The following is a 115,343-nucleotide window of genomic DNA, read 5'->3' as shown; positions in this document are numbered from 1 at the left end:
CGACCATTGATGAATTTGCCTGCCGGCTATCTTTATCTCACCGGCCAGTGGTTGCAGCAAGCCAAGCAGCGTTTTCAATAAGCTGGTCTTGCCGCTGCCATTACATCCGAGCAAACAGACGATTTCAGCTTCCGGCAAGCAAAGCTCTACATTCGCCAGCAAAGGCTTACCGGCATAGCCCACTGTGACACCTTGCATGCTGGCTATCATTGGCCCCGGCCTCCGCCTCTTAACAGTAAAAACATAAAGAAGGGCGCGCCGATACACGCGGTCAAAATCCCCAGCGGCAACTCGATTGGCGCCAGAGTGCGCGCCAGGGTGTCGGTCAGCAGCAACATAAAGGCGCCCAGCAGCATGGACATGGGCAACAGCCTTCTGAAATCGGCGCCCACCAGCAGGCGGGCGATATGCGGCACCACCAGCCCGAGCCAACCTATGATCCCGGCAATGGATACCGCCGCCGCAGTCAGCAGTGTGGCCGCCAGAATAAATATCAGCCGGGTTTTTGCTATGTTGAGCCCGAGACTGCTGGCCTCATCGTCGGCCAGACTTAACAGATTCATACGCCAGCGCAGCAGCATTAACGGCACCAAGCCCAGTATCATGGGCAGCAGGCTAGACTTGAGATCTTCCAGAGTAATATCCGACAACCCGCCCATCAGCCAAAAAGTAATGGAAGGTAACTGACTGTAGGGATCGGCCAACAATTTCATCAATGAAATACCGGCGCCGCACAAGGCGCCAATAGCTATGCCCACCAGAACCAAAGACAATACTGGATCGCCCTGACGACTAAGCCGCGCCAGCAGACAAACCAGAGCCACCACCAGCAAACCGCCGAGAAAGGCGAATAGCTGGATGTTGTAAACCGGTAAATCCAGGTAGATGCCCAGAACAGCCCCCAGGCCGGCCCCGGCGGAAACGCCCAGAATATCAGGCGACACCAAAGGGTTACGGAACATCCCCTGATAGGCGGCGCCGCTGGCGGCCAGACCGGCTCCAATCATAAGCGCCGCCAAAATTCTGGGCAGCCGCAAATGCCAAAAGACACTGATGCTCTTGCTGTCCAGGGCGGCCACATCGCCACCGATGGCATGCCAAAGCGCCTGCCCCTGCTGTACCAGGCTAAGAGGATACTGGCCACTGGCCGCAGCAAAACAGAGAATGCTGAGACAAATTCCGGCTGCCAGTGGGTATTTGATTCTGTCGTTCATGCGGGGTGCAGCAGATTGGCAGCCTGCTCTCCACTAAGCTCACTGTGGTAAAAATCGCGGTAGAAATCCTTCACCAATGCTTGCTTGGCCTGCTCATCAGCGCCGGACAACAGCAACCTAAGGTAACTCATCCCCAGCAGCCGGTTTATTCCCGGCGGCGAGTCAATCCAACCAAAGGGCTTGTTCGGCAACCAATAGACCCGCTTGTTGCGTACAGCCGCCAGCGTGCCCCAGACAGGGTCTTGGCGAATATAGTGGATAAAGGCGGGATCCTGGCTGATGATTAGCTCAGGCTCCCAGGCCATCAATTGCTCCAAAGAGACTTTGGCCAAGCCGCGATAGTCACCGGCCTTGGCGACATTCTTAAGTCCAAGCTGCTCTATGGCTTCGGTATGAATGGAACCTGTAACCCCGGTTTCAAGCCCAGTGGCCCCGCGGCCAAAGTAAAAAGAGAGCGGCTCCGCCAAACTGCGGCCAAACTCTCTGGCATCACTGAGGATTTCGGCGGTGCGCTTGGCAACAAAATCGGCCCGCTCGTTGACTCCCAGTACCTGCCCCAGTTTTCTCAGTTGTGCCGCAGTACCTGCGAGTGAGCCATCAAGCAGCAAAAACGGCACACCGCTGATGCGTTCCACCTTTTGTGCCATCGACTGGTAGTTTTGGCTGAGGTTGCCATAGTCGACGACAAGATCGGCATCCAGAGTCATCAGCTTTTCCAGTGAAAGGCTGGCATTGCGCCCCACCAAACGGCCCAGTCTGGGCTTTTGCCACAGACTCGGAGCAAAGCCATGTTGTTGTAACAAGGCCGGCTTGAGGTGGGCATAGCCGAGCAGTTTTTCCGGACTCAAGGCCAGCAACAGCAGGTCCGCCGGCCCGCCGGCACTGACCACCCGCTTGATATCTTTAGCCTGTGGCAGTGACAATTGCCCGTTTGAGGTCAGCTCAGTTCCATTGGCCAGCATCGGCAAAAAGGCCAGCAAGCCCAGACTTAAGCCGCCCTTAATAACACTCCTTCTATCCAATCTTGTTATCCTCACCGCCAATCGATATATACAAAAATATATAGCGCTGAAAATTACCTTTATCCACCCACTTTGGCAATGGATGGAGATCACAATTAAAAGATTTACAACAGCAAACCCTTAAAAACGCTATACAAGCGCGTGGAAGAAATGCTTTAAAAGGCAGAGAGTTATTTGGCAAACATAGGCAAGCGTATCCGCACCGGCTCCTTTCTCGAACCGAGCAATCACACAATCAAAGTATGTTTTTTGCAGCTCACGGATTATAAAGGCAGAACCGTGGCTTCAGCCTATGTTCCCATAGATGCATTCGGGGCTGGTTGAGCATTATTGGTCGGGATAGTTCGGACCTCAGTCGCCGCACAGGCACAGTATATGATTTATATCGGCACCATGGCGTACATGGGCGAAATAGTCCGTCACTGCCGGCCTGCGCGAAGCAGTTCAAAGTTTACAGAATCAAGAGGGATTCCGGGGATACGTCCTACACCTGCCAGTCTATTTCCGCTTGCTGCCACTGCTTGAGTTGCTGATTGATGGCCGAGAAATGGCCACAACCAAAGAAACCCCGGTAGGCTGATAGAGGCGAAGGATGCGGGCCGCTTAAGATCTTGTGCTGCGGCGCCTTGATAAGCTTGCCTTTCTTAATGGCATGACTGCCCCAGAGCACAAAAATAATCGGCTCGTCACGCTGATCCAGCAGTTGCAGAGCCCTGTCGGTGAAGGTTTCCCAGCCCGCTTTGGCATGGGAGTGCGCCTTGCCCTGCTCCACCGTCAGCACAGTATTGAGCATCAAGACCCCTTGCTTGGCCCAGTTCACAAGATGGCCGTGATCCGGGATTACGAATCCTGGGATGTCAGTCGCCAATTCCTTGTACATATTGACCAGCGAAGGCGGTGTCTTCACCCCGGGTTTGACCGAGAAACACAGGCCATGGGCTTGCCCTGGACCATGGTAAGGGTCCTGACCGATAAGCACCACTCTCACCTTATCCAGCGGTGTCAGCTCAAAGGCGCTGAACACCTCTTTCTCGGATGGAAAGATGGCCTTGCCGGCGGCGCGCTCTGCGGCGACAAACTCACTGAGTTGCTGAAAATAAGGGGCCTGTTGTTCAGCGGCGATAAATGCCTGCCAGTCAGTGGAAAGCGCCATGGTGATAATCCTCTGTGTAAAAGAGGCCATAGCTTAAGAGCGCCGACTGCGGGATACAAGCGCCGAGCATAGACTCTGAGGCCTGTATTCGAAGGAACCTGAGTTAATTTTGCAAGCCAACCTCTTGAGGAGTAAGCCAAGATAACCCACGAACACAGACTTCAGTGACAACAACTGCAGCCACTATTGAAGCAACTTTTTGCCCAAATGCCAGGATCTTGGCAAGCAGGCGCGGGGATTCAGATCCCAATCGCCAATATTTTTCCTTGGCACAGCGCCTTTTTAGGTTAGAATCGGCCCTCAATCTTTGGCTTAGCAAGAGCGAATATAGTATGTCAGATGCCAGCAACCAAACCACCATATTCCAGTTAGCAGATCAGTTTATCGCCCTCGCCAATGAACTGACCCAGCAAGAAGGCGACGTCGGCAAGGTTGGCACCGCCCTGAGATTTGCCGCCGCCCGCTTCAACGCCTTTGAAGCCTCGATCAAGTCTGCCGATCTGGGCGCCGAAAAAGCCAATGCCCTGGAGTGGTTTACCGCCGAATATCGCGACATGTTGGATGACAACCTGGAAGATCACATTGCCAATCCTCCTGTGGTCAACAGCGAAGAAGCTGCCGAACCGGCCGATAATGCCGTGCAGCAATTCAAAGTCTGAGTTCCGTTTATTGCCGCTGCGGGGCCTGTGTCCCCGCACTATTACACCATTCCGGCTCTGTCCTTCTCGATCCCGTCAGCCGCATCACTGTCTCTGTTTCTTCCGCGACACTTTCAAAATTTATTTGAATATCTGCCAATTACAGGCATAAATACCAGAGTCATCAACAGGACTATTCTCGGTAAGCGCGCATGATACGAGCATTGCAGGACTTGAAAATATTCAGCGAAACCGCCAGACAGGGCAACCTGTCGCGGGTGGCACAACAGCTTGATCTGACTCCGGCCGCTACCAGCGCCGCCATCAAGCGCCTCGAAGCCCAACTCAACACCGTACTCTTTGTTCGCTCTACCCGCAGCCTGCGTCTGACACAGGAAGGTGAAATCTTTCTGCAGCACTGCAATGAAGCCCTGAATATTCTCGACGACGGCTTTCAAGCGATCCAACGAGGTCAGAGCCTGCTCAAGGGCAAGTTACAGTTGTCATTGCCATCGGATCTCGGCCGCAACCGTTTGTTGCCGATATTGGATGAATTTATGGAACGCCACCCGCAGGTGAGTATCAGGGTGCAGATAAGCGATCGCCTGACGGATATCTACCGCCAACCCGTCGACATAGCGTTCCGCTACGGCCTGCCGGCCGACTCGGCGCTTATCGCCCTGCCGCTTTGCCGCCAAAATGACAGGGTGTTGTGCGCTTCTCCCGACTATATTGCCAGGTTCGGTGCGCCGGGCAGCCCAGAGGAACTGGCACAGCACAACTGCCTGTGCTTTATGCTGGCCGATGCGACTCACAGCAGATGGCATTTTCAGTCAACGTCGGGCCAAATCACTGTGCAGGTCAAAGGCGATAGAGTCGCCGATGATGGCGAGTTGGTGCGGCGCTGGGCCGTGGCCGGCAAAGGCATAGCCTACAAGTCGCGGCTCGATATCAGCGAAGAGCTGAAAAATGGTCAACTGCTGCAACTCTGCCCCGAGTGGCGCGGTGAAGAAGCACCGCTCAATATGCTCTGTGCCGACAGACGTCAGCTCAGTCCTTTGGTTATCGCCCTCAGGGAACATCTCGAGCAGGCATTGCAATCACAGCAGTGAATAGATCACCCGCCCGGCCAACAGGATAAGCACCAGGCCGCTGAGGCGGTCAATCAACTGCGCCTTTTCTCTCAGCTTGGGCAGTACCCTTGGTTGAGACAACAGGAAGGCTATCAGGGTGTACCAGAGGCCATCTACCAGCATAGGGGTCAAGACTATGATGCCTCGCCCCAGCAGGCTGTCTGCGGCGGCAACAAACTGGCTGAACAAGGCCAGGAAAAACAGCAAAATTTTCGGGTTAAACAGCGAAATGGCAATGCCATCGCGGGCGGCTGTCAGCATGCTCGTCGGCTTGCCGGCACTGAGTTTTTGCTGCATGCCGCCCTTGGATTGCAGTGCCTGAATCCCAAGCCAGGCAAGATAAAGCGCCCCCAATATGGCGATGCCGTTAAACAGCAGAGGGGTGTGTTTCAGTACCACTGCCAAACCCAAAAGGGTGATAAAGGCGTAAACACCTATCCCCAAAGAATGCGCCCAGGCGCAGGTAATGCCGCGACTGCGACCGCCACCCAAGGTGTGACGCACCACCATGGCCAGACTCGGCCCGGGTGACATGGCCCCCAAACACGAGATAGCCACCAGTCCCAACCAATCACTCCAATTCATTGTTCCCCCTCAATGAAACACACCATTTTGCCCTGTCTTGTGCAAACACCGGTCTCATATAGAACAAGCACCTTTCGCAACAGGTTGGTCAATATACTCTATGAAGCCAGCGCTTTCGAGCCGCCAATTTTCAATTAGTTTTAAGGCTTGCTGACTATACTGAGCGCCCATATAGCTCCCTAAACCCATTGAGGCCCGGATGATACTTACTCTCAGCATATTGGCTCTGCTCAGCCTGATAGCGGTGATTGTGCTGCTGCTAATCAAAAAACGCCGCGGCGCCAAGATCCCCATGGCGGTGATCCTGGTATTGGGGGGAATGGCTTTTTGTGTCGCCGCCGTGGTCAGTTTTGTGTATCGCGGCGAAGATTATGAAGCTTACCGGGAGCTGCGCTGGCAAGTCCTAGACAGCCAGGCAATCCCGGCTCTGGTGGCCAAAGGTAAGACAGTCGTCGTCGATGTGAGTGCCGATTGGTGCCTGATTTGCCAGGCCAACAAGGCCAATGTGCTCCATAGGGAGCAGATAGTCAGGGCGCTGGCCGAGCCGAATATTGTATTGATGCGTGGCGACCTCAGTAAGCCCAACCCGGCGGTATCCAACTATCTCAGCTCCCAGGGCGTTGCCGGGGTGCCTTATAACCGCATCCATGGCCCGGCCGTGCCCGAAGGGGTCGTAATGCCCAGCGTCCTGACGGTCAACGATCTGCTCAAGGTGCTGGCTCATGTTCAAATCAGCCAGTAAGGCACGATATATCGTGCCTTTGTACTTGCAAGCCCGGTAAGCGGCTCTATACTGGCGCAGACCTCAGTGCCGAAGGAGCCGCCCTTGTCTGACTCAAACAGCTTTTTGCCCGAAAACCGCCTCTTGCTCAATGCCGTCAGTGAAGGCATTTATGGTTTTGATCTTAAAGGTAATGCCGTCTTTATTAACCCGGCGGCCGAGAAGATGACCGGCTGGAGCGCCGCCGAACTCTTGGGGCGCAAGATCCACGACTTTCACCATCACAGCCACGCCGATGGCAGTGTCTATCCCCACGAAGATTGCCCCATCTATCAGACACTCAAAGATGGCAAAGCCAGAGAAATAACCACGGAAGTCTTCTGGCGCAAGGACGGCAGCTGCTTTCCCGTACACTATAGTTCCACCCCAGTTTGGCAGGACGGTAAGCTCAAGGGCGTAGTAGCGATATTTCGCGACATTAGTCTGCAAAAGCAGACTGAGTTGTCGCTGCGTCAGGCGCTGGAACAGGTACAGGCGCTATCGGAACAACTGGCCTCGGAAAACTCCTGGCTGCAGGCCGAGCTGGAAGACAAGACGGGCACCCAGGAGATTGCCGGTAACAGCCCGATGATCCAAACCCTGCTCAAACAGTTGCGCCTGGTGGCTAATACCGACAGTACCGTGTTGATCCAGGGGGAAAATGGCACAGGCAAGGAGCTGGTCGCCCGCCAGTTGCACAGACTCAGCAGCCGCAAAGACAAGCCGATGATCTCAGTCAACTGCGCCGCCTTCTCTGCCGGACTCTTGGAGAGCGAACTATTCGGCCATGAGAAAGGCGCCTTTACCGGTGCCAGTCAGCGGCGTAAGGGGCGCTTCGAACTGGCCCATAGAGGCACCCTGTTCCTCGATGAAGTGGCCGAACTCAGCCTCGAGGCCCAATCCAAGCTGCTGCGGGTCATTCAGGAGCAGGAGTTTGAACGCGTCGGCGGCAGCGACAGTATCAAGGTGGATATTCGACTGATCGCCGCCACTCATCACGATCTGCAGCAGCGGGTGGAGCAAGGGCTGTTCCGGATGGATCTCTTCTACCGACTCAATGTCTTTCCGCTCAAGGTCCCGGCACTGAGACAGCGGCGGGAAGATATCCCTGAGCTGGTGCAACAACTGCTCAAGAGCCTGTCATTGAAACTGGGTAAACCCCTGGCGGGCGTTGATGGCGATAGTCTGCGGCGGATGATGCAATATCAATGGCCGGGAAATGTGCGTGAATTGCAAAACCTGCTGGAACGGGAAGCCATCCTTGCCCGCGAGCCGATACTGCATCTCGCTCCCTTGCCCAGCGATACGCCGCTGCCAACTGTGGGTCAGACTCTGGCCGAAGTGGAAGCAGCTCATATCAAAGCGACACTGGACGCCTGCCACTGGCGAATATCCGGCCCAAGGGGCGCGGCCAGCAGTCTGGGGCTGCCCCCCAGCACCTTGAGATCGCGGATGCAGAAGCTGGGGATCTGCCGCCAGGGCAGTTGAAGCCGAGGCTGAAAACCAAAAACCACAAAAGTCACGATATATCGCCAACTCACGCTATGTCGTGAGCTTTTATTTATCCCAATGAAATAATATTAGATATAAATCAATAAGTTAAACATGCATTTTAACTGGCACGTCTCTTGCGATTGCCTAGCCGTATGTCAGTCGTCATTCAGGAAATAGCATGGTTCAACAGGCAAGACAGTCATCGGAAGCGATTCCGGTCACTTTTATCCCCTCCCCCCAAGATAAAAAGAGCAGCCACCAAGGCGGTAAAATCCACTTTCGTAGCCAACGCGGTTATTTTCAGCGTTGGCGCAGCGGCCTCAACGCCCTGTTGATAGCCCTGTTTCTGTTACTGCCCTTTATCGACTGGCAGGGGCGACAGGCGATCTGGTTCGATCTGGCCAATCAACAGTTTTACTTTTTTGGTGCTAGCCTCTGGCCCCAGGATTTTACCCTGTTGGCCTGGTTCTTTATCGCCGCGGCCTTTGCCCTGTTTTTTGTGACCCTGTTTTGGGGCCGCGTCTGGTGTGGTTATCTCTGCCCGCAAACCGCCTGGACTTTCGGCTTCGCCTGGGTAGAAGAGAAGCTGGAAGGCAGCCGTAACCAGAGGATCAAGCTGGACGCTTCGCCCATGAGCCTCAGCAAGGCCAGCAAACGCGGCGGCAAACACCTGCTGTGGATATTGATTTCACTGCTCACCGGCTGTGGCTTTATCGCCTACTTTGTACCGGCCAAGCAGTTGTATCCGGAGATTTTTACCTTCTCCGCCGGTTTTTGGGATAGCGCCTGGGTGTACTTTTTTGCCCTGTGTACCTATCTCAATGCCGGTTGGATGCGTGAGCAGATGTGCCTGCATTGCTGCCCCTACTCAAGGTTCCAATCAGCCATGTTCGATTCCTTCACCAAGACAGTGACCTATGATACCCAGCGCGGTGAAAGCCGTGGCCCAAGAAAACGCAAGCAAGCCACAGAGCTTGGCGACTGTGTCGACTGTAATCTCTGCGTCGAGGTGTGCCCAACCGGGATAGATATTCGTAACGGCCTGCAATATGAGTGCATCAACTGTGGCGCCTGCGTCGATGCCTGCGATCAGACCATGAGCAAGTTTGGCTATCGCCCCGGGCTCATCTCCTATACCAGTGAAGAGTCACTGACCAGGCAAACTCCGCCACTATGGCAGCGCAAACGCTTTATTGGCTATGGCGCCGCCTTGCTGGCGATACTCTGCACCATGGGGCTGGATATCTACTCGCGGGATCCCATCACGCTCAATGTGATCCGCGACCGCCAGAGCCTGTACCGGGAAACCCTGGATGACGGCATAGAAAACAGCTATCTGCTGAAAATACGCAATAAGACCCAGCAGGATAAGCAATACCGGATAGAGATCAGCGGCGCCCTGCCCTATCAGTTGTCAACCAATCGCGTTCACATCGCCGCCGGCGAGCAGTATGAATTGCCGCTGACCTTGACTGTGCCTGTGGCGCAAATCGACAACAACCGCAGCAATCTGCTGTTTAAAGTGCTTGAGGCCGATGCGCCAGATAATAGCGTCAGCCAGAAGTCGGTATTTTTTGCCCCGTGAGTTGCCTCAGGGCGGCGAAGTGTTTCACCCGGCTTCGCCGCCCGCTTTTTTATCCTTTTCTCTGCTGGGCAATCAGCCCCTGCAGTATGCTTTTCACCTTGCTCTGCTGGTCATCTCCCAGCAGAGAACCATCTTCGGTAAAGGCTTCGTGAGCCTTGGCAAGCGCCAACTGCTCGGGCAATACCAGCGCCCCCAGGTTAAACATCAGCTCACGGACCGGGGTCAAACCTCTGAGCCCCCCGAGTGCCCCCGGGCTTGCCGCCATCAAGGCCACCCATTTACCGGCAAATACATTACCCGCAGGTTGAGTTGCCGGACGGGACAGCCAATCGATGGCATTTTTCAGTGCCGCGGTAATGGATCCATTGTACTCAGGACATACCAGCACCAGACAATCGCTCTGCAACAGCTTGCTCTTGAGTGCCACGGCAGCCTCGGGGGCGCCAAATTCGGCCTCGTCATCCTGATTGAGCAGGGGCATGGGAAACGCATTCAGTGTCAGCACCTCAGACTCCAGCCCCAGCTCGGCGGCCACGGCGGCGGCATAATGGGCTAGACGGGTGTTGAACGAGCCTTTTCTCAGGCTACCGGAAATAAACTTTATCCGCAGTTGCTGCATGTTTTTATCCTTAATTACAGTCAATTAACCCATTTATTGCAGAGGATTTTTCATCTGGCACCATTGCCTTGGCCGCGCTTTGCCTCTAACCTGAACTCTGATCATTACTAAGCACCCCAAAAGGTGCAGAAAGTGTCGGGGGAAGCACGGGCCAAAGTTAACATCATGGCTGGATAAGCATTCAAAACCCAATAACAATAATAAATTCCAAAGGAAAAGGTGATGACAAGAGTGATACAGAATCAGGTATACGATAGCCAGACTCAGTTGGATTTTTCCCGCTATGACTCTCTTGCGGATATGATAGTCAGCAGCTGTGAGCGTTACGGCGACAAGAGCGCCTTTGCCTGCCTCGGCAAGGCCATCAGCTTTCGGGAACTGGAGAGGGATTCACGCGCCTTTGCCGCTTTCCTGCAGCACAACACCCAGCTGCAAGTCGGCGATCGTATCGCCATTCAACTGCCCAATATCAGCCAATTCGTTATTGCCGCCTATGGCGCGATTCGCGCAGGCCTGGTGCTGGTAAATACCAACCCCTTGTATACCGAACGGGAATTGATCCATCAGTTCAAGGATTCCGGCGCCAAGGCGCTGGTGGTGTTGTCAGATCTCTTGCCGATTCTGGCCAAAGTCGTTGCCAGCACCCCGATTGAAACTGTGATATCCACTCATCCGCTGGATCTTATCGAGCCGCAAATTCAGCCCAAAACCGGCCTGAAAAACCTCGAATTTACCAAGGTTCTTGAACAGGGACGTCAGCTGGAGTTCACCGAAGTAAAGCTGAAGCTGGACGATCTGGTGGCGCTGCAATACACGGGCGGTACCACAGGCCTTTCCAAGGGAGCCATGCTCAGCCACAAAAACCTGATTGCCAATGCCATGCAATGTGAATCCCGTATCGGCGCCAACCTGGTACAGGGGGAAGAGATCTTCGTCGCCCCACTGCCCATCTACCATATTTACGCCTTTTTGGTGAATCTGGTGCTCTATTTTGAGCGCGGCGCCCTGACAGTGCTCATTCCCAACCCGAGGGACATCGCCTCGCTGATCAAGACCTTGGCCAAATATCCCTTTACCGGATTTGCCGGGCTTAACACCCTTTTTGTTGGCCTGTGCCATCAGCAAGCCTTCCGTGAACTGGACTTTTCCCATCTGAAGATCACCATTTCAGGCGGTACCGCCCTCACCGAAGCCGCAGCCAAACTCTGGCAACAAACCACAGGCTGCACCATATCTGAAGGTTATGGTCTGAGTGAGACCTCACCGGTTATCTCCCTCAACGCGCCGGGGCTTGAACGTCTGGGCAGCATAGGCAAGCCGGTTATCGAAACTCAAGTGCAAATTCTCGATGGCAATGACCAGCCCCTGCCGCCAGGTCAAGCCGGTGAACTCGCGGTGCGCGGCCCTCAGGTGATGAGTGGTTACTGGCAAAAGCCCGATGAAACTGCGGCTGTGATGACAGAAGATGGCTTCTTCAAGACAGGAGATATCGCCATTGAGAGTGAAGATGGCTATCACAGCATAGTGGATCGCAAGAAAGATCTGATTATCGTTTCCGGCTTCAATGTTTACCCCAACGAAGTCGAAAACGTGCTGGCTCGCTGTGAGTTGGTACTTGAATGCGCGGTTATCGGTGTTGAAGATGAGCGCAGCGGTGAAGCCGTCAAGGCGGTAATAGTACTCAAACCTGAGGTCGATGCCGCCAAGGCTCAAGCAGCCATTGAGGCCCACTGCCGGGCAGAACTCGCGGCCTACAAGGTGCCCAAAATGATAGAGTTTGTCGCCCAGTTGCCCAAGAGCACGGTCGGCAAAATACTCAGGCGTGAACTGCGCAAATAAGCCAAATAAAAATGCCGCTTAAAAGCGGCATTTTTATTATAAGAACTCTTTTACTTTCAGCGTTCTACTACTGACGAAAGAAGTCCAGCAGATGGCTGAGGGCACAGATGGCGTGCACTATCAGAAAACCGATAAAACCGTGGGCCAGATGCTTATGCCAACCACGCCAGAGCAACGCATCACTGGAGCCTTGGGTCAAATACCAGAGTAAGCCTGTCAGAGCCACCCCAAGCAGCAACAACATCCCCAGCCCTTCTATCAGGCTGAACAGCCCCTTGCCGCCAGCAACCGGTAACTTGCCTTTGAACAAGCCGCCGATATCGGCACCTATCTGGCGCCAATCGCCGATAAACAGACTAAAGTACTGACGCCAGCGGCCGGAGGTGCAGTTACTCACAAGAAACGTCAGCGACAGCGGCACACACAGGAGCCCAAGATAGACATGGCTCAGATCCCAGAAACCGGCACCGGCCCTGATGCTGCGGATCATCATCAAACTGCTGCTACCCAGCACCAGAAACAAACACAAGAGAATTAACAACAAGTGTTGATGGGCACTATAGAAGCGCCAAAGACGTTGCAACAGATCCATTTCAGCCTCGCTTTAACCCGCCCTGGAGATCAGAGCCTGCGCCGCCAATTGCTCGGCAAATTCCTGCACCTTGTCCCAATTAGTGTATTCAATACAGGTATTGGGATCGGTCGGTCCCTTGGTGATCCACATGATGAAACGTATGATATTTCTGTCCATGGCTCCATAGCCCTGATAGTCAAGGTTGCCGCCAAATACGGCCAACTGCTTGGGCTTCCACTCTGTCTTCGCCAGGAATGCCTGCATGTAGGGATTGGTTTCCGGGGTGTTTTTTTCCGGCTTGCGCGCCACCAGACTCACGGAAAAGAAACCATTGGCCTTGCTTTCCAGTTGCTGCTGATGTTGACGGATATAGTCGAACACGGCAGGATTGTGCTTGCCGTGACGAATACTGGCTCCAATGGCGACCCGATCAAAATCGGCCAGATCCGGCGCATCATCTATCGCCGCCATGGTCACTTGCTGCCCCAAAGCGCCAAGTTGCTTTGCCATAACGTCACAGATCTTGCGGGTCTGACCATGCACGCTGGAATACAGCAGAAGAGTCTTGCTCACCTTAACCCCTAGTAGTTCAATCTCTTAGTACTGATGCCATCTTAGGTGATCCATTAGCTCATTTACATGAAACAGATCACGGGCAAAGGGCGAAACGCTATCCAAGCCGCGGAAATACCGAGTAGTTCACAAAAAATAACCGCTGTGGGAACCTAAGGATCACCGCCACCCAAGAAGCCGTTATGGCAGTGGAACCTTGGCGCTACAGCAGCTTTACAGCCGGATAATATTTTTCAACAAAGTTTTCTGGTTATCTCCAGGTTCTGGTATTAGCATAAGCTGATACTCTGCAGCCATTTTCGAAACAAGATGCAGCAACCAACCCGCAATCCCGAGGCCTTGCTACTGTGGATGACCTTTGTCATGTCCTTGGTATTTGCCGTCTGGCAGGCCCTGCTGAACAACTTTGTTATTGAAAGAGCACTATTCACCGGCGCCGAAATAGGCATGCTGCAAAGCCTCAGGGAGGTTCCCGGGTTTCTGGCTTTTAGCGCCATTTTTGTGCTGCTGTTGATTAAAGAACAGGCCTTCGCCCTGTTGTCGCTGGCGCTGCTGTGCATCGGGGTGGGCATTACCGGTTTCTTTCCCCAGGTATTGGGGCTCTATCTGACGACCATTTTAATGTCGGTCGGCTTTCACTACTTTGAAACCATCAATCAATCGCTGACCCTGCAGTGGGTCGACAAGTCCCAGACAGCAGGTTTCATGGGAAAGGCCATGTCATGGCGCGCCGCGGCCGCCTTGGGCGGCTACGGCAGCATCTGGTTGGTGATGACAGTCTTCAAGCTGGACTATGTCTGGATGTACAGCCTTATAGGGGCCTTGGGGCTTTTGATGGTAATCACTCTCTACTGCTATTTCCCCAAGTTCGATACCGGCGAAGTCCAGCACAAGAAAATCATCCTCAGAAAACGCTACTGGCTCTATTACCTGTTGACCTTTTTCTCGGGAGCCAGAAGGCAAATCTTCATGGTGTTCGCCGGCTTTATGATGGTGGAGAAGTTCGGTTACAGCGTCAGTGAGATCACGGCTCTGTTTCTGATCAACTATGTAGTCAACCTGCTGTTTGCCCCGGCCATAGGTCGCTTTATCGGCCGCATAGGAGAAAGGCACGCCCTGACCCTGGAATATATAGGCCTGGTGCTGCTGTTTATCAGTTATGCCCTGGTGGAGGACGGCCACATGGCAGCGGCGCTCTATGTGATAGATCACCTGCTGTTTGCCATGGCGATTGCCATCAAGACCTATTTCCAAAAAATTGCCGATCCCAAAGACATTGCCGCCACCATGTCGGTCAGCTTTACCATCAATCATATCGCGGCCGTGGTGATCCCGGTATTGCTCGGAGTGCTCTGGCTCAGTTCACCTGCGGCAGTGTTTTATATCGGTGCCGGACTCGCCGCCTGTTCGCTGTTGCTGGCACGCCTGGTGCCCAAGGCCCCGGCCCCCGGACGAGAACTCAGTTGGCACAAGGCCCTCGTTGCAGAAACCCAACAGCAGGAAGCCGGCTGAACTGCTGGACAACTAACTGAAAATTATGCATAAAGAAGCATAGTTTTCGCGAGAAGATAATCAGAATGGCAGAGGAAAAACTCCCCAGAGAAATAGAAGAGCCAGGTCAGGCATCGGCCCGCAAGAAGGCACTGCGCCTCGGGCGCCTGCTGGGGCTCGCCTCTGAACAGGACTATAAACCTGCCAACGCCAGCGTTGCCGAACGGGCGGCCTTTCGCATCGACAAACAACAAGCCCAGTACCAACGCAACCTGGAAAACATCTACGCCATGGCACTGAGCTATACCCCGTCCGATGTGACCGGGGTGGAGCTGGATCCCGACTGGGTACATCAGTTCTTCCAAATGGCCGAGCAGATCCACAATCGCAAGATGCAGGATCTGTGGGCTCGGATACTCTCAAGTGAAATCATCAATCCAGGTAATTTCAGCCTGCGTACCCTGGCAACCCTGAAACAGTTGACCTTGAGAGAGGCACACATACTGGAAAAAGCGCTGGGGATGGCGGTCAAGGTCAACAATGAGAGCCGACTCAAGCTTATCAGTGGTTACAGAGTCAGCGGCGGCATAGGCCAGTATTTTCGTAAACACAGCGCGGTCAACCTGGGGTTGTCGCAATTCGGCATGCCCTACTCAAGCATACTCACCCTGGTGGATGGCGGCATACTGCACAGGGGCGAGTTCGAAACCGGCATATTGGACAGCAAGAGCCCGCTGCAACTGCAGATCCAGCAGCAACACCTTAAGCTAACCCCAAAATCAGGCCACCTGCTGTTCAGCTACTACCGCTTTACCCCAGTGGGCGATGAACTGGCACTCTTGGTGCGTCCAAGGGAAGACGAAGCCTATATCAATGCGCTGAAGGCCTTGTTTACCAAAGACTTCAGCATTAGCTAGGCATCTACTAAGCCTCAGGCGCTGGCCTGTAATCGCGTCGACGGGATCACTTCCAAGGCTGAGAGGTAATCCAGCAATGCCTGCACCTGGGTATTGAGATCGCCCTTGCTGGTATCTATGGTCAACTCGGCAGCCAGCGGCTCTTCGTAGGGCGCCGAAATCCCGGTAAAGTCACGGATCTCCCCCTTACGCGCCTTCTGATACAAGCCCTTGGGATCGCGGGCCTCACACACAGCCAGCGGCGTGGAAACATGCACTTCGATAAAACGTCCCGCGGCAAACCGGCAGCGAATGGCATCGCGCTCGGCCCGGGTCGGCGAGATAAAGGCCGACAGTACCAGCAAACCGGCATCCACCATCAGGTGCGCAACTTCGCCCACTCTTCGCAGGTTTTCATCCCTATCGGCGGCGCTGAAACCAAGATCTTTGCAAAGACCATGACGCACATTGTCGCCATCGAGCAGATAGGTGTGAAACCCCGCCTCGAACAGTGCCCGCTCCAGGGCGCCTGCCAAGGTCGACTTGCCAGCGCCGGACAACCCGGTGAACCAAAGCAGCACAGGTTGTTGGCCCTTCTGGGCTGCCCTTGCCGCCTGATCGACAGCATGCTGATGCCAAACGATATCGGCATTGGGCTGGGTAGAATTCTTCATCGTCACTCCTTAAAGACCCGCATCAAAGGGGAACAGCATGGGCACCAGAAACAAAACTATCGCCGAGTAAAGCAACGACAGCGGCAGCCCCAAGCGCACAAAATCAATAAAGCGGTAATTACCGGCGTTGAACACCATCAGATTGGTTTGGTAGCCATAGGGCGAAATAAAGCTGGCGCTGGCACCAAACACCACTGCCAGAATAAAGGGCCGACTGTCGACCCCGAAGCTGGTCGCAATCGCATAGGCCACGGGAAAAGCCAGGGCCGCCGCCGCGTTGTTGGTGATGAGTTCGGTCAACAGCAAGGTCAGCAAATAAACCCCGACAAAGGCGCCAAAGACCCCAAAGCCGGAAAAGGCGCCGAGCAGAGTATCGGCCATCCCTTTGGCCAAGCCGGTATCCAACATCAGCTTGGCCAGACTTAGGGCGCTGCCGACAATCAACACCAGCTCCAGCGGGAACCGCCGTTTGAGCTCGCCCAGGGTCACGGCACCTATCGCCAGATAACTGAGCAACAAGAGCACCAGCCCCTTGGCCAGCGGCAGCCAGCCCAGCAGACTGGCAGCTATGGTGAGCACAAAGCCCGCCAGCACCCACTGACTGCGGCGACTGTCCAGCCTGACACTCAGGTCCAGGCCGCTGACAGCGGCAAAGTCGGTACTGAGACGCGGATTACGACCAAAGCCATCGCCCGGGGTCAACAGCAACACATCTCCGGCCTGCAGCACTATGTCGCCCAAGCCGCCCTTGAGTGGATGATGGCCGCGGCGAATCGCCATTACGGCGGCATCAAACTGCTCCCGAAATCGCGAGGCCTTGAGTGAAGAGCCCACCAAAGCCGAAGACGGCGCCAGCACGGCTTCCACCAGATTCTGGCCCCTGGCCTGCTGCTTGCCGAACCACTCCAAACCATCGAATTGATGCAGCAACTCCACCGACTCCACCGCGCCGCTGAAGCGCAGCACATCCCCCGCGGCCAGCACGAGTTGCGGCGGCACAGGGCAGATGCGAATGCCGCTGCGCTCGAGCTCAGCCAGATAGAGCTTTTTCAGGGCCCTGAGTCTATTGTCCTGCACGCTGCGGCCCACCAGGGTTGAGCCGGGCAGCACCTTGGCTTCCAACAGATAGGGCAGACTTTCATCACCATGTTGCTCATCGCCATCGGGCAACAGGTGTGACAGCAACACCAAGAGCGCGATACCGGCCACCACCACGGCCAGGCCAATCAAGGAAAACTCAAAAAAGCCCAGGGGTTTCAGCCCGGCATTTTCAACAAAGGAGTTCACTATCAGGTTGGTCGAGGTGCCAATCAGGGTCAGGGTGCCGCCCAAAATCGCCGCGTAGGATAAGGGCAGCAATAACTTGGCCGGTGCGTGCTGCTGATTGCGACGCACCACGCCAATCAGCGAGGCCACCACTGCGGTATTGTTGGTAAAAGACGACAGCAGCGCGGTGGAAAACCCCAGCTTGGCCATGGTCAGCCCCAAGGAGCCGGAGCCTATGACCTGACTGAGCCTACCGAGCAAGGGCGTCTTCTCCAGTGCCGTGGTTGCCAGCACCAGAAGCACCAGAGTCACCAGACTGGCGTTGGTAAAACTGCCCAGCAGCGACTCAAGCTCCAGCATACCCAAGAGGTAACTGAGCAGCGCCGCTATGGTAAACAGCATGGCCGGTGATGCCAGACCACTGACAAGTCCGGCCACCAGCGCGAGCAGTATTAACCCCAGGATCCAGGTTTCAGACAATTCAGTCTCCCTGAGCGCGGATATCCAGCGCCTGCCAATGGGGGAAATGCTTGCGGATCAAGGCATTGAGTTCCAATTCAAACTCACTGAAATGGGTCGTTTTTTCAGTTTCCCCAAGCGCCTGCTGCACCATACCGGCACCGACTGTGACATTGCTGATACGATCGATAAAGATAAAACCGCCGGTATCGCGATTGTCACTATAGGCATCGAACACCAGGGCCTCACTCAGCTCAAGTTCAACCAGGGCTATGGTGTTGAGGCTCAGCTCGGCAACACTATCCTGTGCCAGGGTATTCACATCTATGCTGTGCAGTATGCGGCTGACACTGGCGGGCACCTTTTTGGTTCCCAGCTTGATGTTGTATTGCTTGCCGGGTGTCAGCGGCTGCTCGTGCATCCACACCACCTTAGCCAGCAGCCGGTTGGAAACGCCCACAGGGCTCGCCGCCGGTACTATCACATCGCCGCGGCTGATATCTATCTCATCATTCAGGGTCAGGGTCAGTGCCTGGCCGGCATAGCCCTGCTGCCGATCACCATCGAAGGTGACTATCGAGGCGATAGTCGACTCTTTCCCCGAAGGCAGCACCTTGATCCTCTGGCCAACTTGCAGACTGCCGGAGGCCAAAGTACCGGCAAAACCGCGGAAATCCAGGTTAGGACGGCTGACATACTGCACCGGGAAGCGGGCATCGAAGGCGTGGTTAAAGCCGGTCACAGGCGCACTCTCCAGCATGGCAAGCAGGGTTTCGCCCTGATACCAAGGGGTGCGCGCCGAGCGGTTCACCAGGTTGTCGCCATCGAGTGCCGACAGCGGTACAAAGCGGAGCTCTTCCAACTGTAACTGGCCGGCAAACGCCAGATAGTCGGCCTTGATCGCCTCGAAACGCTCCTCACTGAAATCCAGCAGATCCATCTTGTTGACGGCCACGATGAACTGCTTGATCCCCAAAAGAGAGCAGATAAAGCTGTGTCTGCGGGTCTGGGTCTGCACCCCGTAGCGACCGTCGATCAGGATAATCGCCAGATCGCAGTTGGAAGCGCCGGTCGCCATATTGCGGGTGTACTGCTCATGCCCGGGAGTGTCGGCAATGATGAATTTGCGCTTCTCGGTAGAGAAATAACGATAAGCCACATCTATGGTGATCCCCTGCTCGCGCTCGGCCTGCAGGCCATCCACCAGCAAGGCCAGATCCACGGCTTCGCCCGTGGTGCCATGGTTCTTGGAATCCTTATGCAGTGCCGCCAGTTGATCTTCATAGATCTGGGCGCTGTCGTGCAGCAAACGGCCTATCAGGGTTGACTTGCCGTCATCCACGGAACCACAGGTCAGAAACTTCAAAAGCGATTTATGCTGCTGATTTTCAAGATATTGCTCTATACCCAGCTCATTGACTTGTTGTGCAACCGACATTAGAAATACCCCTCACGCTTTTTCTTTTCCATCGACCCGGACGAATCCCTGTCGATGACCCGTCCCTGACGCTCACTGGAGCGGGACAGCAACATCTCTTCGATAATCTCTGCCAGTGTCGCGGCACTGGACTCTATGGCGCCGGTCAGGGGATAACACCCCAAAGTGCGAAAACGCACCCGGCGATACTCGGGCACTTCGCCTTCATTGAGCGGCATCCGCTCGTCATCGACCATGATCAGGCTGCCATCGCGCTCCACCACAGGGCGCTGCTCGGCAAAATAGAGCGGCACTATGTCGATGTTTTCCTGATAGATGTATTGCCAGATATCCAACTCGGTCCAGTTGGAAAGCGGGAAGACCCTGATACTCTCCCCCTTGTTGACCTGGCCGTTATAGGTGTGCCACAGCTCGGGGCGCTGATTTTTGGGATCCCAGCGGTGATGGCGATCGCGAAAGGAATAGACACGTTCCTTGGCGCGGGACTTCTCCTCGTCGCGGCGGGCGCCGCCAAAAGCGGCATCGAAACCGTATTTATCCAGGGCCTGTTTCAGGCCTTCGGTCTTCATCACGTCTGTGTGCTTGGCCGAGCCGAAGGTAAAGGGATTCATGCCCATCGCCAGGCCTTGCGGGTTCTTGTGCACCAGAAGCTCGAAGCCGTACTTCTTGGCCGCCTGATCGCGAAAACGTATCATCTCGCGAAACTTCCAGTCGGTATCCACATGCAGCAAGGGGAAAGGGATCTTGCCCGGATAAAAAGCCTTGCGCGCCAGATGCAACAGCACGGAAGAATCCTTGCCGATGGAATACAACATCACCGGGTTGTCAAATTCGGCGGCAACTTCGCGAAAGATCTGGATGCTCTCGGCTTCCAACTGTTCAAGGTGACTCAACACTGGCCCTGACATCTTATTTCTCCAATTGATTCAAAGTGCTGTAACAGCATCATGTTGTAGTTGCAGGCCATTGTTCGCCGCCTCGGGTTCAAACCAGCTGAGGCTGTCCGCCAGAGCGACGACTTCGCCTATGATCATCAGCGCCGGCATCACTACCCGCGAGTCCTGAGCCAGGGTTTGCAACTGCTCCAGAGTGCCGATAACACGCTGCTGCTGCCTGGTCGTGGCCTTGGAAACTATGGCCACCGGCGTCTGTGGGCTACGACCATGGGCAATCAGTTGTTGCTGAATAAGCCCGGCATTGAGGATCCCCATGTACACCACCAGGGTGTTGGCCGGGTTGGCGTAGCCTTGCCAATCCATGGGGCGGTTTTGCAGCTGGCAATGACCGGTAATAAAGCTGACCCCCTGGGCAAAATCCCTGTGGGTCAAGGGAATCCCCGCATAGGCGGCGGTACCGCTGGCGGCCGTGATGCCCGGCACCACTTCAAAGGCAACGCCGGCCTGCGCCAGAGTCTGCAACTCCTCGCCGCCGCGACCGAAGATAAAGGGATCGCCCCCCTTGAGTCTGACCACGGTTTGGCGGGTGAAGGCCTTGGTCAGCAACAAACGATTGATTTCACTCTGAGAAGCGCTGTGCTCACCGGCCCGTTTACCCACGGCAATGCGCTCGGCACCTTCGGGGATCAGCGCCAGGATCTCGGGACTGACCAAGGTATCGAACAGCACCACATCGGCGCGCTTAAGCAGGTGCCACGCCTTGACGGTCAATAGTTCTGGATCGCCGGGACCGGCTCCAAGCAGATAAACTTTGCCCTTGGCCCGCTTACCGGGCAGTGTCAGTAATTCCATGCGCTATTCCCCATCTTGCTGATGCAAGCAATATAGCGGCTACACATATTCCACTATAAATAGAGAATCATTAGTTGTTATTACTTTTAGATATATAAGAGGGAATCGCGGTAACGGGAAAAATATCTGGGACTGAGAAATCTGTTAATAAAAAACATTACTTTTTATTTTCAATGGATTACAAAATAATAGCCGAACTGGGTTAATGAATTTTTTTATTGTTTACTACCGCTTTTAGCACTAACTTATGGCAAAAAATTATAGTTTTATCTCGGTGACAGCAGCTTGGGATGGCAATGTGCAGGCTAAAGCCAGGATGTTACACTCTCAAGCCGAAACAACAGCCGGGCACTCCATCAAGCCTCAGAGACAACAGGGAAGAATATGTATACCAAAATCCGTTCCAGCCTCAGCGGCCTGACATTGGCCCTGGTAATATTACCGTCCAGCCAACTCTCTGCCGCCGAAGACAATGGCCCTTCGCTGGTCGATCAAAGGGTGCAAGAGGAGCTGGAAACCTCAGAGCGGCCCTTTGTAATCACCCCGCACAAGGTCAATTACATACTACCGGTCACCTATAATCCTTCGCCCAATATGGCCCCTTTTGAATCGAAAACGACTTCAGAAGATGAAACTTTGGATAAATATGAAGCCAAATTCCAAATAAGTTTCAAATTCCCACTGATGTACAACGTGTTTGGCGACAATGGTCACCTGTTTTTCGCCTATACCAATCAATCTTGGTGGCAGGTGTACAACAAGGACATCTCCTCGCCGTTTCGTGAAACCAACCACGAGCCCGAACTCTTTATGCTATTCAACAACGACTGGAAAATAGCCGGTTTCACCAACTCCTTCTGGGGCTTTGGTGCCGTACATCAGTCCAATGGCAAGTCGGGCGACCTGTCCCGCAGTTGGAACCGTATTTATGGCACCATGGTGTTCGACAAGGGCCCTATAGCGCTGGCGGCCAAGGTGTGGTGGCGGATCCCGGAAAACGAGAAGGACTATGAGGGAGATCCCCGCGGAGACGATAACCCGGATATCACAGATTACCTCGGCCACTTCGAGCTGACCGGCGTCTACGGCATAGACGATCACAGATTCAGCCTGATGTTGCGTAACAATCTTCAGAGTTCCAACCGCGGCGCAGTGGAGTTTACCTGGAGTTACCCCATACTCGGCAACCTGCGCCTATATGCACAATACTTCAATGGCTACGGCGAAAGCCTTATTGACTATAACGATCACAATCAGCGTATAGGTATAGGGGTCGCCATCAACGATATCCTGTAAGCTATCAAGGGCGAGCTTAATGATTGCCTCTGTGCCATTTATAGGCCCTGAGGCTGGTATCAGGGAGAGATATGAAGCCGGGATTCCGTGAAATAGTTAGCTGCTTTATCCTGCTGTTGTTGATCTCCTGTCTGCAGTTGGGACGATTCCTGCTGCCTGAGCCTGCGAAAAAAGAGCTGTTGAGCCAAAGGCAGATGAAGACCGATCTGACTGTGCTGCTCAAACAACTACAGCAGCATTCAGCCTTTCTGGTACTGGATCCGGACATTGAATCCCGACTCGAGAAAAGACTGCAACGGCTGAAACAGGAATACCGAGACAGCATAGCTATCAATCGTTTCACCGCCGAAGTCAATAAGTTGCTGGGAGAACTTAAAGACCCCGGGGTCAGGGTCAGTCAAACGGCGCTGCCCTCCGGCGTCTTGCCCCTCAGGCTCAAGCCCATGGAAGACAAATGGCTGGCGCTCAATGACAAAGACGAGCCCCTTCAAAATGATACACCTTTTATCAGCCATATCGATGGCCTGCCCATCAGCCATTGGCAGAAGATTGCCAATCACTTTTTGCCGCCGGAGCAGCGAAATAGCGTACCTATGCAGATGCCTTGGCTGCAACAGCTGGATCTGCTAAGGCGGGAGATGGGGCTTAGAGTAAAAGATGAGGTGCTGCTGACGCTATATGGGGCTGACCTCCAGCCGCAAAACATAGAGGTGAAAGTACCGCAGCAGTTTCTCAGTGCCCCTCTATCTATTCTGGCCAGTTGGCAGCAACTGGCGCCTGAGATTGCACTGTTTACCTTGACAGATCTCAATGCGATAGAGACTGACCCTCAGCTGCAACAAGATTTGCTGCGCGCGATGAGTCATCACATCCTGGTGCTGGATCTGCGCCATGCCCACGGCTTCAGCGACAGCCTGTTGCAGTTTCTCGGCAACTATCAGGATGGACTCAGCAGCCAACCACTGGGCTATGGCCGCTACCGCCGTTCACCACAGCTACGGCGCGACTTTCTGCGGCCGCTGCACTTTGAGCCGCTCACTCAATTCGCACCATTTCCGCCGGTACAGGCCGCACTGGACAATCAGCCACAGCCCAACCTGAGTCACTGGTATGCCCGCCCGATCCCCAAACTGGTTGCAGCGACCGTCCCTGACTCGGGACGCCTGGTACTACTTATCGGCCCGGACTGCCGCCAGGAGTGTGAATGGATTGCCTATGCAGCCAAACGTTGGCGCAGAGCGCTGTTGGTGGGCGAACCGACCCGCGGCGATCTGGGGCGTTTACATCATTTTACCCTGCCGGCCAGTGGCCTTAAACTGAGTATCAGCGCTTCGCTTGGCTATGATGGCTATGGCCAATTACTTTCAGGAATCGGCACAGAACCGGATCTGCAGCTCCCCACAGATGCCCCCTTGCAATGGCAGGGATTGCTGTCTCTCATCTCCCCGGAGCAGCGTCTGCGAAAGCCTACGGATGCTCAATCAGAACTAGCATTACCCAATACTCAATTAAGCTCGGCTACGCCCAGTTCAGCTGCCCGGCAGCACTGAACTGACGTATTGTTAACATTAGTTGACTCATTCAAAAAGTTGCTCGGCGAAAAACTGGGGGAGTGGAGACACAGATGAAGTTGAAGTTTGGAACAAACAATTCCCGGATAGCCCCATGAAAGGGTGATCGGGCTATCCGGGACACGGAGAGTGCTTTGAAGCTGCGCCAGCAAGCCAATCAAAGCTCGGGGTCACTCGCGACCGACTGCTGAAAAAACGGGGCAACCGATGCCATAAGGGCGAGCCGTCTTGATGTGTATTGCCGACTGCACTGCCTGCCGCTAAGCCGATGTTCCATAAAAACACCCGATACAGAATGGCATATCACACTTCCCCTGCGGGAACTTTGGATTATAAACCAGAAAACCAACCTGTGCATAACTCTGTGAACAAATATGTACTAAAGTATGAGTCCAGATTATCTAAAGGCACTAACAATCGACATTGCCAAAACTAACGCCCCAAGATGACCACAAGATGACAAGCCGGGCAACTTGTCCACAGGCAGAAAAAAGCCGCTGATGACAGCGGCCACAAATCAGATCTCGTAGTGCAATCCGCACTCACGTTTTAACCCGTTGAAACGTGTCTCTTCCTCTGTCATCCCCAGCTCCAGGGGTTTGCTCGAATGGGTATCCCCCACAGAGACATAACCCTGCTCCCAGAGGGGGTGATAGGGCAAGTCATAGCGCTTGAGATACTCATGCACCTGTTTATTGCTCCACTCGATAATCGGCAGCATCTTATAGCGCTTGCCGTGGATAGCCAAAATCGGCAACGCCTCCCGGGTCGATGCCTGGGAGCGGCGCAACCCGGCAAACCAGGTGCCAACATCCAGCTCAGCCAGTGCCCGCTGCATCGGCTCTACCTTGTTGATGCGGTTGTATTGCTCCAGCCCCTCAAGCCCCTGCTGCCAAAGCTTGCCGAATCTGGCCTCCTGCCAAGCGGCGCTCGTCTCGGCCCGATAGACCTTAAGATTGAGTCCGAGCCGCTCTGTCAGTTGATCGATAAATCGATAGGTCTCGGGAAACAGGTAGCCGGTGTCGGTCAAAATCACTTGTGTACCTTGCTGCACCGAGTTCACCAGATGCAGCATCACCGCCGCCTGAATGCCAAAACTGGACGACAAGGCATGGCTCCCCGGCAGATAGGCCAAGGCCCATTGGATCCGCTCCTCAGCACTTAATCCGCCAAGATAGCCATTGATGGCAGCCAGAGCGCTTTGCTGCTCAGAGGCCGGCGCATCCAGCAAGGCCAGCAGCGCTTCGGCGCTGTGCAATAAACTTGTGGTATCAGCCATGAAAGTCCCTCGCCGCGTCCAATACAGGTTTCACTATCCCGGCGCGCACCGTGAAATCACCGAAGCTCTCGCCGGTTTTGCGCTCGGCGGCATAGCGACCAAACAGGTTATCCAGCTCGCTGAGGATTTCGGCTTCCTGAATATTTTCACGGTACATCTTGTTCAATCGGGTGCCTTCGAAGCTGGCGCCCAGATACATGTTGTAGCGCCCAGGGGCCTTGCCCACAAAACCGATTTCGGCGGCAAAAGGGCGGGCACAGCCGTTGGGACAGCCCGTCATGCGCACGACTATCGCCTGCTCACCTATGGAGTGCTTGGCCTGCAGCGCATCCACATGGTCGATAAACTCGGGGAAATAACGCTCGGCTTCGGCCATGGCCAGGGCGCAGGTCGGCAGCGCCACACAGGCGATAGAATGACCACGGGTTGCGGTGATTACCTGCCCCATCAGGCCATGCTTACGTGCCAGTGCTTCGATTTCAGCCCTATCCTCATCCGCCACTTTGGCGATGATGATGTTCTGGTTGGAAGTCATCCGAAAGTCGCCCTTATGTATCTTGGCGATTTCCCGAAGCCCGGTCTGCAACAACTTACCCTGGGTATCCTTCACCCGGCCACCTTCGATAAACAGGGTCAGATGCCAGTGGTTGTCTATGCCTTTAACCCAGCCATATCTGTCGCCGCGATCCCCAATGACAACCTCACGCTTGGGGGCGAACTTAACCCCGGCGCGCTTTTCAACCTCGGCCTTAAAGGCCTCAAAGCCGTGATCCACTATGGTGTATTTGAGACGGGAGCGTTTACGATTGCTGCGGTTACCCCAATCGCGCTGCACTGTCATCACGGCCTCGGCAAACTTAATGGTGTCTTCGGCCTTGATAAAACCAAAGTCATCAGCCAGCCGCGGGAAGGTTTCCACTTCGCCATGGGTCGAGCCCATACCGCCACCAGCCACCAGATTGAAGCCCACCAACTCGCCCTCTTGCGCCACGGCAATAAAACCCAAGTCATTGGTGTAAACATCCACGTCGTTGTCCGGTGGCACAGCTACTGCCATCTTGAACTTACGCGGCAGATAGGTCTTGCCGTACACAGGCTCAACCGCGGCCGGCTGCTCGTCCTCTGTGCTGAGCAGCTTCTCCTCATCGAGCCAAATTTCGGCATAGGCACGGGTGTGCGGCAGCAGATGATCCGACAGCTTCTTGGCCCAGAAATAAGCCTGCTGATGCAGCTTGGACTCTACCGGGTTGGGGTTACACATGACGTTGCGGTTCACATCACCACAGGCGGCAATCGAGTCCAGCGCTTCCCTGTCCAGCCCCTGAATAATGGTTTTCAGGTTGCGCTTGGGGATACCGTGGTACTGGAATGTCTGCCGGGTCGTCAAACGTATGCTGTTGGAGCTGGTAAGCTCCGAGGCTATCTTGTCCACCCCCAGCCACTGCTCTGGAGTACAGACACCACCCGGCACCCGGGCTCGCAGCATAAAGCTGTACAGCGGCTCGAGTTTTTGCTCCTTACGTTCGTTGCGCAGATCCCTGTCGTCCTGCTGATAGAAACCGTGAAACTTGATCAGCTGCTGATCGTCGTCGCTGAAGGCGCCTGTCACGTCTGTGCCCAGGCCCTCGCGTATGGTGCCGCGCAGATAGTCACTGTCGGTCTTGATATGCTCGTTGGCGGATAATTTCTGCTCACTCATGGCCTTATCTCTTTATTCCTAGGTTCTTCAGCTCAGTAGACGTCTTTCTGGTAACGCTTGGCGCTGCGCAGTTCATCGAGAAACGCTTCAGCAGCCTCGCTCGTCAACCCCCCTTGCTCCATGGCCACTTCAAGCAGTGCCTGGTGCACATCTTTGGCCATTCGCTCGGCATCGCCGCACAGGTAGATATGAGCCCCGCGCTCAAGCCACTGCCACAGCTCTTTGGCCTGTTGTTTAATCTTGTGCTGAACATAGACTTTCTCCGCTTGATCCCGGGAGAAGGCCAGCGAGATCCGGCTCAGGGCGCCACTCTTGAGGTACTGTTGCCACTCGGTCTGATAGAGAAAATCCTGCTCGAAATGGGGATTACCGAAGAACAGCCAGCTGTCGCCGGCTACGCCCTCGGCCACTCTTTGCTGCATAAAGGCCCGAAATGGCGCGACACCGGTTCCCGGCCCTATCATGATCACTGGCGTCTGGGGATCTTCGGGCAAGCGGAAGTGCTTGTTGGGTTCCACATACACCCGCACCTGGGCGCCCTCCTCGGCCCGAGCCAGGAAGTGAGAAGCGGCGCCGAAACGGCGTTGGCCATCACGCTCCTCTTCCACCAGCGCCACGGTAAGATGCACTTCAGACTCCACTTCACTCTGACTCGAGGCGATGGAGTATAGCCTTGGGGTAATGGGGCGCAGCTTGTCCAACAGAGCCTGGGCCGAATCCAGCTTGGCGCCATTGAGAGGGTAACGTTTCACCAGGTCCACCAGTTGGTGGCTGAGAATAAACCGCCGGGTCTGCTCCTTGTCTTGGCTAATAGTAAGCAGCTCGCCGCTCTCTACTGTTTCGGCCCAAAACTGCACCAGACCGGGATAGAGTTGAGTCAGCTCTTTGTGTTCAATCAGGGCATCACGCAACTCCAAAGACTCGGCGCCAAGCTGAACCCGGGTATCCGGCGCCAGCGCCAGCACTTCGAGAATTTCAGCCACCAGAGCCTCATCGTTATGGAAATAGACCCCCAGCGCATCACCCGCCTGATAGCTGATGGCCGACTCGCCCAAATCGATTTCCAGATGACGGATATCCTTGAGTGAATCCCGGCCCGTCAGTTTCTGGCTGACTATCACTTCGGCGCTGTAAGGGTTTTGCTTGTCATATTCCTGACCGGTATTGCTATTGATACCAAGATTGGCGGCATTGATAGACACTACATTGGTCGCAGCGCCATCGGCCACCTGCAGCAGAGGCTTAACCCGCTCAAGCAGCTCGGTTTGCCAGCTGTCGCTCTGTGATTGATAGTCCACATCACAGTCCACTCTCGGCAGTAAAGGCTTGGCCCCGAGGGCACTCAGGCGGGCATCGAAGTCTTTGCCTGTCTGGCAGAAAAACTCATAGGAGGAATCCCCCAGAGAGAGAACCGCATACTGAAGCTTATCCAGCTTGGGGGCGCGTTTGGAGCCGAGAAACTTGTGCAGCTCAATGGCATCATCGGGGGCTTCACCTTCACCATGGGTACTCACTACGGCCACCAGCAGGGTTTCCTGCTTGAGGTTACGGACATTGTATTCGCCCATAGATGCCAGATTGACCCCATAGCCCAGACTCTGGGCCTTGGCGGCCAACGCCTTGGCGACACCCCGGCCATTGCCCGTCTGGCTGCCATAGAGTATGGTCAGAGTTTGCCCGCTCTGGTTTTTGGGGGGAGCACCCTCCTGCCCCTGAGCGCTGGCGGCCAGATAACCACTGACCCATGCCAGCTGCAGCGGGCTGAGCTCGGCGGTGAGTTGTTTAAGCTTATCCACTTGTGGCGCTGAGAGTGGCGAAGCCAGTGAAGTGAGTTCTTTCAGTAACATTGAGACGGCCCGGTGACAGAGTAATGTCAGCAAGCTTAGCCCCACCATCGAAAAGCAAAAAAGAATAATATTTAATTTTTTATATCAATAAGGAATATGCATGGTATAAAAATTAAGCTACAAAAGTGTGGCCTGGCGCAAAGAATTTGCTCTGACCAGTGGAGAAACACACCACATGAAGAATATGAGCTTGTTTCCATTGAAAGACTTGCGACAATGCCAAAAGCACGCTAGGTGCCATGAAGGGAATATCTGTACCCCACACCCAGGATTTCATTCATGAGCGGGCTTGGTTCCTGAAATTATTTCAGGAAGTCCCCAATGGAAAGGGAAAGACCAGTCCCCCGAGTCCAGGTCAACAGACTTGCATTCTTTCACTCTGCCAGCGGAGTTTTGGCGGGGTGAATTTTGTTTATCAACCATCAGGGAATAGTCATGCAGATTGGAATACCGAGAGAGAGTCTCGCCGGTGAAACCCGGGTCGCTGCGACCCCGGCAACGGTAGAGCAACTTAAAAAACTCGGCTTTGAAGTGGCGGTGGAAGCAGGCGCGGGTGCGCTGTCCAGCTTCAGTGATGCCGCCTTCGAAGCCGCCGGTGCCAGTGTGGTACCGAATGTATGGCAGGCCGACTTGATCTTTAAGGTCAACGCGCCAACCGAAGATGAAATCAGCCAAATCAAAGATGGTGCCACCCTGATAAGTTTTATCTGGCCGGCCCAGAATCCTGAGTTGGTGGAAAAGCTGTCACAACGCAACATCAACGTGATGGCAATGGACATGGTGCCGCGGATCTCCCGTGCCCAGTCCCTTGACGCCCTCTCCTCCATGGCCAATATCGGCGGTTATCGCGCCGTAGTGGAAGCTGCCCACGAGTTTGGCCGCTTCTTTACCGGCCAAATCACTGCCGCGGGTAAAGTCCCACCGGCCAAGGTGTTAGTGATAGGTGCCGGGGTTGCCGGTCTTGCCGCCATTGGTGCCGCCGGTTCATTGGGCGCCATAGTACGCGCCTTCGATACCCGTCTGGAAGTGGCCGAGCAGATCGAGTCCATGGGCGGTGAGTTCCTTAAGCTGGACTTCGGCGGGGAAGACGGCTCTTCCAGCGATGGCTATGCCAAAGTGATGTCTGATGAATTCATCAAGGCTGAAATGGCGCTGTTCGCCGAGCAAGCCAAGGAAGTGGATATCATCATCACCACAGCACTGATTCCAGGCAAGCCTGCGCCCAAGCTCATCACCAAAGAGATGGTCGACTCCATGAAGCCGGGCTCAGTGATAGTGGACCTGGCGGCCGCCACCGGTGGCAACTGCGAATACACCAAAAGCGGCGAACTCTTTGTGACCGACAATGGCGTTAAAGTCATAGGTTACACAGATCTGCCAGGGCGTTTACCGGCACAGTCATCCCAGCTTTACGGCACCAACCTGGTGAACCTGATGAAGCTGATGTGCAAGGAGAAAGACGGCAACGCCAACATAGACTTCGAAGACGTGGTGATGCGCAACATGACGGTCGTCAAGGCCGGTGAAGTCACCTTCCCGCCACCACAGATCTCTGTGACCGCGGCGCCCAAGAAACCGGCAGCCAAAGTTGAGCCGAAAAAAGCAGAAGAGAAAGTGCCATCCAAGCTCAAGTATATTTTGGGCGCTCTGGGTGTGGCCGCCTTCGGTGCCGTAGCCTCGGTGGCTCCGGCTGAGTTCCTGTCGCACTTTACTGTATTCGTGCTCGCCTGTGTGGTGGGTTACTACGTGGTTTGGAACGTGACTCATGCGCTGCATACGCCATTGATGTCAGTCACCAACGCTATTTCCGGCATTATTGTGGTAGGTGCACTGCTGCAGGTTGGCCAGGGCTCAGCTCTGATGACCGCACTGGCATTTATCGCCGTGCTGATTGCCAGTATCAACATCTTCGGTGGCTTTACCGTCACCCAGCGCATGCTGAAGATGTTCCGTAAGGATTAAGGGGGTATATCGTGTCTCAAGGACTGGTAACAGCAGCCTATATCATAGCGGCCCTGTTCTTCATCTTAAGCCTCGCCGGCTTATCGAAGCAGGAGTCTGCAAAAAATGGAAACCTGTTTGGGGTTATAGGGATGGCGATCGCTTTGATCGCTACCATACTGAATCCTGAAACCAATGGGGTTCACTGGATCATTCTCGCCATGGTGATAGGCGGTGCCATAGGTATTCGTCTGGCGCTCAAGGTTGAGATGACAGAAATGCCTGAGCTGGTGGCCATTCTCCACAGCTTTGTGGGTATGGCCGCCGTATTGGTGGGTTTCAACTCTTTCCTCGGCCTGCATCCACAGGCGATGAATGAAGTGATAGTCACTGTCGGTAATGACCTCAATGCCACGCTGGAAGCCGCCAGGGCAGCCATAGAGCAGGCCGCCGCCTCGGCAGCCCATGAGCCCATGACAGGCGCCATGCTCAACATCCACCTGGTGGAAGTCTTCCTGGGGATCTTCATTGGTGCCGTGACCTTCACCGGCTCTGTGGTGGCATTCGGCAAGCTCAGAGGCATTATCTCCTCCAAGCCGATGATGTTGCCTCATCGCCACAAGCTCAATCTGTTGGCGGTAGTGGTATCCCTGCTGCTGATGATTTACTTCGTCAACGTAGGCGGCAGCATCTGGCCTCTGCTTATCATGACGCTGATAGCCTTTGCCTTTGGCTGGCATCTGGTGGCCAGCATAGGCGGCGCCGACATGCCGGTTGTGGTATCCATGCTCAACTCCTACTCTGGCTGGGCGGCTGCAGCGGCGGGCTTTATGTTGTCCAACGACCTGCTGATCGTTACAGGTGCCCTGGTAGGTTCTTCCGGTGCCATCCTGTCTTACATCATGTGTAAGGCGATGAACCGTTCCTTTATCTCTGTGATTGCCGGTGGTTTCGGTACCGATGGCGCCGTTTCCAGCGGTGATGAAGAGATGGGCGAATACCGTGAAACCACGGCCGAGGATGTGGCCGAGCTGCTGAAAAACTCCAGCTCAGTGATCATCACCCCCGGATACGGCATGGCAGTAGCCCAGGCACAATATCCCGTGGCCGAGATCACCCAGAAACTGCGTAATCTGGGGGTTAAGGTGCGCTTCGGTATCCACCCGGTTGCCGGACGTCTGCCGGGCCATATGAACGTGCTGTTGGCCGAGGCCAAAGTGCCTTATGACATAGTGCTGGAGATGGATGAGATCAATGATGATTTCGAAGACACAGATACAGTACTGGTGATAGGTGCCAACGATACGGTTAACCCGGCGGCCACTGAAGATCCTTCCAGCCCAATCGCCGGCATGCCGGTACTGGAAGTGTGGAAGGCCCGCAATGTCATCGGCTTCAAACGCTCGATGAATACAGGTTATGCCGGGGTGCAGAACCCGCTGTTCTTCAAAGACAACACCCAGATGTTGTTCGGCGATGCCAAGGCCAGCGTAGAAGCGATTTTGAAATCGCTCTAAATAGCCAGCTAAACCCATAGTCAAAGAGGGAGCCCGATGGCTCCCTCTTCTTTTGCCGGCTCTACAGATTTGAGCACTCAGGCCGTTATCTACTGCCACCAAGCTGTCTGTCTTTAGGGAAGGTGCGAATAAGTCCTCGTGACACTGAGGGGAGATTCACAAGGATAAGCTCAGCGTTGAGAATGGCAATAAACGCAATCTGGCAATGTGGCATCACTATACCTAAACAACCACTATGCCCACCTGCACCTCTTTCTTGCCAAGCTCCTTCAGGCTTCGCTCAACGGCGTTTTCGGCGGCTTCCTGCGCCATAGGATCCAGGAAGTGCATACCTGCTGCTAAGACAGGTTATAATGGTCTCAAGCCCACCGAATCCCCGCCCGTTTGCTGTTTAATTTATAAACAACTCAATCATTGACCCTGCATGTAACGTCTGTTAGATCTACTCAGATTAGAAAAACGTAAAGGAGATGTGAAATGAGTATACGGATCTTACTTGCAATTCTGTTATTGGGGTGTTGGTCTCAAAACGCGATTGCGAAACCAGAAAGCGATGTGCAAAAAAAAATACAAGCTCACGCTCAGTACTTTGGTTTTCAAAGTCCAGAGGCTTATCTGCACTTTTCGGCTGAATTAAATCAGCTGATGTCCGGGAAGAAAACCCTAGGAGAACCTCTTTTAAAAACGACTACTTACATCAACTCTTTGGGGGCTGGAACTACTTATTCCACACTTTCTGTTGAGCAAAAGAGTGAACTCTTTGCTTTGATAAAAGCACGTAGGCTAAACATGGCTCAAAGTCTTGGTATTCCTGAGTCTTCAATGGATAGACTTATCACTCAATATGCAACCTACTCTAGGCTGAATGCAAAGTTGCATAACATTTCTTTGGATAAGGTATTTCAAACCACATCAGGTGAAGATGATGAAATTGAGCGGATAGAAGTCGAGGGACGTCTACTACAAAGTTGGGGAGGTTATGGCTCACTCATGATGTACGTAGGAATCACCGAGATGGCAATGCAATCGGGTATTTCTCAATACACTCCTTTCGTTGTTCGTTTTACCTCAAGAGAGTCTGAACAAACTTTTATGTATAACAATTATTCTGGTTCATGGAGTATCTCAAACGAAACTCCATGTATACAAGATAGTTGTCAAGGGTATCCTGTTCTAAATCCTTAACTAAAAGGATTGCAAAAAAGCCCCAGTAGAATTAATTACAGGGGCTTTTTTGTACTTAGAATTTCACCTGGAGGAACCAGTCAGAAGTTGTCTTAATTACTCTAGTGCGAGCCTTCGGCTCTCCCTCCGCTGCAATAACTTTACCTTGCACTTGGCACTGAGGGGAGATTCACAAGGACAAGCTCAGCGTTAAGAATGGCATTAAATGCAATCTAGCAAGGTGGCATCACTATGTCGAAACAGCCACTATGCCGAAATAGCCACTATGCCAAAACAACCACTATGCCAATTTTGCTCTGGGACTGACAAATCTTGGTTTCCATTCAGGCATGGAACAACCGGTTGTTGATCCATTTATCCCCCAAGGGTTGGTGTGGAAGAATCCCCAATCAGGGCTCACGCACACTCAGTAGTCCCAGCTTGGCCTGCTCACCAAGCAGGGCCGCAAATATAGCTGCCCTACTTAGTTTCAGCCGTTAACCACCGAGGATCCGTTTCCACCAAGGCAAAGGTTCACCACAGTTGGGTGCCGGGTGATAACTGTCAGCCAGCGCAGGCACCGCCACCACATTACGGCAATCGGCTTGTTTCGCCGCACCTGTATCCCGGTCGAAATAGCCCTGCACCACGCCGTTGACCGGCGGCAATCTCAGCCCCAGCGGCGGCCGCTCGGCGAGGAAACGTTGATAAACCGTCATGGCACCACTGCTGCCATAGAACTGGGTCTTGCCGTTGTCATCACGGCCAACCCAAACGGCGGCAACGTTACGCTCGTCAAATCCGGCAAACCAAGAATCGCGGCGGTCGTTGCTGGTGCCCGTCTTGCCCGCCAGCATCACTCCGGGGAAGGCCGCCCCCAGGCGCGAAGCCGTACCGGACTCCACCACCTTGGTCATGGCGTACTGCACCAGATAGTTAGCCGCCGGCGTTATCGCCTCATGGCGTGGCATACTGGCCACAGGCAGAGGCTGGTTGTCGCTGTCCAGCACGGCAGTCACCGCATTGAGCTGACGATAACGGCCGCCGTCTGCCAGGGTCTGATATACCTGTGCCACCATCAAGGGGGAACCGTTTACGGCGCCGAGCAACATGGAAGGATAAGCCGGTACAGCCTCATTCCAACCAGCCTCCTTCAGCGTTGCGGCCACGGCATCGACGCCAACCATCATACCCAGATTTACGGTCGGCACATTCATCGACTTCTTGAACGCCGTCAACAGTGGTACCTGGCCGCGGAACTTGCGATCCACATTCTGGGGCGACCAGGTCTTGCCCTGCTCATTCTTGAGGGTAATAGCCTCATCTTTGAGTGGGCTGGCGAGATTAAACTTGTTGCCCTGAGCCAGCGCAGTGGCATAAACAAAGGGCTTGACCAGTGAACCTATGGGACGGCGAATTTCCACCGCCCGGTTGAACCCCTCGTAGCCCGGCACCTTGTCGCCCACCATGGCGGCGATCCCGGCGCTGTACTTGTCGGTCACCACCATGCCCACCTGCACCTCTTTATCTTTCTTGCCAAGCTCCTTCAGGGTTCGCTCAACGGCGTTTTCGGCGGCTTCCTGCGCCATGGGATCCAAGGTGGTATAGACCTTGACGCCGGACTGCTTCAGCAGCATTGCACCATAGCGGTTCTTGAGTTCCTGTTTGACCACGGCAAAGAAGGCCGGCAGTTTCTGATGCACAGGTTTGTCCGAGCGCCTTAATCCCAGCGGCGACTCTGCTGCCGCCTTGTATTGATCGACAGAAATTTTGCTGCCTTCCATCAAGAGCCTGAGCACCAGATCGCGCCGCTCCTGAGCCCTGTCAGGATAGCGCCAGGGGTTGTAGTAAGATGGCCCCTTGATGGCGGCGACCAGGAAGGCTTGCTGCGCCAGGGTCAGCTCTCCGACCGGGCGGCCAAAATAGAATTGCGACGCCAGCCCCATGCCATGCACGGCTCTGGATTTGTCCTGTCCCATGTAGACCTCATTGAGATAGGCCTCGAGGATTTCATCCTTGCTGTAACGAAAATCGATAATCAGCGCCATCAAGGCCTCTCTGGCCTTACGGATTAAGGAGCGCTCGCTGGAGAGGAAGAAGTTCTTCGCCAACTGCTGGGTCAGGGTCGAGCCGCCCTGTACCGTGCGACCGGCGCTGATATTGACCAGCAGGGCACGAGCGATGGCAAAGGGGTTCACTCCGTGGTGCTCATAGAAGCTGCGGTCTTCCACCAGAATAAGCGCTTCGACTATGTGCTCGGGGATCTGTTCGGTTGGTACAAATAGCCTGTCCTCACCATCGCCGGCGATGATCCTGTCCAGCAGTACAGGTTCAAGATGAAACACCGCCAGTTGTCGTTTGTCGCTCATGCGCGCCACCGAAGTAACGCCGTTGGAGTCAAAACTTATCATCACCCGCTGCTCTGCCTGGCTTCCCTCAGGATGCAGGAAGGGGCGGCGCCACAGCTCGATTCGGGTACTGGAGGCAGAAAACTCCCCCACCTGGCGCGGATTGGCCACCTTGCGATAGCCCAGCAGCTTAAGTTCGGCCATCAGTTGGGCGTGGCTCACCGCCGCCCCGGGATAGAGTGCCATGGAGCGACTGAACACCTGCGCCGGCAGGTGCCACTTCTGCCCTTCAAACTTGCGGGCGATGATCTGATCCAGGTAGATACAATAGATAGTCAACGCCGCTACCAGAATAAGGGTCAGCTTCCAGGTTATCGACCATAACCTGCGCCACAACCCGGGGCTTTGCTGCGCCGGCTTGCTCTTGCTGCTGGTTTTTCTGGTACTTTTTTTCGTGGTACTTTTCTTGGTGGTCATGCTTATCCCAAAATTTACTGCTGGATATTCAAGGTCTTTTTCTTGGTGAACTTGGTCGGCAAAGTATTGGCCGGATCGTCGGGCCACAGGTGTTTAGGGTAGCGCCCACGCATCTCTTTTTTCACTTCGACATAGGGCCCTTGCCAAAAACTGGCCAGATCGGCCGTCAGCGCCAAAGGGCGCTGCGCCGGAGACAAGAGTTCCATGGTTACGATCAGTTCCCCTTGCAGCAGCGGCGGGCTTTCGGCCATGCCCAGCGCTTCCTGCAAGCGAACACTCAGCAGCGCCCGCCCGCCGGCATCATAGCGGATCGGTGCCCGGGTGCCCGTGGCCATTTTCCAATGGCTCGGCAGCCATTCATTCAGTGTCTGCTGCGCCTGCCACTCGAGGCGATTGAGCAGCAGCTGCTTGATATCCAATGCCATTAGTCCCTTTAGCTGCTTGATATCACTCAAAAACGGCTCCAACCACTCCTCAAGAGAATCCAGCAGCGCCGGATCGCTGCTGTCCGGAAATAGGCTCGGATCTTTGGATCTTGCCAGTGCCAGCCTGAACTGGAGCTGCCTGACATCCTCATCCATATTGAGCAGCGCCAAGCCTTTACTGCGCAGCAGCACCATAATCACCTGAGCCCTCAGCTTGGGATCCGCCTCTTCCTCGGCCTCCCGTTTGAGCACTATCTCCCCCAGACGCAGTTGGCGCTCGGCAAAGAAACGTCCCTTGGACTCATCCCAGCCCGCCTGCTGTTGCCAGGTACAGAGAAAGGCCAGCTCATTTTCCAGCAACCCCGCCGGTAACTCGGCCGCCAGGTAGATACGGCCGGCGCTGCGGCCCTCGGTTTCCTGGTAGTCGGCCACCACCAGAAACGCGCAGCCGCTGAGGCTGTCACCGGCATCGAGCACCACGCCGCTGCCATTGGCCAGTTGATAGCCCTCAACGCCTCTTGCCTTGGCTATCCTGTCAGGAAATGCCAACGCCAACAACAGGGCGCAATCGGCACGATTCGCCAATTTCAGAAAATCCGCCGCCTTGCCGTTAAGCCCCAAGTGTCTGAGCCAGTTGCCGACTTGTCTGGCCTCAAGGCCTTGAGTGGCCTGAGAAAGTTTATCCATGATATCGGCGTTGTTGCCCGCAAGGCTTCTGGCCTCCAATAAGGCAGCCAGCAGACAAGCCAGACCGGCGAGTTCGGGTTCGCCGCGCGCCTGCCCCAAACTCTGCGCCCGAAGCAGCATGTGCGCCAGCCGCGGCGCCGCCCCCAGTGCATAGGCCGCGCGGCCATGGGCGGTAAGCTTACGTTGCGGGTCTACCAATTGCAGCGACTGCAACAGCTGCCAGGCCACCGCCTCATTGGCTCTGGCCGGTGGTGTCAGTAAAGGCAAATCACTGAGGCTGCGCACGCCCCAACAGGCCGCATCCAGGGCCATGGAGAGCAAGTCGGCATGCAAGATTTCCGGCTCATCTGCCTGCGGCAAGCGGCCGTGCTCCTCCTGGCCCCAAAGCCTTAAGCAGAAACCCGCACTGGTGCGCCCCGCCCGCCCGGCTCTTTGAGTGGCCGATGCCTGGCTGATGCGCTTGAGTCCCAAACGGGTCACGCCGCTGCGGGGATTGAAACTGGCCTGGCGCTTGTAACCACTGTCCACCACCAGAGTAATCCCCTCTATGGTCAGACTGGATTCCGCCAGGTTGGTGGACAGCACCAGTTTACGCTCACCGGCATTGGCTGGGGCAATCGCCGCATCCTGCTCTTTGGCACTCAATGAACCATAAAGAGGACAAATGCGCACATTGGCCGCAACCCTGGATTGCAGATAGTGCTTGAGGCGCTGAATTTCCCCCTGTCCCGGCAGGAAGGCGAGTATCGAGCCCTGTTGCTGCGCTTCGCTAACCCCCAAAGCGCAGGCCTGCTGAGGGTCCAGCAGCGCCAGCAACTGCCGCCCCATGTGTTCAAGCCAAGGCGCCATGCCTGTGCCGGCCCCCGAACCGCTGCGCCTCTGCGCCGAAGCGGCGCTGTAGGCGATAGTCACAGGGTAGCTGCGGCCCTCACTGGCAAGCAGCTTGGCATCCGGCATCAAGGTTTGTAACGGCAAGCCTTCGAGCGTTGCCGACATGGCCAGCAAGTGCAAATCGTCCCGCAATGAGGCCTGCACTTCCAGTGCCAGCGCCAGACCGAGATCTGTGCTCAGATGGCGCTCATGGATCTCATCGAAAATGATCATGGCAACACCCTTGAGCTCAGGGTCCTGCTGGATCATGCGGGTCAGCACCCCCTCGGTGATGATCTCGAGTCGGGTGTTGCCACTGACCTGACTCTCACCGCGAACCCTGAACCCCACCTCTTGTCCCAGCGCCTGCCCTCTTTGGCGCGCCAAAAAGCCGGCGATGGCCCGCGCCGCCACCCGTCTGGGCTCAAGCATAAGGATCTTGCCGTCGATTTCCGGCCAGTCGAGCAGTGCCAAGGGCAACGCGGTGGATTTACCGGCTCCGGTAGGCGCTTCGAGGATAACTTGCCGACAACTGGCCAAGATTTGGCGCAGTTGAGGCAACAGGGATTGAATGGGTAAGTCGTTCAAGATTCAGGGCATGGCTTACAAAAACAGGCGCTCAGTGTAACCAGTTTCTGCCGCCGTGGCTAACCTAACGGGGGTGACTCGCTCAGCGCCAATAAGGGCCTGGGCTTGCCTATGGCGTAACCTTGAGCATAATCCACCCCCAGCTCCCGCAGTTTCGCCACTATGGCCTCGGTTTCCACAAACTCGGCAATAGTTTGAAACGCCATCTGCCTCCCCAACTGGCACATGGCGGCAATAATCGCCTGATCTGCCTTGTCTTCACAGAGATTGACCACAAACTGGCCATCAATCTTCACATAATCCACCGCCAACTGTTTCAGGTAAGCAAAAGAGGAAAAACCGGCGCCAAAGTCATCCATAGCCAGCTTACAACCCAAAGGTTTAAGCAGTTCAATCAACCTGTGGGCCTGCTCGAGCTGGCTGAGTACCGATGTTTCGGTGATTTCGATACACAGCTTATCGACCAACTCCGGCTCGGCCAGCAGACGCATCTCAAGCCAGTCCATAAACTCCTCATCCTCAAGCGAGGACGCCGAAAGATTCAGCGACACCAAAGACAGGGATTGCCACAACTCAAGATGCCGATTGCCCCAAAGCAGCAGATGATCTATCACCCAGCGATCCACTCTGGACGCCAGGTTATAGCGCTCGGCCGCCGGCAAAAATATTGCCGGTGACAACATCTCTCCCTCCTCCTGATACATACGCAGCAAGATCTCCAGGTGCATACCACTATCTGTGGCTTCCAGCGGGCGGATCTCCTGGAAGTAAAGCTCAAATTTGTCGTTGGCCAGGGCACCTAGGACATCGACCGAGGCGGTCATTTCGCTGTAGAGCCGCTTGAGGCGGGGATCGCTGCTGTCGTAGAGTAACCAGCCGTTGCGCCCCTGCTCCTTGGCCAGTCGGCAGGCGGCATCGGCCTGGCCCATGACGGTATAGATGTCCTGCGCCAATGGTTCCAACTGGGCTATGCCTATGCTGGCCGAGACCCCGTGTTTGCGGTTTTCCCAGTTGAATTCATGATTAAACAGCTGCTGACAGATACGCTCGGCGATATGTTTGGCCGACTCTGGGTTACAAAAATGCATCAGGATCCCGAACTCATCGCCGCCGAGTCTGGCCACCACATCCCCCTTGCGCACCAGCTGCTTGAGCCGCTGCGCCACCTGACACAAGAGCCTGTCACCCGCGATATGCCCGCTGACATTGTTGATCACCCGAAACTGATCCAGATCCACAAAGGCAATACACACAGGAGGAGCCTGTTCCTCGCCGAGCACTTTGGCCAGCAGAGCTTCGAAATGCACCCGATTGGGCAGGCCGGTCAGCGCATCATAATTGGCATGGAATGACAGCTCGCTGGCCAGCCTGTGACGTTCACTGACATCTTCGGCCATCAACACCAGGGTACGCTTATCAGCCTTGCTACGACTGATACTGAGCTTTTGCCAGGAGAGCTCCTGTCCATGCTGAAAACCAACCTCACACCAGGCCTGATTCAATACCCCATCGCGCACCACGGCCAGGGTATCGAGCAAAATGCCCTTGTCATCCTCACGCACCAAGGTCAGCAGATCCTGGCTATCAGCGGCTACCAGTGTCTGTTTGGCTATCCGGTTCATCATGGTCAGTTGGTTGCTGCTGTCCAACTGACCACAAGCCAGGGGTAACTGTTGGAACAGCTCCTGATACTTGCACTCACTGGCCAGCAGCGCCAAGGCGATACGGGTCAGTTCCATCGCCGAGCCTATCATGGCGGCCGCATGGCTAAGCTCATTGACAAAGTCCTCCTGCCAGCGCTTTTCACCACCGCATTGCAAGGCGCCTACGGCGATATGGGTATCCCCCAGATGCAGTGGCGGCAGAACCAGCAGGCTACGTACCTGCCACTGGCGTAAGAAACGTTTCTCTTCCTGAGCTTCCTTGGGAAGCTCCTCAATACTGTCCAGGGTCAGGAGTTTGGGATGGCGTAACAGATTGCGAAAAAAAGGCATGTTCCCTAATCCCCACTCACGGGTGCCTTGCAGAGTATTGAATTGGGGTTTGAGGTAGAGATTACGGGTCTTGAGCCGCCCTGGCGCCTTTCCGGCCGCCAGCACAAACACCCCGTCACAATCCAGTTGCCGGGTAATGATCTCCAGGGCACGATCAACATTCTGCTCCAGGGTGATCAACGGAGAATCGCTGAAGACATCCACCAGGGCATGTTGCAATTGATTGGCTAGACTCACGGGCATAGTGGGGTCATTTCCTTACGACTGTTCCTGAACTGAAGAATCCATCTGATACCATTATGCTTCCATTTTAACGCAGTGAGTCAACTCTAATGCAAAATGGTATAAGCCACAGTATAGGTCAAGCACCTAACCGGAAACGAAAAATGAGCCCAATTACGCCTAAAAGACTATTTCTCGGATTTGCGCCAACCGCGGCAGAAAAAACCAGCCTACTGAAGTTGCAGCAAGCTTGTGAACAAGCTGATGAGCAGTCAGGCCCCGGTCTAAAAAAAGTGACTGCGGCCAATCTGCATTTAACCCTGGCGTTTCTCGGCCAGGTGACGGCAAAACAGCAGAGGGATTTACTCGCCGCCATTCCCGGCTTGCCCCTGAAACACTTTCGGGTGCGGCTCGAGCATCTCTGTTTCTGGCCCGGGCCGAAAATACTCTGCCTGACCGGCACAGCCGAAGATCCGGTACTGATGGCGCTCGCCAAGGCGGCGCAACAACTGGCGGACGACCTTGGGCTGCATAGCAGCGAATATGATTATCGCCCCCACATCACCTTGATGCGAAGGGCCGGCAACCTACCGAAACTCGAACATATTCCAACGCTCGATTTAACGCCAAGCGAGCTGCAACTCTACGAGTCTTTGAGTACTCCAACCGGCGTCGAGTACCGGATATTGGCCAGCTGGCCTTTAAGCGACTGAATCACTTAAGCGCCTTGTGCATCACCACGCAGTCAAGCACTATGCCTCTTGGGGAGTGGTATTGGCTTATCCCCTCACCGCAAAAGCCACTGCTACGATAGAAGTCGGCGGCATTGAGGGTAGACTCCAGCGTCAGCGCTGTCACGCCTCTTTCACGCGCCAAAGACTCGAGATGAGCGAGTAAGTCGCGCCCGAGCCCTTGCCCCATGGCTTGTGGATGCACGAACAGGGCTTCAATTCGGTCGTTATCCAGCATGCCGGTCGCCAGTATTTTTCCCTGATGTTCGAGCAGATAAAAGTCTCTCTCCACCATAGTGAGAAAGGCTTGGGGCATCTCACCCTGGGTCCAAATTCTGAGCTCTGCCTTTGTGTAAAACCCCTGACAACCGGCCTGAATCGCCAGATTGCGGATATCCCAGGCAACTTGCGCGTCTTCCTTTCTCGCCTTGCGTAACTTCATCCTGCACTTCCCTTTGTTGAAAAAATAGCGATACACCTGCATTAAAAAGCCGCCCAGTGGGCGGCTTGGTTAGGACGTTAATTCCCTAAGGCTCAGTCCACCAACAGTTCGGCTATGGTCAACATACCGTGAGTCGTGGCCCCAGCAGCCCAGAGGGCCGAAGCGTTGTCTTCAAATGCGGCGGCCAGATCGATATGCAGCCAATCAACCCCTTCATTGACAAAACGCCACAGGAAACCGGCGGCATTGGAAGCGCCACCGGCGCCGCCACCTTTTACAGGGCGGCTGTTGGCGGTATCGGCATAAGCTGATGGGCACATCTCTTTATGCCAAGGCTCCAGCGGCAAAGGCCAAACATTTTCAGCCACTAGAGCCGCCTTTTGCTGCGTCAACGCCAGCAATGGCTGGCTGGGGGAGAAGATGGCGTTGTAGTTGCGGCCAACGGCCATCACAGCGGCGCCGGTCAGGGTGGCGGCATCAATAACCCGAGTCGCACCGCTGGCGCAGGCGGCCTGCAGACCATCGGCCAGCACCAAGCGTCCCTCGGCATCGGTATTGACCACTTCAACCGTGGTGCCATTCTTGTAAGTCAGAATATCGCCCAGCTTATAGGCACGACCACTTATGAGGTTCTCGGCGCAGCAAAGGTAGAGTTTGACCCGCTTGTCGAGACCATTCTGAATCGCCAGCCCCAGCGCCGCAGTAACAGTTGCCGCGCCGCCCATATCTGCCTTCATGCCCAGCATGCCTTCGGAAGCCTTGATGCTGTATCCACCTGAGTCAAAGGTGATCCCCTTACCTACCAGCGCCACAGACACGGGAGCATCTTCCCCCAGAGGGTTGAAGTCCAGTTCCAGCAACGCAGGTGGCCTTTCGCTGCCGCGGCCAACCGCATGAATGCCTATCCACTGCTCCTGCAGCAAGGCTTCTCCTTCAACTATCCGGTAGCTGACCTTGTCACCACCGAGCTCGGCCAGCCAATTGGCCGCCTGCTGCGCCAGTTTCAGTGGTGGCAGGTTTTCCGGGGTTTCATTGATAAGGCTGCGGGCAAACGATGCACTGTAAGCCCTGCTGGTCAGCGCGCCCTTGAGCGCCTCATCACCGGCCCACTGGATCTCATGGCCGCCTTTGGCAGTGACAAAGCCCTGGGCAAAGGCCCACTGACTGTTGAGGTCCCAACCCTCTCCCGCCAAAGACACCTGATTGATCCCCTGGTTACGCAGCTTGCGGGCGGCCATCTGAATTTGTCGCAGGACATCGTTTCCCTGCAGGTGGATCTGAGCCTGCTCAGCATTGTAGGTTACATCGGCCTTGCCCCAATGGGCCGCTGGGGCCTCATGGGTCAGCACTATCTTCATGGATTGACTCATTTCGATTCCTTCTTCTTTTATATGTAGTGAACGCAAGGCGTCACAATTGCGTCCAGTGTACTGCATTCCTGCCCGGCACTTGAAGCCCCGCGCCGAGTGAGAATTGTTGCCAACTGTAAAGCCTGCTAGGCTTGGGAGTTTTCAATCACTTCAGGGAGATGGGGATGGAGTTTATCCCGCCACTGCAATCCGGCATTTTGATCCAAAGGTATAAACGCTTTCTGGCCGATGTCAGGCTGGATGATGGCACTGAAATTACCCTGCACTGCCCCAATACGGGTTCGATGAAGAACTGCCAGTTCCCCGGCGAGCGGGTTTGGTTCTCCTTTTCTGACAATCCCAAGCGTAAATACGCCCACACCTGGGAGCTGATGCAAACCCCTGACGGCGACCTGATTGGAATCAATACAGGCCGGGCCAATGCCCTGGTAGAGGAAGGGATCCAAACGGGTGTCATCAAGGAACTACAGGGATACAAGGGCCTCAAACGGGAAGTGAAATACGGTGATGAAAACAGCCGTATCGATATCTTTCTCAGCGAAGGGGCTGAGGCTGATTGCTATATCGAAGTGAAGAACACCACTCTTTTGGAAGAGGGACACGGTTACTTCCCCGATGCCGTCACCAGCCGAGGGCAAAAACACTTACGGGAACTGATGTCCGTGGTCAAAAGTGGCCAACGAGGGGTATTGGTGTTTTTAGTGCAACATACCGGCATAAAAACCGTATCAGCAGCCCGCCATATAGATTCAAAATATGCTGAATTATTGAACGAAGCCATAGATACCGGGGTAGAAGTGCTGGCCTATGCCACAAGCCTTGCCCCAGAAGGCTTCAGGGTGGAATCCAGGCTCGAATTTATCCGCTGAACCAGCTGTAAAAAGTGATAAAAAGTTGATTTAATCGGGTTTAGCAGACATATTCAAATAATTAGCAATAAGTAAATCGAAATATTTGCCTAGGTAGAGAGATTCTGATATAGATAGCGGCCGTTCATAAGAACGCCCTACGACGCAAATGGAAACAGGAGATGCGTTATGCCTGAAGGCACTAAAAAACTTGGTGTACTCGCTATCGCTGGTGTAGACCCTTACCAGGAAAAACCCGGTGAGGAGTACATGAACTCGGAACAACTGAGTCACTTCAAAACCATTCTTGAAGCATGGAGGAATCAGTTGCGTCAAGAGGTGGATCGCACTCTCACCCATATGCAGGATGAAGCTGCAAACTTCCCGGATCCGGTTGACCGTGCCGCCCAGGAAGAAGAGTTCAGCCTCGAACTGCGCGCCCGCGACCGCGAACGTAAGCTGATCAAGAAGATCGAAAAGACACTGCAGAAAATTGAAGAAGATGACTTCGGTTTCTGCGAATCCTGCGGCGTCGAAATCGGCATCCGTCGTCTGGAAGCCAGACCGACAGCCGATCTGTGTATCGACTGCAAAACGCTGGCAGAGATCAAAGAAAAACAGATGGCAGGTTAATCTCATCTGCCACAGCGCGGGGCCAAGTGTTACACTGGCCCCGCGATTTTTTTTGTCACTCAGCCCTTGATGAACAACACTTCCTACATAGGCCGTTTCGCCCCCTCGCCTTCAGGCTCTTTGCATTTTGGCTCTCTTGTTGCCGCCCTCGGCAGTTATCTGCGCGCCCGCTCAAAGCAAGGGCAGTGGTTGCTGAGAATAGAAGATATCGACCCCCCGAGAGAAGTCAGCGGCGCCGCCGATGACATAATGTATACTCTGGAAGCCTTCGGCTTGCACTGGGATGGCAAAGTGCTGTACCAGAGCCAGCGTTTGCAAGACTATCAACAACATATAGATGCCTTGCTGAAATCCAATCAAGCCTACTATTGTCAGTGCACCCGCAAACAGATCCAGCAAAGAGGCGGCGTTTATGATGGCCGCTGCCGGGAATTGCAACTCAAACAAGGCGCCATTCGCATTCACAACCAAATGGCGGTCGCCCGGTTTATCGATGACCATCTGGGTGAAGTTTGTGTCGACCCGGCCTTCGCCGCAGAAGACTTTATTATCAAGCGCAGCGATGGCCTGTACGCCTATCAACTGGCAGTGGTACTGGACGACGCCTTTCAAGGCATCACAGAAATCGTCCGCGGCGCCGATCTCTTGGAGGCCAGTTGCCGACAGATAAGCCTGTATCGACAATTCGGGTTTCAGGAACCGAGCTTTTTTCATCTGCCACTGGCCAGCACCCAGGCAGGACTCAAGCTCTCCAAGCAAAACCATGCCACGCCGGTGGATAAACGCCATCCACAGCCGGCGCTGCTGGCGGCACTCGAGTTTCTCGGCCAGGCTGCTGTCACGCCCGAAGCCGATGTGACTCAGATGTTGGCTCAGGCGGTGGCTCAGTTTGATCCAGACTGCATTCCCAAACAGACAGAGATCCTCATCGGCCGCTGATATACTCATCGTCCGCTATTTGGTATATCATAGCCGCCAGTTTTTAACCCTTATTTTGCGTTAACGTTCCGAGGTGTCCCATTTTTCGCCGTATCAGTCAGTTTTGTAAGCAGTTGTTTGACGATAGTCAGACAGCCAAGGCTCAACAAGAAGACAACACAGACACAGGTTTAAGCCTGGAGGTTATTCCGCGCGATGGCCACAGCATTTCCCGCAGACAGATTAGCGAGAATGCGCTCAAGGTTTTGTACCGCCTGCATAAGTCTGGCTTTAACGCCTATCTGGTTGGTGGCGGCGTACGCGATCTGCTACTGGGACTGGAGCCGAAAGACTTTGACGTGGTCACCAATGCCACTCCGGAAGAGATCAAGAAGCTGTTTCGCAACTGCCGCCTGGTTGGCCGTCGTTTCCGCCTGGCCCATATCGTCTTTGGTCGGGATGTTATTGAAGTGGCTACCTTCCGCGGCCACCACGGCAACAGCGAAGAGAAGATTTCCAAGGTCAATTCGGCCGGACGACTGCTGCGCGACAATGTTTATGGCGACATAGATGAGGACGCCGAGCGCCGGGACTTTACCGTCAACGCCCTCTATTACAATATTGCCGACTACTCCATTCGCAGCTATGGCGGCGGTATTCATGATCTTAAGGCCAGAAGCCTGCGACTGATTGGCGATCCCGAAACCCGTTACCGAGAAGACCCGGTACGTATGCTGCGGGCCGTGCGCTTTGCCACCAAGCTTGGGATGTCCATCGACAAGCGCACCGCGGCCCCCATCAAGAGCCTGGCTCCGCTGCTGAAAGATATTCCGGCGGCGCGTATGTATGAAGAAGTGCTCAAGCTGTTCTTCGCCGGTAAGGCGCTGAACAACTATCAGATGATGCGCGAATACCAACTGTTTGCGCCAATATTCCCTCTGGTGGAAAGCCTGCTGCGGGACGATCCCAAGGGCCCGGCCGCCAGACTGTTGAGCGAAATGATGCACAACACAGATGTGCGCGTCGGTGAAGACAAGCCTGTGACTCCTGCCTTCTTCTATGCCGCGCTTCTTTGGTATCCGCTGCAAAACCGCGCCCAGGATATCGCTCTGGAAAGCGGTCTCAGCCCCTATGATGCCTTCTTTGCTGCCATGGGCGATGTGCTTGAGCAGCAGTGTCGCTCGGTAAGTATCCCCCGCCGCTTCAGCACTCCGGCGCGGGATATTTGGCAGTTACAGATGCGCTTTGAACGCTCTCAAGGGGGCCGCGCCTTTAAACTGATGGAGCATCCCAAGTTCCGCGCCGCCTATGACCTCTTGCTGCTCAGAGCCAATGCCGAAGGCGGCAATCTGGCCAAGCAAGCCAGTTGGTGGCAACAGTTTGTCGAGTCTGATGATGATAAAAGGCAACAGCTGATACGTAGCGGCAACAAAACCGGCGGCAGCCGCAACCGTAACGCCAATCAACGCCGGCGCCGTAAGCCTCGTCGCCCAAGCGAAAAACCACAGGCGGCCGAGTAAGATGACCGGAGTCTATGTGGCGCTGGGCGCCAACCTGGACTCTCCCGAGCGCCAGCTTGATAGTGCTTGCATGGCGCTGCAACAACTGCCGCGGCAAAACAGCTTTCGCGTTTCATCCTACTATCGTTCGGTTCCCATGGGCGATGTTCCCCAGCCTGACTATGTCAATGCGGTGGCCTATTTCGAAACCGAACTGGCGCCACTGGAACTCCTTGACGCCTTGCAGGCAATCGAACTGCAACAGGGGCGACAACGCCTGGTGCGCTGGGGCCCCAGAACCCTGGATCTGGACTTGCTGCTCTACGGCGATGAGCAGATACAGACCCCAAGGCTCACAGTGCCCCACTACGGCATCAAGAGCCGCGAGTTTGTCCTCATTCCACTGGAAGAGCTCAATCCTTCACTGGTGCTGCCTTGCGGCACCGGCATAGCCACACTGATCACCGATGCCATGCGCCAATCGCTGCAACTGATCCATCCCTCAGGCTGAGAACCTGAGCCGGATCGTTGCAGTTCAAAGCCTCATGGCATATAACACCACTTCACTCGGTTAATAAGAAGAGCATTATGTCTAAAATCACCACAGCTACCCTGCGTAAATTCAAGCAGGAAGGTAGAAAGTTTACCGCTCTGACCGCTTATGACGCCAGTTTTGCCGCCGCTTTTGACAGCGAAGGTGTAGACGTCCTGCTGGTAGGAGACTCACTGGGAATGGTTCTGCAAGGGCACGATGATACCTTGCCGGTCAGTGTCGAGGAGATGGCCTATCACACCCGTTGTGTTCGCCGTGGCATCAGCCGCAGTTTGTTGATGGCCGATCTGCCCTTCATGAGTTATGCCACTCCCGAACAGGCGATGACCAATGCCACCAAACTGATGCAGGCCGGTGCCAACATGGTCAAGATTGAAGGTGGCCAATGGTTGCTGGAAACGGTTTCCATGTTGACCGAGCGCGGTATTCCCGTCTGTGCTCATATAGGACTGACACCACAATCGGTGCACGTATTCGGTGGTTTCAAGGTGCAGGGCCGCGATGCCGATAACGCCCAGCGGATCCTGGATGAAGCCAAGGCGCTGGAAGCGGCCGGGGCCCAACTCTTGGTACTCGAATGTATCCCGGCAGCATTGGCAAAACAGATAACCGAAGCGCTGCAAATTCCGGTAATCGGCATAGGTGCCGGCAAGGATACCGATGGCCAAATCCTGGTAATGCACGATGTACTCGGGATCTCCAGCGGCTATATCCCACGCTTTTCCAAGAACTACCTCAAGCAGACAGGTGAAATCCGTGAGGCCGTAAAGGCCTATATCGATGAAGTTCAGCAGGGACAATTCCCCGCAGAAGAGCACACCTTTAACTAAACCGGGGAGTTTCGCCAGATTATGCTGACCACAGCCAAGATAGATGAGATCCGCACCCGGGTGCGGGAGTGGCGCCAAAAGGGGGAAACCGTAGCCTTTGTCCCTACCATGGGCAATCTGCACCAGGGGCATGTGAGTTTAATCCTCGAAGCCGCGCGCCGCGCCGATCACGTGGTGGCCTCGATTTTTGTCAACCCATTGCAGTTTGGCAAGAATGAGGATCTCGATGCTTATCCCCGTACTCTGGGTGCCGATCAGCAAAAACTGACCGAAGCCGGCTGCGAGCTACTGTTTACCCCAACCCCTGAGCTTATCTACCCCAAAGGACTGGACGCCCAGACCTTTGTGGAAGTTCCAGGGATCTCCGATGAGCTTTGCGGCGCCAGCCGTCCAGGGCATTTTCGCGGGGTCGCGACCATAGTCTGTAAGCTATTCAATATAGTGCAGCCGGATATCGCCCTGTTTGGTCGTAAGGATTACCAGCAGCTTTTGGTGATCAAGACCATGGTGAGCGACCTGTCGCTGCCCATCGAGGTCATAGGGGTAGAAACCGTTCGCGAGGATTCCGGCCTGGCGCTGAGTTCGCGCAACGGCTATCTCACAGAAGCCGAAAAGGCGCTGGCGCCCAAGCTCAAGGCCGCCATGGATAAACTGGCCGAGGCAATTGTACTGGGGCAGGATATCGACCAGGCCATCAGCGATACCAAAGAGTTCCTGCGCGCCGCCGGGCTTGAGCCCGACTATCTGGAAGTGCGTGAGGCTTCAAGCCTCAAACCTGTAAGCAGCGATGACAAGTCGCTGGTGATCCTGGCCGCCGCTTATCTTGGCAAGGCTCGCCTCATAGACAATATGACGCTGTCACGCTGATATCTTTTCTTTAGGGAGGGGAAATCTTCCCCTCTTTCTTCCGAAGACCTTTTCCAGGTCGCCAAAAAAATTTCCTTAGTCAAAAACTGGTCTTCAATAAAGGTTTGAGTCATATTGGTTACACTTGTTTTTGATATGTGACGAAAGGATTCCCACCCCAATGTTGCCCGGACAGCCCAGACTCTGGCTCTTTGCTGCGTTGCTGCTCGCTTGGCAAGTTCAGGCAGGTACCGTCTATAAATGTATCAAAGAGGACAAGGTGGTATTCAGCCAGCAACCCTGCCCGCAAGCCTTCAAACAGCACAGAATTGAATACCAGTATGGCGTGACCACGGAAACGGCCGAGGGAGAAAGCCTTGATCCGCTGCAATCCCTTTTAGAGAACGACAGCCTGCCCGAAGACAAGCTATTACAGCGACTGGAAGCCGAAGTCTATCGGCTACAGCAGGAAAACAGCTATCTGGAAATACTGCGAACCAGCGAGCTACAAAAGCAGGAGCGGCAACGCTATTGGCAGAAGCGGGAGCGGGAAGATCCCGCATTTGTTGAGCAACGCAGCAAAATAAACGCCCACTTTGATGAGCTCAAACGCGCCAATGATGACAAGATAGCCAAGCTGCAGCAACACAGACAGTTGCTGCAGCAAAAAAACTAGGCTCAGCCCTGAGTCAGCTGCGCAGTCCTATCCCACGAGAGATCAGATAATAGGCCAGCAACCACAGACCCGCACAAAACCCCAGCATCACCCCAATCGACAGCGGCACGCTCATATCGGCAAATCCCAGGAAACCATAGCGAAACACGTTGATCATATACACCACAGGGTTCAGCGCCGATACGCCACGCCAAAAGTCAGGCAGCAGCGACAGCGAGTAAAACACCCCACCAAGATAGGTCAGCGGCGTCAACACAAAGGTGGGGATGATGCTGATGTCGTCGAAGCTCTTGGCAAACACGGCATTGATAAGGCCGCCAAGGGCAAACAGCACTGAGGTCAGAAACACTGTGACTATCACCAATCCCAAGTGCTGCACACTGAGATCGACAAAGAACATGGCTACCAGGGTTACTATCAGGCCTACCAGCAAGCCACGGGCGACACCGCCACCGACATAGCCGGCTATCATCACATAATGAGGCACAGGCGCCACTATCAGCTCTTCCAGGTTACGTTGGAACTTGGCACTGAAAAAAGAAGACGCCACATTGGAATAGGAGTTGGTGATCACCGACATCATGATAAGACCCGGGGCGATAAACTCCATGTAGGACACACCGCCCATCTCACCGATGCGACTGCCCACCAGATTACCGAAGATCAGAAAATACAGTGTCATGGTGATCGCCGGCGGTACCAGCGTCTGTATCCAAATGCGGGTAAAGCGGGTAATTTCCTTGATTAAAATACTCTTGAAGGCAACCAGATACAGACCTCTCATACCTGGCCTCCTTGGGCATTTTCAACCAGTTTCACAAACAACTCCTCCAATCGATTGGCCTTGTTACGCATGGATAGCACCTCAACCTCCTGCTCAGTCAGTAAACCGAAGACGGCGTTCAGGCTATGGGACTTCAGCAAATCTACTTCCAGGGTCGCCGGATCGGTAAGCCTGACTGTAATATCGCCAAGCTTGGGCACCTCAACAAGCGGCTGCTTGATATCCAACACAAAGGTTTCCATATCCAGTTTCGACAACAGGGATTTCATACTGGTGCACTCCACCAGCACGCCCTTATCGATAATGCCTATGTTGCGGCAGAGCATTTCCGCTTCTTCCAGATAGTGGGTCGTCAGTATGATGGTGACGCCCTCAGCGTTGATTTTTTTGAGAAACTCCCACATGGAGCGCCGCAGCTCTATATCCACCCCGGCGGTGGGCTCATCGAGGATCAAAAGTTTGGGCTCGTGCATCAAGGCCCTGGCTATCATCAAACGCCGCTTCATGCCGCCGGAAAGCTGCCGGGATTGGCTGTTGCGCTTGTCCCAGAGATCCAGTTGCCTGAGGTATTTCTCAGCCCGCTTGTGGGCTTCGGCTCTGGGCACACCGTAATAACCGGCCTGGTTAACCACGATTTGCAGCACAGTCTCAAACTGGTTGAAGTTGAATTCCTGCGGCACCAGGCCGATACACAACTTGGCCTGCTCCAGCTCTTTATCCAGATCATGGCCAAAGACCCGCACACTGCCGCCACTCTTGTGCACCAGCGAGCTTATGATGCCGATAGTGGTGGACTTACCGGCACCGTTGGGGCCGAGCAAGGCAAAAAAGTCGCCCTGAGCCACATTCAGGCTAATCCCTTTGACGGCTTCGACACCGCCCTTATAGGTCTTCTTAAGATTGTCCAGCTCCAACGCCAGAGCTTTGGTCGTCATAGATGTTTCTCCTAAAGAGCCTCCAATACCTGAGGTATCGGCAGCGGCCCGGGACGCAAAAAGCAAGACTCCCGCCGTGGCGGGAGTCTGTCTTACTATACAAACAAAGCCGAAATCACAGCTTGCTTACTCCTGCGGGATCACCTTGGCGATATAAGGCAGGTTGCGGTACTGCTCGGCGTAGTCGATACCATAACCGACCACGAATTCATCAGGAATAGTAAAACCGACAAAGTCTACCGGTACGTCGACTTCGCGGCGGTCCGGCTTGTCCAGCAGAGTACAGAGAGTCAGGCTCTTTGGCTCACGCAGCAGCAGCATTTCGCGTACCTTGTTGAGCGTGTTGCCCGAGTCAATCAGATCTTCGACGATCAACACATCACGATCGGCGATTTCCGACTGAACATCTTTGAGTATCTTCACGTCTCTGGAGCTGGTCATGGCATTGCCATAGCTGGAAACAGACATAAAGTCGATCTCTACATGGCCCTTAATCCGACGGCAGAGATCGGCCATAAAGACCACTGAGCCCTTGAGCAGGCCGACCATCAGCAACTTGTCGGCATTGGCATAATGCGCATTGATGCGCTCGGCTAATTCATCCAGTTTCTGGTTGATCTCTTCTGCCGAGATCATCACTTCGGTGGTGTGTTTCATATCACTCTCAATTGTCGATCTCACTGTCTTTGGGTTTGTCATAACCCCAGCGATCCGTTAATGCATGTTCGACACCCAGATGATCAAGGATCCGGGCGACCATGAAGTCTATCAGATCTTCAATGGATTTGGGATGGTGATAAAAGCCGGGTGCGGCCGGCATTATGATGGCGCCCAGTTGGCTGAGTTTCAACATATGTTCAAGATGAATGGCGTTGAAAGGTGTCTCTCTGGGCACCAACAACAACTGACCGCGCTCCTTGAGCACCACATCGGCGGCCCGCTCCAGCAGGCTGTTACTCATGCCGGTGGCCACCGCAGCCAGGGTGCCGGTTGAGCAGGGACAGATCACCATCTGCTTAGGCGCCGCCGAGCCGGATGCCGGCGGAGAGAACCATTCATCCTTACCCAGTACCCTCAGCTCACCGCCTTCGGGAAACAGTTTTCTGAGCTGCTCGGTGGCCTTGTCCGGCGCGCTGCTGAGTTTGAGCCCATGTTCCGTTGCCAGCACCACCCGAGCGGCGCTGGACACCATCAGAAAAACCCGAAACTCGGCCTTGAGCAAGCACTCCAGCAGCCTCAGCCCATAGGGCGCCCCAGAGGCGCCGGTCCAGGCGAGGCTGATACTCTTAATCTGCTGATATTTCACGCTTTGACCTCGCCACTTCTGGCTTTAAGGGCCTGGAGCAACTTTTGATGCAGGCCGCCAAAGCCGCCATTGCTCATGATCAGCACGGTATCGCCGGGCTTGGCTTCACCACTGACCTTGGCCACTATCTCATCTATGTCGTGCAAAACCTGCACCGGCAGCGGCGCCGCCTGCATGGCCGCGGCAATATCCCAATCGATATTATCCGCCTGATACAACACAGCCTCATCGGCCAGGGCCATGGAGTTGGCCAGTGTGTCTTTATGCACCCCTTGCTTCATGGTGTTGGAGCGGGGCTCGAGCACGACGGTGATTTTGCCCTGGCCCACCTTGGCGCGCATTCCCTGAAGAGTTGTGGCGATTGCCGTTGGGTGATGGGCAAAGTCGTCATAAACGCTGACACCCTCTACGCTGCCCAGCAACTCGAGACGGCGCTTGGGCGGGGTAAAGTCTGCCAGCGCCTTGAGTGCATCTACCGGCAAGACCCCGACATGACGCGCCGCGGCTATCGCCATAGTGGCGTTGTCTATGTTGTGACGCCCAATCAGGCCCCAGCTCAAAACGCCCTGGGATTCACCGCGGAAAAACAGTTCAAACTCGTGACCATCGTCTGCCAGCATCCTGGCACTCCAGTCACCCAGGCCCGCTTCATGGCTCAAGGTTTCCTGCTCACTCCAGCAGCCCTTGGCTATCACGCCGGCAACCGCCTGGCTATCTTGCGGCCAGATCACCCGGCCATCCCCCGGCACGATTCTGAGCAGATGGTGAAACTGCTTCTGTATCGCCTTGAGATCGTCGAAGATGTCGGCATGGTCGAACTCCAGGTTGTTGATCACCAGGGTTCTTGGCTGATAATGCACAAACTTGGAGCGCTTGTCGAAGAAGGCGCTGTCATATTCGTCGGCCTCGACCACAAAGAAGGGTGACTCGCCCAACCTGGCCGAAATGCCGAAATTCTGCGGCACCCCACCAATCAAAAAGCCAGGTTGATAGCCGCAGGCTTCGAGGATCCAGGCCAACATGCTGGCGGTTGAGGTTTTGCCATGGGTACCGGAAACGGCCAATACCCAGCGTTCGGGCAATATATGGTCATGCAGAAACTGCGGGCCCGAGGTGTATTTCAGGCCGCGGTTGAGTACGGCTTCCACACAGGGGTTGCCGCGGCTCATGGCATTGCCTATCACCACGAGATCCGGCTCGGGATCCAGCTGTGACGGGTCAAACCCTTGAATAAGGTCTATCCCCTGCTGCTCAAGCTGGGTACTCATGGGTGGGTAAACATTGGCATCGGAGCCGGTGACCTTATGTCCCATGGCGCGGGCCAGCAGCGCCAAGCCCCCCATAAAAGTGCCACAGATCCCCAGAATATGTACGTGCATTAAGGCCATCCTTCTGCAGTGAGTCCGCTCACCCACGTTGGGCGAGTTTGCATGCCGCTCATTGTACCTATGCCACCGGCAAGACGCGAGAGGCCTCTGCCTGCTGTTCAGCTTTCTCTCATCTCCGCTAAGCAATGTGATTAATAGATAAAGGAATTTTCCAAAATCTGAACCGGTCACTGGTCAGGACAAGTCTGCGCGTTTAAAATGCCCACAGCCTACGCAAATGCGATTAGCATCAGGAAAGCAGCATGCAGTTAACGGAAGAACTCCAACATCTCAGGCGCGAGCTTGAAGATCTCAAACTCAAAGAGACGAACCTGGAAATCAGGACAGATATCCGCCTCGACGCGATAGAGCAAAGAATCGAAGCTTTGTTTATGGCGCTCAATCAGCTTGCCGAAGAGCAAGCTCAGCCTTTGACGCATGAAGTTGCCGAGCCATCAGCAATGCCTGGGCCCAATGAGCCTCAGGCCGAGCCCAAAGCTGCTAACTTCTCCTCGGAGTCACAGACCCAGCGCCAAGATGCCTGGCAGCGCAGGGCCGATATTCAGCCTATCGAGCACCCCAAGCCGGCACCAGCTGATACGGCAGCAACGCCAGTTGCAACCAAAGCGCAAACCGCATCAAAACAAACCTCCGCCCAAAGAGTACCGCCCCAAACACAAGAGGGTCGAGAGCAGCAGACTCCCAACTGGGGGCGCAAGTTTGATCAGGCTGTGGCCGCTTTTTTTGCCGCTATGCTGAGCCCGCTGCTGGGGCTCTTCGCACAAGCCAAAGATTTTTATCAGCACTATCAAGCCAAAGGTCAGGGCCCGGTGTTTATGATGACCCTGGCCGGGATCATCGCCATGACCCTGGGCTTTGGTTATCTGCTGCAGTATTCCATGAACCACTGGCTGTCGGACACAGGAAAGGCCTTGACCGGCTTTGTCTGCGCCAATGGCATTCTGGCCTTGGGGGCCTTTATCCGCAAACGGCAAAGAACAATGGCCGATTTCGGCTCGGGTCTGGTGGGCCTTGGGCTGATTATCAACTATCTGTGTGCCTATTTTGTCGGTCCCTACTTCGAGCTGGTACCGGATGGCGTCAGCTATCTGCTGCTGTTGCTTATCACTGTGGCCGGTTACAGTCTGGCGCTGAAACTGGAAGCCAGAGTCATCAGCATAGTCGCCTTGCTGGGTGGATCCCTGGCACCACTGATGCTGCTTTCCGGCAGTCAGGCGCCTTTGATGTATCTGCCCTTCCTGCTGCTGATTGGTGGCTGCTCTTTACTCTTGAGTCACAAGATACGCTGGCCTGTGCTGCTGGAAACGACAGCCATACTGCACATAGCCTGTATCGAGAGTCTGAGTTTCTTTGTCGAGCTGCCGCTGCAAGGGCAAGGGATATTGGGAGTTCTGGCGCTCATCTCCCTGCATGGCCTCTTCTATGGTTATGGCCTTGGCAGCCTTTGGCTGTTTGGCCGGGAAGGCCTCAGCCACAGACTGCTGGCTCTGCCGGCGGCCTTGCTGGCCTTTTTGGTCTATAGCCTGAGTCAGTTCAGCCCCCATGCCGGCGAGCTGCTGCTGGCCAACGCCGCCGTGCTTATCGGACTGTCGCTCTGGCTTAAACAAGACAAACAGCTGCAGACGCTATTGTGGTTGGCGACCGGTGCCTGTCTCGGTTTTGCCGCACTCAGCCTGCTCAGTGGTGAGCTGCTGGGGCTGGTGTTACTGCTCGAAGCCTTGCTGTTGATGTGGCTAGGTTGCCGAGAGCAGCAAGCCTCGCTGCGAATCGAGGCCATCACCCTGCTGGTTCTGGGACTGGTCATCAACCTATTGGCCCTTGGCGATATGATCAATGAAGCGCCGGCGCTCTTGTCACTGCCGCTGCTGGCTTGGGGGCTAAGCACGCTTACCTTGTTTGGCTTTAACCAACTGCTGGGCAAACAGCCCGAGCTCAGCCGCTGGGAGCAACAACTGCTGCAGCTGGGACGCGAGCTGGCCAACGTGCTGCTGGTGTCTTTAGCCCTGGTTAGCACCTGGCTGATGAGTGAACACTACTTCCTGGTGATAATTCCCGGATTGAGTCTGACCTTGCTGCTACTCGCGCGCAGGCAACAACTCAGGGTCAGCGAGGCCTTGGCCTGGGCCTTGTTGTTACCGCTGGCGGCTCAGGTCATCTTCGCCGTTGTGGATGTGCATAGCCTGAGTTTCCGGGCTCAGCCGCTGTATGCGCAAATCGCCAGGGTAGAGCTGTTCCTCTGTCTGTTACTGGCCTGGTATGCATACCGGCGCTTCCATCCCAAGGGCGAGCTTAAGCGTTTGGCCTGGTACACTCGCCTGGCCTGCCTGGTGCTCTTGCCACTGCTGTGGCTGCCCAAAATCGCCCTTCGTTTTGAAGATTGGCTGGCCCCGGCCTTGTGGTTATCCTGCTTTGTCAGCTTGGTATTGGCCCGCAAGTTCAGGCAGCCGATACTGAAACGCGAAGCGGATGTGCTGCTGGTGCTGGCTATAGCCCAAACTGCTGTTGCCTGCCTGGCAGGACAATGGCCCGGGCTTATCGCACTGCTGCTGGGCAGTCTCTATTCTGGTCTGCTGCTGTGGCGCTATCCATCCTTGCCAAGGCTCTGGCAAGGCCCCTGCCGACTCGGCTGGCAGTTGTCACCCTTCTATGGCGCGCTGCTGCTGGCGGTGGTCAGCCACAGCCTGGAGGTCTTGTTCAGCCACACGTTGGCACTGAGCAGTGTGGTGCTGAGCGGCTACTTCTTTATCCTGCTCAGCCGCAAACCGCTCAAAGCTCTGCGCCCGGGTTACCTCTTTGCCTTTGCCAGCTTCTTTATCGCCTTGCTGCTGCCCTGGCTCAGTTGGCTCGACAGCCTGCAGTCGTTGCAGCTCGATGCCCTGACCCGGCCCTCTGAACCTTGGCTGATGGCGCTGGCACAAGCTTGCAACCTGGCCTTGCTGGCGCTGTTTATCCGTAAACGACCATTGGCCATGAGACGCTATCGTCAGCAATTGCCGACCAATATGGTGTTTATCGCCTGGCATGCCCTGTTGCTGCTGGCCTATCTGCCTCTGGCCTACCAGATGCCAACCGGATTCGATGCCACCTTAAGCACAGTGCTCATGGTGTCCCACGGCTGCTGGCTGATGTTCCTCAGCCTGCGTCCCGGCTGCCAGATTATGCTCAAACTGGCCGCGGGTCTGTTTGCCATCAGTTGCCTCAAGGTATTGCTGCTGGATATGGCCGCCGCCGATCTGCTGCAAAAGATCATCGTCTTTATGCTGATTGGTGCCTTGCTGCTCGGGGTGGCTTACTTCTACCAGAAGTCCAGAGCCCGGTTGCTGTCACAATAATGGCTTATATGACGGCTCGCGCGACAGCCACAAAGGCGCAAAGCCATTAACAAAAACCATTAAGAAAAAGCCATTAAACAAAAGCCCCCGTATTGGCGGCGGGGGCTTTTCAGACAGTTAGTCTGTGCTTACAACAGATCGGCTTGCAACAGATGTGTTTAGCGACCGACTCCCCCCTGGGAAGCTTCCAGCGCCTGGGCCACATCGCTGATGATGTCGTCTATATGCTCAATTCCCACAGAGATCCGGAGCAGATCTTCACTCACCCCGGCGCGAGCCAACTCCTCGGCGTTGAGCTGCCTGTGGGTCGTGGTGGCAGGGTGACAGGCCAGTGACTTGGCATCGCCTATATTCACCAGACGCAAGATCATCTGCAGCGCATCGATAAAGCGCCCGCCGGCCTCTTTGCCCCCCTTGATACCAAAGCTGATAATGCCGGACGCCTTACCTGAGGTGATTTTGTCGCAATTGGCCTTATAAGGGCTGTCTGCCAGGGCGCCATAATTGACCCAGCTCACCAGCGGATGGGACTGCAGGTAACTTGCCAGCGCTTCGGCATTACTGCAGTGGCGCTCCATCCGCAGGCTCAAGGTCTCCAGCCCCTGCAGCAGTAAAAAGGCGCTGTGTGGTGATAGAGCCGCGCCGGTATTACGCAGCGGCACCACCCGGCAACGGCCGATATAAGCCGCCGCGCCGAAGGCTTCGGTATACACCACCCCATGGTAGGAAGGGTCCGGCTGATTGAGTACTGTAAATCTGTGTTTATTGGCGACCCAGTCAAACTTGCCCGAATCGATGATCACCCCGCCCACTGTGGTGCCGTGACCACCGACATACTTGGTGAGCGAGTGGACAACGATATCGGCGCCATGTTCGAAGGGGCGGCACAACACAGGGGTCGCCACTGTGTTATCCACCACCAAGGGCACACCATGTTTATGGGCAATTTCTGCCAAACGTGCAATATCGACAATATTACCGGCGGGGTTGCCTATGGATTCACAAAACACCGCCTTGGTGCGTTCATCGATAAGCGACTCCAGGGTATCGAAGTCATCAAACGACGCCATGCGCACCTCAACCCCCTGGCGCGGCAGAGTATGGGCGAACAGGTTATAGGTGCCGCCGTAGAGCTGGCTGCTGCTGACTATGTTGTCGCCCACTTCCGTCAGCGCCTGCAGCGCATAGGTGATGGCCGCCATTCCCGAGGCCAGTGCCAGCGCGCCAATGCCGCCTTCGATGGCCGCCATTCTGGCTTCGAGCACGGCGTTGGTGGGGTTCATGATGCGACTGTAAATATTGCCGGGCACCTTGAGGTCAAACAGATCGGCGCCGTGTTGGGTATCGTCGAAGGTATAGGACGTCGTCTGATAGATGGGCACCGCCGCCGACTTGGTGGTGGCTTCCGATTCATAACCATGGTGCAACGCCAGGGATTCCAGTTTCATCTCGCGCTCCTTGATGACAGATAATGCTGACTGAATGAGTGAGCAATCAAATTAACAGACAGACATCCAGATGTCCAAACAAAAAAACCACCCCTGAGGGTGGTTCTTGCCAGGCGCGATTAGCTGTCTTTTATGGCTTGGCCTTGAAGCTCGCCAGCCAACCCACTATCGCGCCGCCCAGACCGATGGCAAACACTGAATAGGCTATGATGCAATAGTGCGCCATATTCATGCCAAACAGTGACCAGTCATCTTCACCGCAGCCGCCGGTAGGCGCGAACTCAAATGGCAGCCACTTATCCAGCGGCAAGCCCAGAGGGAAGTGTGGCTCGGTGGAGCAGGCAGAGCCTGCCGCCGAACCCGCCTCGGCAAAGAAGTCCATCGACTCATTCACTACCAGGTGCGCGGCGTCGTGGATATTCATCAGTTGAATCGACCAGGCCATTCCCTGGATCACACCGTAGAGTGCCAGGGCAACCCCCAAGGCCTTGAGTAAATGATTCTTCGGATTGATCAAAATGATGGCACCGGCCAGCACTATGCAACATTGGCTGAAGCGTATGTAAACGCACAGTTCGCAGGGATCCATCTCCAGAAATACCTGAAAATAGCCCATGGCGGAAGCGAGCAAAAAAACCGCCGCGCCCAGCATTATGCTCCAGAGTATTCGCCCCTGTTGCCAGCGGGCCAGTGTGGGAACGGGAGCCTGGGTAAACTCCCGAAACAGCATACTCAATTTATTCATCAGTAACTCCTTACTTGGCGGCCAGTTCAGCCACCAATTCATCGAGCATCTGCATGCTGCGAATAGACTTGGTGTTGATCAAGTACTTGCCATTGACCACCAGTGCCGGGATCCCCTGGATCTTGGCGACGTCCACACCTCTGTCCCATTTGCTCAAAAGTTGTTGCACCTCAGGGCTATTCTTGGCCGCATCAAAACCGGCGCGATCCAGGCCGGCAGCTTTGAGGCCAAAGTCGATGACTTCATCGGCAGAGGCAAAGCGGGCCTTGTCGTCATGATACTTCTTGTACAGTGCCATCTTGACTGTCTTGAAAGCCTGCTCGGATTGGGTTTGGGCATAAGCCAGCACCAAGGCTTTTTCCATGCCGAATGGCGGCTTTGTGGTGATGTGATAATCATCGAAGGTCACTCCCTTGGGCAGATTTTTCACCATGCCGGGGATCACTGCCTTGTCGTACTTGTAGCAGAAGGGGCAGTTGACCGAATACACCTTCACCACTTGATTGGGGGCATCAAAGCTGGCGGCCCCCAGCAGTTGATAGTGTTCGCCTTCATTATATTTGGCGGCAGAAACAGAGCAGGACAATAACAGGGCACTCAGTGCCAACAGACTTTTCTTCATCATGATACGGACTCCAAACAGGCGGCAGCCCGGCTGCCGCCACAACAATAATTAACGATTAAACATGCTTTCAGGGTGAACCACAGTAGAGCGATAGCCAGGCTCGTGTTTCATCAAAGTCTTAACCTTGATTTCAACCTTGACCTCATTGCTCTTGGGATCCACTTCGGTGATCCAATGCTCAGGAGCCTTATCCCCTTCCAGCAGTCCGGCAGAAGCCGAGGCCATAAACATGGTCTTGTGATCTGCTTGCCACTCTGTGATGGAGGTGATTGGGCTATACCACTCGTACCCCCGCTCTTTGCCGTACTCCCAGGTCTGCTGCACTGTCATCTTGCCCATGTCGACCTTGTACTCGACGCCACGGGAATACTTCATGGTCGGCAGCGCAGGTTGTTCCAGACCGCGGCCATCACCGTTGTCAAACACTGTGACTGTGCCCCTGTCCGGTACCGGCCAGGCGGTGTGCTGAGTCCAGGTCCAGTCAAAGTTGCCTTCGCAGCCCTTGGCGTCACACTTGAGTGCCCGACCTTTGGGATCAACGGGTTTCAGTACCTTGGCGGCAAGTTCTCCTTTCCAGCCTTCGGGGGTGCCGAGGATCCACTTGACCTTATTATCACGGCCAACCTTAATCACTGCAGACTGGTGGCGTGAGCTGACAATAATGCTGTCATCGGCCGGGTCATAACCTATGGAGTTGATATGCAGCCAGTTGCGGCCGGTTCCGACCCCGGCAACATCGCCGTAGGGTTCGCTGGCCAGCTCTTCGGCGGTCTTGGTTTCACCGGCCTTGGAGACATCCACGTTCAGGCAAACCGCCCCCATATCCAATGACTTGAGCACAGTGTCACGCATAGGGTCGAGTATCTTGTTGAAGTCCCAAACCTTAACAACATCACCGTTCTGATCCACTTCAATCACATGGTCGCGCACTGTGTCGACCTTGAGGCCATCCGGCGTGACATAATCACGCTTACCCACCCTCAGCAGCAGGTGACCATTGGGCATTTCGGTGATCTCATGAGAGAAACCGTTGAAGCCCCGCGGGAGTTCGCGCTTGAAGATAGGCTTGCCGATAAAGTCATACTTGGCGTAGTAAGGCACCTGGAACCCTTGATGCAATTCAAACATCAGCCCCTGACCAAAGATCAGCTTGCCATCACGGGTCTGCTTGAAGGACATGGAGCCGCCCGGACGGTCATAGATAACATCGCTGTTCAGATGCCAACGCACATCGCCGTTGGTATCTATGATGTTCTGGGTCGGGATCCAGTCCCAGTGGTCACGGATATTGGGTGGGATCACCTGACCATCAACCAGATAGAATCTGTCTTCAAAACCTTTGGCGACTTTGACCGGCTCATACTCATACTGGGTGCGGGCATTGCCGTCGATATGCAGGTGAGGCAGTGCGCTGGTGCGGATCTTGTATTCCTCGGTCACTGACTTACCGGCCAGTTTGTAGCTGACCTCAACCCGGTTCAGATAATCGGGATAGAGGCCAAATACCGGAATACCGCTGTGGGTGTTGAGTTGAGTCAATCCCACAGGGTACTGAATATCAATCCCTTTCTTTCCCTTACCTTTTACTGTGACCTTGACGTCACTGATGGACTTGCCACCGAGATCGATCACCGCCACCAAAGGGCTGAACTTGTAAGGATCCACATAGACATATCCCAACTGTCCCTGAGGTATGGCACTGGAACTGGTACCCGGCAGATCGCCGCCGGCAATCACCTGGGTTGAGAAACCCGTCAATGTCAGACTGGATGCCGCCAACATTAAATAACACAGTCTCTTCATTTTCATCTTGTCACCTTCCAATTAGAGTTGATATTGCAGGGAATAAAAAATAGCGTCGTGATATCCTTGTTTTCCTAAGTTATTTTCTGCATACCGATAACTCAGGATAAAACTCAGATTTTTGGTAAAAGACCAATTAACAGATAAAGCTCCATTAAAACCAAAATCCTTTCCATCACCAGATAACACCAAATAATCATCTTCGCGATTAAAAAAGTGCTCTTACCACCAGGTTAATTTAAAGTCTTGCTTAAATAGATTTAGCTTATGGCTTGCCAGAAAATAAACATAGCCACCGTTGAAACCACCTTCAAAGTCGGCATCAAAGCTTTTATAAGTGGCATCGACAAAATGTCCGGCCAGAGCAACTTGTAGATAGGTGTCGCCATAACTCTTGTCCCAGCTCAGTCCCAACATGGTGTTGGTTTCGCCCCAACTGGGTTTACTCTTATCAAACACTTGGCCGTAGAGGTTCCAATCTGTTTCCCCTAAGTTAATCTGACCTATCACATTGATCTCTGTGCCGTAGTAAGCTCCATCGTCCGGATCTTCCCACTTTACATGGCCATAAATATCACCATACTCGTTGCCAACGGCACCTTTCAGAGTGATAAAAGGATTATTGTCTTTGGCCTCGCCAAAATAATCCGATGCTTTGGATTGCCAATCCATCATCCCGGCTTCGACCGCCAACATAGCCGCCTGACAGTTGCCACCAAGACAGACAGAAATAATTAATGGGCATAACAATTTATTGTTCATATTCAATCCTTCCTTCCCGACTCAAGTTAATTATTTACAGAAGCAGAAATGAATAGGTGAACTGAATCACATGAAAATGTGTATTTTATTTTTTTGTTAAAGGATTTAATAAGGATCATCAAAAAATAAAATTTTATTTTTTGATGAGCGGGATCACAAAGAGCCAATTAACACACAAAAACTTTTATTCTCCAACTTATAATAAACCAACACTTTCTTGAGTATTGTAAAATGGATAAGCCCGAGCATAACCGTATACGGGAAGCTATTTTGGATTTGGCAGAGTCTGTTATTGCCAAAGAAGGATTATTGTCACTAAAAGTATCAGACATCACCAAGGGATTGGGCATATCCACAACTCTGTTCTACAGCATCTTCAAGACCAAGGAAGATATTCTGGTAGCTCTCACCTGTCGCGCCTTTGACCAGGTACTTGGGCTTCGCTGGTGGCTCAATCTGGAGGGTTACTCAGGATTGGAGAAATTTATCGCCTATATTCTCAATGAGATCCAATTTACCGAGACCTACTGCCTGCGCAGCTCCATCTCCACCATCTCCTGCAACAGGTTGATCTTCAACAAGGCCAGTGCCACTTATCTTCGTAACCTGAATCGACTGGCCATGGATTATTGGGAAACTCCGCTCCAACTTCTGGCTCAAGCAAAAGAACAGCAGGAGATCTTGGCCAGTGATGTGCAGATCCAGCAGTTTTGCCATCTGTTATGCACCTATCTGAGAGGCCGAGAGTTAGTGGGAAACACCTACGCCGGTAAAGAATACAGCCAGGATGTCAGGTTTGATAATGCTCGGCTGCTCACTCAACTACTTAAAGAGTTGTGCCCTGGCAAAAGGCTAAATCCCCAAACCCTTGCCAGGGCGCAGCAGTTGCGTCGCGAATTACCCCAGCACAGAGCTCAACGCCAACAGCAGCTGAACACTTGAGCTAAACCAAAGTTCTTCGGTAATAGCATCGCAACCGAGATTTAAGCCGCACAGTGCACAAAATCAACATAGAAGTAAAAACATCTAGACGTCTAAATTGACAGGCGACTGGCTATCCCCTATTCTTTCGCCTAATTTGTCAGGAGATGATGCCGTTAAGACAATGCAATTCAGCGAGTTTGGCTGCTGCGGAGGGAATCCCCGGCCGAACGTGATTTACAGAGAGTAGATTTTGACCCAGAACAACACTTCTCCAGCCGTTAAAGCTCCGGCCTCATTTGTGGCGCTGCTGCCACTATTTCTGTTTCTGGCGCTGTTTATCGGTGCCGGGGTCTATTTCCAAAGCCAAGGGGTAGATTTTGCCTTTTATCAGTTGCCAAGTCCGATAGCGATATTACCGGCAATTGTACTGGCCATTTTACTGTCCAAACAAAAGCTCAACCAGACCATGAATACCTTTATGGCGGGGATAGGCCACAACAACATCATCGCCATGTGCCTCATCTACCTGCTGGCAGGTGCTTTTGCCGCAGTGGCCAGTGCCACTGGCGGGGTTGATGCCACAGTTGCCCTGGGGCTTAAGCTGATCCCGGCTAATCTGTTGTTGCCCGGCTTTTTCATTATCGCCGCCTTTATCGCCACCGCCATGGGCACCTCCATGGGCACGATCGCCGCCGTGGCTCCTATCGCCCTTGGGGTTGCCGATCAGGCAGGGATTGAGCTGCCACTGATGGCCGGCTCTGTAATGTCCGGCGCCCTGTTTGGTGACAACCTGTCTATTATCTCGGATACCACTATTGCCGCCACCCGCACCCAGGGCTGCGAAATGAGAGACAAGTTCCGCGAAAACCTGATCTTTGCCATTCCGGCAGCCATTGTGACCCTGCTGCTGTTCGGTTTCCTCTCTTCCGGTCAAGCCGAACTGCCACCGCAGGAGGTCGACTTTGTTAAGGTGTTGCCTTACTTGAGTATTCTGGTGCTGGCCGTCGCCGGGTTAAACGTATTTGTGGTACTGGCCATAGGTATTTTGCTGGCCGGAACCACGGGGTTTCTCACTCAGGACTATTCGTTGCTGACCTTCGGCCAAGACATCTATAAAGGCTTTGGCAATATGCAGGAGATCTTTATCCTCTCCATGCTGGTTGGTGGTTTGGCGGCCCTGATGCAGCAGCAAGGTGGTCTGAGCTTTGTCAGCCAACAGATTGAAAAACTGATCGCCCGTTTCTCCCGCGCCAAAGGCGAAGCCTCCTGTCGTGCCGCCGAACTGGGTATGGCCGGGATTGTCGCCCTGACCAACTCCTGTGTGGCCAACAATACCGTCTCTATTGTGGTCAGCGGTGATATCGCCAAAGATCTGGCCGCCAAACATGGCGTGGCCCCCAAACGCGCCGCCAGTGTTCTGGATATTTTCGCCTGTATTATTCAGGGACTTATTCCCTACGGTGCCCAGGCCTTGCTGATAGCTTCCCACTTCAAGATCTCTCCGCTGGAAGCGGTTGCCAACACTTGGTACTGTATGATCCTGGCATTGGTCGCTGTAGTGATTGTGATACTGCGCCCCCGCAGTTAAACTAACAAATACAAAAACCAAACCGGTCCCTGCGACCGGTTTTTTGTCGCTGCCGTTTGGCAAGCATTATTGAATACTGATATTCAAACGAGCCACTGCATGCCCCCTTACGAGCAATATCACAAACAAGATCCGCAGCGCCTGGCATTTATGATGTCTCTGGTGGGCGTCAGTATAGCGGCACTGGGTATGGCCTCCTCCTTTTGGGCCGCTTATGACAGTATGGGCAGCGCTATTTTCAGCATGCGTATGGACAGACTGGGTGATTACTTGAGCTCGCCGCTGGCCTATGTCTACAACATCTCGCTGCTGCTGGGCGGTGCCTGCTTCATCTTGGCCATGGGTGGCCTCTGGTGGCAAAAACACAGCGCGGCGGCCGGCTTGTTGTCAAGGTCAGGGATAGCGGTTGGCTTAGGGATAACAGCGCTTGGTGTGTTTCCCTACAATGAACTCTTTGCTCACCAGTTGGCGGCCATCTTCTTTATTGCCAATACCTTGGTGATGTTTACTCTTTGCTGCTACTGCTTTGTTTCCCATCGAGCACTGTGTAACCTGCCGCTGTGCCTGTTTAGCCTGCTGGGAATAGTATCCGGTATTGGCTTGTTATCTCAGTTGCAATGGCCATCGATGAATTATGCCTCTTGCCCGGCGCAAACCCTCTGCCTTTCGGTATGGTTTATGTGGTTGCACTCCATTGCCACTGTGTTTGCCGGCCTCAGCCTATCGGCCACGGTTTATCGGCTGTGGCACTGGTCGCAGCCGACAAACGACTGATGTAACCCTGGCAATAAAGGCCTGCAATGACCCACGCAAGAGCATCTCAACAAGCCACAATCCGCCTCGCCCACTATCTGGCGCAATCCGGCCTATGTTCAAGGCGCGAAGCCGCCAGGCGCATCGAAGCCGGAGAGATTTTTCTGGGTGACAAACTCGCCAAACACACAGACAGAGTCACCCTCGCCGCCGGGCAGCGCCATTGCCTCGAAAAACTGTTTTACCAAGGTGAACCCATATCGCCCCCTGAGCCGCACTCGTACCTCCTATTCAATAAACCCGTCGGCATAGATTGCCGCCTACTCAAAGATGACCCGAGCAGTCTATTGCATCTACTGCCCCAGGATAAACGCCTGTATCCGGCCGGAAGACTGGATAAAGATTCCCGCGGTCTGCTGCTGCTCAGTAACGATGGCGAGCTGACCCATAAACTGATGCACCCGGATTTCTGTCACAGCAAGTGTTATCGGGTTACTGTGGAGCGGGCATTTACTGACGAGTTTATCCATGCCTTGAGAGCGCCTATGGATTACGGTCATGGCCAGGTGCGGGCATCACAAGTCACGCCAGTTTCAGCAAACAGTTTTGAAATTATTCTGACTCAGGGCAAGAAGCGGCAAATTCGCCGTATGTGTCGGCATTTGGGCTACAAAGTCACAGATCTCTGCCGTACCCGGATAATGGAGTTAACACTTGATAGGCTTGCTGAAGGGGAGTTTAGGGAGCTCAGCCGCGCACAAATCGCTGCGCTCAAAGACGCAGTACAACTTTGACTAAACAGCAGTATATCTTTTTACGACTCTAGATTATTGGCAAAACTAAGCGCCTGGTTAACTGTATCAGCTCAAAACAACAGTGTTTGTGGCAGCATACCCTCCCCAGACTCACTCCAACAAACCAGCACTCTCTGCCGAGTCGATAAAGCGCATTTATAGCAACCCATGGCACCACTTAGTTGAACGTGCCACAGGCGGCTTACTGGTCAGTCTGGGGTTAGCATTTTCCTCTGAGGGATCTTCCTTAGCAGCTTCACAACGAAGGCTGTCAGGGCTGACTGCCTTCGCCATTTTTAGGCTCGCTTGCCCGGGAGGTGACGGCTTTATCTTCCTTCTCACCGCCGGGTTGCAACTCGGACAGAAGATCGGCGGCCTGCGTCACGGCCGCCAGATTCGCCTGATGTTCTTCTTCCTCCACAGTCTTGGATTCGACGCGCTCTTCCTTACTGCGCCTGGACTCGCCATTGGCCTTGACCTCGGAATCATAGGGCAGATCCTCAATTCCCGGCAGTGAATCAGGAATATCGCTGGGGCTGACATCCACTATCTGTGAGCGGTTCATGGTGATCTTGTATCTGGCATAGCGCGGCGCCTGCTTGCCCTCTTTGAGTACGGCGACCAGATTTATCTGATAACGCCGCTCCACCGACTCGTTAGTGATCCTGCCATCAGTTTCGCTGTAAATTTTGGCCTTACCCCGTTCCAAATAACGGGCAAAGGGCACTAAACTGAACACCACCTGCTCCTGCAATGTGTTGTAACCGGCAAGAAATTCGGTATCTGCCACCTTGGTTTGAATGCCGTAGTGAAGAATTTCAGCGTCGACCTTATTTTGGCTATGGCGCCGCCGGAGGATCTCTTTGACATCATCAGGGAGATCCCGGCTGCGCATAAACTCAAGCCAAACCAGCTGCTTGGCAATAAACTTCTGGTTGGTTGTATCCCTCAATATCCGGCTCCAACGGGGGCGTCCCCGTTGGATATAACGCCACAACGCATTACGGACATCATCTTTAAAGATCTCGCGCGCGCCGTAAATCAGCGCCAACACCAACACCAACACCAGGGTCACGCCACTAAATATCCCCTGCGCCTTAATAATCAAGGCAGATACCACCAACATCACCAGGGCGGTAGCCAATCCTGTGGTCAGCTTTTTAAGCCCTGTATTCAGGGGCTTAATCTCCTCTTTGAGCACCACCCCTTGCTGGATAAGCCGCCTGAGCAACAACATCTTGTTGGCAATACGATTGGGATCTTGCAGGGTTTGCGCCGAGTTATAGAGTCGCTCTGCCCGATAGTTATTCTCGACCCGGCAGAGGGTGATCACCTTATCCGACACATGGCTGAAGTCACTGTTTCTGGGACCATGGGCCAACAACTTCAACAACTGCTGTTCACAAAACCAGGACAGGTAGTTATCGGCATTCTCAAAATAGTGTTTCCATCTGGCATCGGCCGGTTCGTTGCGGCGAAACTTCTTCAGCAAAATCGCTGTCTGCTCGGTTAACTCCTCCAGCAAGGGATAAAAGTTTTCCGGTTCGGATTGCCGTGAAATCTCCTTGGCATCATTCTCCATCGCCACAACAAACTGGTAGGCAAACAGATTCAGATAAAGACGAAACTCTTCGACGGTACGCTTCTTCTGGCTTACAAACCTGGATTGTACCAGAGGCAGATGCAGACCATCCGAGTAGTAAGAACGCCGTCCGAGAATGGCGCTGAAGTAGTATTCCTCTTCATTCAGACTCTGCGGCCCTATGCCCATCTCCTTAGGCAGGGAAAAGTAGAGATCCAGCTTGCGCTGCTCCCCAACACCCATCAGATGACTGAATTTGATGGATAGATTTTCTTCCTGCTTGATACGTAGTTTGGACACAATAATGGAACACTATCAATGAATTGATGAAAGAACCTGACTATAGCCCAAGCAACACGGGAATGGGATAGCGTACAGGCGTTAACTGAAAGGAAACGGTGAAATCGTCAGCAAAAATTCAGCCGTCAATGGATCAAGCGGCAGCCACATACTGTGTTACTCGGTTGGAACAACACAATAGCATAGTCTTTGGCTTCATCGGCATCGAGAATTTCCAGTGCCAAATGATGCAGACCTTCATTACTGAGGTTGAAGCTGGAAACATAGGAAAGGTATTGCATATGGGCGGGCCTTGCGCCCTTGCCGGAGAGTTCCTGTTTATCTGTGACCAGGATTTGATAACGCCCTGCCTCTTCCGAAGCCAGTTGCCCCTGCATCAAAATACTACCGGCAGGAGTGCCATCCATATTGAAGTAGCGATAGTTAACCAGGGCTCGCTTGCCTTTGGTCTGCAGATCCAGCAGCAGGTAGTGCTGCGCATCTTCACCTTCGTTCAACTGCCGGTCGTAGAGTTCGGAGCTGCAATTAAGCGCCAAAGCGGGCGCGGTTTGGCTGAAACGATAGATCACCAACAAACAGCCGAGCAAAAAGATCAGGATCAGCAGATTTATCACCCAAAGCCAACGTCTAGCCACAGAGATCAACCTCCTTAAGCCAAGGTACACTGACAAATTCCTTGACCTGACGTCCATCGCTTATTTTGAGATTGCGTACTACAGACTGCCCCAGATACTCGCCTCTCAGTGTGAGGTTAAGGACTTGTTTGTCATGGGAAAGAGACACATATAATTTACGCCAAGGGCTGCTCTTGCACTGAGCCAATGCCGAGGTCAGCACCTTGCCCTGTTCGGTCAGCAACTGATTGTTGGTACGGGAATTGGAGTAGAAAAACAGCTCCATTCTCTGACCAGATAGCAGTGTCAATTCCTGCTTGTTCAGTGGGATTGTGGGTACCACTCTGGGTAAACGATACAGATAGAAGACACTGAGACCAAGCATGAGTATCAGTACCAAGCCCACCAGCAGTTGCTTGGGACCGGCGTTTAACCTGGACTCCAGCACTCCTGGGGGTTTACGGGCCACAGATGAGCGCAGCAGGTACCCCTGCCCCTTGACCGTTTCAATCAAAGACTCATATTCTGGCCCCAAAAAGGCACGCAACATACAGACAGCACGGGCTACAGACGAATCACTCAAAGGGGGATGATTGTCATCACCGGCGCGCAACTCAATACGGGAGACCAAACGTCCCTGATTAGCAAGCAGGAGTTTCAGCACCTGCAGCTCCGCCCGAGGAAGATGCCAACTGTCTCCCCTGCCTTTGTGTTGTAACTCACCGCTGGCTTCATCAAACCAGCAGTCGCCTATCTGCATCATCTTCCTCCTGTTTTATATGAACATGAGTGTATGCAAGAAATCTAATCACTACTGTGATCCTCATAACCCTGACACAGGAAAAAGTTTAAAAAGTGATCCTCCTCAGACAAGGAGGCAAGCAAGAGGGAAGCAAGTAGCGTTTTGTGAACCAGTTCCCATGGTTGAAGGCTTCGAAAACAGGCTTGAAGGTTGATAAACCAGCCGTTAATTAACATGAATAAAACAAATAAAGTGACCTTGCTCAACCACTAACCCCCAAAAAGGATTAAAAACATCAATGCTAATCATCTAAAGGAGTTCAAACCCCAGTCTTTGACAACTCAATATTCATGCGCGCTAAATCACAACCTTCATATCTTATCCCCCTAATCTGAATGCAACCGACCCGGTCGGGAAAAACAAAGACAACAAAGGGTGATAAATATGAGCATTAACAGACGTCAGGCCCTGGGCCAGATTATCGGAATTAGCGCCGCAGCAGCCGGAGCCAGCCTTACGGCCACTTGCGCCTTTGCTGCCACGGATGAGTCAGGAAACTATCGCCTGGAGCTGGGTGAAAAACTCAAATATGCTCCATTGGATCCTATGGAGACAGCCAAACTGGCTTATGAAACCGGCGGTGGCTGTATGCATCAGGTATTTCACGCCACTGTAACCATGCTGGCTCGGTCTGCCAGTGTCGATGCCGACAAGTTTGCCACTATTCCAACAGCGCTGGCCGGCTACGGTTTTGCCGGTGTTACCGGCCAAGGCACGCTTTGCGGTAACCTCAATGCGGTAGGTATGTTGGTTAATATTCTCGATGACATCAATGGCCAAAATGCCGCCGTCATAGGTTCCCTGTTCCGCTACTACGAGAATACCGAGCTGCCGCTGTCCAGCGATGAGTTCGTTGCCGGTATCGGCTCCACCGCCGAAAAGACTGCTCTGGTGGTCAAATCCTCGGTTGCCAACAGCGTACTGTGTCACTCCTCTATCAGTAACTGGTCCAAGGCCTCAGGCAAGACCTTCTCTGAAAAAGGTGAACGTTGCTATCGTTTGTCGGCCTCTATTGCCTATCACTTAGTGGAACTCTTGAACCGAGCCCACAAGGGTGAAGACTTGGGCGCCCTGCCTGAGAGTAAACCCAGCTCAGAAGCCCAGAGCTGTCAGAGCTGTCATGGCTCCACAAGTACCATGGGACCTGCCGCCAGTGTCAAGACAGACATGGAATGTACCACCTGTCATACCGGGCACTTTAACTGAGGATTATCCAATGAAAATCAGCTATCTGAGCCTGCTGCTCGGCTCGGCCCTGCTCTTGGGAGGCTGTGGCAGCGATGATGACAATAATGGTGGCGGAGAGATCACGCCACCGCCACCACCACCTCCGGTTGAGACCCCAAGCTTGGATATCGGCGAGGCCAGCAGTATTGAGTTGACCCTCAACAGCTTCGATCCCGACTCGGGAGAAGTTATCTTTGCCCTGCAAAACGCCGAAGGCAAGGCGCTCACCAATGCCGCTAAGTACCAAATCACCTACTTTGGTTATCCGGCAGAAGAGCAAGCTTCCACCAAGCCCAAGGCCTGGAAACGCTGGCATGTGACCTATGGTTACAGCTGCGATCCGGCAACCGAGTGCGCCGAGCCGCTGCAAGCTCTGGACAGTGCCGGCAGCTACAGCTTCAGTCCATCAGGGCTGGATTGGGATGCCAATGCTGCCACTGGCGCGGTTACCCGTTACAAGGTAGCCATAGAGGTGTTCGGGGCTGAGATCAGCAATGAAGTGACGCTCTATTCTCCCACTACAGACATAAACTAAACTTCACTAATCCCAAATGCTGCTGATCAATGAGAGCAACGGCATTTGGGACTCATCCTCTTCAAACTCAGTCATACGACAGGCCCAAAGGTGATTGCCTGGGCTCAGTTGAATAAGTGAATAGTCAGCCAAAATATCCATCTCAAGAACATGCAACCTGAGCTCCAATTTGCCCGACTGAGCCAAGGCCTTATTGATAGTCTCCCGCATTGCCATCAAGTACGGAGGGAGTTCTTCTTCAACTAATAGCAGTTTATCCTGATAGGGCTCAAGACTCATCAGATAGCTTAGTGAACCAAGCTCAACCTCTTCTATAGTGCCGGCCAGCTCGATAGCCGCCCACGGCTCATTATCATAGCGATAACTGACCTTCAGTCTGGTCTGCCCATTTTCTGTGGTTATCCCAAGCCTAAGTTTCTCTCCTCCCCCCGGTTCTTCGGCTTTGCCGGGGCTAATTAAACTCGCTTCACAATTGAAGTTTGGGTTTAGATATTTGGAAATCAAGGTGTCGACAGCCAGGATACCTGCAATAAATAACAGCAGTAACAACAGCAATATCCAGCTCCGATTTTGGCGTAAGCGCCGCGGTAGAGGCGACTCAGTCACAGCGCAGTGCCTCCTTCAACCAAGTATGCTCGGGGGCACAATCATTCATCTGGGACATGGTCAGCTTGTAAGCTTTAAAGTACTCCCCTTGGTCACTTTCTCCCTTGAGCACCATACTCAATACCTTACTGTCATCACTGAGGGAAATAGAAATTGTATGCCAGCTATCGGGGCAAGGCGCCAGCCAGCCTTCAATGCTCTGAGTCAGTTCTTTCAATGCCGCCAATGCCTTGGGTTCGCCATAGAGACGCAAAAAGGTAGTACTGCCCGAAGGATGCACGAGTTTAATCACCTCATCCGGCGTTTCCAGATAGCGCAGCGGTCCGACTCTGGACGATAGAAAAAACAATACCAACCCACTCAGCAGTAACATCCAAAAAAAATGATACCAGGGTGCCTTTCCCTTTAAAAACAGAGAGATTGGTTTACTTTTTCGATTTTTGCTGTGCAACAAAAAACCTTGCCTGTCTATGGGCTCCAACAGGCGACAGTGCTCAGGTCCCAGGTATTGGCGGATACGGGCCACAGCTTGTTCCAATAAATGCTCTTGGTTGACGGGAATGCCCGCCTCCTGCAGCAATTGCATTCTGGAAACCACCTTGCCCTGATGGCTCAACAAAACACTCAACACACATTGCTCTATTTCAGACAAGACCCAAATCTTACCGGACCCAGTATGTTTGAGCGTGCCGGTATCGGCATCAAACCAACAGCAACCTATCTGCATGGCATTGCTCAGCAGCAAATGAATGGCGGCAGTATAAGGGAAAAAAACACCCATCCAGAGTGATCTGCATGGGTGTTTTTAGGCTTTTAAGAAAAGCGTGAACCGTCTCTCAGACTTTTCTCACGATTAAAACTTTGTTAATTAACAATATGATACATGCTTTTCTAGAATGTAGAACTGTTAAGCCAGAGATGTATCAGAATACTGGCGATATAACCCAGGGCGATAACAGGCGTCCACTTGAGATGAGCCCCAAAAGTATAAATGCCCCTAGCTTGCCCCATCAGAGCGACCCCGGCAGCACTGCCGATAGACAGCAAACTGCCCCCGACTCCGGCAGTCAGGGTTACCAGCAGCCATTGGCCAAGAGCCATATCCGGATTCATGGTCAATACGGCAAACATCACAGGAATGTTGTCTATGATAGAAGACAACACCCCGATGGCGATATTGGCATAAGTGGGATCCCACTGGGTGTACATGGCGTGAGACACCATATTCAGATAGCCCATAAAGCCCAAGCCGCCAACACAGAGCACCACGCCATAGAAGAACAGCAAAGTATCCCATTCGGCTCTGGCAATACGACTGAAGACATCGAAAGGCACAACGTTACCCAGTTGTTCCAAACGCTTTTCATCCTGCATCAGGCGCGCCTTCTCCTGCGCCCTTGCCAATGCTTTAGGGAAATTCTTCCTCAGGAAGAAGCCAAAGAACTGCAGCAGTCCAAGACCTGTCATCATGCCAAGCACAGGTGGCAGCCCCAACAATGAATGAGCACATACAGCCATAGTAATAGTAAACAGGAACAGCAGCACTATCCGCTTGGCGCCTGTCTTGGTATAAACTTTTTCAACCAAGGCATCGGATTTTTCCCTGGAAATAAACAGGCTCATAATCAGCGCCGGCACCAGGAAATTCACCAGTGATGGCAGGAACAGCTTAAAGAACTCGGAAAAGTGCACCATACCCTTTTGCCACACCATCAGAGTGGTGATATCCCCAAAGGGACTGAAGGCGCCACCGGCGTTGGCGGCCACCACTATGTTGATACAGGACAGGGTGATAAAATGGCGATTATCGGCGCCCATTTTCATCACCACGGCACACATCAATAATGCCGTGGTCAGGTTGTCGGCGATAGGTGATATAAAGAAGGCCAATAAGCCGGTAAGCCAGAATATCTGATACAAACTGAAGCCCTTGCCGACCATCCAACAACGTAAAGCATCAAACAACCTGCGCTCTTCCATCGCATTGATATAGGTCATGGCTACCAGTAAAAACAGCAACAGTTCGGCATATTCAAGCAAGTTATGCTTGAAAGCTGCCTCGGCCACTTCCGACATACCGTTTTGAGTATAGACATAACCTATCATGCCCCAGATGAGACCGGCGGCAACCAATACAGGTTTGGACTTCCTCAGGTGCAACTTCTCCTCTCCCATCACCAGCAAATAGGCGATGGCAAATAGGGTCAGTGCCAAATACCCCACGGTTGAGTCCGTCAGGTTCAGATTATTTACGGCTTCCGTGCTAGCCAGGACCGCAGGCGAAAACAGTCCGGACAAAATTCCTCCTAAGGCTGCGCAGCCCCCATGCAAACGCATCAACTTCATTTCAATGATCTCTCGGTAGGAAATTAACTAAAACCTAGCACAGAGACAAGAAAGCAAATCTTGATAAAACGCAAATTTCTGTAATTTAAGTGAGCAAGCCCAAGCCTTAAGCGGCAGATAACCGGAGAAAGATTGCCAAGGACTGGTAAAAAAACACCATAGATCACAAAAGCGCCCGTAGGCGCTTTTATCTGGTTCACACTTTTTTATCTCACGACTTTTTAGAAGGAGTACAGCAGTGTCATGTTGGTTTCAGTGTCAGTGCTCTTTTTATCGTCCAGCGGATCGCTGTTATAACGCACAATCACAGCAAACTTCATTGCCAGGGCGCCAATGATGTTGGCGGTCAGCGAAGTCTCGGAGCGGGCGTCTAGCTTGTCACCATAGTCGGCAATAAACATTTGACGGAATTTGGAGGTCTTGCTGATCTCCAGCTCATAGTTAATCACCCCGTGAGCCACCCAGCTGGCATCTGAGTTGTAACCCAAAATAGCCCGCTGCTCGCTGTCCAGGCGCTGATACTGGTAACCAGGACCTATCTCGGCATCCAGGAAGCTCTTGCTGCCCTGGAATACACGGTAGCCGTAACCGGCTGCGCTGTTAAATTTATAATCATAACCAGTAAAGGGATCGGCTTCGTAACTGGTGTTGGCAAACAGATAACTGCGCTCATCCAGACGGTAGTTGCCCTGAACGCCACCAAAATAACGCTTGGCAGTAACTTCTTCAGAATCTTCCTTATACAGACCTTCGAGCAGATACTGGTTTTCCCAGTTGCCCAGTTCATGTTTCATCGCCAGGCGGGCCTTCACCGAAGAGGTATCAGTGTTACCTGTGGTCAGGGTGGCCCCCAACTCCGCCTCACCGGCAAATGTTTTATCACCTTCGACAAAGTCGGCCCCTGCGTGAGCAAATGGTGCGACCAGCAGAATGGCTGCAGCGCTAAGCAGTTTTTTCATTCTTGTGCATCTCCGTTCAAAGCAATCCCTAAAAAAACGGGCGCCATCTTAACATCTACAGCGAAAAATACGAAACAGCTCGCATTTTTCAGCCGAAAAACCTGATTGCGTACACCATATTGATAACAATGGCCCCCAATCAGGCCTTCAACCCGGCCGCAGACATCAGTAGTCGCAACAGCGAAGAGACGCTCAGCAAAGAAAGCACACTCAAGCACCAGAGCAGCAGCATCCAGCAGCCTGGACGGCTATCGAGCCAAGCCTTAGCGGGGGCCAACAGCCGGATGGCCCGGCCCCTCAAAGCATTAATGATAGGCATCATCGGCGCTCACCTTGCCGCGGAACACATAATAGGTCCAGCAGGTATAAACCAGAATAATCGGGATAATAAACAACGCCCCCACCAGCATGAAGCCTTGGCTCTGGGGCGGCGCCGAAGCCTGCCAGATGCTGATGCCCGGTGGAATAATATAGGGCCAGATGCTGATCCCAAGACCGCAAAACCCCAGTAACACCAAGAGCAGCGTCATCACAAAGGGTTGGTAAGTATCTTGCCTTTGCAGGCCCAGGTACAGATTCCATCCCAGCAGCGCCGTCAATAAAGGCACGGGTGACAGGAAAATAAGGTTCGGCAGCGAAAACCAACGCTCGGCGATTTGGGGATGTGCCAAAGGCGTCCAGATACTGACCAGCACTATGGCCACCAGTAAGCCTATGAGCAAAGAGCGGCTCAGCAGAAACATCTGTTGCTGCAGATGCCCCTGGGTCTTCATGATCAGCCAGCTGCTGCCAAGGAGTCCGTAAGCGACCACCAGCCCGACACCGCATAAAAGCGGGAAAGGCGCCAACCAATCGAGCTGCGAGCCGGCAAAGCTGCGGTCTATGACAGGGAAACCGGATATCACAGCCCCCAGCACCACCCCCTGGAAGAAGGTCGCTGCCACAGAGCCGATGGCAAATGCCCTGTCCCAGGCTTTTCTATGGCCTTCAAACGCCTTGAAGCGAAACTCAAACGCCAAGCCTCGAAAGATAAGTGCCACCAGCATAAAGGTCAGCGGAATCGCCAAGGCATCGATAATCACCGCATAAGCCAGCGGAAAGGCGCCGAACAGTGCAGCCCCGCCCAGTACCAGCCAGGTTTCATTGCCGTCCCACACAGGTGCCACCGAGTTCACCATGATATCTTTGTCATGCCTGTCTTCAACCAAGGGCAACAGTATCCCCACGCCCAGGTCGAAACCATCCATGACTATGTACATCAAGGTGGCGAAAATAATAATCACAAACCAGATAACAGCCAGATCGATACCCATACTCAGCTCTCCTTATGCAGCTCGTCGCTGTGAAACTGTGAAATTCGCCCGACCAACGCCGGACTTTCGGATAAGTCTTCCTCGACCTTCGGCCCCTGACGGATAAGATTGAGCAGATAGAGATACCCCAAACCAAACACCAGGCTGTAGACCACAAAGAACCCCAGCAGGCTCAGGCTCATATGCAGCTCGCCATGGGCGGAGACCGCATCCTGGGTGCGCATTACCCCATGAATGATCCAGGGTTGCCGCCCCACTTCCGTGGTTATCCAACCGGCCAACAGCGCTATGAGTCCCGATGGTCCCATGAACAGACTGAAGCGCAGAAACCAGCGGCTCTGGTACAGGCCACCACTGCGTCTGAGCCAAAGGCTGACGACACCGAGCAGCAGCATCAACATGCCCAGTCCGACCATGACCCGAAATGACCAGAAGACGATAGGGACATTGGGCCTGTCTTCCACGGCAAACTCCTTCAGCGCCGGCACCTGGGCTTGGCTATCGTGCATCAGGATCAAACTGGCCAGCGCCGGGATCTTGAGAGCATAGTCAGTGGTTTCTGTCTCCATATTGGGCCAGCCAAACAGGATAAGCGGTGTCGGCTCCCCTGAGCTGTTGTCCCAGTGCCCTTCCATGGCGGCGACTTTGGCCGGCTGATGCTCCAGGGTATTGAGCCCGTGAATATCCCCAAGCAAGGCCTGCAAAGGTGCACAGGCGAGGATCATCCACAGCGCCATGGAGAACATCTTGCGCACCGCCGGGTTGTCGTTGCCTTTAAGCAAATGCCAGGCGCCCGATGCCGCCACCATCAAGGCGCAGCAGATAAAGGCGGCCACCGCCATATGCGAAAGACGCGGTATAAAGGAAGGGTTGAAGATGACCGCCAGCCAGTCTGTAGGTACCACTTGGCCGGCTTCAATGACAAAGCCCTGGGGCGTGTGCATCCAGCTGTTGGAGGCCAAGATCCAGAACATGGACATTAGGGTGCCGAGGGCGACCATGCAGGTGGAGAAGAAGTGCAGCTGATCGCCGACTTTTTTCCAGCCAAACAGCATCACCCCCAGAAATCCGGCTTCGAGGAAGAAGGCGGTCAGCACTTCATAGGTCAGCAAAGGGCCGGTAATACTGCCGGCAAACTCGGAAAAGCCGCTCCAGTTGGTGCCGAACTGGTAAGCCATCACCAAGCCGGAAACCACCCCCATACCAAAGTTGACCGCAAATACCTTGGACCAAAAATGATACAGCTGCTTGTATACCGGATTACGCTTTTTGAGCCAAAGCCCTTCCAGTACCGCGAGATAACTTGCCAGGCCAATGGTGATGGCCGGGAAGATAATGTGAAAAGAAACCGTGAAGGCAAACTGTATGCGTGCCATTTCGAGTGCATCCAGTCCAAACATGAACCACCTCAAAGGGTCAATAAACCTGGCTGGCATCTTAAGGACAGAGACAAAACTATAATAGATACAGAAAATATGATTTTATATATAACAGATTGAATAATTGTTATGCTGGGCACGGGCAATAAAGCAGAGTAAACCATGGCCAAATATGAAACCCTGATCCAGCAATTGAGGCAGCAGATACAGAGCGGTGTCTGGCAGGTGGGTGACCGCTTACCTTCACTCAGGGAGCAAACTCAGCAGAGCCAGATGAGTTTGATGACAGTGATGCATGCCTATCAGGTATTGGAGAGCCAGGGCTGGATAATCTCCCGCCCCCGCTCAGGTTACTTTGTCGCCCCTAAAGTGGCGGCCCCCAAGCCTCAAGGCCTGCACCAGTCCAGTGCTGTGACCCGCGCCGAGTCGGTGGATATCAACGCCTTTATCTTTGAAGTGTTGCAGGCCAGTCGCGATCCGGGGATCACAGGGTTTGGCTCTGCCTACCCGGATCCCGGGCTGTCGCCCCACAAACAGTTGAACCGGGCCTTGATTTCAAGCGCCAAGACCCTGGATTCCGCCAGCGCTCTGGACAATCTGCCACCCGGGAACCCGGCGCTCAGGCATATCATAGCCCAGCGCTACGCGGCGCAGGGAATGAGCATCTCGCCGGATGAAATAGTGATCACCGCAGGGGCTCTGGAGGCATTGAACCTGAGCCTGCAAGCGGTCACCCGTCCCGGGGATTGGGTGGTGATAGAAAACCCCGCCTTCTACGGCGCCCTGCAGTCGCTGGAGCGCCTCGGCCTCAAGGCGCTCGCCATTCGCACCCATCCCCAGGAAGGGATAGATCTACAGTCTCTGGCCCAGGCGCTGCAAACTCACAGGGTCAAGGCCTGCTGGTTAATGACCAACTTTCAAAATCCCTTGGGCTGCAGTATGAGCGATGACAAGAAGCGTCGTTTGCTGAAACTCCTGCAGGAACACGACTGCTTTTTGATTGAAGACGATGTCTACAGTGAACTCTATTTCGGCAAGGAGAAGCCCCTGCCGGCCAAGGCCTTCGATCCGGACGACAGAACTCTGCACTGCGGCTCCTTCTCCAAATCTCTGGTGGGCGGTTTTCGCGTCGGTTGGGTGGCCGCCGGCAAGATGGCGCTCAGTATTCAAAAACTGCAACTGATGAGCACCCTGGCCACCAGCACCCCGGTGCAATTGGCGCTGGCCCACTACCTGTCGACCCGCAGCTATGAGACCCACCTGCGGCAATTGAGACGCACTTTGGAACAACGAAAATTCGCCACCTGGCAGGCATTGAAGAGCCGCTTACCCGACAGTGTCAGAGTGCATTATGGCGATGGCGGCTATTTTCTCTGGGTAGAGTTACCCGAGGGGCGGGACACCACAGAGCTCTATCGCCAGGCACTCTCACAAGGAATAAGCCTGGCGCCGGGGCAGATGTTCTCGGCGCACCGGGAGTTCAGCCACTGTTTTCGCATCAATGCCTCACTGCCTGGCGGACCAAAGTTGGAGCAATCAATCGCCAACTTGGCCAAGCTTATCAAAAAGGCGTTGTGATGACTCAAGAGCCATCCGGATAACACTCCGCCAACCTCAGCCCTATCATCCGAGTGTATCGTGGCCGCCAAAGATCAACACCAAGCATCCACCTCAGGTTTACACTCTGGAAACTAAAAGTAAAAAAGCCCGCGAAAGCGGGCTTCAATACAGAGAACGGAATTACAGGTTGATCTGTGGATCCAGTTCGCCGGTCTGATAACGCTTGTACATGGCCTGCAGTGACAGCGGCTTGATCTTGGAACCCATACCGGCACAACCGAAGGCTTCGTAGCGCACGGTACAGATGTCGGCCATGGCTTCCATGGAAGCCTTGAGGAATTTGCGTGGATCAAACTCAGTTGGGTTTTCGGCCAGGAACTTACGTACCGCACCGGTAGATGCCAGACGCAAATCTGTGTCGATGTTAACCTTACGCACACCGTGCTTGATGCCTTCAACAATCTCTTCCAGCGGCACGCCGTAAGTTTCAGGGATCGCGCCACCATACTGGTTGATGATCTGCAGCCACTCCTGAGGTACAGAAGAAGATCCGTGCATAACCAGGTGAGTGTTGGGGATACGGGCGTGGATCTCTTTAATACGGTCGATACGCAGCACATCGCCGGTAGGCTTGCGGCTGAACTTGTAAGCACCGTGACTGGTACCTATGGCGATGGCCAGGGCATCCACATGAGTGTCGGCCACGAAGCGGGCGGCTTCTTCCGGGCTGGTCAGCATCTGCTCATGGCTCAGAGTGCCTTCGGCGCCGATACCGTCTTCTTCACCGGCCATACCGGTTTCCAGGCTACCCAGACAACCGATTTCACCTTCAACAGAAACACCACAGGCGTGGGCAAACGCCACTGTCTTGCGGGTGACATCGACGTTGTACTCATAAGAGGCAGGAGTCTTGCCGTCAGACATCAAGGAACCGTCCATCATCACAGAGCTCATGCCGAGCTGGATGGAACGCTGACACACGTCAGGGTGGGTACCGTGATCCTGGTGAATACACACAGGGATATCCGGATACTGCTCGAGGGCAGCAGCCATCAGATACTTGAGGAACTGAGGACGGGCATACTTACGGGCACCGGCAGAAGCCTGCACAATCACAGGGCTGTCAGTGGCTTCGGCGGCCTGCATGATGGCACGCATCTGCTCCAGGTTGTTGACGTTGAACGCGGGGACACCGTATCCATGTTCGGCGGCGTGGTCCAGTAGTTGGCGTAGGGAAATAAGGGCCATTTTTTACTCCAGTAATAGGGTGAATTGCTTCACCGAGGTCGCTATCGCTTGGATTTAACTTGATGCTCCCGGCAAAGCCGGGAGCGGTTTCTTTATAATTCTTTTGCTGTTGCTCAGTTACCGCGGGCCTTGAGCATGGCCACCGCCGGTAACTCTTTACCTTCGAGGAACTCGAGGAAGGCGCCACCGCCGGTAGAGATGTATGACACCTTGTCGGCAATACCGTATTTATCCACGGCGGCCAGAGTATCACCGCCACCTGCGATGGAGAAGGCCGGTGACTCGGCGATCGCCTGGGCGATACGCTTGGTACCTTCGCCGAACTGGTCGAACTCGAACACCCCAACCGGGCCATTCCAGACTATGGTACCGGCTTGTTGCAGGATAGCTGCCAGGGCTTCGGCGCTGTCCGGGCCTATGTCGAAGATCATCTCATCGTCGGCAACCTCGGCCACTGGTTTCAAGGTAGCCACGGCTGCTGGGCTGAACTCCTTGCCAACCACCACATCGGTAGGCACGGGGATATCGCCGCCACGGCTCTGGGCATTGGCCACCAAGCGCTTGGCTTCATCGATAAGGTCGGCTTCATAGAGCGACTTGCCCACAGGATGGCCGGCGGCGGCAATAAAGGTGTTGGCGATACCACCACCCACCACCAGTTGATCTACTATGCCGGAAAGAGATTCAAGTACTGTCAGCTTGGTCGACACCTTGGAGCCACCGACAATCGCCACCAAGGGACGCGCCGGGTTATCCATCGCCTTACCCAGGGCATCCAGCTCAGCCGCCAGCAATGGGCCGGCGCAGGCTATCGGGGCAAACATGCCGACACCATGAGTCGAGGCCTGGGCGCGGTGAGCGGTACCGAAGGCATCCATCACATAAACATCACACAGGGCCGCCAGCTGCTTGGAAAGCGCCTCGTCGTTTTTCTTCTCACCCTTGTTAAAGCGGACGTTTTCAAACACCACCACTTCGCCTTGGGCAACTTCAACGCCTTCCAGATAGTCTTTTTCCAGACGCACAGGGCAGTCCAGCGCCTTAGCCAGATAATCCACCACAGGCTTGAGGGAAAACTCCTCATTATATTCGCCTTCGGTTGGTCGTCCCAGGTGGGACATCACCATCACGGCAGCCCCTTTTTCCAGTGCCAACTTGATGGTGGGCAGTGACGCCCGCAGACGCGCGTCGCTGGTGACTACACCATCGGCCACAGGCACGTTGAGATCTTCACGGATAAGCACACGCTTGCCCTGAAGATCCAGCTCTGACATCTTGATAATTGCCATTTTTACGCTTCCTTCTTAATCAAAAACAAATCTGTTTCACTAAGGGCGGCAGCTTCCCTGCCCCCTGAAATAATCTGTTGCAGCCTCTCAGGCGCTGCGGGCCTTGATCATCGCCAGTGCCGTATCCAACATACGGTTGGCAAAGCCCCATTCGTTGTCGCACCAAAGCAACAGCTTCACCAGTTGGCCATCACTGACCCGGGTCTGGGTGCCATCGACCACGCTGGAGCGCGGATCATGATTAAAATCGCATGATACCAGAGGCTCATCAGTATAGCCCAGAATGCCCTCAAGCCTGCCATGGGTCGCCTGTTCCAGCACCTGGTTTACCTTGGCAATATCCACTCTGTCGTTGAGGGTCACAGACACATCTATGGCGGTGACATTAATAGTGGGCACCCGCACTGAAATGGCCTCGAACTTATCCTTCATCTGCGGCAGGATACGCTCTATGCCGCGGGCCAGCTTGGTGTCGACCGGAATGATCGATTGCCCGGCGGCGCGGGTGCGGCGCAGATCGTCGTGATAGGCATCTATAACCTGCTGATCATTCATCGCCGAGTGGATAGTGGTAATAGCACCGCTCTTGACTCCGAAGTGCCGGTCCAGCACATCGATGACAGGGACAATACAGTTGGTGGTACAGGATGCATTGGACACCACAGTGTGCTCGGCGGCCAACAGTTCCTGGTTGACGCCATAGACTATGGTGGCATCAACATCCGCCGAAGAGGGGTGGCTTATCAATACCTGGCGGGCACCGGCCTGGATATGAGCCTCGCAGCTCTGCCTATCAGACAGGGCGCCAGTGGCTTCAAACACCAAGTCGATATCCAGCTCGCCCCAGGGCAGTTTGTTTGCCTCCGGCTCGGCCAACAGTCTGATACTGTCATCCCCCAGTTGCATCATGCCGTCTGCAAGACTCGCGCGGCTATGGAAGCGACCATGGGTGGTATCATAGTTGGTGAGGTGAACTATGGCCTCGGGCTTAGCCAGTTCATTGATAGCAACGATCTGAATTTGCTGCCTTTTACCCGACTCGTATAAGGCACGGAGAATTGAACGGCCGATGCGGCCATAACCATTGATTGCGACTCTGATCATGGAGATCCTGTTCCTCTAATGAGGGATGCTGATTGGGTAACGGCCTGTCTTCCTGACAGGCCGTTGCACTTCCTGTGCGGCATTCCATTGCCTGGTTGCCGCACAGTCATTTCCAATCAGGCAGGCGCGGCTCAGGCGAGCAGAGCCTTACCGGCTTCAACCACTTTATCGACAGTGAAACCGAACATCTCAAACAACTGATTGGCAGGCGCTGACTCACCGAAAGTCGTCATGCCAATAATGCGGCCATTCAGGCCGACATACTTATACCAGTAATCGGCAATGCCCGCTTCCACTGCCAATCGTTTTGTGACATTGGCTGGCAGTACGGCTTCTTTGTAAGCCGCTTCCTGCTGGTCAAATACGTCGGTAGATGGCATGGAAACCACGCGCACCTTGGCGCCAGTAGCGGCCAGCTCAGCCTGGGCCTTAACTGCCAACTCGACTTCGCTGCCGGTGGCAATGATGATCAGCTCAGGCGTGCCTTCACAATCCACCAGCACATAACCGCCCTTGGCCACATCGCTCAGCTGCTCGGCGCTACGTGGCATCTGGGTCAGGTTCTGACGCGAGAAGATCAGTGAAGTTGGGCCGTCTTTGCGCTCAATGGCGTACTTCCAGGCGATGGCAGATTCTACCTGGTCACATGGACGCCAGGTGCTCATGTTGGGAGTCATACGCAAAGAGGCAATCTGCTCAACCGGCTGGTGAGTCGGGCCATCTTCACCCAGACCAATGGAGTCGTGGGTATAGACTTGAATATTCTGCACCTTCATCAGCGCAGCCATCCGCATGGCGTTACGGGCGTATTCCATAAACATCAGGAAGGTGGCGCCGTAAGGAACAAACCCGCCGTGCAGGGCAATACCGTTGATGATGGCGGTCATACCAAACTCACGCACACCATAGTGCAGGTAGTTGCCGCTGGCATCTTCGGCCGAAATAGGTTTGGAACCTGAGTACATGGTCAGGTTGGAAGGCGCCAGGTCAGCACTGCCCCCTAAGAATTCCGGTAGCATTTTACCGAAAGCTTCCAGCGCATTTTGCGAGGCCTTACGGGAAGCAATATTGGCAGGATTGGCCTGCAACTGCTCTATATAGGCGTTGGCATCGGCGTCAAAGTTGGCTGGCAGTTCACCGTTAAGGCGACGCTTGAGCTCGGCGGCCAGCGCAGGGTGAGCGGCTTCATAGGCGGCGAACTTGTCGTTCCAGCTACTTTCGGCGGCCTTACCGGCTTCCTTGGCATCCCAGGCGGCATAGATTTCAGATGGGATCACAAATGGGTCGTGCTTCCAGCCCAGGAATTCACGGGTGGCGGCGATTTCAGCATCACCCAGTGGCGCACCGTGGCAATCATGAGAACCGGACTTGTTGGGAGAACCGTAACCTATTACGGTCTTGCAGCAAATCAGCGATGGACGCGGATCAGCCTTGGCGGCTTCAATGGCGGCGTTAATAGCTTGTGGGTCGTGACCATCGACACCGGCAACCACGTGCCAGCCATAGGCTTCAAAGCGCTTGGGAGTATCATCGCTGAACCAACCTTCAACATGACCATCGATGGAGATACCGTTGTCATCCCAGAAGGCGATCAGTTTGCCAAGACCCAGGGTACCGGCCAGTGAGCAGGCCTCATGGGAGATACCTTCCATCAGGCAACCGTCACCCATGAAGACATAAGTGTGATGATCGACAATATCGTGACCGTCACGGTTAAACTGAGCCGCCAGAGCCTTTTCCGCAATCGCCATACCTACGGCATTGGTGATGCCTTGCCCCAGAGGCCCTGTGGTGGTTTCGATGCCGGGAGCATAACCATATTCAGGATGGCCCGGAGTGCGTGAGTGCAGTTGACGGAACTGCTTGAGATCTTCAATGCCCAGATCATAACCCGCCAGATGCAGCAGTGAGTAATGCAGCATGGAACCATGGCCGTTTGACAGCACAAAGCGGTCGCGGTCGGCCCATTGAGGGTTCACAGGGTTGTGCTTGAGGTGATCCCGCCACAGGACTTCGGCGATATCTGCCATCCCCATGGGAGCACCGGGGTGGCCGGAATTGGCCTTTTGGACAGCGTCCATACTTAAAACACGGATAGCGTTAGCGAGTTCTTTACGGGAAGACATGCTCTCTCCTGCTTGATCTTAGAGGTCTTGGGCAAAATGGAGTCATATTTTCCCCTACCGGGCAGAAGGACGCAAATAAAATTCACCCTCTCACGACGGCAAAAGCAGCCCAGGCTTTGCTTTGTGTTTACATTTGCACCTCATTTACGAAGCTTACCGCTCACAAAGCTGTCAACTTGCCTGTCCGCTGATCGCTTTCAATGCGGCTGCCTGGGTTAAAGCGCCATAGGAAAAACCCCATCCAGATACAGATGAACCTGATACATTTCAGCAAAATAGCTGAAAACAGTGGAAAAAGCTCTTAGTCATTTGGGCCGATTCCTGCGCCATGGCGCACAAATATTTGCGACAAGGGGTGTCATCCCAGTCGAATTCCACTAAAATGGCCGTCTAGATGTAGATGCTTCTACACGTTTGAATTCCACAGACGAGATTTTCCGAATTATGGCAAAACACTTGTTTACCTCTGAGTCAGTCTCAGAAGGACATCCAGATAAAATCGCCGATCAGATTTCTGATGCGGTACTCGACGCGATTCTGGCTCAGGATCCCAAGGCCCGCGTAGCCTGTGAAACCTTGGTCAAGACAGGTATGGTACTGGTAGCCGGTGAAGTCACCACCTCTGCCTGGGTCGATATTGAAGAACTGACCCGTAAAACCGTTCGCGAAATAGGTTATACCCACTCGGATATGGGTTTTGATGCCGACAGCTGTGCGGTACTGAACGCCATCGGCAAGCAGTCCCCCGATATCAACCAGGGTGTAGACCGTGCCGATCCCAAAGAACAGGGTGCCGGTGACCAGGGTCTGATGTTTGGTTACGCCAGCAATGAGACCGACGTGCTGATGCCGGCTCCTATCACCTACGCTCACCAGTTGGTTAAGCGCCAGTCAGAAGTCCGCAAGAGCGGCGCTCTGCCTTGGCTGCGCCCCGATGCCAAGTCTCAGGTGACTTTCGCCTACGAAGACAACAAGATTGTCGGTATCGATGCCGTGGTACTTTCTACCCAGCATTGCGAAAGCGTCAGCCAAGCGGATCTGGTGGAAGGCGTGATGGAAACCATCATCAAGCCGGTATTGCCTGCCCAGTGGCTGAACAAGGACACCAAGTACTTCATCAACCCAACCGGCCGTTTCGTTATCGGTGGCCCTATGGGTGACTGTGGTTTGACCGGTCGCAAGATCATTGTTGATACCTACGGCGGCATGGCCCGTCACGGTGGTGGCGCCTTCTCAGGTAAAGACCCATCCAAGGTTGACCGTAGCGCCGCTTACGCTGCCCGTTACGTTGCCAAGAACATAGTGGCTGCAGGTCTGGCGGATCGCTGTGAAATCCAGGTGTCTTACGCCATTGGTGTGGCCGAACCGACCTCCATCAGTGTGGAAACCTTCGGTACAGGCAAAGTCTCGCAAGAATTGCTTATCCAGTTGGTACGTCAGCACTTCGATCTGCGTCCATACGGCCTGACCGAGATGCTGGATCTGGCGCGTCCCATCTATCAAGGCACCGCCGCTTACGGTCACTTCGGCCGTGACGAGTTCCCATGGGAGCAAACCAACAAGGCTGAAGCCCTGCGCGCCGACGCAGGTCTGTAATAGACTCAGCTTGTAAAAACCGCCTCAGGGCGGTTTTTTTATATCTGCCGGGCTGACACTCAGTAACAGTGATCGAAATGGGCCGTTTCCATACAGAGGTAACCCAACTGCTCGGCCGATAGCGGCGTGATATCCAACACTTTCATTGGAGTGAATTCGGTGTCGGTCAATAGACGGATCTGCACCTGATAACTGTTGCTGCGCCCACAGTCAAAACAAACGCCCAAGGCTTGCAGCAGATAATGCGGCTTGCCATCGATTTGGGCTTCAAAAGCCTTTGCCTGCTCGCCCTGCAGCGCTAAAACAGACACCAGGTATCTGACATTATCCCAGGCAGAGAGCCTTAGCGACTCACAGGCTTGCAGTAGGGTTTCTGGCGTGTTTTGCATCTTACTCTCCCGCGTAAAAGCAACTGTTACCCCAGCAGCAGATAAAAATCCCTGCCACAAAGGGTGACAAAGTCCAGGGTGCGCATGCGGCCATCCCGGCTATGGGCACGTATAGACGCCTCGTTGTCCTCGGCGATCAGTGCCAGCCAAGGCGCACTGATGTTGGCTCTGGCGGCGCCGTAAAGCTTATCAAACACGCCCTTGCCACGATAATCAGGATGCACCCAAACCGGGCCGTAATTCAGAGTCTGCTGCCAGTTCAGCCCCAGGTCAAAGCGATTCTGGGCCAGTTGCCGACAGAGGGCCTGACACAAAGGCGAATGCTTGAGTTTATCCCAACTGCCGCTTATCAGATAACCGACTACCTTAGTCGCGTCCAACGCCAGCCATACATGACCGGAAGCCACCAGAGGTTCAAGCTCCTTGGCCGAAAAACCCTGCCCTTGCATGCCCTGTGTACGCTCTCTGGCACTCAATTCATCCTGGCCGAAGCGCTGCTCCAGACAAGCTATCGTCTCAACATCGGCCGCCTCGGCCTGGCGGTATTGCATGGTTTTCGGCATTAAAAAGACTCAGCAATAAAAGAAGCCGCATTATAGCCAAAGCAGGTTTGAGCCGCACTCGATTTGCGAAATTCCCATACTGCTTCCACACTTAAAGTTGAACTTAAGCCACTTCACTCAGGAAGAGACATGCTCCCGGATACCATAGACCCAGGCAAGAGCCTATTGGAAAATGAAAGCCACAGACTCAACCTTATTCGCTGGATGCATCAATGTGAGCTAATGAAACGTTACTACCAGGCCGACAAAGTCTTTGTGCTGCAAAAGACAGATCAGGGATTCGAAGTCATTGTCAGCGCCGCCGATGCCAGCCACAGGTTCCCGCCCGGCAAGGTATTCTCTGCAGATGAAAGTGTATTCCAGCGTATGGTCGATAGCCCACCCGAGGGCGTCAATCTGGATCTCACCCGCTCCACCAATGATGACAACCCAAAAGAGTTCAGCAATGTCCTGGGAATTCTATCCCGGCCAGTGCTCTGGCCCGACGGTTCAGTATTCGGTTGCCTGTGTGTCATCAATGCCCATGCCAGCGAGCAGCAGCACATAAGCCCTTATATGCTGGAACCGTTTCAAATTCTGCTACAGCAAGACTTGGCGCTCCTATGCCAAAGCCATAGAATCGAATCGCTATCCATGCGTGACCGGGATACCGGCATACTCAACCGTTATGGTTTCATTATGATGGCGCCCAGACAGCTCAATCTCGGTCGCCGCTTCGGTGCTCATTCAGGCATTATTTTTTTTGAGTTGGTACCTGGTGTGAATATGGATGCCGAAACGCTGGCACGTCATCATAAGGAACTCGGCAACCTGATCCTCAGTACCATAAGAACCGCGGATATTGCCGCCCACTACAACGACAGCCAATACGTCTTGCTGGTGTTTGTCGACCTGGAACGGGATCTGGAACACATTATCAAACGCCTTGAACGGCAGATGAACCAGTTTTCGGCACCATTGCAGTTGGACTCCAGCAGTTGCTTTTTCAGCCCGGATTCAGCAGCCAAGCTGGCACCCATGCTGGAAAGTGCCAGAGCAGGACTCAAGTCATCCAAACAAAAGAAAGAAACAGAAAAGCCTTGATTCAAAGCACAGAACAAGCATTAAAAAGACTTAGATCCAATAACCGATTCTTTGCATTTCATTAACGAGAACGGTTAGGTATCCTGAGGCAATCCCAGCCATCAAAAATACGATAACTATATGCATGCGCCACTGACGGAGAAAACCACTGGCTTAAGAGACCACCCCAACGACCCTTTAAAGCTCAGCCATTGGCAAAACCGCTTAACCACTGTCAGAGAAATATTTCATGCACAAACCGTATTACTGCTGCAGTATATGCCTGATACTCAAGTTCAGGTATTGAGCTACAGTTCGGCGGCTGAAATCCCAACTGAATTTGAAGATATTGCCTCTATGCTGCAACACTTTGCTGCTAACCCGGCCAAGACCATCAATTACCCACTTCATTGGTCCGATGGCAAGCTGTTTGGTGAATTACTGATCCTCAATGGCAAACCCAAGGTGGCGATAGAGCAGTTGCAGTCTTTGCTCGAGCCTATGTTGGCGCTGCTCAAAAGTGAGCTTGGACAGTTGCAATTGATGGAGCAGATGGAGTCTCTGTCTTTGCAAGATGAACTCACAGGTATGCTCAATCCCAGGGGCTTTAATCTACTGGCACCAAGGCAGTTGAGTCTTAGTCGCCGTTTGGGCTCCCATGCCGGACTTTTACTGTTGGAAGGCAAGGAACTTAACTCAAACCGTATTGCCGGACTACAACAAGATAAGGCCCTGAAAATACTGGCAAGGGTGATACTGGAAAACATGCGTGAAGCCGATATCTGCACCAGGTTGAATAAAAGCCAATTCATTATCCTGGCATTTGTAGACAACCAAGCGCATTTGGATATTCTCACCAGCCGCCTAAAAAAGCAGGTCAGTCGCAGCGATTGCGGCCTACAACTGCTGGTTGGGAAAAGCTTCTTTGCACCTGACTCCCACTTCAAACTTTCACCTATGTTGGAACAGGCAGAGCAAGATCTACTGCAATATAAAACTTAACGCCAATCCGGCATAAGCCGCTTATGTTGAGTAAACCAAGCTACGAACTTGGGCGATTATTGCGGTTTTTGATCCTGTGCCTTGGCCCATTGGATAAAGATAACCACAGGATATGGCGACATAAATACCAAGCCCAAGCCTATCAGCGAGGCAATAGTCAACATTCCGCTGACCTCTAGCGCCATAGTGGTCAACATATAAAGCCCAATACCGCCAAGCAGCATTAACACTCCCATCCAATGTAACAACTTTAGAAGGCCTATCACTGAGTTAGCATTGGATATCACCCTTCTCCCCCTTTTTAATCCGCGTTATTCTTGTCACACTATAAAGGCTTTATAGACTAATGGAAAAATGACCATGATTAAGAAAACTCTCGTAGCTGCTGCGCTGCTATTTGGTCTGGCTGCCTGCCAAACCACCCCGGATACCCAAGGTCAGTTTCTGCCACTGGAAGGCAGCTGGCAAGTAGAAAGCATTATGGGACAACCGACAATAGATTACAGTCCCGCCCAGCTGGTTTTTACCAAGGATGGCAAATTGTCAGGTAACAACAGCTGCAATAACTTCTTCGGCACCTATTCCCAGGAAGGCTTGAAGTTAAAGCTCTCCCCCGCCGGCAGCACAATGAAAGCCTGTGTCGATGCACTGATGGCCCAAGAACAACTGGTGATGCAGGCCCTACCTCAGGTGACCCAAGGTGAAATCAGCAATGGCAAACTCTTGCTCAAGGGGGTTGACGGCCAGGTTCTGCTGCAACTCAGCAGCCTCTGATTTTTCCCTTCAGTCATAAAAAAACCGCCTTCAGGCGGTTTTTTCATTTATGTAACTCATATCAATTACGACCATGCTCTATAGTGTCAACGGCATTCTGTTCAGCTATCAGAGCACTCTGCTGCATATCGGCATTATAGTGTTCAATATCCAATTCATTTTCCGACTTGGCAATCACAGTAGTTGCCACCAAGTCGCCGGAGACGTTAACCACAGTGCGGGCCATATCCAGAATACGGTCGATACCGGCAATAATCGCCACCCCTTCCAGCGGCAAACCTACTGTGGTCAGCACCAGCGTCAACATCACCAAACCGGCGCCGGGCACACCTGCAGTACCTATAGAAGCCAGCGTCGCTGTCAGAATAATAGTGATGTAGTCCACCCAGGTGAGGTCTATGCCAAAGGCCTGAGCCACAAACAGCGCAGTCACCCCTTGGTAGAGTGCGGTGCCATCCATATTGATAGTGGTACCCAGCGGTAGCACAAAACTGGAGATCTTCTTGTTCACCCCCAAGTACTCACTGGCACACTTCATACTGGCCGGCAAGCTCCCCGCCGAGCTTGACGTGGTGAAGGCGACAGCCATGGCATTGCTTATACCCTTAAAGAAATGCAATGGATTGAGACGGGCAAAGACACTCAAGACCAAGCTGTAGAAGCCGACAATATGCAGGAAACAACCGATATAAACGGCAACAATCACCTTAATGAGCGGCAACAACATCTCCATGCCATACTCACCGGCGACCCAAGCCATCAAGCCAAACACCCCGTAGGGCGCCAGACTCATCACCATATCGGTCAGTTTATACATAGCTTCTGCCAGGCTCTCGAATACCCGAATCGCAGGCTTGCCATGTTCCCCTATCAACACCAGGGCAATCCCCAGCGCTACCGCAAACACTATCACTTGCAGTATCTGCCCTTCGGCCAAAGCCGATACTGGATTGGTAGGCACTATGTTGATCAGGGTTTCCATCAAAGAGGGGGCCTGGGCAACCTTTTCGGTACCGATTTCAGGTGTCATGCTCAAGCCGGATCCCGGACGTATGACAGAACCGACAATCAACCCCAGGCTGATGGCAATGGAAGTGGTACCCAGGTAGAAAGCAAAGGATTTAAAACCTATCCGCCCCATCTTGGCGGTATCCTGCATTGAGGTCACCCCCACTATCAGCGAGCAGAACACCAAAGGCACTATCAGCATCTTGATAGTGTTGACGAACAGAGTCCCTATCGGCTTGAGATAGATGGCATCTTTACCCAGCATCAGTCCTGTGCTCATCCCCAGAACCATACCTATCAGTATCTTCAGCCACAAAGGCAGCCCCGACCAGCGTGACCACAGACGGCCGATGCGTGAAGGTTCGTGTTTTGACATGTGTAAACCTTGATATTTGAAAAAGAGAGGGGCCATTTCCTTGGCAGATGGCCGAGATCAGACATCAAGGCCGGTGCGCGAGTTTAGCACAGAGCACCTTCCGCAAGGATGATCTGTATCACGCTGCCCGGTTCCTGAGGGAGTAACCATGAGTTGGCACTTGATAATCCGAGCAAAGCCGGAAGTGACACTTTGATCCAGTCCCCTTTGCGCCTACACCTGACTGCTGATAAATTGTGCCCCGCCCCACAAACACTCCGAAGCAAACAGAACTCAAAGGAATAATTATGCTGCTAAGAAAAGGTACCCCAAAAGACACCGAGGCCCTGGTGGCCTTCAACCAGGCGATGGCACAGGAAACCGAAGGATTGGCACTGGATAGCGACACCCTGAGCCGTGGCGTCAGCACTCTATTGGAAAACCCCGCCAAAGGTTTTTATCTGGTGGCGGAGATCGATGGAGAGATTGCAGGCTCCTTGATGGTTACCTATGAATGGAGTGACTGGCGCGCCGCCGACTACTTCTGGATCCAGAGTGTCTATATCAAACCCGAGCACAGACGCAAGGGGATCTACCGCGCCCTGTATCAGGAGGTCAAAGCGCTGGCAGAGCGCCAGGGGGGCGCCGCCAGCTTCAGGCTCTATGTCGAGCAGGAAAACTCTCGTGCCCAGCAAACTTACCAGTCACTGGGCATGAGTCAGAGCCACTACTTGATGTATGAAGAAAATCCCGCCTGAGTTCAGGCGCAGATACTGGTAACCTTAATGGCCAGGCCACCCTGACTGGTTTCCCGGTACTTGGCGCTCATGTCCTTGCCGGTTTCATACATGGTGGCTATCACCTTATCCAGGCTGACTCTGGGCTCACAGTTACGCCGCAGCGCCATTCGGGCCGAGTTAACCGCCTTCACGGCGGCAATGGCGTTACGCTCAATACAGGGCACTTGAACCTGCCCGGCGACAGGATCGCAAGTAAGCCCCAGATTGTGCTCCATGCCGATTTCGGCCGCCATACACACCTGGGCTGGGCTGGCTCCCATCAGCTCGGCCAAACCGGCCGCCGCCATGGAGCAGGCAACCCCGACCTCACCCTGACACCCTACTTCGGCACCCGAGATAGAGGCATTACGCTTGTAAAGCCCACCTATGGCCGCGGCGGTCAGCAAAAAGCGACTGTACTCCTTCTGCCCCAAAGGACGAATGAACTTGTCAAAATAGGCCATCACGGCCGGAATAATCCCGGCCGCTCCATTGGTCGGCGAAGTCACTACCCGACCACCGGCCGCATTTTCCTCACTGACCGCCAGGGCAAACAGGTTCACCCAATCGACTATGACCATAGGATCGCTGGAAAGACGCTCCCCGGTTTGCAATTGCCGCAACAGTGCCGGTGCCCGCCTTGGCACTCTCAATGGCCCGGCCAGAATCCCTTCGGTATGACATCCCTTGTCGATGGCTTGCTTCATTGTGTGCCAGATATTGCCAAGACCGCGGTAGATGCGCTCCTCTGGAGCCAACGCCTTTTCATTGGCCAGCATCAGCGCACTGATACTCATGCCGTGTTCGCGGCACAGTGCCAGCAACTCTTCGGCATTGGTAAAGGGGTAAGGTAAGCTCTGCTCACTCGCAACTTGTTTACCAAAGTCGGCCTCTTCCACCACAAAACCACCGCCGATGGAATAGTAGGTCTTGCTGGTCAATACCAGCTCACCGGCCCAGGCGGTGAGCCGCATGGCATTTTCATGCAGCGGCAGGGTCTCACTATGAAACTGCACGGCATCGGCCGGAAAGGCCACCTTGTGCCCGTGTCCGAGCACGAGTTCACCACAGGCCTGCACCTGCTGGATAAATGCCGGGATCGCATCTATATCCACAGCCTCCGGACTATTGCCCGCCAACCCCATAATGATGGCGATATCTGTATGGTGGCCCTTGCCGGTCAGCGACAGTGAACCATAAACATCGACACTTACCCGGGTTAGCCGACTCAAACGTCCTTCAAGATGCAGCTGCTCGACAAAATCCCGCGCCGCCTTCATAGGGCCTACAGTATGAGAGCTGGAAGGGCCCACACCTATCTTGAAAATATCAAAGGTACTGAACATGCTCACCTCAGTAACTTATCCTTGGAAGAAGGAGTAAAAAATGGCGGTCATGGACATCAAACCCGCCACTATCACAAAGATGTTGCTCAAACGACCGCGATAGGCTTTGAGTGCCGGTACTTTGTAAACAGCATACATAGGCATCAGGTAGAGAATGGCCGCGATCACTGGGCCGCCCAGAGCTTCAATCATAGTCAGGATACTGGGGTTGGCGATTGCCGCGCCCCAAACAGTCAGAAACATAAACAGCTGAATACCGCGATTCAGCCCCTTGTCGCTGCAACGCTCTCGAACGAATGGCAACTGTTTGGAGGCAATTCCCTTCAACCCTTCAGTGGCTCCCAGATAGTGGCCAAAGAAAGAGGAAACTATGGCCACAAACGCAACAACCGGCCCCACATAGCTGATAAACGCACTGTCATGGATATTGGCCAGGTAAGACAAAATCGGTAGGTTGGATGCCTTGGCTTGTGCCAGTTGTGCCGGACTCATGGCCAGTACACAGGAAAACACAAACAGCATCACAAACCCCAGCAACATCATGGCAGTATTACGCAAGATCATATCGGCCTTCTTGGCCGCATTGGCGCCATGTTCCCGCTTCAGTGATACCGCAAACTGGGAAATTGCCGGAGAATGGTTAAAGGAGAAGATCAACACAGGGATGGTGACCCAAACAATACCGAGAAACTCTCCGGCCGAAGGAACCTGCATCAAGGCATCCAGCTTCCAATCGGGAATGAGATAGAGCGACATAAACAGCAAGATGCCAACCAGAGGATAAACCAGGAATTGAGTCACTTTGAGCATCAGCCGCTCACCGGCCACCATCACGGCCATCATACCGGCAATCAAAGCACCGGACAGTAACCAACGCGGCAAAGATGCCATCCCCAATTGATGCACCATAAAACTGTCAACCGTATTGGTAATACTCACGCCATAAATCAACACAATGGGGTAGATGGCCAAAAAATAGAGCCAGGTAATGGCGCGACCTGCGCCAACACCGAAGTACTCCTCGACCACTTGAGTGATATCACTGCCTTCAATCTTCGAGGCACAAACAAAGCGAGACAAGCCCCGGTGAGAAAGATAGGTCATGGGACCTATCAAAATGGTCAGCAACAACAGCGGCCAAAAACCACCGAGACCGGCATTCATAGGTAAAAACAGGATCCCGGCGCCCACGGCAGTGCCAAACAGACTCAGCATCCAGGTGGTATCCTGGGCCGTCCAGGCCAGTGAGCCTGACACTTGTCCCTTTCCCGGTGTGGTGGGGGTCAGTACTGCGTCTTGAACCTGCGTACCTGTGATCTCTTGTTGCATAAGGATTACCTTAACTTCGGCTTTAATTGGCGGCAAGCATAGCCAATCGCCCACCAAAGAAATTGATCTGAACCGCCATTCACGACACTGAACTTGAGCTCTACGTCATAACTGGGATCCAGATCGGCCTTTGGCTGTAATAAAATTTCAATTAAGCAACAAGTTGATTCCACCCCGCAAAGCCGTGGAAACACAGACGCTACCTTGAATGTCAGCCGGTAAAGCATCAGGTTTGCAGAGAAAAACAGCAACAGAGATCACCGGCACGTTCGAGATAAAAATATGACATGACTCAACAAGGCTGAATTAAAACCCGACAGTGGTCACGGTCCAAGTTGTAATTTTATTAACAAACCGGCAGCAGGCAAAAAAAATGCCGCTCATCGAGATGAACGGCATTGAAGCTGAAAGAATAGCGCTTAACGCTCGAGCGTCAGTTCCATCTTGGATACGGTTGCCGCATCAATATCCGCTTCTTTGAACAGCAAGGGGCGGAAACGTTTCTCACTGGAGTAGAGCGCGGTCTGATCGGCAAACTCGGGACGCAGAATATTGCTGGTCTCTGAGTAGGTCAGTATCCCTCTCGCCTCCGGGCCCTCATCGGTAAAGCTCACCGCCATCATCCAGCTGGAGCCATAACGAACCTGATAGCCCTTGGCGCTCAGACCGGAATCCAGCGCTTTGCCGCTCAGAATATCGGTTGCCGGAGCGTAAGAGTGCTGCGGGATAAGCGTGTCGTCACCACTGGTCTTGGTGGAAAATACGTTGAAACCACCCTCGGCATGATGACTGCCGGGCCAGGGCAAACGCACGCCACTGGCACTGCCATCCGGCAATGAACGCTCGACAAACTGCACACTGCCAAGGGGCGCATCAACGGCAAAACCGGCCGCTTCCAGGTTGAGCGCGGCATGTGCCAGCGCAGTGAGCGCCGAACCGTCAGGACTCAGCCCTGTGGGAGTGGTCGCCGGCTGCAAATAATCAAAGCCTTGGGTCAACATGGTTTTGTCATTGAACAGGTGGGCGAATTCCCGAAGCAAGGCGCCGCCTTTACTGTCGTTGTCCTGATGACCATTCCAGGCCTTGAGCGCCGCGCAGGCAGCGCTGATATCCTTGGCAAGGGTACCGACCATTACAGGTTCACTGCCCTTGGCCTCGCACTGGGCAATCAGATCATCCAAAACCATTTCGGCCAGATAGCTGCGGTTGTTGAGCACTGCCGCCTCCAGTTCATCCAGGTTGAACTTGCCATCACTACCGGCGGCATCACCAAGCAGCTTGAGCCCCATGCGGGTTCTCATGCTCAGTTGGCCACGCTCCGGGCCATACATGGGGGAGAAATACTCCAGCGGCTCGGCCGGGTTGGTAGACCAGAAGGAGTTGTTGGAGTTTTGTACAAAGTCTGTGCGTTCCAACTTGGGCGCCCGCTCGAAAGGCGTGGGGCCATCGAAAGCGAACAATGAGGTATTGCCCGGCAATATGGTAAAGCCTGCCTGCGCCTTGGCCGCCTTGATCTCAGGGGAAGTCTTCAGCAATACCACAGCCGCCTCGGATAATCCAGGCACGGTAGAGTCATCGATATAGAAGGCGTTGCCTTCCCTGTCGGCATACATGGTGTTGTTGAAGATCATGCCGTCATAGTCTTTAAATGCCTGCACAAACTCCTGCTTGTTGGCGGCCATGTTCATCGCCAGCCAGTGATCCACGGGATCCATGGTCGCCATGTTGGCATCCTGCAACATAAAGGCCTGGCCATCATCCCAGCCAAAAGGTGCCTGGGTGGCAGGCGCTTCGACTATAGGTCCCTTGGGAGTGGTATAGATATCTTTTTCGGCTACCAGCATACCCGCCGGACCGGCATTGACCAGCACCTGCACGGTTTCCTTGCTGATAGGCATAGGCTCACCGTCAAACAGATACTGCATTCGGTCGCCGGAAACCAGCTCCAGATTATAGACCACAAAATGTTCGGCGGTGGAGAAGGTATGGGTCCAGGCGAGATCTTTGTTGAAACCAATATTGATTGGGCCCGGCATGCCTACCAGAGAGCCGCCCATCACATCCAGGTGACCGGGAATGGTGGCATGGGACTGCCAGAACCTCAGGTTACCCGTATGCGGGAAGTGCGGGTTCCCAAGCACCATGCCCTTGCCGTTTTCCGTCTTGTCTTTGCCAAGGCCCCAGCCGTTGGAGCCCAGTTCACCCGGGTTGGTCTCCGGGGTTGAAATATTGGCGGCTCTGGCAATCAGCTTGCTGTTGATGTCATTGACAAAAGCGGTCTGGGCGGCAGAGGCCGGAGCCGGGCCGACTATTCGCGGCAGATATTCATCACCATCACCCGGATTGGCGTAAAAAATAAGATCCAGGAAGTTGGCCGCCCCCGGTAACAGGGCAATTGAAAACAGGTAGGTCACCACATCTTCAGGTTCAATAGGCTTGACCCAGGGTTGCCCGGCACAGAAGGGCTCGGCCTGTTGCTTGCCTTCGGCCACATCGCTTAAATACCGGTTATAGCCGGCGACAAACCCGCTGATCAGTGCCCGGGAGTTTTCGCTGAATTCAGGCCATTTGACCTCGGCCTGAGCTCTGACCTTGAGCGCCTTGTAGGCAAAGTCGGAGATCAGGTTGCCATTGTCTTCCCGGGCCGGGATCCCTGTGGTGAAGTCCAAGCTGGCATGGGGGCCGAAATACATGGAACGCTCTGAGTTGGCCTTAACAAAACCATCGGCCAGGATACACAGATTATCCTGAGCCTGCACATAGCCGTTACCGAATCCCAGGCTTTCCAAATTGTCGGCTTGAATATGAGGTACACCGAAACTGGTGCGCCGAACGCTGACCGAGAGCTTGCCGTCCGGTGCAAATGCCTGCAGTGTGTTATCGACCGGAGGCGGGTTCTGATCATTATCGTCATCCGAACAGCCAACGAGTGCCAGGGTGCCTGCCAGCCCCATGGCGTACATGAGTTTGTTGAATTTCATTATAATTATCTCTTTTTTAATGCCATTTATCCGACAAGGCCCAGCCCCTTGAACAATACAACTCCCCAAAGCCATACGGGTTTGTCGTGGCGCCTATGTCGTGTCCCTCGGTGCATCTTGCGTTGTGATTTATGGCGCGTCACAATGACGCCCAACTCAAGGTCACACCTCCGACCATTTAAACAACGATTCAAACGCCCGTCTACATTAAAGATCCATTAAAAAACAAATATGAAACAAAAACAGTTACAGATAGTGGTGGGTTCCACCAACCCGGTGAAAATCAAAGCTGCCGAGAATGCCGTTCGCGCCCTGCATCCCGACGCCGAAATCCACTGCCAAGCCATGAAGGCGCCATCCGGTGTGGCGGAGCAACCCATGACAGATGCCGATACCCGCCAGGGAGCCATCAACAGGGTCGAATGGTGCAAAGCTAATGCAGATGCCGATTACTATCTGGCAATGGAAGGTGGGGTGGATGATTTCCCCCAGGGGCCGGCCACCTTTGCCTATGTCGTCATAGCCACCAAAGAACGCCTCTGCGTCGGCCGCAGTGCTCACCTACCCCTGCCGCCCAAGGTTTATGCCGCGCTCAAGGCCGGTGAAGAGCTGGGGGATGTGATGGATTCGCTGTTCAATACCGTCAATGTCAAACAGGCAGGTGGCGCCATAGGGCTCTTGACCCAAGGGCAAGCTACTCGCGAGAGTATTTATCACTCGGCCTTGCTGCTCGCATCGGCGCCACTGCGTTACCCGGAGCTTTACTGATACCAGTCACCACTGTTATTAATAGGCGCTGTTACCAATGAGCAGCGCAATCAATCACAGTGGTGTTTACATTGACCGGCTTCCGCTCATTTCTTCCTATTACCTGTGAAGATGCCCGGCCCTTGCCCACCCAATCCATGAAACAAGCTGTTGCAAATAGATACAGACTGAGCTAACTTGAACTTAGCATTAGTTGCTTGTCGCAACCAATTTATCTTTTTGCGAGGTAACCCCTTAGATGTCCCTCAACATAAAGCCTCATGTCACTGAAACCGGCAATCAGCAAGAATCACCTCAGGATGATCTGACCCAGGTCAGTCCTGTACTTAGACAACTGTCACGTCACCTGGTACGGCAACTGGGCATGTTATCCGGCGCCTGTGGGCAACTGCCGCTGACCCCGGTGCAGGCACACACACTGCTGGAGCTGGGACAAAAAGATCTCAGTATCAAGGAGCTGGGAAACCTGCTCAATATCGATAAATCCAATGCCAGTCGTGCCGTCAGTCACCTGGTCAAGAAACAACTTGTGCAAACCAAGGCCAATCCCAGGGACAATCGCTGTCTGCAGGTCAGCCTAACCCCTGCCGGTCATAAGATGCTGAAACAGTTGGATACTCAGCAAGATAACCAATTTGCGGACATTCTTGCCCAGTTGGCACCGAGCGAGGTGACCCAACTGGAAGCCAGCCTGCGCTGCTACAACAAGGCGATTACCAAAGCCAAGAGCCAACAGGGGGTGGTCATCAGGGCACTACAGGCAGCAGATGATGCCGAGTTGGCCGCCGTGATACGCGCAGTATCGGCCGAGTATGGCCTGACTCCCGATAAGGGCTACAGTGTAGCCGACCCGACCCTGGATCACCTGAGTCGCCAATATAGTCAGCCAGGCAGCCAATATTGGATAATTGAAAAACAGCAGCAACTGCTTGGCGGTGCAGGTATCGCACCATTGCCCGGCGAAGAAGGCATTTGTGAGTTGCAGAAGATGTACTTTATGCCCGCACTGCGAGGCCTGGGGCTCTCCCGCCGTTTGGCACTGCAATGTCTCAGCTTTGCCCGCGAGCAGGGATATAAGGCTTGCTATCTCGAAACCACCCAACTGTTGCCACAAGCGCTTGGCCTCTACGCCAGCCTGGGCTTTACCACCTTACCCAAGCCCCTTGGCAATACCGGCCACAGCGCCTGCGAAATCCCCATGTTGTTGACGCTGTAACGAACTCAGCTGCCTAGGCGATCTTGGATGGCCAGGGTAATAATGCTGGCGCCAAAACCATTGGCGTCGGCCCAATCGACTATGGTCTTGCCGTCAGCTTCCACCACTTCCAGTTCGGTTTTTGACAAGCGCTTGGCAATAAACTCGCCGGTATCTTCGGCATTGCTGTGATAGGCAGTACGCAGCAGGCTTTCGCCGTCACAGGAAAGCCCGGAATAGATATTACGCAGCTTCACTCGGTTCTCTTTCAATTTCTTACGCAGGCGATTTTTGTCGTTGGACTTGACGTAATCACAGATACTGGCAGCCAAAAGATCTTCGGCTTTAGCAGTTGAAGGGGTTGACACTGAAGATACAGCAATCAGTGCAGCAATGGCCACGGGCAACAGACGCATCTGACACTCCTTTTTGTAATAGTTATTAAAACCAAGAGTCCCCGGCAGACAAGTCTGCCGGGGACTCTTGGCATAAGGATCGCTTCGTGGCCGGTGCCACTCACGTTTCAGGGTTCAAAAGTCTGTTACAATTTAACATTTTCTAATCATATTGATAAAGCGAAAACTCAACCCATTCACACTACTGCCACTTTCCTCATAAACTTGCTGCCAGCTGCCATCGTCCCATTCCGGAAAACGAGTGTCCCCTTCCACTTGCAAGTCTATCTCTGTCAGATACAGCCTATCGGCCTGAGGTAGGATTTCACGGTAGAGCTGGCCCCCGCCTATCACCACCAACTCTTCGCAGTTTCCTGCCGCTTCCACTGCCTCTTCAAAAGAAGAAACCCGGGTAACACCTTCCGGGGCGTAGTCGCTCTGACGGCTGATCACTATGTTATGGCGTCCGGGTAGAGGACGACCTATTGATTCGAAGGTCTTACGTCCCATCACCACTGGCTTTCCCAAAGTCATCTGCTTGAAATGGCGCAAATCTTCCGGCAAGTGCCAGGGCATTTGGTTATCTTTGCCTATGACTCTGTCATGGGCCATGGCGGCAATCATGGCGATGCGCATATACGCTCCTTGTTAATATTGGATTAAATCACCGGGCGGGTACGGAAATACAACAGGCTGGGCATGGCAAGACCAACAGACAAAGCACCGAGAATAAACACGGTTTTCAGGCCATTGGTAACCACCTGCTCCCACAACTCAGTGCTGAGCTGTGACTGGGCGGTCAATTGCACCAGGGCAATCACAGTGTTGTAGGCATAAGAACCCGGGATCATAGGGATAATCGCCGCCACGGCATACAGCAGCGGCGGTGCCAGATGACGCCTGGCAAAGGCGATGGTCACCATGCCTATGATGCCGGCAGCGGCAAAAGTGGCCCACTCTATCGGCAAACCAAACTGCAACATCAAGGTCCGTGAGCTGTGGCCTATGGCTCCGGCCAGAGCACAATAAAGCAGATAACGCCTGGGAACATTGAACAGCATGGCAAAGCCCATGGCGGGGATAGCCGAGAAAAAGGCATCATTCAGCAGCAACAACAGAGTATCCATCACAGGAAAATCCCCCCAAGCTGCATGGCAATGGTAATGCCTATCACGGAGGAGACTGTCATCAAGGTCGCCTGCCCCCAGCGGGAGATCCCCACATTCATATGCCCTTTAACCATATCCGATATCGAGTTGATCATCGGAAAGCCGGGAACCAGCATCAGCACAGAGGCCGCCATCGCCAGCTCAGGGGTTTGGGTCACAGGATAGAGATACCCCAACTGGGCTGCCAAGCTGGTGACGAAGGCGGTCACGGCAAAGTTCACCAACACATTGAAGTGACGTTGCGCCATGGCCAGGCGCACAAACATGCCAATCACAGAAGCAAAGAAAGTGATAAAACATGCGGCCAGATCACCACCGAATAGATGACAAAAACTGCCGCAAGAGAGGCCTATCATGGGGATAAGCAGCCACTTGGGGTAGGTTTTGGGTTGCAGTCTGGCGAGGCGCTTGCGGACTTCATTGGGGCCATACAGACCTTTTTCGGCCAGCAGGCAGATGCGCTGCAGCTCGCACACCACTGTCATATTGATGCCGTGCTCGCGAATGCGTCGGGTGGTGGTGATACAACGACCGGAAACCAAACTGGTGAGCACCAGCGAATTGGAGGAGATGGATAGCTCGACACTGGCCAAGCCAAGTGCCCGGCCCAGACGCTGACTGATCTCTTCAACCAGTTCAGATTCAGCGCCATAGGCCAGCAATAGCTGAGCAACCCGGACGACCTGCCGGGTGATATCGTTTTGGGTATCAGCGTACACAGGTGTTCAGGCTCGCTCAGATATTATCTTTGGTAAATAACCTCAACATCATAATCATCGTCGTCGAAGTCATCGTCGAACTCATCATCATAGTCTTCGTTGAGATCTTCCAGGCTATCCTGATGGTAGTTGTCCCATTTGAACTCAACATCGGCGTCAGGATCTTGTTGTTGCTCTTCCGCCGGCAGACTGCTGATAAAGTCATAGAGCTTTTCAGCCAGTTCCTTGGTGCCTTCACGGGTATAAGCCGAGATGGTGTAAACATCCCCTTCCCAGCCCATCTCCTTGACTATGCTGTCGACTCTTTCCTGCAGTTCTTCTTCCAGCAGCAGATCTGTCTTGTTGAACACCAACCAACGTGGCTTGGAAGCCAGCTTGGGCGAGTATTTCTCAAGCTCAGTGACAATCGCCTTGGCCGCTTCGGCAGGACTCGAGCCATCAATAGGCTCAATATCCAGGATATGCAGCAATACACGACAACGCTCAAGGTGTTTGAGGAAGCGAATACCTAAACCGGCACCTTCGGCAGCACCTTCAATCAACCCTGGAATATCCGCCACCACAAAGCTCTGCCCTGGGCGAGGATTTACTACACCGAGATTAGGCACCAGGGTGGTAAAGGGATAATCGGCCACTTTTGGTGTCGCGCGCGAAACCGCCCGAATAAAGGTCGACTTACCGGCGTTTGGCATACCGAGCAAGCCCACATCTGCCAGCAGCATCAGCTCAAGACGCAAGCTGCGCACTTCACCTGGCGTGCCCAGCGTTTTTTGTCTGGGTGCACGGTTCACACTGCTCTTGAAACGGGTATTGCCAAGACCGTGGAAACCACCTTTGGCCACCAACAGCTTCTGACCATGCTGGGTCAGGTCACCGAGCACCTCATCGGTTTCTTCATCAACCGCCCGAGTTCCCACTGGCACCTTGAGCACCAAGTCCTGACCACCTTTACCGGTACAGTCGCGGCCTCGGCCGTTTTCACCGCGCTCAGCCATATGGAAACGCTCAAAACGGTAGTCAATCAGGGTGTTGAGGTTTTCGTCAGCTTGCAGATAAACACTGCCGCCGTCGCCACCATCGCCACCGTCTGGACCACCATCCGGCACGTATTTTTCACGTCTGAAGCTGACGCAGCCACTGCCACCATCTCCAGCTTCAACTCTGATCACTGCCTCATCGACAAACTTCATACATACTCCTGGCACCACGGAATGAGGCAATTATACTGCCTAACCCTGCAAGGCGCCAAAAAACAGAAACTATGGCTCTCGCCCAAAACAAAAGCCCCACCAATGGCGGGGCTCAAAGCAATTCTGGTTTGAAGATTAATCTTCGATGCTAACGAACTTACGGTTGTTAGGACCTTTAACTTCAAACTTAACTTTGCCGTCAGTCAGGGCAAACAGAGTATGGTCACGACCGATACCTACGTTAACACCTGCGTGGAACTTAGTACCACGTTGACGAACAATGATGTTACCAGCCAGAACTGATTCGCCGCCGAAGCGCTTTACACCAAGACGTTTGCTTTCTGAATCGCGGCCGTTACGAGTAGAACCGCCAGCTTTTTTGTGTGCCATGAGTCAGACTCCTATTAAGCGTTGATAGCAGTGATTTTAACTTCAGTGAACCACTGACGGTGGCCCATTTTCTTCTCGTGGTGCTTACGACGGTTGAACTTTTGGATAGTTACCTTTTCACCACGGCCATGGCTAACAACAGTAGCCACAACTTTACCGCCTGCTACCAGAGGGGTACCCACCTGGACGTTTTCACCATCAGCGATCAGCAGAACTTGATCGAATTCGATAGTTTCACCAGTGGCAACTTCAATTTTTTCCAAACGAACAGTATGGCCTTCAGCAACACGGTGTTGCTTACCACCACTTTGAAAAACAGCGTACATAGCTATTTTACTCCGAAATTCTTAACACGCCGGCTCATCTCTATGAGGCTGGGTGCTACAAAAACTTTAATGACAATGGGCGCGGAGTTTACGCGAATAATCCCTTACAGGCAAGCCCTAATTGAAGCTCAAGAAAAAAAGACCGGATTAACTCGCACATTACTCCCTCTGCTACTGTCTTGTTCATTAATTTTAGGTAAACTTCGGTCTATTACAATACTTAAGCTTATCGGGAGCTGCCGATTCGGCGTTCCTTCATACCTAGAGTCTACTATGGATTTAACTGCTATCCGTCAGCTGGCTGACGCCGACATGCAAGCCGTCAATCAACTGATCTACAAACAACTCGAATCTGATGTTGCCCTGATCAATCAATTGGGGTTCTACATCATCAACGGTGGCGGCAAACGTATGCGGCCGTTACTGTCGATTCTGGCAGCAAGATCGCTCGACTATAGTGGTGAAGCACACCTGAAGCTGGCCGCTATCATAGAGTTTATTCATACAGCTTCACTGCTCCACGACGATGTGGTGGATGAATCCACTCTGCGCCGTGGACGGGAGACAGCCAATGCCCTGTTTGGCAACAGCGCCAGCGTGCTGGTCGGCGACTTTCTTTATACCCGCTCTTTCCAGATGATGACAGAGTTGGAGTCGATGAAGGTATTGCAGGTACTGGCCAACACCACCAACGTACTGGCCGAGGGTGAAGTGCTGCAGTTGATGAACTGCAACGATCCGGATACCACAGAAGCCAGCTATATGCGGGTGATCTACTGCAAAACAGCCAAACTATTTGAAGCCGCAACCCGTCTGGCCGGTGTGCTGGCCGGTTGCGACAGCGAAATGGAAACGGCGCTGGCCGACTATGGCAAATACCTGGGCACCGCCTTCCAGTTGACCGATGACCTGCTGGACTACACTGCCGACGCCGAAGAACTGGGTAAGAACATAGGTGACGACCTCGCCGAAGGTAAACCCACACTGCCGCTGATCTACGCCATCGCCCACGGTACAGAGCCACAGCGCCAGATGATCCGCCAGGCGATTGAACAAGGTGATGGCACCGAGCATATCGAAGAAATTATCAATGCACTCAACACCTGTGGCGCACTGGAATATACCCAGCAAAGGGCCTATGAAGAGGCCGATAAGGCCGTAGCGGCCCTTTCGGTACTGCCTGAGTCCGACTACAAGCTGGCGCTGATAAGCCTGGCTAAAATCGCCGTAGCCCGCAGTCACTGATAGGCTAAAGACGACGGATTAAAACCCATCAGTTGAATTTGTCGTTTAACCCAAGCAAAAAAGGAGCGCTCAAAGCGCTCCTTTTTGTTTTTGGTTTGTTGTTTATGGTGTGATTACTGCTCAAACACCAAGTTGTCGTCGCGATAGTCCACCTTGATCGGCTGACCTGGCAGCAACTCGCCTCTAAGCAGCTTTTGCGCCAGTGGGTTTTCCACCTCTTGCTGCAGTGCCCGCTTCAACGGCCTTGCACCATACACTGGGTCGAACCCGGCTCTGGCAATAAAGCTCAGCGCGGCATCTGTGATCTCCAGCTCGAACTCTTTCTCCGCCAAACGTTGGCGCAGCGACTCGACCTGAATCGCGGCAATACTCTTGATATGCTCGCTATCCAGCGGGTGGAACACCACGGTTTCGTCGATCCGGTTGAGGAACTCGGGGCGGAAATGGTGCTGCACCACATTCATCACCTGAGCCTTCATCTCATCGTAACTTTGGTGACTGAACTGCTCCTGGATAATGTCGGAACCCAGGTTCGAGGTCATAATCACCACAGCGTTACGGAAGTCAACCGTACGCCCCTGACCATCGGTCAGGCGGCCATCATCCAGTACTTGGAGCAGTATGTTGAACACATCCGGGTGTGCCTTTTCCACCTCATCGAGCAGGATCACCGAGTAGGGACGACGGCGCACCGCTTCGGTAAGGTAACCCCCTTCCTCATAACCCACATAGCCCGGAGGCGCCCCGACCAACCTGGAGACTGAGTGTTTCTCCATAAATTCGGACATATCTATCCGCACCATGGCGCTCTCTGTGTCGAACAGGAACTTGGCCAGCGACTTACACAGCTCGGTCTTACCTACCCCGGTCGGGCCGAGGAACAGGAAGGAGCCTATGGGCCGGTTAGGATCGGCCAGACCCGCGCGGCTACGACGAATAGCGTTGGCCACGGCATCGACCGCCTCATCCTGGCCGATCACCCGCTCATGCAGCGCATCTTCCATATGCAGCAGTTTTTCCCGCTCGCCTTCGAGCATCTTGGAAACCGGGATCCCGGTCGCCTTGGAAAGTACCTCGGCAATTTCAACATCCGTGACCTTGTTACGCAGCAAGGTCATATCCTGCATCTCGGCCTGAGACGCCAGATCCAGCTGTTTCTCCAACTCGGGGATGCGGCCATATTGCAGCTCGGACATCCGGGTCAAATCACCGGCGCGGCGCGCCACTTCCATATCCAGTCTGGCTTGCTCCAGATCCGCCTTGATATGCTGAGTGCCCGCCAGTGCCGCTTTTTCTGTGTGCCAAATCTCATTAAGTTCGGCAGCCTTCTGCTCCACTTCCACCAGCTCGCTGCGCAGATGTTCGAGACGCTTACGACTGGCCTCATCGTTTTCCTTCGCCAACGCCTGCTCTTCCAGCTTGAGCTGAATGATTCGGCGTTCGAGGCGATCCAGCGGCTCCGGCTTGGAGTCTATCTGCATCCGAATGCTGGAAGCGGCTTCGTCGATAAGGTCGATGGCCTTGTCAGGCAGCTTACGATCTGACACATAACGGTGGGACATGGTCGCCGCCGCCACAATCGCCGGATCGGTAATTTCCACATGGTGGTGCAGCTCGTAGCGCTCTTTCAGACCACGCAGAATAGCGATGGTATCCTCGACACTGGGCTCATCCACCAGGACTTTCTGGAAGCGCCGCTCCAGCGCCGCATCTTTTTCAATATACTGACGATACTCGTCCAGGGTAGTGGCACCGACACAGTGCAGCTCACCGCGGGCCAGTGCCGGCTTGAGCATATTACCCGCATCCATGGCGCCATCGGATTTACCCGCGCCCACCATAGTATGCAGCTCGTCAATAAAGAGGATCACCTGGCCCTCTTCCTGAGCAAGCTCGTTGAGCACAGCCTTGAGTCTTTCTTCAAACTCACCCCGGTATTTGGCACCAGCCACCAATGCGCCGAGATCCAGCGACAATACTCGCTTGTTCTTGATGCCTTCAGGCACCTCGCCGTTGACGATACGCTGCGCCAGCCCTTCAACAATGGCGGTCTTACCCACACCGGGCTCACCGATAAGCACAGGGTTGTTCTTGCTGCGACGCTGCAGTACCTGCACCGTGCGACGAATTTCATCGTCACGGCCAATAACAGGATCCAGTTTGCCCTGCTCGGCACGCTCGGTCAGATCTATGGTGTATTTCTTCAACGCCTGGCGCTGATCCTCAGCATTGGGGTCATCCACCTTCTGGCCGCCACGCACGGCTTCGATGGTTTTCTCCATCAGCTCTTTGGTGGCACCGGCCTGCTTGAGGCACTGTGCCAGGGTGTCGTTACCTTCCAGTGCCGCCAGAATAAACAGCTCACTGGAGATATATTTGTCTTTACGCTTCTGTGCCAGCTTGTCGCACAGATTCAGCAAACGTATCAGCGCCTGGGATAACTGAACATCACCGCCTGTTCCTTCCACCTGGGGCAAGCGCTCCAGTTCCTGACTAATCAAGGAACGCAGAGTGCTGACCTGGATACCAGCTTGGGTCAACAGCGGATGAATTGAACCGCCATCCTGATTCAACAAAGCCATCATCAGATGGACGGGTTCTATGAACTGATGGTCACGGCCAAGCGCCAGAGATTGGGCATCCGAGATAGCAAGCTGAAATTTATTGGTCATACGATCGAGTCGCATACAGCCTCCTGAAACTCTCAAAATGAGGTATTACTTCGTTAGCTTAAATATGAGGATGCTTTAACCGATTTCAAGTCAGACGAATAAAATAACCACTCAATCAGTAAGCCAAATCAACGAGGCCATGCGGCCGGTACGGCCATCGCGGCGGTAGGAAAAATAGTCTTTGTTGTTATAGGTGCAGATATCCAAGGCATATACCTGCCGGACACCCGCCCGCTGCAATCTGAGCCTGGCAAGCCCCTGCAGATCGCCGAGAAACTTATCCCCCTTGGCTACAAAGCAGTTGTCGGCCTTGGGGTCTTTATCGCAAAAAGCAGCACGTACTTCAGCGCCCACTTCGAAGGCCGTTTTGCCTATTGCCGGTCCGAGACAGGCGATAAGCTCAGAGCCGGGACGAAAACGGGCAATTCCCGCTTCGATAACGCCATCACACAGGCCACGCCAGCCGGCGTGCAGCGCCGCCACCTGGGTGCCTGCACTGTCACACAAAAGTACTGGCAGACAGTCGGCGGTCATCACCACGGCCACATGCGCCTTGCTGTCGCTATAACTGCCATCGGCAATCCTTAGGGAGTCACGCGCCAGATCGACGACCTCTGTGCCATGTACCTGCTCCAGCCATGCCGGCTCGCTGGGCAGAGCCAGCCGCTGTGCCAATAAAGCACGGTTGGCCTGCACAGATGCGGAAATGTCTCCCACATGCAGCCCCAGATTCAGGCTGTCAAACGGTGGCAGGCTGACACCGCCATGACGCTGGGTCATGGCGATTCTGACATTGGCCGGCAGCGGCCAGAGACAGCCGTACATGTTACAGATACTCCGGCGGATGCTCTTCGGTGTCTTTACGCAGCGCCTTGGTCAGCTCGACCATATCCTCGGGGATAGGTGCCTGCCAGCTCATCAGCTCACAGGTGATGGGGTGCACCAACTCCAGTCGCACCGCGTGCAGCGCCTGGCGCTTGAAGTTTTTCAGCACTTCGAAAAAGGCTTCACTGGCGGCCTTGGGGGGTTTTGGACGACCACCATAGACGGGATCGCCCACCAACACATGACCTATATAAGCCATATGCACCCGGATCTGGTGAGTCCGGCCACTTTCCAGCCTCAAGCGCAAGCGGGTATGGGCGCGGAATTTTTCCGCCACACGATAGTGAGTCACCGCCGGCTTACCACTGTGGTGCACCGCCATATGAGTACGCTTGGTGGGGTGACGCCCGATAGGCTCATCCACTGTACCACCGGCTGTCATGGTGCCCAGCACTATGGCTTCATATTCACGGGTAATGTCGCGCGCCTGCAGCGCCGCCACCAGATGAGTTTGAGCCTCAACTGTCTTGGCTACCACCATCAGGCCTGTGGTGTCCTTATCGAGACGATGGACAATACCGGCCCTGGGCACATGTTCTATCTCGGGGCAATGATGCAGCAGGGCATTCATCAAGGTGCCGTCACTATTACCGGCACCGGGATGCACCACTAAACCCGCCTGCTTGTTGATCACCAATATATGGTCATCTTCATAGACGATATTCAGATCGATAGCCTGGGCCTCGGCGTGCACCTCTTCTTCCAAAGTGGCTTGAACCTCTATCTCCTGAGATTCCAACACCTTCTCTCTGGGCTTGTTTACCACAGTACCATCGACGGACACTTTGCCATCGAGGATCCATTCCTTGATCCTGGTTCGGGAGTAATCGGGGAACAACTCGGCCAAAGCCTGATCCAATCTCAGACCGGTTTGGGTTGCTGATATCTCGCTTTTTAGATTAATCTCTTGCGTCATAGGAACCGTCCCCAGTTAATGGGGTCAAAAACTGTGTACTTTCTGGTACACTCGGAATCGGCCATTTTATCGTGAAATGGAAAAATTCTTAACTACAACTTACTCAAGAATCGAATTCAAGTATGCATAATATTGCCAAAGGCGCTGCCATAGCCTTTTTTTCGCTGGCCATTGTGGCCTGTAGCAGCAAACCGGAAGACGACTTAATTACCAGCAAGCAGTCTCCGGACGTTCTCTACTCCCAGGCCCGTACCTCTATGGAGCTGGGTAACTATACCAAGGCTGTGCGTTCACTGGAGGCATTGGATTCCCGCTTCCCCTTTGGTCCACACAAGACTCAGGTTCAGCTGGATCTGATTTATGCCTACTATAAGTTGGATGATACCCCGTCGGCAGTCGCCAACATCGACAGATTTATCCGCCTCAACCCCACCCACCCGGATATAGACTATGTCTACTATATGCGTGGACTGGTGAATATGCAGGCCGACAACTATTTGTTCCATGACATGCTCAATATAGACAGAAGCGACAGGGATCCTCAATTTGCCCTCGATGCCTTCAAGGACTTCGAACGCCTGCTCAAGACCTATCCCAACAGCAAGTATGCGGCCGACGCCCAGAAGAGAATGCAGCACCTGAAGAATCGTCTGGCGCTATATTCGGTGAAAGTGGCCGAATATTATCTGAAAATGAATGCCTGGAGCGCAGCCGCCATTCGGGCACAGTCCGTAATGGAAACTTATCCCGGCACTCCATCGACAGAGCGCGCGCTTGAGATCATGGTCACCGCTTATGATGAACTGGGTCAGGAGCAGTTAAAGCAGCACGTACTGACAGTTATGCGTGCCAACTATCCGGGGAACGACCTCCTCAAGGATTAATCCCTTAACGCCCCACTTTAACGTGGGGCGTTTTGTTTCCAGAAGAAGATAAAACCTGCCTCCCCTTAAACCTCGAAATCCCGGCTTTACAGGCTGAGTTTTCGATTGGGCTAATTTACCCCTAGCCCAGCAATGACGCGGCTTTCGTTCAAAAGCTAAGCAATATGCGCCTTTTCGAGTAAAACTTGCTCAAACACGCGTTATTTTGAAATATTTCTCAGAAAAGAGTTGACTCAAAACCGTAAAAGTCTTTTAATGCACGCCGTCGCCCGAATAGCTCAGTTGGTAGAGCAGCGGATTGAAAATCCGCGTGTCCCTGGTTCGATTCCGGGTTCGGGCACCACCTTCAACTTTAAGGTGCTCAGGCGACTGAGGAAATTGCAAAGCAGTACAGTGCAGGTGTGGTGGAATTGGTAGACACGCCAGCTTCAGGTGCTGGTGCCCTCACGGGCGTGGAAGTTCAAGTCTTCTCACCTGTACCACTTTGCAATAATAGTTAGCTGTACGTTAGACTCTCAATGTGCAGGTGTGGTGGAATTGGTAGACACGCCAGCTTCAGGTGCTGGTGCCCTCACGGGCGTGGAAGTTCAAGTCTTCTCACCTGTACCAATTAACACATGAAAGAGTCGAAATGAAAACAGTGCAGGTGTGGTGGAATTGGTAGACACGCCAGCTTCAGGTGCTGGTGCCCTCACGGGCGTGGAAGTTCAAGTCTTCTCACCTGTACCAATCATTTAAACCTCGCGATGCGAGGTTTTTTTGTATCCAAAATTTGCCCCTCTCTCGTCTCACGCATTTCATACTTTTTTGCTATACCTTTTGTATGGCTCAACAAATTGGATTGACAGGGCCTCATCCAAGGACAAGTTCCCTTCTGGACCAAGGTTCTCAAGCATGAAGTTACAACTGAAACACAAGATGTTGCTCGGTATGGCCGTGCCTCTTCTCTTGATGCTGCTACTCTGTGGTATCGCCATCAATATCATGAACGAAATCGACTCAGGGGTAGAAAATATCTACAGCGACCGGGTTGTCCCACTCAAAGATCTCAAGAGCATAGGTGATGATTACGCCGTCTTTGTTATCGATGCTATCAACAAGGCCAATGCCGGAGACTTCAGTGCCGAACAAGCCAGTACCGCGCTCAATGAGGCCGACAGAAGCATCAAGCAGAAGTGGCAGGATTACACAGCCACTCAGTTGACCGCCAGAGAGTCACAACTGGTCAATGAGGCCAAGCGGTTATTTATTCCCGCCGATGAACAGATAAAACGTCTGCAACATAAATTGGCCACCATGAGCGGCAATATCCAAGGCCAGCTCAATCAGGAGATCACTCCTCTCTATCAGGTAATAGATCCCATCAGCGGTAAGATTGCCGAGTTGGTCACCCTGCAATTGGATGTCGCCAAACAGGAAAGAGAGCAAGCCCAAAGCCTCTACTCTTCTTCCGTTGTGCTATTTATCTCTCTGGTCAGTGTCGCCATTATCGCCTGCTTACTACTCAGTGTTTGGGTCAACCGCAGCGTCATGTTACCCATAGGCGATATCCTCACCCAGCTGAAGAAAATTCGCAGCGACTCGGACTTAACCGTGCAGTTCAAAACCTTCAACGCCGACGAACTGGGGCAGATATCCGATAACTTAAGAGATGTGATATCTCACCTCAGAGGGATCCTCAATAATATCGCCAATGCCGCCAATACAGTCAGCGACTCGGCGACCGAGCTCTCCAGCTTCACCCAACAAACCAACGAGCGCATGCACAGACAACAGGCCGAGACAGAGCAGACGGCTACCGCCATGAATGAAATGACCGCCACAGTCTCAGAAGTAGCCCAAAGCACCACGGCCGCTGCCGACTCGGCTCACAGCGCCGATGCCAGTGCCGCCAATGGCGATGCAATAGTGCAGGAGTCGATTGCCAGCATGGTGGCACTCTCAGCGCAAATTCAGGGTACGGCGCAGGTGATCACTCATCTGGCCAATGAAAGCCAAAACATAGGCAGGGTACTGGATGTGATTAAGGGAATTGCCGAGCAGACCAATCTGCTGGCACTGAACGCCGCCATTGAGGCGGCCAGGGCCGGCGAGCAGGGTCGAGGCTTTGCCGTGGTGGCCGATGAGGTAAGAACCCTTGCCAGTCGCACCCACAGCTCAACCCAGGAGATTGAGTCCATGATAGCCACCCTGCAGACAGGTGTGCAGGAGGCGGTGACTGCCATGGAGCAAGGCATCACTCAGGTCGAGCAGGCCAACCGCAAGGCCAATATGGCCGGTGAAGCCTTGAAAGAGATAGTGGTGTCAGTCGACTCCATCGCCCAGCTCAATACCCACATTGCTACCGCAGCCGAAGAGCAAAGCAGTGTGGCGGAAGATATCAATCGTAGCATTATGGCAATCAGCGACATCACCCAACAATCGGCCCAGGCAGCCAACGAGTTGACCGAGTCGGTCAGCAACTTAAGCCATCTGGCGGAAAACATGCGCGCCGAAGTGGCCCGCTTTCGTCTCTAACTCTCTGAGGGCCCTTCGGGGCCTATTTTTTATTCCCTGTCAGCTCCAAGCCTTTTGTGAACCAAAAACCTTTGCCGCCATTCCTGACAGACTCCTCGAAAAAAGCCGTCTGCACAGCAGAGCAAGAAAGTGCCACAACCGCTAAAGACTACGACTGCAACTAAAACAAAACCGCGGACATTGCCGTAATGCCGTTCACTTAGTGTGAACGGCATTTTTCTTAGGCTTAATGGGATACTTGTTTTTACTCATTTTTAACGCACGTGGATAGGCTCTATC

Annotated in this window: 102 protein-coding genes and 4 tRNA genes (1 of these 106 running past the window's edge); 44 read left to right on the top strand and 62 right to left on the bottom strand. The window is 53.8% G+C overall.

Annotated elements, in window-relative coordinates:
• From ACMHXE_RS05475 to ung, 4 genes are all read right to left on the bottom strand, one after another.
• On the bottom strand, window positions 1-210 hold the start of the coding sequence (locus ACMHXE_RS05475; RefSeq protein ID WP_039033131.1) for an ABC transporter ATP-binding protein. Its footprint begins 531 nt before the window's first position; 210 of the gene's 741 nt are visible here — the first part of the coding sequence; it begins with the start codon at window positions 208-210; its stop codon lies beyond the left edge, outside the window.
• Window positions 207-1,214 (bottom strand): FecCD family ABC transporter permease, encoded by a 1,008-nt coding sequence (locus tag ACMHXE_RS05470; RefSeq protein ID WP_101055697.1) that lies wholly within the window; start codon window positions 1,212-1,214, stop codon window positions 207-209. Before ACMHXE_RS05470 ends, ACMHXE_RS05475 begins: the two co-directional genes overlap by 4 nt.
• The gene (locus tag ACMHXE_RS05465) at window positions 1,211-2,236 is read right to left on the bottom strand and encodes an ABC transporter substrate-binding protein (protein ID WP_146226007.1); all 1,026 of its coding nucleotides are present in this window, start codon (window positions 2,234-2,236) and stop codon (window positions 1,211-1,213) included. Before ACMHXE_RS05465 ends, ACMHXE_RS05470 begins: the two co-directional genes overlap by 4 nt.
• 484 nt (window positions 2,237-2,720) lie before the next feature.
• A complete protein-coding gene (gene ung, locus ACMHXE_RS05460; protein ID WP_101055702.1) occupies window positions 2,721-3,389 on the bottom strand; it encodes a uracil-DNA glycosylase in 669 nt (222 codons plus the stop codon).
• Between the two features lie 332 nt (window positions 3,390-3,721).
• Here ung and ACMHXE_RS05455 point away from each other — a divergent pair, with 332 nt between their 5' ends.
• A complete protein-coding gene (locus tag ACMHXE_RS05455; RefSeq protein ID WP_101055704.1) occupies window positions 3,722-4,048 on the top strand; it encodes a DUF3144 domain-containing protein in 327 nt (108 codons plus the stop codon).
• Between the two features lie 191 nt (window positions 4,049-4,239).
• Window positions 4,240-5,139 carry a LysR family transcriptional regulator gene (locus ACMHXE_RS05450; RefSeq protein ID WP_335916879.1) on the top strand — a complete coding sequence of 300 codons (900 nt, stop codon included), beginning with the start codon at window positions 4,240-4,242 and terminating at the stop codon, window positions 5,137-5,139.
• On the opposite strand, the gene ACMHXE_RS05445 is transcribed toward ACMHXE_RS05450, so the two are convergent.
• Entirely contained in the window at window positions 5,128-5,745 is a 618-nt protein-coding gene (locus tag ACMHXE_RS05445) for a LysE family translocator (RefSeq protein ID WP_101055706.1), read from the bottom strand. The genes ACMHXE_RS05450 and ACMHXE_RS05445 overlap by 12 nt on opposite strands.
• Window positions 5,746-5,944: 199 nt before the next feature.
• On the opposite strand from ACMHXE_RS05445, the gene ACMHXE_RS05440 reads away from it, so the two are divergent.
• The 3 genes from ACMHXE_RS05440 (at window position 5,945) to ccoG (ending at window position 9,584) form a co-directional block, all read left to right on the top strand.
• Complete coding sequence (locus tag ACMHXE_RS05440; RefSeq protein ID WP_413731609.1) at window positions 5,945-6,487, top strand: thioredoxin family protein; 543 nt, start codon at window positions 5,945-5,947, stop codon at window positions 6,485-6,487.
• Between the two features lie 84 nt (window positions 6,488-6,571).
• Window positions 6,572-7,993, top strand: coding sequence for a sigma-54 interaction domain-containing protein (locus ACMHXE_RS05435; protein ID WP_224867906.1), 1,422 nt, complete (start codon window positions 6,572-6,574; stop codon window positions 7,991-7,993).
• 184 nt (window positions 7,994-8,177) lie between these two features.
• The gene (gene ccoG, locus ACMHXE_RS05430) at window positions 8,178-9,584 is read left to right on the top strand and encodes a cytochrome c oxidase accessory protein CcoG (RefSeq protein ID WP_413731607.1); all 1,407 of its coding nucleotides are present in this window, start codon (window positions 8,178-8,180) and stop codon (window positions 9,582-9,584) included.
• A 49-nt stretch (window positions 9,585-9,633) separates the two neighbouring features.
• Here the strand turns inward: ccoG and ACMHXE_RS05425 are convergent, their stop codons facing one another.
• Window positions 9,634-10,203, bottom strand: coding sequence for an NADPH-dependent FMN reductase (locus ACMHXE_RS05425; RefSeq protein WP_186265367.1), 570 nt, complete (start codon window positions 10,201-10,203; stop codon window positions 9,634-9,636).
• A 222-nt stretch (window positions 10,204-10,425) separates the two neighbouring features.
• Here ACMHXE_RS05425 and ACMHXE_RS05420 point away from each other — a divergent pair, with 222 nt between their 5' ends.
• Complete coding sequence (locus tag ACMHXE_RS05420) at window positions 10,426-12,042, top strand: AMP-binding protein (RefSeq protein WP_101055722.1); 1,617 nt, start codon at window positions 10,426-10,428, stop codon at window positions 12,040-12,042.
• Between the two features lie 67 nt (window positions 12,043-12,109).
• On the opposite strand, the gene ACMHXE_RS05415 is transcribed toward ACMHXE_RS05420, so the two are convergent.
• Both ACMHXE_RS05415 and hemG read right to left on the bottom strand, forming a co-directional pair.
• Window positions 12,110-12,634 carry a cytochrome b/b6 domain-containing protein gene (locus ACMHXE_RS05415; RefSeq protein ID WP_413731604.1) on the bottom strand — a complete coding sequence of 175 codons (525 nt, stop codon included), beginning with the start codon at window positions 12,632-12,634 and terminating at the stop codon, window positions 12,110-12,112.
• 12 nt (window positions 12,635-12,646) lie between these two features.
• Window positions 12,647-13,189 carry a menaquinone-dependent protoporphyrinogen IX dehydrogenase gene (gene hemG, locus ACMHXE_RS05410; protein ID WP_039033119.1) on the bottom strand — a complete coding sequence of 181 codons (543 nt, stop codon included), beginning with the start codon at window positions 13,187-13,189 and terminating at the stop codon, window positions 12,647-12,649.
• A gap of 309 nt (window positions 13,190-13,498) precedes the next feature.
• Here hemG and ACMHXE_RS05405 point away from each other — a divergent pair, with 309 nt between their 5' ends.
• Together ACMHXE_RS05405 and ACMHXE_RS05400 are read left to right on the top strand one after the other, a co-directional pair.
• Entirely contained in the window at window positions 13,499-14,701 is a 1,203-nt protein-coding gene (locus ACMHXE_RS05405; protein ID WP_186265365.1) for an MFS transporter, read from the top strand.
• Window positions 14,702-14,766: 65 nt separating this feature from the next.
• A complete protein-coding gene (locus tag ACMHXE_RS05400; protein WP_025886905.1) occupies window positions 14,767-15,597 on the top strand; it encodes a TIGR03899 family protein in 831 nt (276 codons plus the stop codon).
• Between the two features lie 14 nt (window positions 15,598-15,611).
• Here ACMHXE_RS05400 and cysC read toward each other — a convergent pair whose 3' ends face one another.
• Genes cysC through cobA form a run of 5 tightly spaced genes read right to left on the bottom strand, consistent with a single transcriptional unit; the run spans window position 15,612 to window position 21,161 of the window.
• Window positions 15,612-16,250, bottom strand: a complete 639-nt coding sequence (gene cysC / locus ACMHXE_RS05395) for an adenylyl-sulfate kinase (RefSeq protein ID WP_025009979.1) — start codon at window positions 16,248-16,250, stop codon at window positions 15,612-15,614.
• Window positions 16,251-16,259: 9 nt separating this feature from the next.
• Entirely contained in the window at window positions 16,260-17,996 is a 1,737-nt protein-coding gene (locus ACMHXE_RS05390) for an SLC13 family permease (protein ID WP_071475796.1), read from the bottom strand.
• A gap of 1 nt (window position 17,997) precedes the next feature.
• Entirely contained in the window at window positions 17,998-19,413 is a 1,416-nt protein-coding gene (gene cysN, locus ACMHXE_RS05385; protein ID WP_233962676.1) for a sulfate adenylyltransferase subunit CysN, read from the bottom strand.
• Window positions 19,413-20,321: a sulfate adenylyltransferase subunit CysD gene (gene cysD, locus ACMHXE_RS05380; protein WP_025009976.1), complete on the bottom strand. Its 909-nt coding sequence runs from the start codon at window positions 20,319-20,321 to the stop codon at window positions 19,413-19,415. Before cysD ends, cysN begins: the two co-directional genes overlap by 1 nt.
• 18 nt (window positions 20,322-20,339) lie before the next feature.
• A complete protein-coding gene (cobA, locus tag ACMHXE_RS05375; protein ID WP_413731601.1) occupies window positions 20,340-21,161 on the bottom strand; it encodes a uroporphyrinogen-III C-methyltransferase in 822 nt (273 codons plus the stop codon).
• A 384-nt stretch (window positions 21,162-21,545) separates the two neighbouring features.
• On the opposite strand from cobA, the gene ACMHXE_RS05370 reads away from it, so the two are divergent.
• Both ACMHXE_RS05370 and ACMHXE_RS05365 read left to right on the top strand, forming a co-directional pair.
• The gene (locus tag ACMHXE_RS05370) at window positions 21,546-22,457 is read left to right on the top strand and encodes a phospholipase A (RefSeq protein ID WP_335903870.1); all 912 of its coding nucleotides are present in this window, start codon (window positions 21,546-21,548) and stop codon (window positions 22,455-22,457) included.
• Between the two features lie 71 nt (window positions 22,458-22,528).
• Window positions 22,529-24,007, top strand: a complete 1,479-nt coding sequence (locus tag ACMHXE_RS05365) for a S41 family peptidase (RefSeq protein ID WP_413731598.1) — start codon at window positions 22,529-22,531, stop codon at window positions 24,005-24,007.
• Window positions 24,008-24,545: 538 nt separating this feature from the next.
• On the opposite strand, the gene ACMHXE_RS05360 is transcribed toward ACMHXE_RS05365, so the two are convergent.
• From ACMHXE_RS05360 to ACMHXE_RS05350, 3 genes are read right to left on the bottom strand one after another with little or no spacing between them, the layout of a single operon-like run.
• Window positions 24,546-25,307 (bottom strand): phosphoadenylyl-sulfate reductase, encoded by a 762-nt coding sequence (locus ACMHXE_RS05360; RefSeq protein WP_165565541.1) that lies wholly within the window; start codon window positions 25,305-25,307, stop codon window positions 24,546-24,548.
• Complete coding sequence (cysI, locus tag ACMHXE_RS05355; protein ID WP_413731596.1) at window positions 25,300-27,006, bottom strand: assimilatory sulfite reductase (NADPH) hemoprotein subunit; 1,707 nt, start codon at window positions 27,004-27,006, stop codon at window positions 25,300-25,302. The genes ACMHXE_RS05360 and cysI overlap by 8 nt, the downstream gene beginning before the upstream one ends.
• Before the next feature lie 32 nt (window positions 27,007-27,038).
• Entirely contained in the window at window positions 27,039-28,853 is a 1,815-nt protein-coding gene (locus ACMHXE_RS05350; protein ID WP_226565667.1) for an assimilatory sulfite reductase (NADPH) flavoprotein subunit, read from the bottom strand.
• Window positions 28,854-29,288: 435 nt separating this feature from the next.
• Between ACMHXE_RS05350 and pntA the strand changes: the two genes are divergently transcribed.
• From pntA to ACMHXE_RS05335, 3 genes are all read left to right on the top strand, one after another.
• Window positions 29,289-30,815, top strand: a complete 1,527-nt coding sequence (pntA, locus tag ACMHXE_RS05345) for a Re/Si-specific NAD(P)(+) transhydrogenase subunit alpha (RefSeq protein WP_413731594.1) — start codon at window positions 29,289-29,291, stop codon at window positions 30,813-30,815.
• Between the two features lie 11 nt (window positions 30,816-30,826).
• Window positions 30,827-32,311, top strand: a complete 1,485-nt coding sequence (gene pntB, locus ACMHXE_RS05340) for a Re/Si-specific NAD(P)(+) transhydrogenase subunit beta (RefSeq protein ID WP_165565544.1) — start codon at window positions 30,827-30,829, stop codon at window positions 32,309-32,311.
• Between the two features lie 477 nt (window positions 32,312-32,788).
• Window positions 32,789-33,496 (top strand): hypothetical protein, encoded by a 708-nt coding sequence (locus ACMHXE_RS05335; RefSeq protein WP_165565545.1) that lies wholly within the window; start codon window positions 32,789-32,791, stop codon window positions 33,494-33,496.
• 476 nt (window positions 33,497-33,972) lie between these two features.
• Here ACMHXE_RS05335 and mrcB read toward each other — a convergent pair whose 3' ends face one another.
• Genes mrcB through ACMHXE_RS05320 form a run of 3 tightly spaced genes read right to left on the bottom strand, consistent with a single transcriptional unit; the run spans window position 33,973 to window position 41,107 of the window.
• Window positions 33,973-36,300 carry a penicillin-binding protein 1B gene (gene mrcB / locus ACMHXE_RS05330; RefSeq protein ID WP_101053676.1) on the bottom strand — a complete coding sequence of 776 codons (2,328 nt, stop codon included), beginning with the start codon at window positions 36,298-36,300 and terminating at the stop codon, window positions 33,973-33,975.
• Window positions 36,301-36,314: 14 nt separating this feature from the next.
• Complete coding sequence (hrpB, locus tag ACMHXE_RS05325) at window positions 36,315-38,870, bottom strand: ATP-dependent helicase HrpB (protein WP_413731591.1); 2,556 nt, start codon at window positions 38,868-38,870, stop codon at window positions 36,315-36,317.
• 59 nt (window positions 38,871-38,929) lie between these two features.
• Window positions 38,930-41,107 carry a putative bifunctional diguanylate cyclase/phosphodiesterase gene (locus tag ACMHXE_RS05320; RefSeq protein WP_101053680.1) on the bottom strand — a complete coding sequence of 726 codons (2,178 nt, stop codon included), beginning with the start codon at window positions 41,105-41,107 and terminating at the stop codon, window positions 38,930-38,932.
• Between the two features lie 143 nt (window positions 41,108-41,250).
• Here ACMHXE_RS05320 and thpR point away from each other — a divergent pair, with 143 nt between their 5' ends.
• Window positions 41,251-41,799: an RNA 2',3'-cyclic phosphodiesterase gene (gene thpR / locus ACMHXE_RS05315; RefSeq protein ID WP_101053683.1), complete on the top strand. Its 549-nt coding sequence runs from the start codon at window positions 41,251-41,253 to the stop codon at window positions 41,797-41,799.
• A gap of 1 nt (window position 41,800) precedes the next feature.
• Here thpR and ACMHXE_RS05310 read toward each other — a convergent pair whose 3' ends face one another.
• Complete coding sequence (locus tag ACMHXE_RS05310; RefSeq protein ID WP_335916889.1) at window positions 41,801-42,259, bottom strand: GNAT family N-acetyltransferase; 459 nt, start codon at window positions 42,257-42,259, stop codon at window positions 41,801-41,803.
• A gap of 92 nt (window positions 42,260-42,351) precedes the next feature.
• Entirely contained in the window at window positions 42,352-43,629 is a 1,278-nt protein-coding gene (pepB, locus tag ACMHXE_RS05305) for an aminopeptidase PepB (protein WP_413731588.1), read from the bottom strand.
• A 164-nt stretch (window positions 43,630-43,793) separates the two neighbouring features.
• Here pepB and sfsA point away from each other — a divergent pair, with 164 nt between their 5' ends.
• From sfsA to ACMHXE_RS05265, 8 genes are all read left to right on the top strand, one after another.
• Window positions 43,794-44,498 carry a DNA/RNA nuclease SfsA gene (gene sfsA, locus ACMHXE_RS05300; protein ID WP_101053691.1) on the top strand — a complete coding sequence of 235 codons (705 nt, stop codon included), beginning with the start codon at window positions 43,794-43,796 and terminating at the stop codon, window positions 44,496-44,498.
• Window positions 44,499-44,666: 168 nt separating this feature from the next.
• Window positions 44,667-45,110: an RNA polymerase-binding protein DksA gene (dksA, locus tag ACMHXE_RS05295; protein ID WP_101053694.1), complete on the top strand. Its 444-nt coding sequence runs from the start codon at window positions 44,667-44,669 to the stop codon at window positions 45,108-45,110.
• A gap of 69 nt (window positions 45,111-45,179) precedes the next feature.
• The gene (gene gluQRS / locus ACMHXE_RS05290; RefSeq protein WP_413731586.1) at window positions 45,180-46,049 is read left to right on the top strand and encodes a tRNA glutamyl-Q(34) synthetase GluQRS; all 870 of its coding nucleotides are present in this window, start codon (window positions 45,180-45,182) and stop codon (window positions 46,047-46,049) included.
• Between the two features lie 113 nt (window positions 46,050-46,162).
• Window positions 46,163-47,548, top strand: a complete 1,386-nt coding sequence (locus tag ACMHXE_RS05285; protein ID WP_224866146.1) for a polynucleotide adenylyltransferase PcnB — start codon at window positions 46,163-46,165, stop codon at window positions 47,546-47,548.
• A 1-nt stretch (window position 47,549) separates the two neighbouring features.
• Entirely contained in the window at window positions 47,550-48,038 is a 489-nt protein-coding gene (folK, locus tag ACMHXE_RS05280) for a 2-amino-4-hydroxy-6-hydroxymethyldihydropteridine diphosphokinase (RefSeq protein ID WP_101053701.1), read from the top strand.
• Between the two features lie 77 nt (window positions 48,039-48,115).
• Window positions 48,116-48,910 (top strand): 3-methyl-2-oxobutanoate hydroxymethyltransferase, encoded by a 795-nt coding sequence (gene panB, locus ACMHXE_RS05275; RefSeq protein ID WP_101053703.1) that lies wholly within the window; start codon window positions 48,116-48,118, stop codon window positions 48,908-48,910.
• 21 nt (window positions 48,911-48,931) lie between these two features.
• Window positions 48,932-49,777, top strand: a complete 846-nt coding sequence (gene panC / locus ACMHXE_RS05270) for a pantoate--beta-alanine ligase (protein ID WP_165565550.1) — start codon at window positions 48,932-48,934, stop codon at window positions 49,775-49,777.
• 160 nt (window positions 49,778-49,937) lie between these two features.
• Window positions 49,938-50,432: a DUF4124 domain-containing protein gene (locus ACMHXE_RS05265; protein ID WP_101053709.1), complete on the top strand. Its 495-nt coding sequence runs from the start codon at window positions 49,938-49,940 to the stop codon at window positions 50,430-50,432.
• Window positions 50,433-50,445: 13 nt separating this feature from the next.
• Here ACMHXE_RS05265 and ACMHXE_RS05260 read toward each other — a convergent pair whose 3' ends face one another.
• The 5 genes from ACMHXE_RS05260 to mpl form a co-directional block, all read right to left on the bottom strand.
• Window positions 50,446-51,216, bottom strand: a complete 771-nt coding sequence (locus ACMHXE_RS05260; protein WP_071475780.1) for an ABC transporter permease — start codon at window positions 51,214-51,216, stop codon at window positions 50,446-50,448.
• Window positions 51,213-52,151 (bottom strand): ABC transporter ATP-binding protein, encoded by a 939-nt coding sequence (locus ACMHXE_RS05255; protein WP_413731583.1) that lies wholly within the window; start codon window positions 52,149-52,151, stop codon window positions 51,213-51,215. Before ACMHXE_RS05255 ends, ACMHXE_RS05260 begins: the two co-directional genes overlap by 4 nt.
• Window positions 52,152-52,277: 126 nt before the next feature.
• Window positions 52,278-52,808, bottom strand: a complete 531-nt coding sequence (gene hpt / locus ACMHXE_RS05250) for a hypoxanthine phosphoribosyltransferase (protein ID WP_025010043.1) — start codon at window positions 52,806-52,808, stop codon at window positions 52,278-52,280.
• Window positions 52,809-52,815: 7 nt separating this feature from the next.
• Complete coding sequence (locus ACMHXE_RS05245) at window positions 52,816-53,457, bottom strand: flavin prenyltransferase UbiX (RefSeq protein WP_025010042.1); 642 nt, start codon at window positions 53,455-53,457, stop codon at window positions 52,816-52,818.
• Window positions 53,454-54,836: a UDP-N-acetylmuramate:L-alanyl-gamma-D-glutamyl-meso-diaminopimelate ligase gene (gene mpl / locus ACMHXE_RS05240; protein ID WP_101053715.1), complete on the bottom strand. Its 1,383-nt coding sequence runs from the start codon at window positions 54,834-54,836 to the stop codon at window positions 53,454-53,456. Before mpl ends, ACMHXE_RS05245 begins: the two co-directional genes overlap by 4 nt.
• 251 nt (window positions 54,837-55,087) lie before the next feature.
• Between mpl and ACMHXE_RS05235 the strand changes: the two genes are divergently transcribed.
• Complete coding sequence (locus ACMHXE_RS05235; protein WP_413731580.1) at window positions 55,088-58,177, top strand: DUF2339 domain-containing protein; 3,090 nt, start codon at window positions 55,088-55,090, stop codon at window positions 58,175-58,177.
• Window positions 58,178-58,335: 158 nt separating this feature from the next.
• On the opposite strand, the gene ACMHXE_RS05230 is transcribed toward ACMHXE_RS05235, so the two are convergent.
• The 5 genes from ACMHXE_RS05230 to ACMHXE_RS05210 form a co-directional block, all read right to left on the bottom strand.
• On the bottom strand, window positions 58,336-59,625 hold the full coding sequence (locus ACMHXE_RS05230) for an O-acetylhomoserine aminocarboxypropyltransferase/cysteine synthase family protein (RefSeq protein WP_101053722.1): 1,290 nt from the start codon (window positions 59,623-59,625) through the stop codon (window positions 58,336-58,338).
• A 130-nt stretch (window positions 59,626-59,755) separates the two neighbouring features.
• Entirely contained in the window at window positions 59,756-60,370 is a 615-nt protein-coding gene (locus ACMHXE_RS05225) for a disulfide bond formation protein B (protein WP_101053725.1), read from the bottom strand.
• A 10-nt stretch (window positions 60,371-60,380) separates the two neighbouring features.
• A complete protein-coding gene (locus ACMHXE_RS05220; RefSeq protein ID WP_224866143.1) occupies window positions 60,381-60,995 on the bottom strand; it encodes a thiol:disulfide interchange protein DsbA/DsbL in 615 nt (204 codons plus the stop codon).
• A gap of 48 nt (window positions 60,996-61,043) precedes the next feature.
• Window positions 61,044-62,804 carry an aryl-sulfate sulfotransferase gene (locus ACMHXE_RS05215; protein WP_234556916.1) on the bottom strand — a complete coding sequence of 587 codons (1,761 nt, stop codon included), beginning with the start codon at window positions 62,802-62,804 and terminating at the stop codon, window positions 61,044-61,046.
• Between the two features lie 216 nt (window positions 62,805-63,020).
• Window positions 63,021-63,560, bottom strand: a complete 540-nt coding sequence (locus ACMHXE_RS05210) for a hypothetical protein (protein WP_413731577.1) — start codon at window positions 63,558-63,560, stop codon at window positions 63,021-63,023.
• 231 nt (window positions 63,561-63,791) lie between these two features.
• Between ACMHXE_RS05210 and ACMHXE_RS05205 the strand changes: the two genes are divergently transcribed.
• The 4 genes from ACMHXE_RS05205 (at window position 63,792) to ACMHXE_RS05190 (ending at window position 67,619) form a co-directional block, all read left to right on the top strand.
• The gene (locus ACMHXE_RS05205; RefSeq protein WP_165565555.1) at window positions 63,792-64,502 is read left to right on the top strand and encodes a TetR/AcrR family transcriptional regulator; all 711 of its coding nucleotides are present in this window, start codon (window positions 63,792-63,794) and stop codon (window positions 64,500-64,502) included.
• Between the two features lie 232 nt (window positions 64,503-64,734).
• Window positions 64,735-66,072, top strand: a complete 1,338-nt coding sequence (locus ACMHXE_RS05200) for a Na+/H+ antiporter NhaC family protein (protein WP_039033083.1) — start codon at window positions 64,735-64,737, stop codon at window positions 66,070-66,072.
• 99 nt (window positions 66,073-66,171) lie between these two features.
• A complete protein-coding gene (locus ACMHXE_RS05195; RefSeq protein ID WP_413731575.1) occupies window positions 66,172-66,846 on the top strand; it encodes a hypothetical protein in 675 nt (224 codons plus the stop codon).
• Window positions 66,847-66,905: 59 nt separating this feature from the next.
• Window positions 66,906-67,619: an RNA pseudouridine synthase gene (locus ACMHXE_RS05190; protein ID WP_101053867.1), complete on the top strand. Its 714-nt coding sequence runs from the start codon at window positions 66,906-66,908 to the stop codon at window positions 67,617-67,619.
• 271 nt (window positions 67,620-67,890) lie between these two features.
• Here the strand turns inward: ACMHXE_RS05190 and ACMHXE_RS05185 are convergent, their stop codons facing one another.
• From ACMHXE_RS05185 to ACMHXE_RS05175, 3 genes are all read right to left on the bottom strand, one after another.
• Window positions 67,891-69,501, bottom strand: coding sequence for a hypothetical protein (locus tag ACMHXE_RS05185; RefSeq protein WP_224866141.1), 1,611 nt, complete (start codon window positions 69,499-69,501; stop codon window positions 67,891-67,893).
• 125 nt (window positions 69,502-69,626) lie between these two features.
• Window positions 69,627-70,136: a hypothetical protein gene (locus ACMHXE_RS05180; RefSeq protein ID WP_039033082.1), complete on the bottom strand. Its 510-nt coding sequence runs from the start codon at window positions 70,134-70,136 to the stop codon at window positions 69,627-69,629.
• Window positions 70,129-70,875 (bottom strand): winged helix-turn-helix domain-containing protein, encoded by a 747-nt coding sequence (locus tag ACMHXE_RS05175; RefSeq protein ID WP_101053742.1) that lies wholly within the window; start codon window positions 70,873-70,875, stop codon window positions 70,129-70,131. Before ACMHXE_RS05175 ends, ACMHXE_RS05180 begins: the two co-directional genes overlap by 8 nt.
• Window positions 70,876-71,301: 426 nt before the next feature.
• On the opposite strand from ACMHXE_RS05175, the gene ACMHXE_RS05170 reads away from it, so the two are divergent.
• Both ACMHXE_RS05170 and ACMHXE_RS05165 read left to right on the top strand, forming a co-directional pair.
• A complete protein-coding gene (locus ACMHXE_RS05170; RefSeq protein ID WP_101053745.1) occupies window positions 71,302-72,123 on the top strand; it encodes a cytochrome C in 822 nt (273 codons plus the stop codon).
• A gap of 10 nt (window positions 72,124-72,133) precedes the next feature.
• Window positions 72,134-72,679: a hypothetical protein gene (locus ACMHXE_RS05165; protein ID WP_165565556.1), complete on the top strand. Its 546-nt coding sequence runs from the start codon at window positions 72,134-72,136 to the stop codon at window positions 72,677-72,679.
• Between the two features lie 6 nt (window positions 72,680-72,685).
• On the opposite strand, the gene ACMHXE_RS05160 is transcribed toward ACMHXE_RS05165, so the two are convergent.
• The 7 genes from ACMHXE_RS05160 to ACMHXE_RS05130 form a co-directional block, all read right to left on the bottom strand.
• Window positions 72,686-73,234: a hypothetical protein gene (locus ACMHXE_RS05160; RefSeq protein ID WP_413731573.1), complete on the bottom strand. Its 549-nt coding sequence runs from the start codon at window positions 73,232-73,234 to the stop codon at window positions 72,686-72,688.
• A gap of 43 nt (window positions 73,235-73,277) precedes the next feature.
• Window positions 73,278-74,066 (bottom strand): winged helix-turn-helix domain-containing protein, encoded by a 789-nt coding sequence (locus ACMHXE_RS05155; protein WP_101053754.1) that lies wholly within the window; start codon window positions 74,064-74,066, stop codon window positions 73,278-73,280.
• A 110-nt stretch (window positions 74,067-74,176) separates the two neighbouring features.
• Window positions 74,177-75,631 carry a sodium:proton antiporter NhaD gene (gene nhaD, locus ACMHXE_RS05150; protein ID WP_226565310.1) on the bottom strand — a complete coding sequence of 485 codons (1,455 nt, stop codon included), beginning with the start codon at window positions 75,629-75,631 and terminating at the stop codon, window positions 74,177-74,179.
• 221 nt (window positions 75,632-75,852) lie between these two features.
• A complete protein-coding gene (locus ACMHXE_RS05145) occupies window positions 75,853-76,590 on the bottom strand; it encodes a YdiY family protein (protein ID WP_101053760.1) in 738 nt (245 codons plus the stop codon).
• A 139-nt stretch (window positions 76,591-76,729) separates the two neighbouring features.
• The gene (locus ACMHXE_RS05140) at window positions 76,730-76,822 is read right to left on the bottom strand and encodes a DUF2474 family protein (RefSeq protein ID WP_223828965.1); all 93 of its coding nucleotides are present in this window, start codon (window positions 76,820-76,822) and stop codon (window positions 76,730-76,732) included.
• 73 nt (window positions 76,823-76,895) lie between these two features.
• Window positions 76,896-77,903 carry a cytochrome d ubiquinol oxidase subunit II gene (gene cydB, locus ACMHXE_RS05135; protein WP_101053763.1) on the bottom strand — a complete coding sequence of 336 codons (1,008 nt, stop codon included), beginning with the start codon at window positions 77,901-77,903 and terminating at the stop codon, window positions 76,896-76,898.
• A 2-nt stretch (window positions 77,904-77,905) separates the two neighbouring features.
• Window positions 77,906-79,303: a cytochrome ubiquinol oxidase subunit I gene (locus ACMHXE_RS05130; RefSeq protein ID WP_165565561.1), complete on the bottom strand. Its 1,398-nt coding sequence runs from the start codon at window positions 79,301-79,303 to the stop codon at window positions 77,906-77,908.
• 141 nt (window positions 79,304-79,444) lie between these two features.
• On the opposite strand from ACMHXE_RS05130, the gene ACMHXE_RS05125 reads away from it, so the two are divergent.
• Entirely contained in the window at window positions 79,445-80,860 is a 1,416-nt protein-coding gene (locus ACMHXE_RS05125; protein WP_101053769.1) for a PLP-dependent aminotransferase family protein, read from the top strand.
• A 162-nt stretch (window positions 80,861-81,022) separates the two neighbouring features.
• Here the strand turns inward: ACMHXE_RS05125 and fba are convergent, their stop codons facing one another.
• The 4 genes from fba to tkt form a co-directional block, all read right to left on the bottom strand.
• Entirely contained in the window at window positions 81,023-82,090 is a 1,068-nt protein-coding gene (gene fba, locus ACMHXE_RS05120; protein WP_039033070.1) for a class II fructose-bisphosphate aldolase, read from the bottom strand.
• Window positions 82,091-82,203: 113 nt separating this feature from the next.
• Entirely contained in the window at window positions 82,204-83,379 is a 1,176-nt protein-coding gene (locus tag ACMHXE_RS05115) for a phosphoglycerate kinase (protein ID WP_224866138.1), read from the bottom strand.
• A gap of 87 nt (window positions 83,380-83,466) precedes the next feature.
• Window positions 83,467-84,483 (bottom strand): erythrose-4-phosphate dehydrogenase, encoded by a 1,017-nt coding sequence (epd, locus tag ACMHXE_RS05110; RefSeq protein ID WP_101058245.1) that lies wholly within the window; start codon window positions 84,481-84,483, stop codon window positions 83,467-83,469.
• Between the two features lie 131 nt (window positions 84,484-84,614).
• Window positions 84,615-86,609, bottom strand: coding sequence for a transketolase (tkt, locus tag ACMHXE_RS05105; protein ID WP_165565564.1), 1,995 nt, complete (start codon window positions 86,607-86,609; stop codon window positions 84,615-84,617).
• 444 nt (window positions 86,610-87,053) lie between these two features.
• Here tkt and metK point away from each other — a divergent pair, with 444 nt between their 5' ends.
• Window positions 87,054-88,205 carry a methionine adenosyltransferase gene (gene metK, locus ACMHXE_RS05100; RefSeq protein ID WP_071475766.1) on the top strand — a complete coding sequence of 384 codons (1,152 nt, stop codon included), beginning with the start codon at window positions 87,054-87,056 and terminating at the stop codon, window positions 88,203-88,205.
• Between the two features lie 59 nt (window positions 88,206-88,264).
• On the opposite strand, the gene ACMHXE_RS05095 is transcribed toward metK, so the two are convergent.
• Window positions 88,265-88,594 carry a hypothetical protein gene (locus ACMHXE_RS05095; RefSeq protein ID WP_025010014.1) on the bottom strand — a complete coding sequence of 110 codons (330 nt, stop codon included), beginning with the start codon at window positions 88,592-88,594 and terminating at the stop codon, window positions 88,265-88,267.
• A gap of 26 nt (window positions 88,595-88,620) precedes the next feature.
• Window positions 88,621-89,157, bottom strand: coding sequence for a hypothetical protein (locus tag ACMHXE_RS05090; RefSeq protein ID WP_146225996.1), 537 nt, complete (start codon window positions 89,155-89,157; stop codon window positions 88,621-88,623).
• 129 nt (window positions 89,158-89,286) lie between these two features.
• Here ACMHXE_RS05090 and ACMHXE_RS05085 point away from each other — a divergent pair, with 129 nt between their 5' ends.
• Both ACMHXE_RS05085 and ACMHXE_RS05080 read left to right on the top strand, forming a co-directional pair.
• A complete protein-coding gene (locus ACMHXE_RS05085; protein ID WP_101053788.1) occupies window positions 89,287-90,240 on the top strand; it encodes a deoxycytidine triphosphate deaminase in 954 nt (317 codons plus the stop codon).
• A 120-nt stretch (window positions 90,241-90,360) separates the two neighbouring features.
• The gene (locus ACMHXE_RS05080) at window positions 90,361-91,221 is read left to right on the top strand and encodes a diguanylate cyclase domain-containing protein (protein ID WP_224866136.1); all 861 of its coding nucleotides are present in this window, start codon (window positions 90,361-90,363) and stop codon (window positions 91,219-91,221) included.
• A 56-nt stretch (window positions 91,222-91,277) separates the two neighbouring features.
• Here the strand turns inward: ACMHXE_RS05080 and ACMHXE_RS05075 are convergent, their stop codons facing one another.
• Entirely contained in the window at window positions 91,278-91,457 is a 180-nt protein-coding gene (locus ACMHXE_RS05075) for a hypothetical protein (RefSeq protein WP_101053796.1), read from the bottom strand.
• A 124-nt stretch (window positions 91,458-91,581) separates the two neighbouring features.
• Between ACMHXE_RS05075 and ACMHXE_RS05070 the strand changes: the two genes are divergently transcribed.
• On the top strand, window positions 91,582-91,995 hold the full coding sequence (locus ACMHXE_RS05070) for an META domain-containing protein (protein WP_101053799.1): 414 nt from the start codon (window positions 91,582-91,584) through the stop codon (window positions 91,993-91,995).
• 61 nt (window positions 91,996-92,056) lie between these two features.
• On the opposite strand, the gene ACMHXE_RS05065 is transcribed toward ACMHXE_RS05070, so the two are convergent.
• A complete protein-coding gene (locus ACMHXE_RS05065; RefSeq protein WP_039033182.1) occupies window positions 92,057-93,379 on the bottom strand; it encodes a dicarboxylate/amino acid:cation symporter in 1,323 nt (440 codons plus the stop codon).
• Window positions 93,380-93,666: 287 nt separating this feature from the next.
• Between ACMHXE_RS05065 and ACMHXE_RS05060 the strand changes: the two genes are divergently transcribed.
• On the top strand, window positions 93,667-94,116 hold the full coding sequence (locus ACMHXE_RS05060; RefSeq protein ID WP_413731566.1) for an N-acetyltransferase family protein: 450 nt from the start codon (window positions 93,667-93,669) through the stop codon (window positions 94,114-94,116).
• Window positions 94,117-94,118: 2 nt separating this feature from the next.
• Here the strand turns inward: ACMHXE_RS05060 and ACMHXE_RS05055 are convergent, their stop codons facing one another.
• The 3 genes from ACMHXE_RS05055 to ACMHXE_RS05045 form a co-directional block, all read right to left on the bottom strand.
• Window positions 94,119-95,483, bottom strand: a complete 1,365-nt coding sequence (locus ACMHXE_RS05055) for an L-serine ammonia-lyase (RefSeq protein WP_101053806.1) — start codon at window positions 95,481-95,483, stop codon at window positions 94,119-94,121.
• Between the two features lie 15 nt (window positions 95,484-95,498).
• Complete coding sequence (locus tag ACMHXE_RS05050; protein WP_101053809.1) at window positions 95,499-96,812, bottom strand: aromatic amino acid transport family protein; 1,314 nt, start codon at window positions 96,810-96,812, stop codon at window positions 95,499-95,501.
• Window positions 96,813-97,231: 419 nt separating this feature from the next.
• Window positions 97,232-99,793 (bottom strand): acylase, encoded by a 2,562-nt coding sequence (locus ACMHXE_RS05045; RefSeq protein WP_101053811.1) that lies wholly within the window; start codon window positions 99,791-99,793, stop codon window positions 97,232-97,234.
• Window positions 99,794-100,024: 231 nt separating this feature from the next.
• Here ACMHXE_RS05045 and yjjX point away from each other — a divergent pair, with 231 nt between their 5' ends.
• Together yjjX and ACMHXE_RS05035 are read left to right on the top strand one after the other, a co-directional pair.
• Window positions 100,025-100,561, top strand: coding sequence for an inosine/xanthosine triphosphatase (yjjX, locus tag ACMHXE_RS05040; protein ID WP_101053814.1), 537 nt, complete (start codon window positions 100,025-100,027; stop codon window positions 100,559-100,561).
• 238 nt (window positions 100,562-100,799) lie between these two features.
• Window positions 100,800-101,777 carry a bifunctional helix-turn-helix transcriptional regulator/GNAT family N-acetyltransferase gene (locus tag ACMHXE_RS05035; RefSeq protein ID WP_101053818.1) on the top strand — a complete coding sequence of 326 codons (978 nt, stop codon included), beginning with the start codon at window positions 100,800-100,802 and terminating at the stop codon, window positions 101,775-101,777.
• A 5-nt stretch (window positions 101,778-101,782) separates the two neighbouring features.
• On the opposite strand, the gene ACMHXE_RS05030 is transcribed toward ACMHXE_RS05035, so the two are convergent.
• The 7 genes from ACMHXE_RS05030 to rplU form a co-directional block, all read right to left on the bottom strand.
• Window positions 101,783-102,172, bottom strand: coding sequence for a DUF3718 domain-containing protein (locus ACMHXE_RS05030; RefSeq protein ID WP_101053820.1), 390 nt, complete (start codon window positions 102,170-102,172; stop codon window positions 101,783-101,785).
• A 132-nt stretch (window positions 102,173-102,304) separates the two neighbouring features.
• Window positions 102,305-102,787 carry a type 3 dihydrofolate reductase gene (gene folA, locus ACMHXE_RS05025; RefSeq protein WP_101053823.1) on the bottom strand — a complete coding sequence of 161 codons (483 nt, stop codon included), beginning with the start codon at window positions 102,785-102,787 and terminating at the stop codon, window positions 102,305-102,307.
• A gap of 23 nt (window positions 102,788-102,810) precedes the next feature.
• Window positions 102,811-103,278, bottom strand: a complete 468-nt coding sequence (locus ACMHXE_RS05020; RefSeq protein ID WP_263619378.1) for a threonine/serine exporter family protein — start codon at window positions 103,276-103,278, stop codon at window positions 102,811-102,813.
• A complete protein-coding gene (locus tag ACMHXE_RS05015; RefSeq protein ID WP_101053828.1) occupies window positions 103,278-104,039 on the bottom strand; it encodes a threonine/serine exporter family protein in 762 nt (253 codons plus the stop codon). The genes ACMHXE_RS05020 and ACMHXE_RS05015 overlap by 1 nt, the downstream gene beginning before the upstream one ends.
• Before the next feature lie 23 nt (window positions 104,040-104,062).
• A complete protein-coding gene (gene cgtA / locus ACMHXE_RS05010) occupies window positions 104,063-105,229 on the bottom strand; it encodes an Obg family GTPase CgtA (protein WP_101053831.1) in 1,167 nt (388 codons plus the stop codon).
• A 135-nt stretch (window positions 105,230-105,364) separates the two neighbouring features.
• Window positions 105,365-105,619, bottom strand: coding sequence for a 50S ribosomal protein L27 (rpmA, locus tag ACMHXE_RS05005; RefSeq protein WP_011760936.1), 255 nt, complete (start codon window positions 105,617-105,619; stop codon window positions 105,365-105,367).
• Between the two features lie 14 nt (window positions 105,620-105,633).
• Window positions 105,634-105,945: a 50S ribosomal protein L21 gene (gene rplU / locus ACMHXE_RS05000; protein ID WP_025012063.1), complete on the bottom strand. Its 312-nt coding sequence runs from the start codon at window positions 105,943-105,945 to the stop codon at window positions 105,634-105,636.
• A gap of 273 nt (window positions 105,946-106,218) precedes the next feature.
• Here rplU and ispB point away from each other — a divergent pair, with 273 nt between their 5' ends.
• A complete protein-coding gene (gene ispB / locus ACMHXE_RS04995) occupies window positions 106,219-107,190 on the top strand; it encodes an octaprenyl diphosphate synthase (protein WP_101053833.1) in 972 nt (323 codons plus the stop codon).
• A 113-nt stretch (window positions 107,191-107,303) separates the two neighbouring features.
• Here the strand turns inward: ispB and clpB are convergent, their stop codons facing one another.
• From clpB to rluD, 3 genes are all read right to left on the bottom strand, one after another.
• The gene (clpB, locus tag ACMHXE_RS04990) at window positions 107,304-109,877 is read right to left on the bottom strand and encodes an ATP-dependent chaperone ClpB (RefSeq protein WP_101053837.1); all 2,574 of its coding nucleotides are present in this window, start codon (window positions 109,875-109,877) and stop codon (window positions 107,304-107,306) included.
• Between the two features lie 96 nt (window positions 109,878-109,973).
• Window positions 109,974-110,687: a peptidoglycan editing factor PgeF gene (pgeF, locus tag ACMHXE_RS04985; RefSeq protein WP_101053840.1), complete on the bottom strand. Its 714-nt coding sequence runs from the start codon at window positions 110,685-110,687 to the stop codon at window positions 109,974-109,976.
• A 1-nt stretch (window position 110,688) separates the two neighbouring features.
• Window positions 110,689-111,663 carry a 23S rRNA pseudouridine(1911/1915/1917) synthase RluD gene (gene rluD / locus ACMHXE_RS04980; protein ID WP_025012060.1) on the bottom strand — a complete coding sequence of 325 codons (975 nt, stop codon included), beginning with the start codon at window positions 111,661-111,663 and terminating at the stop codon, window positions 110,689-110,691.
• Window positions 111,664-111,785: 122 nt separating this feature from the next.
• Between rluD and ACMHXE_RS04975 the strand changes: the two genes are divergently transcribed.
• The 6 genes from ACMHXE_RS04975 (at window position 111,786) to ACMHXE_RS04950 (ending at window position 115,064) form a co-directional block, all read left to right on the top strand.
• The gene (locus ACMHXE_RS04975) at window positions 111,786-112,547 is read left to right on the top strand and encodes an outer membrane protein assembly factor BamD (protein ID WP_101053843.1); all 762 of its coding nucleotides are present in this window, start codon (window positions 111,786-111,788) and stop codon (window positions 112,545-112,547) included.
• A gap of 267 nt (window positions 112,548-112,814) precedes the next feature.
• A tRNA-Phe gene (locus ACMHXE_RS04970) sits at window positions 112,815-112,890 on the top strand.
• 52 nt (window positions 112,891-112,942) lie between these two features.
• Window positions 112,943-113,029, top strand: a tRNA-Leu gene (locus tag ACMHXE_RS04965).
• A 40-nt stretch (window positions 113,030-113,069) separates the two neighbouring features.
• A tRNA-Leu gene (locus tag ACMHXE_RS04960) sits at window positions 113,070-113,156 on the top strand.
• A gap of 33 nt (window positions 113,157-113,189) precedes the next feature.
• Window positions 113,190-113,276 (top strand) — tRNA-Leu (locus tag ACMHXE_RS04955).
• A 165-nt stretch (window positions 113,277-113,441) separates the two neighbouring features.
• A complete protein-coding gene (locus ACMHXE_RS04950; RefSeq protein ID WP_413731561.1) occupies window positions 113,442-115,064 on the top strand; it encodes a methyl-accepting chemotaxis protein in 1,623 nt (540 codons plus the stop codon).
• The last annotated feature ends 279 nt before the right edge of the window (window positions 115,065-115,343 follow it).

Origin of the sequence: Shewanella sp. BJSY2023SW007 (genome assembly GCF_047314525.1) — a bacterium.
GTDB classification, from domain to species: domain Bacteria; phylum Pseudomonadota; class Gammaproteobacteria; order Enterobacterales; family Shewanellaceae; genus Shewanella; species Shewanella chilikensis.
Note: the sequence above shows the minus strand (reverse complement) of the source record. Positions and strands in the feature narration are given on the sequence as shown.

What these genes read in the sequence shown, in the direction of transcription:
- ACMHXE_RS05365 (WP_413731598.1), top strand. Translation starts at nt 22,529, where the DNA reads ATGAAGCCGGGATTCCGTGAAATAGTTAGCTGCTTTATCCTGCTGTTG.
- ACMHXE_RS05115 (WP_224866138.1), bottom strand. Translation starts at nt 83,379, where the DNA reads ATGGCAATTATCAAGATGTCAGAGCTGGATCTTCAGGGCAAGCGTGTG.
- ACMHXE_RS05030 (WP_101053820.1), bottom strand. Translation starts at nt 102,172, where the DNA reads ATGCGTCTGTTGCCCGTGGCCATTGCTGCACTGATTGCTGTATCTTCA.
- ACMHXE_RS05440 (WP_413731609.1), top strand. Translation starts at nt 5,945, where the DNA reads ATGATACTTACTCTCAGCATATTGGCTCTGCTCAGCCTGATAGCGGTG.
- cysN (WP_233962676.1), bottom strand. Translation starts at nt 19,413, where the DNA reads ATGTCGGTTGCACAACAAGTCAATGAGCTGGGTATAGAGCAATATCTT.
- tkt (WP_165565564.1), bottom strand. Translation starts at nt 86,609, where the DNA reads ATGTCTTCCCGTAAAGAACTCGCTAACGCTATCCGTGTTTTAAGTATG.
- ACMHXE_RS05335 (WP_165565545.1), top strand. Translation starts at nt 32,789, where the DNA reads ATGAGTATACGGATCTTACTTGCAATTCTGTTATTGGGGTGTTGGTCT.
- panC (WP_165565550.1), top strand. Translation starts at nt 48,932, where the DNA reads ATGCTGACCACAGCCAAGATAGATGAGATCCGCACCCGGGTGCGGGAG.
- mpl (WP_101053715.1), bottom strand. Translation starts at nt 54,836, where the DNA reads ATGCACGTACATATTCTGGGGATCTGTGGCACTTTTATGGGGGGCTTG.
- ACMHXE_RS05085 (WP_101053788.1), top strand. Translation starts at nt 89,287, where the DNA reads ATGCTCCCGGATACCATAGACCCAGGCAAGAGCCTATTGGAAAATGAA.
- rluD (WP_025012060.1), bottom strand. Translation starts at nt 111,663, where the DNA reads ATGACGCAAGAGATTAATCTAAAAAGCGAGATATCAGCAACCCAAACC.
- ACMHXE_RS05060 (WP_413731566.1), top strand. Translation starts at nt 93,667, where the DNA reads ATGCTGCTAAGAAAAGGTACCCCAAAAGACACCGAGGCCCTGGTGGCC.
- cysI (WP_413731596.1), bottom strand. Translation starts at nt 27,006, where the DNA reads ATGAGTGAGCAGAAATTATCCGCCAACGAGCATATCAAGACCGACAGT.
- folA (WP_101053823.1), bottom strand. Translation starts at nt 102,787, where the DNA reads ATGCGCATCGCCATGATTGCCGCCATGGCCCATGACAGAGTCATAGGC.
- ACMHXE_RS05230 (WP_101053722.1), bottom strand. Translation starts at nt 59,625, where the DNA reads ATGAAACTGGAATCCCTGGCGTTGCACCATGGTTATGAATCGGAAGCC.
- ung (WP_101055702.1), bottom strand. Translation starts at nt 3,389, where the DNA reads ATGGCGCTTTCCACTGACTGGCAGGCATTTATCGCCGCTGAACAACAG.
- thpR (WP_101053683.1), top strand. Translation starts at nt 41,251, where the DNA reads ATGAGCCCAATTACGCCTAAAAGACTATTTCTCGGATTTGCGCCAACC.
- ACMHXE_RS05360 (WP_165565541.1), bottom strand. Translation starts at nt 25,307, where the DNA reads ATGGCTGATACCACAAGTTTATTGCACAGCGCCGAAGCGCTGCTGGCC.
- ACMHXE_RS05450 (WP_335916879.1), top strand. Translation starts at nt 4,240, where the DNA reads ATGATACGAGCATTGCAGGACTTGAAAATATTCAGCGAAACCGCCAGA.
- ACMHXE_RS05090 (WP_146225996.1), bottom strand. Translation starts at nt 89,157, where the DNA reads ATGCCGAAAACCATGCAATACCGCCAGGCCGAGGCGGCCGATGTTGAG.
- ACMHXE_RS05130 (WP_165565561.1), bottom strand. Translation starts at nt 79,303, where the DNA reads ATGTTTGGACTGGATGCACTCGAAATGGCACGCATACAGTTTGCCTTC.
- ACMHXE_RS05415 (WP_413731604.1), bottom strand. Translation starts at nt 12,634, where the DNA reads ATGGATCTGTTGCAACGTCTTTGGCGCTTCTATAGTGCCCATCAACAC.
- ACMHXE_RS05470 (WP_101055697.1), bottom strand. Translation starts at nt 1,214, where the DNA reads ATGAACGACAGAATCAAATACCCACTGGCAGCCGGAATTTGTCTCAGC.
- ACMHXE_RS05140 (WP_223828965.1), bottom strand. Translation starts at nt 76,822, where the DNA reads ATGCTGCTGCTCTGGTGCTTGAGTGTGCTTTCTTTGCTGAGCGTCTCT.
- ACMHXE_RS05215 (WP_234556916.1), bottom strand. Translation starts at nt 62,804, where the DNA reads ATGAAAATGAAGAGACTGTGTTATTTAATGTTGGCGGCATCCAGTCTG.
- mrcB (WP_101053676.1), bottom strand. Translation starts at nt 36,300, where the DNA reads ATGACCACCAAGAAAAGTACCACGAAAAAAAGTACCAGAAAAACCAGC.
- ACMHXE_RS05045 (WP_101053811.1), bottom strand. Translation starts at nt 99,793, where the DNA reads ATGAAATTCAACAAACTCATGTACGCCATGGGGCTGGCAGGCACCCTG.
- ACMHXE_RS05225 (WP_101053725.1), bottom strand. Translation starts at nt 60,370, where the DNA reads ATGAATAAATTGAGTATGCTGTTTCGGGAGTTTACCCAGGCTCCCGTT.
- ACMHXE_RS04975 (WP_101053843.1), top strand. Translation starts at nt 111,786, where the DNA reads ATGCATAATATTGCCAAAGGCGCTGCCATAGCCTTTTTTTCGCTGGCC.
- ACMHXE_RS05050 (WP_101053809.1), bottom strand. Translation starts at nt 96,812, where the DNA reads ATGCAACAAGAGATCACAGGTACGCAGGTTCAAGACGCAGTACTGACC.
- ccoG (WP_413731607.1), top strand. Translation starts at nt 8,178, where the DNA reads ATGGTTCAACAGGCAAGACAGTCATCGGAAGCGATTCCGGTCACTTTT.
- ACMHXE_RS05210 (WP_413731577.1), bottom strand. Translation starts at nt 63,560, where the DNA reads ATGAACAATAAATTGTTATGCCCATTAATTATTTCTGTCTGTCTTGGT.
- ACMHXE_RS05035 (WP_101053818.1), top strand. Translation starts at nt 100,800, where the DNA reads ATGTCCCTCAACATAAAGCCTCATGTCACTGAAACCGGCAATCAGCAA.
- ACMHXE_RS05175 (WP_101053742.1), bottom strand. Translation starts at nt 70,875, where the DNA reads ATGCAGATAGGCGACTGCTGGTTTGATGAAGCCAGCGGTGAGTTACAA.
- ACMHXE_RS05265 (WP_101053709.1), top strand. Translation starts at nt 49,938, where the DNA reads ATGTTGCCCGGACAGCCCAGACTCTGGCTCTTTGCTGCGTTGCTGCTC.
- ACMHXE_RS05080 (WP_224866136.1), top strand. Translation starts at nt 90,361, where the DNA reads ATGCATGCGCCACTGACGGAGAAAACCACTGGCTTAAGAGACCACCCC.
- ACMHXE_RS05260 (WP_071475780.1), bottom strand. Translation starts at nt 51,216, where the DNA reads ATGAGAGGTCTGTATCTGGTTGCCTTCAAGAGTATTTTAATCAAGGAA.
- nhaD (WP_226565310.1), bottom strand. Translation starts at nt 75,631, where the DNA reads ATGAAGTTGATGCGTTTGCATGGGGGCTGCGCAGCCTTAGGAGGAATT.
- rplU (WP_025012063.1), bottom strand. Translation starts at nt 105,945, where the DNA reads ATGTACGCTGTTTTTCAAAGTGGTGGTAAGCAACACCGTGTTGCTGAA.
- rpmA (WP_011760936.1), bottom strand. Translation starts at nt 105,619, where the DNA reads ATGGCACACAAAAAAGCTGGCGGTTCTACTCGTAACGGCCGCGATTCA.
- sfsA (WP_101053691.1), top strand. Translation starts at nt 43,794, where the DNA reads ATGGAGTTTATCCCGCCACTGCAATCCGGCATTTTGATCCAAAGGTAT.
- dksA (WP_101053694.1), top strand. Translation starts at nt 44,667, where the DNA reads ATGCCTGAAGGCACTAAAAAACTTGGTGTACTCGCTATCGCTGGTGTA.
- cobA (WP_413731601.1), bottom strand. Translation starts at nt 21,161, where the DNA reads ATGGAATTACTGACACTGCCCGGTAAGCGGGCCAAGGGCAAAGTTTAT.
- panB (WP_101053703.1), top strand. Translation starts at nt 48,116, where the DNA reads ATGTCTAAAATCACCACAGCTACCCTGCGTAAATTCAAGCAGGAAGGT.
- ACMHXE_RS05320 (WP_101053680.1), bottom strand. Translation starts at nt 41,107, where the DNA reads ATGCCCGTGAGTCTAGCCAATCAATTGCAACATGCCCTGGTGGATGTC.
- ACMHXE_RS05165 (WP_165565556.1), top strand. Translation starts at nt 72,134, where the DNA reads ATGAAAATCAGCTATCTGAGCCTGCTGCTCGGCTCGGCCCTGCTCTTG.
- ACMHXE_RS05455 (WP_101055704.1), top strand. Translation starts at nt 3,722, where the DNA reads ATGTCAGATGCCAGCAACCAAACCACCATATTCCAGTTAGCAGATCAG.
- ACMHXE_RS05020 (WP_263619378.1), bottom strand. Translation starts at nt 103,278, where the DNA reads ATGGATACTCTGTTGTTGCTGCTGAATGATGCCTTTTTCTCGGCTATC.
- cysD (WP_025009976.1), bottom strand. Translation starts at nt 20,321, where the DNA reads ATGTCAGGGCCAGTGTTGAGTCACCTTGAACAGTTGGAAGCCGAGAGC.
- ACMHXE_RS05195 (WP_413731575.1), top strand. Translation starts at nt 66,172, where the DNA reads ATGCCCCCTTACGAGCAATATCACAAACAAGATCCGCAGCGCCTGGCA.
- ACMHXE_RS05445 (WP_101055706.1), bottom strand. Translation starts at nt 5,745, where the DNA reads ATGAATTGGAGTGATTGGTTGGGACTGGTGGCTATCTCGTGTTTGGGG.
- hpt (WP_025010043.1), bottom strand. Translation starts at nt 52,808, where the DNA reads ATGAAACACACCACCGAAGTGATGATCTCGGCAGAAGAGATCAACCAG.
- cysC (WP_025009979.1), bottom strand. Translation starts at nt 16,250, where the DNA reads ATGAAGAATTCTACCCAGCCCAATGCCGATATCGTTTGGCATCAGCAT.
- ACMHXE_RS05400 (WP_025886905.1), top strand. Translation starts at nt 14,767, where the DNA reads ATGGCAGAGGAAAAACTCCCCAGAGAAATAGAAGAGCCAGGTCAGGCA.
- pgeF (WP_101053840.1), bottom strand. Translation starts at nt 110,687, where the DNA reads ATGTACGGCTGTCTCTGGCCGCTGCCGGCCAATGTCAGAATCGCCATG.
- ACMHXE_RS05425 (WP_186265367.1), bottom strand. Translation starts at nt 10,203, where the DNA reads ATGCAGCAACTGCGGATAAAGTTTATTTCCGGTAGCCTGAGAAAAGGC.
- cgtA (WP_101053831.1), bottom strand. Translation starts at nt 105,229, where the DNA reads ATGAAGTTTGTCGATGAGGCAGTGATCAGAGTTGAAGCTGGAGATGGT.
- ACMHXE_RS05155 (WP_101053754.1), bottom strand. Translation starts at nt 74,066, where the DNA reads ATGGGTGTTTTTTTCCCTTATACTGCCGCCATTCATTTGCTGCTGAGC.
- fba (WP_039033070.1), bottom strand. Translation starts at nt 82,090, where the DNA reads ATGGCCCTTATTTCCCTACGCCAACTACTGGACCACGCCGCCGAACAT.
- ACMHXE_RS05145 (WP_101053760.1), bottom strand. Translation starts at nt 76,590, where the DNA reads ATGAAAAAACTGCTTAGCGCTGCAGCCATTCTGCTGGTCGCACCATTT.
- ACMHXE_RS05095 (WP_025010014.1), bottom strand. Translation starts at nt 88,594, where the DNA reads ATGCAAAACACGCCAGAAACCCTACTGCAAGCCTGTGAGTCGCTAAGG.
- ACMHXE_RS05370 (WP_335903870.1), top strand. Translation starts at nt 21,546, where the DNA reads ATGTATACCAAAATCCGTTCCAGCCTCAGCGGCCTGACATTGGCCCTG.
- ACMHXE_RS05420 (WP_101055722.1), top strand. Translation starts at nt 10,426, where the DNA reads ATGACAAGAGTGATACAGAATCAGGTATACGATAGCCAGACTCAGTTG.
- ACMHXE_RS05255 (WP_413731583.1), bottom strand. Translation starts at nt 52,151, where the DNA reads ATGACGACCAAAGCTCTGGCGTTGGAGCTGGACAATCTTAAGAAGACC.
- ACMHXE_RS05125 (WP_101053769.1), top strand. Translation starts at nt 79,445, where the DNA reads ATGGCCAAATATGAAACCCTGATCCAGCAATTGAGGCAGCAGATACAG.
- ACMHXE_RS05070 (WP_101053799.1), top strand. Translation starts at nt 91,582, where the DNA reads ATGATTAAGAAAACTCTCGTAGCTGCTGCGCTGCTATTTGGTCTGGCT.
- pepB (WP_413731588.1), bottom strand. Translation starts at nt 43,629, where the DNA reads ATGAGTCAATCCATGAAGATAGTGCTGACCCATGAGGCCCCAGCGGCC.
- metK (WP_071475766.1), top strand. Translation starts at nt 87,054, where the DNA reads ATGGCAAAACACTTGTTTACCTCTGAGTCAGTCTCAGAAGGACATCCA.
- folK (WP_101053701.1), top strand. Translation starts at nt 47,550, where the DNA reads ATGACCGGAGTCTATGTGGCGCTGGGCGCCAACCTGGACTCTCCCGAG.
- ACMHXE_RS05350 (WP_226565667.1), bottom strand. Translation starts at nt 28,853, where the DNA reads ATGTTACTGAAAGAACTCACTTCACTGGCTTCGCCACTCTCAGCGCCA.
- epd (WP_101058245.1), bottom strand. Translation starts at nt 84,483, where the DNA reads ATGATCAGAGTCGCAATCAATGGTTATGGCCGCATCGGCCGTTCAATT.
- ACMHXE_RS05170 (WP_101053745.1), top strand. Translation starts at nt 71,302, where the DNA reads ATGAGCATTAACAGACGTCAGGCCCTGGGCCAGATTATCGGAATTAGC.
- clpB (WP_101053837.1), bottom strand. Translation starts at nt 109,877, where the DNA reads ATGCGACTCGATCGTATGACCAATAAATTTCAGCTTGCTATCTCGGAT.
- ACMHXE_RS05065 (WP_039033182.1), bottom strand. Translation starts at nt 93,379, where the DNA reads ATGTCAAAACACGAACCTTCACGCATCGGCCGTCTGTGGTCACGCTGG.
- ACMHXE_RS05205 (WP_165565555.1), top strand. Translation starts at nt 63,792, where the DNA reads ATGGATAAGCCCGAGCATAACCGTATACGGGAAGCTATTTTGGATTTG.
- ACMHXE_RS05075 (WP_101053796.1), bottom strand. Translation starts at nt 91,457, where the DNA reads ATGGGAGTGTTAATGCTGCTTGGCGGTATTGGGCTTTATATGTTGACC.
- gluQRS (WP_413731586.1), top strand. Translation starts at nt 45,180, where the DNA reads ATGAACAACACTTCCTACATAGGCCGTTTCGCCCCCTCGCCTTCAGGC.
- ACMHXE_RS05235 (WP_413731580.1), top strand. Translation starts at nt 55,088, where the DNA reads ATGCAGTTAACGGAAGAACTCCAACATCTCAGGCGCGAGCTTGAAGAT.
- ACMHXE_RS05220 (WP_224866143.1), bottom strand. Translation starts at nt 60,995, where the DNA reads ATGATGAAGAAAAGTCTGTTGGCACTGAGTGCCCTGTTATTGTCCTGC.
- ACMHXE_RS04950 (WP_413731561.1), top strand. Translation starts at nt 113,442, where the DNA reads ATGAAGTTACAACTGAAACACAAGATGTTGCTCGGTATGGCCGTGCCT.
- ACMHXE_RS05405 (WP_186265365.1), top strand. Translation starts at nt 13,499, where the DNA reads ATGCAGCAACCAACCCGCAATCCCGAGGCCTTGCTACTGTGGATGACC.
- cydB (WP_101053763.1), bottom strand. Translation starts at nt 77,903, where the DNA reads ATGGGTATCGATCTGGCTGTTATCTGGTTTGTGATTATTATTTTCGCC.
- ACMHXE_RS05310 (WP_335916889.1), bottom strand. Translation starts at nt 42,259, where the DNA reads ATGAAGTTACGCAAGGCGAGAAAGGAAGACGCGCAAGTTGCCTGGGAT.
- yjjX (WP_101053814.1), top strand. Translation starts at nt 100,025, where the DNA reads ATGAAACAAAAACAGTTACAGATAGTGGTGGGTTCCACCAACCCGGTG.
- ACMHXE_RS05055 (WP_101053806.1), bottom strand. Translation starts at nt 95,483, where the DNA reads ATGTTCAGTACCTTTGATATTTTCAAGATAGGTGTGGGCCCTTCCAGC.
- ispB (WP_101053833.1), top strand. Translation starts at nt 106,219, where the DNA reads ATGGATTTAACTGCTATCCGTCAGCTGGCTGACGCCGACATGCAAGCC.
- pntA (WP_413731594.1), top strand. Translation starts at nt 29,289, where the DNA reads ATGCAGATTGGAATACCGAGAGAGAGTCTCGCCGGTGAAACCCGGGTC.